This is a genomic window from Oryzomicrobium terrae, assembly GCF_008274805.1.
Lineage (GTDB): Bacteria > Pseudomonadota > Gammaproteobacteria > Burkholderiales > Rhodocyclaceae > Oryzomicrobium > Oryzomicrobium terrae.
The window spans coordinates 2428682-2542888 of sequence record NZ_CP022579.1; the positions used below are offsets into that span (position 1 = coordinate 2428682).

Sequence of the window (114207 nt, forward strand, 5' to 3'; positions counted from 1 at the left end):
CATCAACCCCAGATTGCCCTCTTCTATCAGGTCGAGCAGCGGGATACCCCGGTTTAGGTAATGCTTGGCGATGTTCACAACCAGTCGCAGGTTGTGCTCGATCATCTTTTGCCTGGCGGCAAAGTCGCCGGCCCGGGAAGCGCGGGCCGTAGCGGCCTCTTCTTCCGGCGTCAGAAGAGGTTTAGCGCCGATGTCGTTAAGATAAATCTGGGTGACATCGTTGAGGATTTCCACCTCGGGAGGCAGGGCCTCCGTATTGGCGTCTGTGCCGGCATCGGAGCCGGCGTCAGACTCTTCCACCTCCACCGCCCCTTCCGGTTCGGCGGCTTCTTCGGAGAAATCTTCCTCGGCATCGTCGGCGAACTCGGAGTGGCGGTTGTTCATATCAGCGTGGCGGTAAATATTTTAGAGGGTCTACCGGCTTGCCCTGACGCCGAACCTCGAAGTGCAGCTTCGTGGTATCGGTATCGGTATTGCCAATTTCGGCAATCTTCTGCCCCTTGACGACGCTCTGGCCTTCCTTGACCAGAACGTTGCTGTTGTGAGCATAAGCAGTCAGGTAGGCTGCATTGTGCTTAATAATCACGAGCTTGCCGTACCCACGCAGGCCAACCCCGGCATACACAACCTTGCCCTCCGCCGCCGCAAGAACTGGATCGCCTTGTTTGCCGGCGATGTCGATACCCTTGGTCGTATCGGAGAATGTAGACAGGGTTTTTCCGGAAGCAGGCCAACTCCAGGCAGGCTCGTCACCCTCTTTTGAGTCGCGAGGTTCTTGCTTGGTTTCCGTCTTGGGCTCAATTTTTTGCTCAGCCTTCGCCGCAGGTACCGTATTGCCCGCCTGCGCGGCCGCAAGTGCCTGGTCGGTATAGGGCTCTTTGCCGGCCCGAGGCTCTCGCTTGAGGCCATCAGAAGTTGCAGGTGCAAGGGGAACCGTCGTTACGCCAGCGCCATCCAGGGAACGCTTTTCGATGGCAGCACCCGGGCCAATCGGTTTGGCCACCGCCACGGACGAGCCTACGGCTTCTGCCGGCGCTTTAACGCACAGCACCTGGCCAACTAGGATACGGTTCGGATTTTCGATCCGGTTCCAAATGATCACGTCGCGGTAATCGGCACCGTGATCAAGCGCGATACTGTAAAGGGTATCGCCCTTCTTGACGGTATAAGTCTCAGGGCAGCCCGGAACCGCAGCAGCGCTTGCACCACGTGGCGCGACCTGGCCCCGATCCACCACGGGAGCAGGCTGCTGGGTTGCGCAACCAGCGGCGGCAAGAGCAAGGCTGGCAAGGGAGAAAAGGGATCGACGGGAAATCATTCTGTTCCGGGAAGTAGCGGGACGAATCGGACCGCATCCAGTTTGGTTTCAACAAACCCCTGGGGAGTGCGTTCCACGAGGTGCAGCGTCTGCTCGACGCTTCCGATCGGAAGCACTATTCTGCCACCCGGCGACAACTGCTGTAAAAGCGCCAACGGCAGGGATGGAGCCGCGGCCGCTACGATGATGGTGTCGAAAGGGGCAGCTTCAGGCAAGCCCATCTGACCATCGGCATGTTTCAGGCGCACATTGAACTGACGCAGGGCACGCAAATTGGCCTTGGCCTTTTCCAGGAGCGGCGCAATGCGCTCGACGGCATAAACCTCTGGGGTCAGTCGCCCCAGAACGGCAGCCTGATAGCCACACCCGGCTCCAACCTCAAGCGTTTTACCCAAGCCCGAGCGTCCGCTGCGCAACAGTTCGATCATACGAGCAACGATGAACGGCTGGGAAATGGTCTGGGAAAAGCCCAAGGGCAGCGCCGTATCCTCGTAGGCCCGGGAAGCCAGCGCTTCTTCGACAAACTGGTGGCGGGGAATTTCACCCATGGCAGTCAAGACTGCCTCGTCGCGAATGCCCTGCTCGCGCAGCCGTTCAATCATGCGCACTCGAGTGCGCGCCGAGGTCATGCCCAGGCCGAGGGTCGATCGTGTCATGCCAGCCAGTCGCGAATAAGGGGAAGTTGCCCGTTATGAGTCAGATCCAGTTGGAGCGGCGTGACTGAAACATGGCCGGCAGCCACTGCGTGAAAATCGGTACCTTCACCCGCATCCTGGGCAGTCCCAGCGGCGCCGACCCAATACACGGTTTCACCGCGCGGCGTTTTTGCCCGTACCACTGGCTCTGCTTTATGGCGCTTACCCAGGCGAGTAATACGCAAATCACCAACTTGTTCCACGGGGAGATCCGGAACATTCACATTGAGCAAAACGGGTTGCTTCAATGGCCGCTCGGCATAATGCAACACCAAACGCCGAGCGACCTGAGCGGCTGTTTCAAAATGTTTGTCACTGCGACTAACGAGCGAGACAGCGATTGACGGAATCCCAAGAAGGTAGCCTTCTGTGGCTGCTGCAACGGTACCGGAATAAACAGTGTCATCACCCATATTGGCACCATGGTTAATTCCAGAAACCACCATATCTGGCAATTCATCCAGCATTCCCGTAACAGCCAGATGGACGCAGTCGGTTGGGGTGCCATTGACGTAATAGAACCCATTGGCCGCCCGACGCAGCGACAAGGGTCGATCAAGCGTCAATGAATTGCTGGCGCCACTGCGATCACGCTCAGGTGCCACCACCGTAATGTCCGCCACATCTGCCAAAGCCTGAGCAAGCGCCTCGATGCCTGGGGCAAAATAACCGTCGTCGTTACTGAGCAGAATTCGCATGGAAGTCAGGAAGCTGGTAGCTGATCGAAGCGCTCATTATCACCTGAGCGCCCTTCCCTTTGCACGCGCTTCCAAGCGATGTCTGCACCGAGAGGGTGCAAAAAACTCCCTGCAACAACAAAAAGGGCGGATCACTTGATCCGCCCTTTTATCAACTCGTCGGCTGCAGGTTCGTTAGACCGCAAGCTCTTCGATCTTTCGTCCTTGACCGATCCAGGCCTCAACCCACTGGGGCTTACGACCACGACCGGTCCAGGTCAGCGCCTGGTTTTCCGGATGACGGTATTTCACCGCTACCGGCTTGCTGACGCGAACCTTGGTCTCTTTAGCGCCGCCAATCAACTGATCAATGGAAAAGCCACGAGCTTCTGCCAGGGCACGGACCTCATCCAGCACTTTTTTCTTTTCCTGGTCTTCACGCTTCACGATTTCAGCCGGAATCTGCTTCTGCAATTGCTTGAGTTCAGCCAGGGAAAGGGAGGAAATATCCATGAATTTCTCCAGAGTATTAAGTTGGGCAAAATCATTCTACCCTGACTTTTGTAATGAGCAAAAGCCCCTACACATGCATGGATAAACATAATGGATAGAGCGCGAAAAAAGTCAGCTTCGATACCACCCACACCGCCACATTCTTTGATTAAAAAAATAACCAGGTGGTTATCCTGTCAAACTAGGTATCTGGCAGATGATTACAGATATCGCAACGGGGGCAATGCCATACACATTGACGCTGAACGAGCAATCCGCCCACAGCGCTGACTTTAGAAACAAAAAAAGCCTGGTGAGTGATCACCAGGCTTTTTTTAGTCTTTCTTTGGTCGGGGCGGCGGGATTCGAACTCGCGACCCCTTGCACCCCATGCAAGTGCGCTACCAGGCTGCGCTACGCCCCGACACGAAGCGCATTATATCAAAAATCCGACGTTGTGCATCTTTTTCTTCGTTCTCGACCGTTTTTCACACTTGCAGCAATTCGAGCAGTACCGTCAGCTCCTGGCGCAGGGCAGCAGCAGACAGACTGCCTGCCGCTTCGTCCCCCTCTTCCAGACGGTGCCGAGCACCACTGATGGTAAAGCCCTGGTTATAGAGCAACTCGCGGATCCGCCTGACCAGTAGCACTTCGTGGTGCTGGTAATAGCGACGGTTACCGCGGCGCTTGACTGGCTTCAGTTGCGTGAACTCCTGCTCCCAGTAGCGCAGGACGTGTGGTTTCACCCCACACAATTCGCTTACTTCGCCAATGGTGAAATAGCGCTTGGCTGGGATCGGAGGCAGGTCATCCTGGCCCATCGACTTAGGATTCGTTTCCATCGTAGGACTGCTCCACTTCGCCCTTCAGTTTCTGGCTGGCATGGAAGGTCACCACCCGACGTGCCGAAATGGGGATTTCTTCACCAGTCTTAGGGTTTCGCCCAGGACGCTGAGGTTTATCGCGCAACTGGAAGTTGCCAAATCCAGACAGCTTGACGCCCTCTCCTCGCTCCAGGGCATCCCGGATTTCTTCGAAGAAGGCCTCGACCATGTCCTTGGCTTCACGCTTGTTCAGACCAACCTTTTCGAAGAGGAGGTCGGCGAGTTCTGCTTTTGTTAGCGTCGACATGAACTTCCCTGATTAGGTGCGGAGTTTCGCCCCGACGTCCCGCTCCAATGCGGAGAGCAGTTGGGCGAACGCGGCATCGACCTCCGCATCCTGCAAAGTTTTTTGAGTATCTTGCATAACTATGCGGAATGCAAGGCTTTTTTCCCCTTCACCCACCCCTTTTCCGGTGTACACATCGAACAACTGAATGTCTTGGACGATGCCGCAGCGCTGCCGCCCCAATACCGCCATGACCTCGGCAAAAGGCGTTTCCACAGGCAGGACCACCGCGAGGTCGCGCACCACTGCCTGGTACTTTGAAACTTCGGCAAACGCAGGCAGACGGGTATCGATCAGCGGCGCAAGATCCAGTTCAAAGACAAGTGGCGCAACGGGCAAATCGTACTTTTGCACCCACTCCGGGTGAAGTTCGCCAATAACACCGATTTCACCATCTTCCAGGCAGACGCGTGCGGAACGGCCAGGGTGCAGTGCCGGGTGAACTGCTTTTTCAAAACGCACTGCCATGGGCTGAAGCAGGAATTCCAGATCCGCTTTCAGGTCGTAGAAATCCACGGGGCGGGAGGCCACCCCCCATTGCTCCGCTAACACGCCGCCGTAGGCGAGCCCCGCCAGCTTCCAGGGCTGACGAAAACCAGTAGGTTCTACCGCGTCACGCCAGAAGCAGCGCCCCGCTTCAAATAAACGCACCCGGTTTTGCTTGCGCTTGAGATTGGTGCTCAGATTTTCCACCAACCCAGCAATCAGGGTAGTGCGCATCACCGCCAGCTGGCTGGCTATCGGATTAGCCAAGCGGATCGGCGTGGTATTGGCGGCAAAGTCCGCCTCCCAGGCTTCTTCGACGAAGGCGAAATTGACCACTTCCTGGTAGCCTCGGCTGGCCAACAACTGTTTAACGCTAGTGACCGAGCGATGACTTTCACTAAGCGGCAGCATTGCCAGACTGCCCTGCGGCGCCGGGGATGGGATGTTGTCGTAACCGTGCAGCCGAGCCAATTCCTCGATCAGATCCTCTTCGATCTCGATGTCGAAGCGGTAGGATGGGGGGATAACGATGTAATCGCTCCCTTCTTCCCGAACGTCCAGTCCAAGATTGTGCAAATGACGGGCAATATCGGCCGCAGGCAGATCGATGCCGAGCACCTTGGCTACCCGGGCGGGGCGCAAGCGGACCGGAGAACGCTGGGGCAGCTCCGCCCGCGCCTCTTCGACCGGCCCAGCCTGACCGCCGCAAAGCTCCAGAACCAACTGGGTCGCCCGCTCCAGTGCTCGCGGCGCCAGTTCGAAATCCACTCCGCGCTCGAAGCGGTGAGAGGCATCGGAAGAAAAACCGTAGCGGCGCGCCCGACCCGCAATGGCCGCAGGCGCGAAGAACGCCGATTCGAGGAACAGATCCCTCGTTTCCAGGGTGATGCCGCTCTCCTCGCCCCCCATGATGCCGGCCACGGCGAGGGGCTTGGCGTCGTCAGCGATAACGAGAACATCCTCACTCAGGGTCAGGGTCTGGCCATTGAGGATCTCCAACTGCTCGCCGGCTTTGGCCAGGCGAGCCCGAACAGTGCCGGTAAGCTTGGCGTCATCGAAAGCATGGAGTGGCTGCCCGAGTTCGAGCATGACGTAGTTGGTGATATCCACCAGGACAGAAATCGAACGGATGCCGCTGCGTTCAAGGCGGCGTACCATCCAGTCGGGTGTAGCCGCCTTGGCATCCACGCCGCGAATGATGCGACCGCAGTAACGCGGACAGGCCGCCGGCGCTTCCAGGGCCACCGCACGGCGATCAGCAATCGTGGCGGGAACGGGGGAGATTGCCGGGAGGCTGGCGGCCGTGCCAGTGAGGGCAGCCACTTCGCGAGCGATACCGGTCAGCGATAGGCAATCGGCCCGATTGGGCGTCAATTTGAGGGTGAAGCACTGATCGTCCAGGTCCAGATATTCCCGGATCGAAACGCCTACCGGGGCATCCTCAGGCAGCACTAGCAAGCCAGAGGATTCTTCGGCCACACCCAGTTCCTTGGCCGAGCAGAGCATGCCGGAAGACTCAATGCCACGCACCTTGGCTACCTTAATGGTGAAATCCCCAGGCAGCACGGCACCCGGCTGGGCACACGGCACTTTCAGGCCAGGAGCAACGTTCGGCGCACCGCAGACGATCTGCTTCAGGTCGCCGCCACCGACATCCACCTGGCAAACGTTGAGACGATCCGCATCGGGATGCTTGACCACTTCCTTGACCTGGGCCACCACAACCTGGGTGAAAGCAGGAGCAACCGGGTCCAGCTCTTCCACTTCCAGGCCGGCCATGGTCAGGAGGTGGGACAAGGCAGCGGTGTCGAGTGCCGGATTGACGAGGCTGCGCAGCCAGGATTCAGAGAATTTCATACGTCCTCGGGGATATTCGGTAATGGCGCGATGGGCAGATCGGGCAATAAGACGGATTCAGACGAACTGCTTGAGGAAGCGCAGATCGCCGTCGAAGAATAGGCGCAGGTCGTTGACGCCGTAGCGCAGCATGCTGAGGCGATCCGGCCCCATGCCAAAAGCAAAGCCGGTATAGGCCTCGGGGTCGATGCCAGCATGACGCAGCACGTTGGGATGGACCATGCCGCAGCCGGCGATCTCCAGCCAGCGGCCTTTCAGCGCGCCGCTCATGAAGGCCACATCGATCTCGGCAGAAGGCTCGGTGAAGGGGAAGAAAGAAGGGCGGAAACGCACCTGCAGGTCATCGCTCTCGAAAAAGCGGCGCAGGAAGTCGGCAATCACACCCTTCAGGTCAGCAAAGGAAACGTTCTGCCCCACCCATAGACCTTCGACCTGGTGGAACATGGGAGAGTGAGTGGCATCGGAGTCGACGCGATAAACCCGTCCCGGAGCGATGATGCGGATTTCCGGCATCACCGGCAGATGGGCATACTTGGCGACATGGGCCTGCATGTAGCGGGCTTGAATCGGGCTGGTGTGGGTACGCAGCAGCACGCTCTCTTCCACCTTGCCGGACTCGTCCAGAAGATAGAAGGTGTCGTGCATCGAGCGCGCCGGATGGTCTTCCGGCGTGTTGAGCGCGGTGAAGTTGAAAAAATCGGTTTCGATTTCCGGTCCGTCGGCCACTTCGAAGCCGATTGAGCGGAACAGGGCTTCGATACGATCCAGGGTGCGCGAGACAGGATGCAGCCCACCACGGGTTTCCCCACGTCCGGGTAACGTCACATCCAAGGCCTCTTCGGCCAGGCGGGCTTCCAGGGCGGCGCGTTTAAGCGCATCGCGGCGGGCCGTCAGCGCCTCTTCCACTGCGGCCTTGGCCCGGTTGATGGCTGCACCGGCTTCCTTGCGTGCCTCGGGATCGAGTTTCCCCAGGCTCTTCATCAATTCGGTAATCTGGCCGCTCTTGCCCAAAAAGCGGGCCTTGGCCTGCTCCAGGGCGTCCCCGGTTTCAGCGCCGGCGAAGGCGCTGCGCGCCTCTTCAATGATTCTTTCGAGTTCCATGGCGGGTTTCAGCAAGGCAAGAAAGTTAGGGCAACAGGCCAACAAACAACAGAAAAGCAACAGCAGAAAAAAAAGGAGGCTTTCGCCTCCTTTTCGGGTTCCCTTTCGGGTCAGGCAGCGAGGCTCGCCTTGGCCTGATTGGCCAGCTGGGCAAACGCCGCCTTGTCGAAGACCGCCAGATCGGCGAGAACCTTACGGTCCACTTCGATCTGCGCCTTCTTCAGGCCATTCATGAACGTGCTGTACTTCAGGCCCACTTCCCGGGCGGCCGCGTTGATACGGGCAATCCACAGGGCGCGGAACTGACGCTTGCGCTGACGACGGTCGCGGTAAGCATACTGACCGGCCTTCATCACCGCCTGTTTGGCGATGCGATAGACGTTCTTGCGGCGACCACGGTAACCCTTGGCTTGAACCAGGATCTTCTTGTGACGGGCGCGGGCCGTCACACCACGTTTGACTCGGGGCATCTTTCGTTCTCCTTAGCTTAGGCGTAGGGCATCATCGACCGCACCTGGGCCGTATCGGAATCGTGCACCTGGCACATCCCGCGCAGCTGGCGCTTGGACTTGGTGGTCTTTTTGGTCAGGATGTGGCGCTTGAACGCCTGGGAACGCTTGATGCTCCCGCTCGAGCGGACCTTGAAGCGCTTTTTGGCGCCGCTCTTGGTCTTCATCTTGGGCATGTGAATGCTCCGTTTATTTGATGCCTGCCAGGCGGCTTCCGACGGAAGCACTTTCTCGGCCTATCAGGCACTTATGGGCCCCAATGTTCCGGGGCCAATCCTGCATGATCGCAAAGGGCCTTACGGCTTCTTCTTGATCGGGGCCAGCATCATCACCATCTGGCGCCCTTCCATCTTGGGCATCTGCTCGACCTGGGCATAGGGCTCCACGTCGGCCTTGAATCGTTCCAGCTGGCGCATACCAATTTCCTGGTGCGCCATTTCCCGACCACGGAAGCGCAAGGTCACCTTGACCTTATCCTCCTCCTGGAGGAAGCGGATCATGTTGCGCAGCTTGATCTGGTAATCGTTCTCGTCGGTGCCGGGACGGATTTTGATTTCCTTCACCTGCACCTGCTTTTGCTTCAGCTTGGCCTCGTGCGCCTTCTTAGCTTCCTGGTACTTGAACTTGCCGTAATCCATGATCCGGCACACAGGGGGCTTTGCCAGCGGGGCAATTTCCACCAGTTCAAGACCAGCCTCATCGGCCATCTGCATTGCGTTGCGGGTCGTTACAACGCCCAGTTGTTCCCCATCCTCGCCGATCAACCGGATTTCCGGGACATTGATCTCGTGGCCGATGCGGTGACTCTTGTTGAGTGCTATGGTTTTCGCTCCGAAAGTCATCCCCCGCAATCAACGGGGGACAAAAACTAAGCCGTGCCTTTTCGCGCCGCAATCTCCTTCTGGAGACGCTCCACCAGAACACTCAAGGGCAACTGCCCGAGATCCTGGCCACCGCGAATTCGCACGGCCACCATGCGCTCCGCCTTTTCCTTATCACCCACGATGAGCTGATAGGGCTGGCGGTGATTTACGCTATGCTCGCGAATTTTATAGGTAATTTTCTCATTCCGCAAATCCGCCTCACCCCGGATGCCCGCCTGGCGCAGGGCTTTCACCACTTCTTCAGCGTAATCGGCTTGTTTTTCGGAAATATTCAACACTACCGCCTGAACCGGCGCCAGCCATAACGGCAGCGCCCCGGCATAGTTTTCCACCAGAATACCGATGAAGCGCTCCAGGGAACCCAGGATGGCGCGATGAAGCATAACCGGAACCTTACGGCTGTTGTCAGCCGCTACGTACTCAGCCCCCAGGCGACCAGGCATGGAAAAGTCAACCTGCATGGTGCCGCACTGCCAGGAGCGGCCGATGGCATCCTTGATGTGGAATTCGATCTTCGGGCCATAGAACGCCCCCTCGCCCGGCAACTCCTCCCACTCCAGGCCGGAGGCCTTGAGCCCGGCGCGCAGAGCATCCTCAGCCTTGTCCCAAATCTCGTCGGAACCGACACGCCCATCCGGGCGTAGCGCTAATTTGACCGCCACGTGGTGGAAGCCGAAGTCGGCATATACCTTTTTAACCAGCGCATTAAAGGCCGTCACCTCAGCCTCGATCTGATCTTCGGTGCAGAAGATATGACCATCATCTTGGACGAAGCCGCGCACCCGCATCAGACCGTGCAGCGCACCCGAGGGCTCGTTGCGATGGCAGGAACCGAACTCACCGTAGCGCAGAGGCAGATCCCGGTAGGAGCGCAGGTCGGAATTGAACACCTGTACGTGCCCCGGGCAGTTCATCGGTTTGATCGCGTAGTCGCGCTTTTCCGATTCGGTGGTGAACATGTTGTTCTTGTAGTGCTCCCAGTGGCCGGACTTCTCCCACAGGGAACGATCAAGAATCTGCGGGCAACGAATCTCCTGGTAGCCGTTTTCCCGATACACATTGCGCATGTACTGCTCGATTTCCTGCCAGATGGCCCAGCCCTTGGGGTGCCAGAACACCATGCCCGGCGCCTCGTCCTGCATGTGGAACAGATCCAAGTGCTTACCCAGGCGGCGGTGATCCCGCTTTTCGGCCTCTTCCAGCATGTGCAGGTAGGCATCCTGCTCATCTTTCTTAGCCCAGGCCGTACCGTAGATGCGCTGCAGCATCTCGTTCTTGGAGTCGCCACGCCAGTAGGCGCCAGCGACCTTCATCAGCTTGAAGACCTTGAGCTTGCCAGTGGAGGGCACGTGGGGGCCGCGACACAGGTCGACGAAATCGCCCTCTCGGTATAGGGAAACCTCCTGATCGGCGGGAATCGCCCCAATCAGCTCCGCTTTGTACTTCTCTCCCAGGGACAGGAAGAACTTCACTGCGTCATCCCGCGACCAGACCTCCCGAGAGACCGGAATATCGCGCTTGGCCAGCTCGGCCATCTTCTTCTCAATGGCATCCAGATCCTCGGGCGTAAATGCCCGGGTATAGGCGAAGTCGTAGTAGAAGCCGTTGTCGATGACCGGCCCGATGGTCACTTGCACCGCGGGGAACAGTTCCTTGACCGCGTAAGCCAGCAGGTGAGCGGTTGAATGGCGAATAACTTCCAGACCATCCGCATCCTTGTCGGTGATGATCGCCAAAGCAGCATCACGATCAATGACAAAGGAAGTATCCACCAGTTTCCCATCGACCTTGCCGGCCAACGCGGCACGAGCCAGACCAGCACCAATGGAAGCCGCAACATCGGCCACGCTTACGGGTTTATCGAAGCTCCGTACGGAGCCATCGGGCAATTGCACATTCACCACGGCGCTGGACATCTTTCCGACCTCACTCAAAAAATCGGCAAAAAAAAAGCGCGGTCTAGGCCGCGCTTTTTTGTACTTGCATTAAACCTGCTACCAGGTTTTCAGGCGAACTCGACCGTTAACAAAACGTTTGGGGCCGGGTAGTTCGGAAGAACATGAATAGCTCGCCTGAAAAATTCTGGTAGGCACGATTGGATTCGAACCAACGACCCCCACCATGTCAAGGTGGTGCTCTAACCAACTGAGCTACGCGCCTAAAGAGGTGCGCATTATATCGGACTTTTCCGACTGCGCAAGAACAATTTCGCGTTTAGGGCAACTTTCTCGTTCACACTGGCCATGCTGCAAGGAATTCCTGCCAGTGGACCTTGTCCAGGGAGGCCAACTGCTCACGGACGAAAGCCACCTCTTCGTCCCGGGTCTGCCGCGAGATTTCCCCCCGCAGCAAACGGAACTGGGTGAACACCAAGTAGGTGTTTACCACGTCGGTTTCGCAATAGTCGCGGATTTCACCAATCCTGCCACCCTGCCACGCCTCCCACACCTTGCCCCCATCCATGCCCAGCTTTCCGGGAAAGCCCATCAGCTTGGCCAAATCATCCAAAGGCGCACTGGCCCGCGGTTGGTAGAGAGCCAGCAGATCCATCAAGTCGAGGTGCCGGGTGTGGTAGCGACTGATGTAGTTGTTCCACTTGAAATCCCGGGAATCAGCATAGTCGCCATCACCCAGATCCCAGTAACGTGGAGCGGAAACGCCATGGATCATGCCCCGGTAGTGCAGCACCGGCAGATCAAAACCACCTCCGTTCCAAGAAACGATCTGAGGGGTGAACTTCTCGATGCCATCATAGAAGCGCTGGATAATCTCACCCTCCCCCTGTTCGGGTTCAGACAAGGACCAGACGCGGAATTCGTTGCCCAAGCGTAGCACACAAGAGATAGTGACCACGCGCTGCAGGTGCAGGGGCAAAAAATCATTGCCATGGCTGACCCGGCGCTTGGCAAATGCCAGTTCGGCAACCTCGTCGTCGGACAGGTCAGCGGAAAGATCATGGAGGCGGCGATAGCCGCCCACGTCGGGGATGGTCTCGATGTCGAAAATCAGCACCGGGGGAGACGCGTTTCTCATCGCTACGCGCTTGGCCGTTAGGCCGGGAAAACACCGGTGGACAGATAGCGGTCACCCCGGTCGCAGATGATCGACACGATGGTTGCGTTTTCCACCTCACGAGCAATGCGCAGCGCAACCGCCAAGGCCCCACCGGAGGAAATCCCGGCAAAGACGCCCTCTTCCCGCGCCAAGCGTCGGGTGATGTCCTCGGCCTCGGCCTGCGATACGGGCTCGACCCGATCCACTCGGGCGCGCTCATAAATGCTCGGCAGGTAGGCCTCGGGCCACTTGCGGATACCGGGGATCTGCGAGCCCTCTGACGGCTCGCAGCCGACGATCTGGATCGACGGATTCTGAGCTTTCAAATAGCGGGAGGTGCCCATGATGGTGCCGGTGGTCCCCATGCTGGAAACGAAGTGGGTGACACGGCCATTGGTATCGCGCCAGATTTCCGGCCCCGTACCCTGGAAATGTGCTTCCGGGTTGTCCGGATTGCTGAACTGGTCGAGCATCACCCCCTTGCCTTCGACCACCATCTTCTCGGCCACGTCCCGGGCCAGTTCCATACCGCCGTCCTTGGGCGTGAGGACCAGTTCGGCACCATAGGCACGCATGGTCTGACGCCGCTCCAGGCTCTGGTTCTCCGGCATGATCAGGATCATGCGGTAGCCGCGGATAGCGGCGGCCATGGCCAGGGCGATGCCGGTGTTACCGGAGGTAGCCTCGATCAGGGTGTCGCCGGGCTTGATCGTGCCACGGCTCTCGGCCCGGGCGATCATCGACAAGGCCGGCCTGTCCTTCACCGAGCCGGCCGGGTTGTTGCCTTCCAGCTTGGCCAGGATGACGTTGCCGCGGGCCTCGATCTCGGCTCCTGGCAGGCGCTGCAGGCGCACCAGGGGGGTATTGCCGACAAAATCCTCTAGGGTCTTATACACGACTGCTCAACCATTTCACGTAATTGGCCACACCTTCCTCGACGGTAGCGAAGGGGGCATCGTAGCCCGCCTCGCGCAGACGGGTCAGATCCGCCTGGGTAAAGGCTTGGTATTTGCCCTTCAGTTGTTCCGGGAAGGGAACATATTCGATCTTTCCGGCGGCACGGAGTTCGTCCAGAGACAGGGCCGCTTGGCCCTCCAGGGCTCGAGCGCCGTTGATCGAGGCCACCGCCACATCGTTGAACGACTGGGCGCGGCCGGAGCCGAGGTTGAAGATGCCCGACACGTTCGGATGGTCGAGGAACCACAGGTTCACCTTGGCCACGTCGCCGACATAAACGAAATCGCGCTGCTGCTCACCCGGACCGTAGCCGTGGGAGCCCTCGAACAGCTTGACCTTCTGGTCTGCCCGGTACTGATGAAAGTGATGGAAGGCCACCGAGGCCATGCGCCCCTTATGATTCTCGCGGGGCCCGTACACGTTGAAGTAGCGGAAACCAACGATCTGGGAACCTGCATCGGGCAGACGGCGGCGGACGACCTGGTCGAACAGGAATTTGGAATAACCGTAAACGTTGAGCGGCGCCTCGTACTGGCGCTCCTCGCGGAATACGCTGCTGCCGCCGTAGGTGGCGGCGCTGGAAGCATAGAGGAACTGGACGTCCTGATCCTGGCACCAGTCGAGCAGGATGGTGGAGTAACGGTAATTGTTCTCCATCATGTAGCGCCCATCGGTCTCCATGGTGTCGGAGCAGGCGCCCTCGTGGAAGATTGCCTCCACGTCGCCGTCGAAATCACCGGCTTGGAGCCGCTCAATGAACTCATGCTTATCCAAGTAGTCGGCGATCTCGCAATCCACCAGGTTTTTGAACTTGTCGGCCTTGGTCAGGTTGTCGACGGCGAGAATATTGGTGACGCCCCGCTCGTTGAGCGCCTTGACGATATTGGCGCCGACGAACCCGGCAGCACCGGTGACGATGGTGTACATGCAAACCTCCTTAAGCCGCGCCGGTCAGCGCAGCATCCAATTCCTGCCGGGTAACAGTCGCTGTTCCAAGCTTCCCGACCACGATGCCACCAGCCAAATTGGCGGCACGTACCGCCTCGGCCCAGCCCGCGCCGCTGGCCAGCATGGCCGCCAGGGTGGCGATCACCGTATCGCCCGCCCCCGAAACATCGAACACTTCCCGGGCCACAGCGGGCTGATGGACCACACCCTCGGCGCTAAACAAGGACATGCCTTCTTCGCTGCGCGTGACCAGCAGCGCCTCCAATGCCAACTCCTGGCGCAGGGTCTGGGCTTTCTCCGTCAGCTGCGCTTCACTCTTCCAGCTACCCGCCACCTGGCGAAACTCGGCGCGATTCGGCGTCAAGACTGTCGCCCCGGCATATTTCGAGTAATCATCCCCCTTGGGATCGACCAATACCTTTTTACCGGCCGCACGTGCCAGCGCGATCATCTCGGCGATATGTGCCAGCCCCCCTTTACCGTAGTCGGACAGGATGACCGCATCCACATCGGCCAAACGCTGAGAAAAATCAGCCAGTTTGGCACGCAGCACCTCATGCGACGGCGTGGTTTCAAAGTCGATGCGCAGCAGTTGTTGCTGTCGGCCGATAACCCGTAGCTTGACCGTCGTATCGATGGCCGCATCGGCATGCAAGCTGGCCACGACCCCCTCCTCTGCCATCAGGGCCTGCAGGCGTCGGCCGGCCTCGTCGTCGCCGACGACAGACAGCAGGCTGACCCTTGCCCCCAGGGCAGCGGCATTACGTGCCACGTTGGCGGCCCCGCCGGGACGCTCCTCGGTACGCTCGACCTTGACGACCGGGACCGGAGCTTCAGGAGAAATGCGCGACACATCGCCGAACCAGTATCGGTCCAGCATCACATCGCCAACGACCAACAGGCGGGTAGCCGTGAAATCGGGAAGACCTTGCATCAAACGACTCGCTAAACGAAAACTCAGCCGGCTTCAGAGGCGGCCGATAGGGAAATATTCGATACCGACACTGCGTGGGAAAGCCGGGTCGTACAGATTGCGACCATCGAACACCACCGGCGACTTGAGGCGCGCTTTGAGCGCATCGAAATCGGGGCTACGGAATTCCTTCCATTCGGTAACGATGGCCAGGGCATCCGCGCCTTCCAGGGCTGCATTGGCGCTATCCACCAGTGCAATCCGCGCGTCGTCACCGAAAATGCGTTTGGCCTCATGGACAGCCACCGGGTCATAGGCGCTCACCGTCGCCCCTGCAGCCAGCAAATCGGCAATCAATTCGCGAGATGGCGCTTCGCGCATGTCGTCGGTATTGGGCTTGAACGCCAGCCCCCACACGGCAAAACGCTTGCCCGTGAGGTTTTCGCCGAAACGCGCCTGGATCTTGCGCGTCAACACGTGCTTCTGTTGGTCGTTGGCTTCTTCAACGGCGTTGAGCACCTTGAGGTCGATCCCGGCTGCATCCTTGGCGGTCTTGAGCAGGGCTTTGACATCCTTGGGGAAGCAGGAGCCACCGTAGCCGCACCCCGGATAGAGGAAGTGATAACCGATGCGCGGGTCGGAACCAATCCCTTGGCGCACCATTTCGATATCGGCTCCGAGCTGCTCGGCCAGATTGGCCAGCTCGTTCATGAAACTGATACGGGTAGCCAGCATGGCATTGGCCGCGTATTTGGTCAGCTCGGCGCTCTTCACATCCATAACGATGAGACGTTCATGGTTGCGCTGGAAAGGCGCATAGAGCGCACGCATCAGATTGATGGCGCGGTCATCATCGGCACCGACGACAATACGATCCGGGCGCATGAAGTCATCCACCGCGGCGCCCTCTTTGAGGAATTCCGGATTGGAGACAACGCTATAGGGCACTGCCACACCACGTTTTTGCAGCTCATCGGCCACCGCAGCTCGCACCTTATCCGCCGTGCCAACTGGAACCGTGGATTTGTCCACGATGACCTTGTAATCCGTCATGCGCTGACCAATGCTGCGGGCCGCCGCAGTAACGTACTGAAGGTCCGCCGAGCCATCCTCGTCAGGCGGGGTGCCGACAGCGATGAACTGAACCGTACCGAACTGCACCGCCTTATCCACATCGGTAGTGAAGTGCAGGCGACCGGCGGCCACATTGCGTTTCACCATGTCGAGCAGGCCGGGCTCATAGATGGGAATACCGCCTTCGTTGAGGATGCGGATTTTTTCCGGGTCCACGTCCAGACACAGCACATCGTTACCCACCTCAGCCAAACACGTCCCGGTCACCAAACCGACATAGCCCGTACCAACAACAGTAACTTTCATCTCAATCCCCTATTCCAGAAATAGCCCGAGCACCCTACGCGTAGCTCAGGCAGAAAAATCCATGTCTTCAGCGCGGCGTGGCGGGTAGGTCTCCCAGCCGCCGCAGGCCGGGCAGCGCCAATAATGTTGACGGGCCTTGAAACCGCACGCGGTGCAACGATTACGTGCATGGCGGCGCGTATGGGCCGAAACCACCGACTTCATCAATTCAGCATCGGCCCGGGCCTGGGCATCCAATTCTTGCAGACGAGCCTCAAGGAACCGGTCAAGCCCGAGCAGTGTCGGGTTGCGCTGCAGTTCGTCCCGTGCCAGCGCCCGAGCGGAAGCGACGCCTTCGTGCTCCAAAACAAAACGAAAAACATGATCGAGCAGGTCCAGGCTGGGATAGCGCTCCTGATAGCCCCGCAACAAATGCAAGCCATCCGCGACCAAGCCCTGTCGCTGATAGGCAGACATCAGCCGGGGAGCGGCCAATGCAAGGTAGACCGGATTCTGGTTCTCGACACGCTGCCAGAGGGTAATTGCATCAGCATCCTTTCCCTCTCGTGCCAGCAGGTCGCCACACAACAAAGTTGCCCGGACACACGCCCGATCAAGCGTCAGAGCCGTCTCCAAGTGGGCACGGGCATCCTCCCACCGCGAATTGGCCATGTCTCGTTCTGCCAACTCGCAATGGTAATGCGCGACTTCTTTTTGCGAGACCAAGCCAGGCATTTCTCCGGCAATCTGGATGGCTCGCTCCCAATCTTTTTCCAACTGGAAAATTTCCAGCAAGGCGCGACGCGCTTCTTCATCCCGAGCGGTACCGCGCAAGCGCGTGAACACTTCCTCCGCCCGATCCAACAAGCCCGCCTTCATATAGTCCTGGCCCAACTCGGACAAGGCCTGGCAGGCAACATCGGCAGGCAGGTACTCACGATCGACCAATGATTGGTGCAAACGGATCGCACGCTCAAGCTCGCCGCGGCGCCGGAATAGGCTACCCAGGGCAAAATGCAACTCGATCGTTTCCGGAGCGACCCGGACAACCTCATTGAATGCATCAATGGCTTTGTCTGGCTCCTCGTTGAGGAGGAAATTCAGCCCCTTGAAGTAGGAGGCCGGCAAAGAGCGGGATTCCCGAACCACCTGCTTGATGTCGACGCGGGCTGCCAGCCAGCCCAGCCCAAAGAAAAGGGGAAAAAGCAGCAGCTGCCAAGTCTGGAATTCAGGCATGGAGAATTACAACTCTCTGGGAGGCTGCACAGGCGTTGCCGCGCCACTCGAAGTGGAAGTAATCCTGGCCAACTGGCGCTGCAGCCGACCGTTCTCCCGTTTGAAACCAAACAGCACGCCTGCCAGCGCTGCCATGCACAAGAGCACACCGGCAACAAAGAACGCCAGCAGGATCATGATCAACGGCGCATTCCAGGCCGTGCCAAAAAAGAACTTCAGCTGGGCAGGTTCCGTATTCTTGATGGCAAAGCCAAGCAGGAGCACAAATACGGCGAAGCGAAACAACCAGAGGGCGATACGCATGGATCAGGCCGCAAGAAGGGGTGATCAGGATAGCGACAGAGGCTTGTAGGCAGCAAGCCCGGCGTGCGCGAATACATTCGCCCGCACCGTGCGGCCGATACAAAAGAAACGGGCAGCGAAAAAATTCGCCGCCCGGAATTTACCACAGGGGAAGAGAGTCAGACGGTCAGATCGACCCGTTCCCTCAACTCCTTGCCAGCCTTGAAGTGAGGCACCCACTTCTCAGGGACGCTCACCTTGTCCCCCGATTTGGGATTTCGTCCCACCCGAGGCGGCCGATAATTCAGCGAAAAGCTGCCGAAACCACGGATCTCGATACGATCACCCCGAGACAAAGCTCCGGACATGGCATCGAGAATCATCTTGACCGCGAAATCGGCATCCTTCGCCACCAGCTGCGGAAAACGCGCCGCGAGCCGGGCGATGAGCTCGGATTTGGTCATGGCAGGGTCATGAAGCAACATGGTATAGCCATGCCGGCCCGACCACGCCGCCAGAGCGGCGCAGCCGGACCAACCGGGATCAGCCTTGCTGGTTCAGCTTGGCCTTGAGCAGGGCACCCAGGTTGGTGGTGCCTGCCGCGCCGGAACCTTCGGAAGCAATCTTCTGCAGCGCTTCGTGTTGTTCGGCGTTATCCTTGGCCTTGATGGAAAGGTTGATCTGACGGGACTTGCGATCCACGTTCACGATCATGGCGTCCACCTCTTCGCCCACCTTCAGCACGGAGGACAGATCCTCGATGCGATCGCGGGAGAATTCGGAAGCACGCAGGTAGCCTTCCACTTCCTCGGACAGGGCAACCACGGCGCCCTTGGCATCCACGCTCTTCACGGTGCCCTTGACCACGGAATTCTTCTCGTGGGTGGCGATGAAGGAGGTGAACGGATCGCCTTCGAGCTGCTTGACGCCCAGGGAGATACGCTCCTTCTCCACGTCGATGGCCAGCACCATGGCTTCCACTTCGTCGCCCTTCTTGAAGGAGCGGATCGCGTCTTCGCCGGTGGTGGTCCAGGACAGGTCGGAGAGGTGCACCAGGCCGTCGATACCGCCAGGCAGACCGATGAACACGCCAAAGTCGGTGATCGACTTGATGGCGCCCTTGACCTTGTCGCCCTTCTTGAAATTGATGGCGAAATCATCCCAGGGGTTGGCCATGCACTGCTTCATACCCAGGGAGATACGGCGGCGGTCTTCGTCGATTTCGAGGATCATCACTTCGACCTCGTCGCCCAGCTGGACGACCTTGGTCGGGTGGATGTTCTTGTTGGTCCAGTCCATTTCGGAGACGTGCACCAGGCCTTCGATACCGGATTCGATTTCCACGAACGCGCCGTAGTCGGTGATGTTCGTGACCTTGCCGAACAGACGGGTACCGGACGGGTAGCGACGGGAGATGCCCACCCACGGATCCTCGCCCAGTTGCTTCAGGCCCAGGGAGACACGGTTCTTCTCCTGGTCGAACTTGAGCACCTTGGCGGTAACTTCGTCGCCCACGGTGAGAACTTCGGACGGGTGACGGACACGACGCCAGGCCAGATCGGTGATGTGCAGCAGGCCATCGATGCCGCCCAGATCCACGAACGCGCCGTAGTCGGTGATGTTCTTGACGATGCCCTTGACGACGGTGCCTTCCTTGAGATTCTCAAGGAGCTTCTGGCGCTCTTCGCCCATGGTCTCTTCGAGCACGGCACGGCGGGACAGCACCACGTTGTTGCGCTTGCGGTCGAGCTTGATGACCTTGAAGTCGAGGGTCTTGCCTTCGTACGGCGTGGTGTCCTTGACCGGACGCATGTCCACCAGGGAGCCGGGCAGGAAGGCGCGCACGCCGTTGACCATGACGGTCAGGCCGCCCTTGACCTTGCCAGTGATGGTACCAGCCACCAGGGTGCCGTCATTGAGGGCGGCGTCCAGCTTATTCCATGCGGCGATGCGCTTGGCGCGATCGCGGGAGAGGCGGGTTTCACCGAAGCCGTCTTCGAGCTGTTCGATGGCAACCTGCACGAAATCGCCAGGGGCAACTTCCAGTTCGCCCTGGTCGTTGAGGAATTCGACGACAGGAACATAGCTTTCGGACTTCAGTCCGGCGTTAACGACCACGAAGTTCTGGTCGACGCGCACCACTTCGGCGGTGATGACCTCGCCCTGACGCATTTCCTGACGGGCAAGGCTCTCTTCGAAGAGCTGGGCAAAGCTTTCCATGGTGAGGGTTTCAGACATGAGGAATTTCCAGTGTCACATACCGTGACGGGGTTAAGTTGAACCACTACCGATCCGCTCCCCGGAGCCGGGGAAGACCTGCGGAATCGGCCCCTGGGGCCCATGAAGACAAAGCCGACCGGAGAACCGGTCGGCTCGACCCATCGAGCACCCCGTGGATGCGGAAACCGAGACGGGCGCCCTGAAAATCAGGAATCCGCGCCGCAGGCCTGCTGCCAGGCCAATACCTGCGCCACCGCTTGTTCGATGGTCAGGTTAGAAGTCTCAAGCAACTGTGCATCCACGTTTTGCTGGAGCGGCGCCACGGCGCGCTGACTATCGCGCTCGTCCCGCGTACGAAGCTCCTGCAAAATCTTATCAAGGCTAGCAGAGAATCCTTTTTCGATCAACTGCTTATAACGGCGCTCCGCCCGTACCTCGGCGCTGGCAGTAAGAAACACCTTCACCCGAGCATCCGGAAAGACCACCGAGCCCATGTCCCGGCCATCTGCCACTAACCCGGGAGCAACACGAAAAGCCCGCTGACGGAAGAGCAACGCTTCGCGTACAGCGGGCAGGGCTGCCACGGCAGACGCCCCTCCAGAGATATCCTCACTGCGAATGGCATCGCCCACGTCCTCCCCTGCCAGACAAACCTCGCCTTCAGCAAAGCTCACATCCAGACTGGCCGCCAAGGCCGCCACACCTGCTTCGTCGTCCCAGGCCACGCCGGCCTTCTGTGCTGCCAGGGCGGTCAGCCGGTACAGGGCACCGGAGTCCAGATAATCCCAGCCCAGGGCAGCGGCCACGCGCGCAGCCACAGTGCCCTTACCGGAGGCGGAAGGGCCATCGATGGCAATCACCGGCGCTACGACGGCCACTTCGGCGAGACGCTCGAAATAGTCCGGGAAGGTCTTGGCCGTACACCCCGGATCGAGGATGCGCAGCGGCGTGGCAAAGGCCGCCAGGGAGAAGCACATCGCCATGCGGTGATCGTCGTAGGTCGCGATTGATGCCGGTTGCAGACGCGGCACCGGGGTGACGCGCAGGTAGTCGGCACCCTCTTCCACCTCGGCGCCAAGCTTGCGTAGCTCGATGGCCATGGCGGCGATGCGGTCGGTTTCCTTGACCCGCCAACTGGCGATGTTGGACAGGGTAGTGGTGCCGTCGGCAAAGAGAGCCACCACCGCCAGGGTCATGGCGGCATCCGGAATGTGGTTGCAATCCATGTTCACCGCCAGGATGCGCCCCCCCTCGGGGCGGCTCGCCTCGATCCAGTTGTCGCCCATGTCGATGCGTGCCCCCATCTTGGCCAGCGCCTCGGCAAAGGCCACGTCGCCCTGGACCGAGTCCCGACCAACGCCCTCGACGCGCACCGGGCCACCGCCGATCAGGCCGGCGGCCAGGAAGTAGGAAGCCGACGAAGCGTCCCCCTCCACATAGATAATCCCCGGGCTGTGGTAGCGGGCCCCGGCGGCCACGGTGAAGCGCTCCCAGCCTTCGCGCTGCACGGTAACGCCGAAGCGGGCCATGGCGGCCAAGGTGATCTCGATGTAAGGCTTGGAAATTAGCTCCCCTTCCACCACTACCGTCACTTGCCGGTCGAGCAAGGGCAAGGCCATCAGCAAACCGGTGAGAAACTGGCTCGAAACGTCACCACGCACCGACACCGTCGCAACGTCGCTGATCGCCGGTGCGTGGATCGCCAAGGGCGGGAAGCCGGGATTTTCCAGGTAATCGATGCGGGCACCGAGCTGGCGCAGGCCATCCACCAGGTCGCCGATCGGCCGCTCGTGCATGCGCGGTACGCCTTTCAGCACATACTCGCCACCGGCCAGGGCCAGGGCTGCGGTCAAGGGGCGGAAAGCGGTGCCGGCGTTGCCTAGGAACAACTCCAGTTGCTTGTTGGGGAAGCCGTTGAACGCCCCCTCGCCACCGATGCCCTTGACCCGATAGGCATGGTGGCCGAGCCGGGTGACCAGCACGCCCAGGGCCTCCAAGGCTTCGAGCATGCGGGCCGTGTCGTCGGATTCGAGCAGGTCGCGCACCTCGGTCTCGCCGTCGGCCAGGGCCGCCAGCAGCAAGATCCGATTGGACAGGCTCTTCGAGCCGGGCAGGCGCACGGTACCGGAAGAAGACAACAGGCTGGGCAGATCAAGGAATTCCATGGGGTCCTGACGGTAAAAATCGAAAAGAATGGAGGTGATAGCGCCGGTAGGCTCAGACCAGCTTGCCCTCGGCCCAGGCGCGGCGCGCCGTGCGAGCCGAATCGAAGGCGGCCTCCAATGCGGCGCCGTCGCCGCTGGCCAGGGCCTCGCGCAGGGTGGCGAGCTGGGCGGTGTAGCGATCCAGCTCGTCGAGCAAGGCCGCCCGGTTGGCCAGACAGATGTCGCGCCACATTTCCGGATGGCTGGCAGCGATGCGGGTGAAGTCGCGGAAACCCGAGGCGGCAAAGGTGAAGAACATGTCCCGGTCGTCCCGCACCGCCAGGTCGTGGACCAGGGCGAAGGACAACAGGTGTGGCAAGTGGGAAACCGCAGCAAAGACCCGGTCGTGGTCGGCCGGAGTCAAGGTATGCAGCACCGCGCCGCAGGCCCGCCAGGCGTCGCACACCCGGGCTACGGCAACTGACGAGTTTTCCGGCAGGGGGGTCACTACCACCTTGCGATCCCGGTACAGATCGGCCCGCGCCGCTGCCGGGCCACTGTTCTCGGCTCCGGCAATAGGGTGGGCCGGAACGAACTGGCCGACCCGCTCACCGAAGGCGGCATAGGCGTTGGCCACCACGTCGTGCTTGGTGCTGCCGCCATCGGTAACGATGGTCTGCGGACCGAGATGGGGGGCCAAAGCTTGCATAAGAACAGCCATGCCGCCCACCGGGGTGGCGAGCAATACCAGGTCAGCATCCGGCGCCTCGGCGGCGACCGACTCGCCAATGCGATCGATCAGCCCCAGGCGCAGCGCCTCTTCCAACCCCGGCAGGGAACGGCCGAAGCCCACCACTTCATCAACCGCCCCAGCAGCCTTGAGCGCGGCGGCAAAGGAGCCGCCAATCAGGCCAACGCCGAAGATCAGTACCTTGTTCAAGCGAAAGAAATCAGCCATTGCAGTCCTACAGCGCCTTGTCCAGGGCAGCCAGGAAGCGGGCATTCTCCGGCTCGGAGCCGACCGTCACCCGCAGCCATTCGGGCATGCCGTAGCTGGCGATGGGGCGCACGATCACCCCCTGTTGCAGCAATTTTTGGTTCACCGCTGCCGCATCGCCCACCTTGAAGGTGACGAAATTGGCATAGGACGGAATGTGCCCCAGGCCGAAATGCTTGAGACCCGCCACCAACTGTTCCAGGCCACTACGGTTCATCGCGTAGCTCTCGGCGACGAAAGCGTGGTCATCCAGAGCACCCACGGCAGCCGCCAGGGCCAGACTGTTCACATTGAACGGCTGGCGCATCCGGTTGAGCAGGTCCACCACCACAGCCGATCCCAGGCCATAGCCAACCCGTAGCCCGGCCAGTCCGTAGATCTTCGACAGCGTGCGGGTGATCAACAGATTGGGGAACTCCTCCAACCAGGCTACGGTTTCACCCCGCAGTTCGGGGGGAAGATACTCGTTATAGGCCTCGTCGAGCACCACCAGCACGTCTGTCGGCAGTTTGGTCAGAAAGGCATGGAGCTCGGCACGGGGCAGGAAGGTGCCAGTGGGGTTATTGGGGTTGGCAACGAAGACGACGCGGGTATCCGGCGCAATTGCCGCCGCCATGGCGTCGAGGTCGTGACCATAGTCCTTGGCCGGCACCTCGATGCACGTGCCACCGGCCGCCAGGGTAGCCAGAGGATAGACGGCGAAGGCGTGGCGTGAGAATACGGCGGAGCGACCTGGAGCGAGGAACACACGAGCCACCAGTTCGAACAACTCGTTGGAGCCATTGCCCAGGGCAATGCGCTCCTGGGCAATGCCATAACGTTCGGCGAGCACCGCCTTCAGCGTGAAACCGCTGCCGTCCGGGTAGCGCTCCAGGTCGGCCGTGGCCGCAAGCATCGCCGACCGGGCCTTGGGGCTCATGCCTAGGGGATTTTCGTTGGAAGCGAGCTTGACGATATGGGCTTCCGGAATGCCCGTTTCCCTCGCCAGCTCGGCAATCGGCTTACCCGGTTGGTAGGGGGAAATGGCCCGGACGTAGGGCAGCGCCTGGTCGACGAGATCCATGATGGTCCTTTGGCAAGACGGGGGAAAAGGCGAACCCGGTTCCCTACTCCAGGCAACGCTCCTTCCGCGATGGCCGCCGCGGCTTCAGTACACCGCGGCGGGGTAGGAGCCGAGCAGCTTCAGGTAGCCGGCCCGCGCCTCCAATTGCCGCAGGGCACTGGCCACACCGGGATCGTCGCGATGGCCTTCCACATCCACGTAGAAGACGTACTCCCACAGGGCATGGCGGGCCGGACGGGATTCCAGACGACTCATGGAAACCCCCGCGTCGGAGAAGGGCGACAGCAGATCGGCAAGAGCCCCGGAACGGTTGGGCGTGGACACGATCAGGGACGTCTTGTCGCGCCCCGACGGACCGGCATCGTGGCGGCCGAGCACCAGGAAGCGAGTGGTGTTGTTCGGCTCATCCTCGATGTTGGCGGCCAGCTTGGGCAGCTGGTAGCGGTCGGCCGCCGCCTCGCCGGCAATGGCCGCTGTGCCGGGTTCGGAAGCCGCCAACTGGGCGGCCTGGGCGTTACTGCCGACGGAAATACGTGGCACGCCTGGCAGGTTGCGGTTGAGCCATTCGTGGCACTGGGCCAGGGACTGGGCGTGGGAAACCACCTTGGTGACGGTGGCCAGATCGGTTTCCTTGCACAGCAGGTGCTGATGAATGCGCAGAACCACCTCGCCGCAGATCTTCAGGGATGTGCCGAGCAGCATGTCCAGGGTGCGGCCCACGGCGCCTTCGGTGGAATTTTCCACCGGCACCACGGCGTAATCGGCATGACCGGCTTCGACGTCGCGGAACACATCATCGATCGACGACTGGGGCAACAGCCGGGCGGCGTGGCCAAAATGCTTGACGGCCGCCTGCTCGGAGAAGGTACCCAGAGGGCCGAGAAAAGCGATGCCGAGCGGTTGTTCCAGGGACAGACAGGCCGACATTACCTCACGGAAAAACCAGGTGACACTCTCGTTGGAAAGCGGCCCCGGGTTGGTCTCCTGGATGCGGCGCAGCACCTGGGCCTCCCGCTCCGGGCGGTAAATGTGGCCAGCATCGCCGTAGCGGCCCTTGATTTCGCCTACCTTCTGGGCGCACTTGGCGCGACGGTTGAGCAGATCGAGCAAGTCGGCGTCGATGGCGTCGATTTCGCTGCGTACCGTGCCGAGTTCCTTTTGCAGATCGTCGTTCATGACCGGGAGCCTCAACCGCGGCGCGCCTGGAAGTCGCGCATGTAGTCGATGAGCGCCTTCACCCCTTCCACCGGAGTGGCGTTGTACAGGGAGGCGCGCATGCCACCCACCGACTTATGGCCCTTCAGGCCGGAAAGGCCGGCCGCCTTGGCACCGGCCAGGAAGTCGGCGTCGAGGGCAGCGTCGGTGAGCACGAAGGGCACATTCATGCGCGAGCGCGCCGATTTTTCCACCGGGTTGCGGTAGAAGCCGCCGCTGGCGTCGATGAAGTCGTAGAGCAATCCTGCCTTCTCGGCATTGCGGGCCTCCATAGCGGCCAGACCGCCCAGGCCCTTGAGCCACTGGAAGACCAGGCCGGCAATGTAGATGGCGAAGGTGGGCGGCGTATTGAGCATGGAGTCGTTGTCGGCCATCACCTTGTAATCCATCACCGTCGGCAGGGTCGCCGGCGCGTGGCCAAGCAAGTCATCGCGGACGATCACCAGGGTGATGCCGGATGGGCCGATGTTCTTTTGTGCACCGGCGTAGATCAGGCCATAACGGCTCACGTCCATGGGCCGCGACAGAATGTGGGACGACATGTCGGCCACGACCGGCACTCCGGCCGGCACTGCATCGATCAAGGCATCATCAAACACTTCGACACCATGGATGGTCTCGTTGGTGCACAGGTGGAAGTAGGCGGCCTTCGGGTCGAAATCGAGTGTTCCCGCTGCCGGCAGACCAACGAAGCCGCCGGCTTCGCTGCTGCCCGCTAGGCGTGCACTGCCGCCAGCCTGGGAGGCGACTCGCTGAGCTTCTTTATAGGCTTTCTTCGACCAGGAGCCGGTAACCAAGTGATCGGCGGAACGGCCAGCGAGCAGGTTGAGGGGAATCTCGGCGAACTGCTGGGTAGCGCCGCCCTGCAGGAAGAGCACCTTGTAGTTGGCGGGAATACCCATCAACGCGCGCAGGTCAGCCTCGGTCTGTTCGAGCACCGACATGAACTCCTTGCCGCGGTGGCTCATTTCCATGATGCCCATGCCGGCGCCGTGCCAGTTGAGCAGTTCGTCACGCACCTGCTCCAGCACCGGCTGAGGCAGGGCGCCGGGACCTGCGCTGAAGTTCCAGACGCGGTCGTAGGACTGTTGCTCGACGGTCATTCTTCGCTCACCTCGCCATCAGCGTCAGTGTCGACCTCACCCTCCAGGTCGTCGCCTTCGCCCGTGTTCAAACCTTCGGTTTCCACAACCTTTTCCAGGCCGGCCAGTTTTTCGCCCTGATCCAGGGAAATCAGGGTTACGCCTTGAGTGGCGCGGCCCAATTCACGGATTTCGGCCACCCGGGTGCGAATCAGCACACCACCGGTGGTGATCAGCATCACCTCGTCAGACTCCACCACCAGCTTGGCACCGACCACGATGCCGTTGCGCTCGGACTGCTGGATGGCAATCACGCCCTGGGTGCCGCGACCGGAGTGGCGGAACTCGGACAGGGCGGTACGCTTGCCATAGCCGTTTTCGGTGGCGATCAGTACGGTCTGGGTTTCGTTCTCGGCCACCAGCAAGGAGATGACCCGCTGGCCTTCCTGGAGTTTCATGCCGCGCACGCCGCGGGCGTTGCGGCCCATGGGACGGACATCCTCCTCGTCGAACCACACCGCCTTGCCGCCATCGGACACCAGCATGATGTCGTTCTGGCCGTTGGTCAGTTCGGCACCGATCAGGTAGTCGCCTTCATCCAGGGCCACGGCGATGATGCCGGCCTTGCGCGGGTTGGAGAAGTCGGACAAGGGGGTCTTCTTGACGGTGCCCTGGACGGTGCACATGAAGATGTAGCGATCCTCGGCGAACTCCTTCACCGGCAGGATGGCGTTGATCTTCTCGCCCTCTTCCATCGGGAACATGTTCACGATCGGCTTGCCACGGCTGGTGCGGCTGCCCTGGGGCACTTCATAGACCTTGAGCCAGTACACCCGGCCCCGGTTGGAGAAGCACAGGATGTAGTCGTGGGTGTTGGCGACGAACAGGTGATCGACGAAATCGTCGTCCTTGATCGAGGCCGCCTGCTTGCCTCGACCGCCGCGGCGCTGGGCACGGTAGTCAGTGAGCGGCTGGGACTTGATGTAGCCGGTATGGGACAGGGTCACGACCATGTCCTGGGGCGTAATCAGATCCTCGATACCCAGGTCCTGGGCGTAGGTGACGATCTCGGAGCGGCGCTTGTCCTTGGCCCCGTCGCCGAACTGGGCGCGGATGGCGGTCAGTTCCTCGACGATGATGGCGGTGATGCGCGCCGGCTTGGCCAGGATGTCGAGCAGGTCGGCGATGGTCGCCATCACCTCCCGGTACTCGCCAACGATCTTGTCCTGCTCCAGGCCGGTCAGGCGTTGCAGGCGCAGTTCCAGGATGGCCTGGGCCTGGGCTTCGGACAGCCGGTAGCCCTGACCGGACAGACCGAATTCGGGCGCCAGTCCTTCAGGCCGGGAGGCATCGGCCACCGAGCGGGCCAGCATCTCTTCCACCACCGGGCTGCGCCAGGTGCGCTCCAGCAGGGCGCGACGGGCATCCGCCGGTGTCGGCGCCGCCTTGATCAGGGCGATGATCTCGTCCACGTTGGACAGGGCCACCGCCAAGCCTTCGAGCACGTGACCCCGTTCCCGGGCCTTGCGCAGTTCGAATACGGTGCGGCGGGTCACCACCTCGCGCCGGTGGGCGAGGAAGCACTCCAGCATTTGCTTCAGGTTGAGCAGGCGCGGCTGGCCGTCCACCAGGGCGACCATGTTCATGCCGAAGGTGTCCTGCAACTGAGTCTGCTTGTACAGGTTGTTGAGCACCACCTCGGGCATTTCGCCACGCTTGAGCTCGATCACCACCCGCATGCCGGACTTGTCGGACTCGTCCTGAATATGGGAGATACCTTCGATCTTCTTGTCGTTGACCAGCTCGGCAATTTTTTCGAGCAGGGTCTTCTTGTTCACCTGATAGGGCAGCTCGTCGACGATGATCGCCTGCTTGCCGCCCTTTTCCAGATCCTCAACGTGGGTCTTGGCGCGCATCACCACCCGGCCACGGCCGGTGTGGTAACCCTCGCGCACCCCGTTGATGCCGTAGATGATGCCGGCGGTGGGGAAATCGGGGGCCGGAATGTACTCGATCAGGTCATCGACCGTCAGCGCGGGGTTTTCCAGCAGCGCCAGGCAGCCGGCCACCACCTCGGACAGGTTGTGGGGCGGGATGTTGGTGGCCATGCCCACCGCAATGCCGGACGAGCCGTTGATCAGCAGGTTGGGAATCTTGGCCGGCAGGATCAGGGGTTCCTGCTCGGAACCGTCGTAGTTGGGGCCGAAGTCGACGGTTTCCTTGTCGATGTCGGCGAGTAGTTCGTGGCCGATACGGGCCATGCGCACTTCGGTGTAACGCATGGCGGCGGCGTTGTCGCCGTCTACCGAGCCGAAGTTGCCCTGGCCATCGACGAGCATGTAGCGCAGGGAAAAGTCCTGGGCCATGCGCACGATGGTGTCGTACACCGCCGTGTCGCCGTGAGGGTGGTACTTACCGATCACGTCGCCAACCACGCGGGCAGACTTCTTGTAAGCCTTGTTCCAGTCGTTGCCCAGCTCGTGCATGGCGAACAGCACACGGCGATGCACGGGCTTGAGGCCATCACGCACATCCGGCAGGGCGCGTCCCACGATCACGCTCATGGCGTAATCGAGGTAGGAGCGCCGCATCTCGTCTTCGAGACTGACCGGTAGGGTTTCCTTGGCGAATTGTTCCATGCGTTCGGTTCCCGCCCTGCAATGAGGGCATCCTGAGCAAATAAACTTTGGATTCTAGCATGCCGACCACGCCGCGGCCCTTAGCCCCGCCCAGCCCAAGCCCCCGTCCCGGTGGATCTGCGAGGCGATTGGATACCCTCGGATGAATATGATAAATACACGGCACTTCCGAGCCACGGCGGCCATCACCTGCCGCCCCCCAAAGCCGGCACGCCGGCCCCCTCACCCTCAGCGAGATTGCGCCCATGGCCGCCTCTTCCCCGCCGGATTACACCTCGATCGACACACTCCTACTGCCGCGCTGGCTCATCCCCATCGAGCCAGCGGGGGTCGTGCTCGAAGACCATGCCGTCGCGATCAAGAACGGAAAAATCCTGGCCGTACTGCCCCGCGAAGAAGCGCTGCAACGTTTTTCAGCGCAACACAGCGAAGAGCTGCCTGAGCACATCCTGATGCCCGGGCTGATCAACCTGCACACCCATGCCGCCATGTCCCTGCTCAAGGGCTATGCCGACGACCAGCCCCTGCAAACATGGCTGGAAAAATATATCTGGCCCGCCGAAGCACGCCTGGTTTCCCCCGAATTTGTTCATGACGGCACCCTGTTGGCCTGCGCCGAAATGCTCAGAGGGGGCATCACCTGCTTCAACGACATGTATTTCTTTCCCCGGGAAACCGCCCAGGCGGCGCTCAAGCTGGGCATGCGGGCGGCCATCGGTATCACGGTGATCGAATTCCCCAATGCCTATGCCCACGATGCCGAGGACTATCTCAACAAAGGACTGGCGGTGCGCGACGAGCTGCGCGACGAGGCACTACTGTCCTTCACCCTGGCTCCCCATGCCCCCTACACGGTCAACGACACCACGTTCGAACGTATCCTGACCTTGGCGGAACAGCTGAATCTCCCCATCCATATGCATGTGCACGAGACACGCCAGGAGATCAGCGCCAGTCTCACCCAATATGGCCTGCGCCCCCTGGAGCGCCTGCACCGGCTCGGCCTGCTCGGCCCCAATCTGATCGCGGTCCACGCAGTACACCTGGACCCCGGCGAAATCGAACTGCTGGCCCGCAACGGCAGTTCCGTCGCCCACTGCCCGGCCTCCAACCTCAAGTTGGCCAGCGGCCTGCCCGCCAGCACAGCCTGGGCCGACGCCGGCATCAACGTCGGCATCGGCACCGACGGCAGCGCCAGCAACAATCGGCTCGACATGTTTGGAGAAATGCGCCTAGCCGCGCTATTGGCCAAGGGCACCAGCGGCCGGGCTGATAGCTGGCCGGTGCACTATGCGCTGCGCGCCGCCACTTTGGCAGGCGCTCGGGCACTAGGACTGGAGCACAAACTCGGTTCTATCGAAACCGGTAAAGAAGCCGATCTCTGCGCGATAAAAATCGGTAACAGCGATCACCTACCCTGCTTTGATCCCGCATCGCATGTTGTGCATGTTCTGGGCAGGGAAAATGTCAGCCACGTCTGGGTTGCCGGCGAACTTTGTGTAAAAAACGGGGTCTTGAGCAACGCCAGCGATGATTCGTTGCGGGTTATCGGGCAAGTATGGCAGAATAAAACTCAAGGTTAGGTCCGTGCGCACTCGCTCAGGTGTACAAACAGGACGGGACGCCCGAACCGACTCCCCGGCAGGTTTTTCGAAAAAAGAGGATCGATCATGAAGAAAATCGCGAAACACTCCTTGGTGGCGGTTCTGGTTGCTGGCTTTGGCTTTGCCGCCCAGGCTCAAGCCCAGGCCCCCGCTGCTACCAGCGTTTATGCTATCGACGCACGTAACGTTGTCGCCCGTGACAACTTCGGCGAGTGCTGGCGCACTGGCTACTGGTCCCCGGCTGCTGCCGCTCAGGACCCCAACGGTTGCGCTTGCGACAAGGACATCCTGCCCAAGGAAGTCTGCGAGCCCAAGACTACCGCCGCCGCCCCCGCTGCCGCTACCGGCGTGAAGCCCACCGGCGAAAAGATCACCCTCTCCGCTGACGCGCTGTTCGACTTCAACAAGTCCACCCTCCGCCCGGAAGGCAAGGCCAAGCTCGACGAGCTGGCTGAGAAGGTCAAGCAGATCAAGCTGGAAGTGATCATCGCTGTCGGCCACGCTGACCGCATCGGCAAGGACGCCTACAACCAGAAGCTTTCCGAGAAGCGCGCTGCTTCCGTGAAGGAATACCTGGTCGGCAAGGGTGTTGAAGCCAACCGCGTTTACACCGAAGGCAAGGGCAAGAAGCAGCCCGTGACCGGTGACAAGTGCAAGGGCAACACCAAGACCAAGGCTCTCATCGAGTGCCTGCAGCCCGATCGCCGCGTTGAAATCGAAGTGATCGGCACCAAGTAATCGCTTGGCGGTCAAAAAAAGCCCTGCGCAAGCAGGGCTTTTTTATTTGCATTAAGCCCCTTCCAGTTTTCTCCGTTGAAAATACCGAGTTTTTGACCATGAATGCCGATCCCGCCGAGCTGCAGAAATTCAGCGACCTCGCCCACCGTTGGTGGGACCCGAACAGCGAATTCAAGCCCCTCCACGACATCAACCCACTACGCCTCGACTGGATCGAGCGCAACGCCGGCCTCGCTGGCAAAAAAGTTCTCGATGTCGGCTGTGGTGGCGGCTTGCTATCGGAAGGCATGGCGGCCCGTGGCGCAGACGTTACCGGTATCGATCTGTCCGAAAAAGCCCTCGGGGTCGCCCGCCTGCACTTGCTGGAATCTGGCAAACACGTGGATTACCGCCTGATTGCCGCCGAAGCCCTGGCCGAAGAATCCCCGGGGACCTACGACATCGTGACCTGCCTGGAAATGCTGGAGCATGTGCCCGACCCGGCCCAGACCATCGCAGCCTGTGCCCGGCTGGTCAAACCCGGTGGCCAGGTATTTTTTTCCACGCTTAACCGCAACCCCAAGAGCTACCTCCTTGCGGTCATCGGTGCAGAATACGTTCTCAACATGCTGCCCAAGGGCACCCATGACTACGCCAAGTTCATTCGCCCTTCGGAACTGGCACGCTGGGCCCGGGAAAGCGATCTGGAGCCCGCCGAACTGATCGGGATGAGCTACAACCCGCTTACCAAGCGCTACAGCCTAGGCACCGACACGGCGGTCAATTACCTGATGCGGACGCGCAAAAATGGCTGAACGCCGTCCCGGCCTCGTCCTATTCGATCTCGACGGCACCCTGGCGGACACTGCGCCAGACCTGGGTGCCGCCGCCAACCGGCTGCGCGTTGAAGACGGGTTGCCGCGAATCGACGACGAGGTGCTGCGCCCCTATACCTCCCAAGGCGCACGCGGTCTGCTTTTCGCCGCTTATGGCATGACGGCCGATGACTCCCGCTTCGACCATTACCGCACCCGCTTTCTCAGTCATTACGCAGCCGCCCTCTGCCACAAGACCCGGCTTTTCGACGGCATGGCCGCCCTGCTCGACATGCTCGAAGCACAAGGCGTCCACTGGGGCGTCGTCACCAATAAGCATGAGCGCTTCACCCTCCCCCTGATGGAAGCGCTCCAACTGAAGCAGCGGGCCGCCTGCATCATTTCCGGCGACACGGCCCCTCGCCCCAAGCCGGCACCGGACCCCCTGCTCCTCGCCTGCCAACAGGTCGGCGTACAACCGCTTGACGCCTGGTACGTGGGTGACGATCTGCGCGACATCATTGCCGGCAAGGCCGCCGGAATGGGCACCATTGCCGCGTGCTACGGCTACCTCGGCGACGGCGGCAACCCGGACGACTGGGGCGCCGACCACCAGGTCGCCCACCCCTTGCAAATTGCCGCTATCTTCGGCCTAACGTGCTAGAATCAGCGTTGATTTCCATCTGCGGGAATCACCCAATACGGCTGCAGCAGTAAGCAGCCAGCGTTTTCTGGGGGCGACCTGGCTTCGACGTGGGTTGCAAAGCAGAGCAGGGCATACCGAGGACCAGTGACCTCGTAAATCCATCTGGAAACAACTAAACGCCAACGACGAGCGTTTCGCTCTCGCCGCTTAACCCGGCGAGCTCTGCACCGGCACGCTGATGGGCCGGGCCCCGCAAGGGGCAGCAGAGTCATTCACATCAGATAAGGGTCGGCTCTGCCGCATGGCCAACCACGAAAACCTAGCGGATCGCCTGAAGCGAGCCTGTTCGGCCGGCGCGTCACGGCTAAAACCCAATAGACCGGACTAAGTATGTAGAACTGCCTGTAGAGGGCTTGCGGACGGGGGTTCGATCCCCCCCGCCTCCACCACCTTGAAAAACCCAACCGCTCCCGGTTGGGTTTTTTTTCGTCTGGACTTCCCTGCGTCGGTAAGGCTTTCAGCCTTGGGCATCGTCCAGCCCCCTTCCTGCCTCCTTCCTGCCCACGGCGCCGCACACGGTTTCCTCACTCGGCAGAAGGAGCCATCCGCCCCCAACGGCTGCAGCAGCGCAGCTTACCGCTGCCATTGCCATGATCCATCGCCTGGCCTGAAAGCTGTTTTCACTGCAAGGCGACAATGCCAACCATTCCATACGCACACGTATGGGCAGCGTATAATGTTGCCCGGCTCGAAAATTCCCAGTGAAATCGAAACGGAGACAGTAATGGACGTGCAGGCCTTGTATCAGCAGAAGCGCATGAATCCTTCGGACGCCATCGAGTGCGTCCGCAACGGCGACACCATCGTCGTGCCCACCGGGGTCGGTGAGCCGCCGGCGCTGCTCACCGCCCTGTCCGATGCCCGGCGCAACTACCGGGACGTAACCGTCTCCCAGATCCTGGCCCTGCGCAAATACGGCTACCTGGACCCGGAAACCCGGGACAACGTGCGCCATAGCGCCTACTTCTTCGGCGGCGCCACCCGTCCCGGTGGCCAGGCGGGCTGGATCGACTTCATTCCCCACTACTTCTCCGAACTGCCCCAGCTGATCGAGCGCGGGCTGACTCCGGCCGACGTGGTGTTTTCCATGGCCTCGCCCATGGACGAGCACGGCTACTTCGCCCTGTCCCTGGGCGCCGACTACACCATGGCGGCGGTGAAGAAGGCCCGGGCCATCGTCCTCGAAGTTAACCCCAATGTGCCCTTCGCCTACGGCGACTGTTATGTGCATATTTCCCAGGTCACCGGTCTGGTCGAGAGCAACGACCCGGTGCTGGAAGTGGGCCTGCCCACCATCGGTCCGGTGCAGGAGGCCATCGGCAAGTATGTGGCCGACCTGATCGAGGACGGCTCGACCCTGCAGATCGGCTATGGCGGCATCCCCGATGCGGTGGTGATGCAGCTCAAGCACAAGCATGACCTGGGCATTCACACCGAAATGATCGGCGACGGCATCCTCACCCTGATTGAAGCCGGGGCCGTGACCAACAAAAAGAAGACTTTCATGCCGGGCAAGTCGGTGGCCACCTTCGCCCTCGGTTCGGCCAAGCTGTACAAGTTCATGGACCGCAACCCGGCCCTGGAAATGCATCCGGTGGAATTCACCAACGACCCCTACATCGCCGCCAAGAACGACAAGCTGATCGCCATCAACGCCACCATGCAGGTCGATTTGCTCGGCCAATGCGGCTCCGAGAGCCTGGGCTTCGCCCCCTACTCCGGCACCGGCGGCCAGGCCGACTTCGTACGCGCCGCCAACCGCTCCCGCGACGGCAAGGCCTTCATCGTGGTGCCCTCCACCGCCAAGGACGACACCATTTCGCGCATCGTCCCGACCCTTTCCCCGGGCACCCACCTGACCACCAGCAAGAACGACATCAACTACGTGGTCACCGAGTACGGCGTCGCCCAACTGCGCGGCAAGAGTGCCAAGCAACGGGCCGAGGCCCTGATCGGCATCGCCCACCCGAACTTCCGCGGTGAGCTGCGCGAAGCGGCGAAAAAGATGAACCTGCTGTAAGCCGCACCCCGGAACCCCGCGCCAGTCCTTGATCTTCGCGACACCATCGCGGAGAACAAGAACTGGCGCGGGGTTTCAAGGCATAGACCTGGAGAACCGCGCCAGACGTGGCGTTCCGGCCGATGCCGAAAAATTATGCCGCCCCCTTGCCGTCCCACTCAGCGGGCGCGCCAAGGGGGCGGCGTTTTTGTGGTACAACCTCGCCCGTTCGTATCCCCGGCCCCGGTCATCCGGCGGCGAGCCATGGTCCTGCCGCCAGGCATCACCCTTTCTGCGGCACTAGATTCACGCCCGCACCGCTCAAGACCAGTAAGCACGCCTGCCGTTACCGCCCCCATTCGCCCTTTTTGCCACCGCCCATGCACGCCACCCCAGCCCCCGTCAGCTACACGCCGCCCCCCGACACCGGCCTCGACTTGATCTATGCCGATGCGGCGCTGCTCGTGGTCAACAAGCCCGCCGGCCTGCTGTCGGTGCCCGGCCGGGGCGAGGACAAGCACGATTGCCTGATCACCCGGGTGCACAAGGAATTTGCCGACGCCCTGATCGTGCATCGGCTCGACATGGACACCTCGGGCCTGCTGGTGCTGGCGCGGGGTGCGGAAATGCAACGCCAGCTGAGCATCCTGTTCCAGTCGCGCAAGGTGCATAAGCGCTACGAGGCCGTGGTCGCCGGACGCATCGTCGCCGAGCAGGGCAAGATCGACCTGCCCCTGGTGCTCGATTGGCCCAACCGCCCGCTGCATATCGTCGATCACGCCACCGGCAAGCCCTCCCTGACCCACTACCGGGTGCTCGGCTACGACGCCACCCAGGACACCACCCGGGTCGAGCTGGAGCCGGTCACCGGCCGCACCCACCAGCTGCGTGTACACCTCCAGCACCTGGGCCACCCCATCCTCGGCGACACCCTCTACGCCCCGCCGGAACGCCGCGACCAGGCTCCGCGCCTGCTCCTCCACGCCCGCGAACTGGCCTTCCGCCACCCCATCACCTACGAAGACTTCGACTTCGAGGCGAAGGCGCCGTTTTGAACCCAAGCCGCCCCGATCAAGCCTCGCGCAGTCAGGGCGCGGCGGGTGGAGACACTTCCGGGCAAACGTCGGGATTGGTCCCTTGGGGATTGCTGCGGCACCGTTCCAGGAGCATCAGCGCATCCCGCGCCTGGTTCGCCACGGAAGACGCCTTGGACTGAGCGGCAGCACGCAACGCCGGAACGGCGTCTTCACCCAGCGTCACGAGCAGACCTGCCGCGGCCGAGGCCACGCCATAGTTCGGGTCGCCCAGCATCTGAACCAGGACCGGAATATCCCGCGCCGTAACGCTCAGCCTGACGGCCTTGATGGTCCGGGCATCGACGGCCATCACCATATGGGCGCTCAGATGCCGGTTGGCCTTGATCGAGCGCGCAATCTCACTGTAGCGGGCCGAATCGTTCGGGGTTGCTGCGGCAGCGCTGGCCCCAAGTCCCCCCAGGAGGCCGCCCAGCACAACGGCCAGGAAGTAGCGACGCCCCAGACCACGCCGCCCCGGTTCCGCCGGATCCAGACGGGCAGCGGGCTGGCAGGCGGGAGTCAAGAAACGCCGAAAAACAGTGCAACGTGTTCCGAAGAAGGGATGGCCGGGGATACTCATCGAGCGTTCTCTTTGTTTCGTACGGTGCACCGATATGGCCATCCATCTTGGGAACAGCCTTCTCGCAGCAAGGTGATGCACGAATCAGGCTGAGGGGACGGCCTGCCCGAAAATGCAAACGCCATTTTATTGGAATAGCGGCCAAGCAACCGCCCCCTAGCATCTACCAGCACCGAAGCGTCGGCGACACGCACCCGCACGGGGCGGACACCGGTGCGACATGGCCCATCAGCGTGAACCGCCCCGCTTCGCGCTGCCCATCGGCCCACGACTCCCCCAGCCTTGGCCAGCTGTCAGTAGGGTAGCCCCCCTACCGCCGCCCCACCATCGCCGCCTCCAGCATGTCGAGGAACACCCGGGTGCGGGTGGGCATCAGGCGGCGGCCGGGGAAGACGGCCCAAGCGGTGGTGGGGGGCAGGTACCAGTCGGGCAGCACCCGCTCCAGTTCGCCCCCATCCACGTAGGGTTCTGCCGCGTAGCTGCTCACGGCGACGATGCCGCGCCCGTCCCGGGCCAGGCGTAGCAGGGTTTCCGGGGAGTTGGCGGTGACCCGGGCGTTGGGCACTTTTTCCCACACTTCCTTGCCCCGGCTGAGCTGCCACACCGCCGCGCCGCCCCCCCGGCCGAAGAAGCACAGGGCGTCGTGCTGCAGCAGGTCTTCCGGCGTTGCCGGAGTGCCTCGGGCAGCCAGGTAGCCGGGGGCGGCGTACAGGCCGGCGGAGAACACGCCGACCCGCCGCGCCGCCAGGGTGGCGTCGTCGCTCAGGGTGCCCATGCGGATGGCCAGGTCGAAGTTCTCGGCGATCAGGTCCACCCGGCGCGGCGACAAATCCACCTCCAGGGTCACCGCCGGGTAGCGGGCGACGAACTCGGCCAGCACGGTGCCGAGCATGGTGTTGGCGATGTCGTTGGGCATGGAGACGCGCAGGCAGCCGCTCGGCTCGGCCATGCGGTGCTGCACCAGGGAGGTGACCGATTCCACCTCGGCAGCCACCTGACGGGCGTGGTCGAGCAGGGACAGGCCGAACTCGGTGAGCACCAGCTTGCGCGTGGTGCGCAACAGCAGGCGCTCGCCCAGTTCTGCTTCCAGGCTGGCGATGCGCCGCGATACGGTGGACTTGGGCAAACCGGCCCGCTCAGCGGCGCGGCTGAAGCTGCCGGCCTCGGCCACCCGGGCGAACAGCAGCAGATCGTTGGGATCGACGTTCATGGGCCCCTCCTGGCCTTGGCCGGACTTATTGTTTCAAAAACGGAACAATGTTATCCGGTTTTCGGTCTTCTGCTGCGAATTCAGAACAACTACAGTACGTCCATCGACAGCGGGCAACCTCAACGGCCCGGGCAGGCAACAGCGAGATGCAACGCGATGCCGCACCAAACCACCCCCGCCGTCCGTACCCCGACCCCACGGGAAACCCGACGTAGCCGGTTCAACTTTTTGGAGAATCACCATGAACATCCTGCAAATCAACGCCAGCGCCCGCTCCTCCGGTGCCAACTCGACCAAGGTTGCCGACGACATCGTCGCCGCCCTCAAGGCTCGCAACCCGTCCGCTACGGTGACCTTGCGCGATCTGGCCAAGAATCCCCATCCGGTGCTCGACGAAGCCGCCCTGCAGGCCCTGTTCACCCCGGCCGAGCAGCGCACCCCCGAGCAGGCCGCCCGGGTCGCCCTGGACGATGCCCTGATCGCTGAAATCCAGGCCGCCGACGCGGTGGTGCTGGGGGTGCCGATGTACAACTTCGGCGTGCCGGTGCAGCTCAAGAACTGGATCGACGCCATCGCCCGCGCCAAGGTCACCTTCCAGTACACCGCCAACGGTCCGGAAGGCCTGCTCAAGGGCAAGAAGGTGTACGTGGCCCTGGCCCGCGGCGGCGTCTATCGCGACACCCCGGCCGATTCCCAGGTGCCCTTCCTCAAGACCGCCCTGGGTTTCCTCGGCCTGACCGACATCCAGTTCGTCTACGCTGAGGGCCTGGCGATGGGTCCGGAATCCGCCGAGCGCGCCTTTGCCCAGGCCCGCGACGAAATCGCCGCCCTGGCCTGAACCTACCCTTAGCCGCACCACCCCTGCCTCGTAAAAGGAGATCGCCATGACTCATCATTCCACCGCGACCCGCACCGGCGCCCGGGAAAGCGTCAGCCAGCCCCGCCCGGTCGAACGCCTGGTGGCCGGCATGGCCACCTCCGACGGGGCGGGGGTGCGCCTGACCCGGGTGCTGACCCAGTCCCTGCAGCGCCGCCTCGACCCCTTCCTGATGCTCGACGCCTTCAAGAGCGACAACCCGGACGACTACCTGGCGGGCTTTCCCGACCACCCCCACCGGGGCTTCGAGACCGTCACCTACATGATCGCCGGGCGCATGCGCCACCGCGACAGTGCCGGCCACGAGGGCCTGCTGGAGAACGGCGGAGTGCAGTGGATGACCGCCGGCAGCGGCCTGATCCACTCCGAGCTGCCCGAGCAGGAGGACGGCCTGATGGAAGGCTTCCAGCTGTGGATCAACCTGGCCGCCAAGGACAAGATGACCACGCCCGGCTATCGCGACATCCCCAGCGAGAAGATCCCCGAGCTGACCACCGAGGCCGGTGCCACGGTACGCGTCATCGCCGGGTCCAGCCACGGCGTAGCTGGCGCGGTGACCCGGCCGGTGACCGAGCCCCTCTACCTGGACATCCACCTGCCGGAAGGGGCCAGCTTCGCCCAGGCCGTACCGGCCGGTCACAATGCCTTCCTGTACGTCTACCGGGGCGCCATCACCATCGGCTGCGAGGTCACCACCCCGGTGGAAGTACCGACCCAGCGCATGGCCCTGTTGGGCAACTCGCCCGATACCGACGGCGTGGTGTTCACCGCCTCCGGCGGCCCGGCCCGGGTGCTGCTGCTGGCCGGTGCGCCGCTCAACGAGCCGATCGCCCAGTACGGCCCCTTTGTCATGAACCAGGAGGCTGAGTTGCACCAGGCCATGCAAGATTATCGGGACGGCAAGTTCGACGGCGGCTACCAGAGCGCTGCCTGAACCCCACATCCCCGGCGGCCGGCGCTCCCGCGCTGCGCCGCCGCTTCCGCCATGCCATGCCCCACGGGGCGAGGAGCCGGATCATGACCCACCCCACAAGCGCCGAGCGCCGCGTCGCCACCCACTTTCCGGCCAAGGAGGCGCCCCTGGCCGGCATCACCGTGTACCGCGCCCTGCCGCGGCGCGAACTGCGCCGGGTGGGGCCTTTCGTGTTCCTCGACCACTTCGGCCCCTTCGGCCATGCCGCCGGAGCACCCGACGACGGTACCCCGCCTGCGGACACGGTGGGCGCCCACCCCCACGCCGGGCTGCAGACCGTCACCTACCTGTTTTCCGGCGCCATCGACCACCGGGATTCCCTCGGTACCGTGCAGCGCATTCACCCGGGCGCCGCCAACTGGATGACCGCCGGGGCCGGCATCGTGCACGGCGAATTCCCGGTGGCCGCCCTGGGGCCGCGCCACGGTATCCAGGCCTGGGTCGCCCTGCCTCCGGAGCAGCGCGGCATCGCCCCAGCCTTCGAGCACGTGGACGCCGAGCGCCTGCCCCATTGGCAGAAAGACGGTGCCACGGTGCGCCTACTCGCCGGCCGGCTCGACGAGCACGAGGCCCCGGTGCACACCTACACGCCCCTCACCTACGCCGATATCGCCCTCGATGGCCGCACCACCCTGGCGGTGGAACCCGAACACCAGTTGGCCCTGTACGTGGCCGAAGGATGCATCACCGTGGCCGGCCCCCAGGGCGAACCGTTCAGCGTGCCCGCCCGTACCCTGGTCCACCTCAGCGACGGCGGCTACCGGTTGCCCCTGGCGAGCGACGCCCCGGCCCGGCTGATGCTGCTGGGCGGCGCCCCCTTGCCCGAGCCAACGGTAATCTGGTGGAATTTCATCACCGATTCGATGGCCAGCGGCAAGGCTCTGCAAGCCCGCTGGGAAGCCGGCGGCTTCCCTCCGCTTCCCTAGTGCTGCGCTTGCCCGGCCCCAGCTACCCGCGCCACGCCCCGCTTCTCCCCTCTTCCAACCCACAGGACCCACCATGTCCCACGCCCCGCTCAACGACAACGCTTTGGCCCAGCTGTTTACCGAGGCCCGCACCTTCAACCGTTTTTCCGATCGCCCGGTCAGCGACGAGACCATCCGCCAGCTCCACGAAAACCTGAAGTGGGGCCCCACCTCCATGAACACCCAGCCGGCCCGCTTCGTCTTCGTGCGCTCGGCCGAAGCCAAGGCCAAGCTGATCCCGACCCTGTCGCCGGGCAACCAGGAAAAGACCCAGGCCGCCCCTCTGACCGTGATCGTCGCCTGGGACACCCGCTTCTTCGACGAGCTGCCCACCCAGTTCCGCGCCTACGACGCCAAGCCCCTGTTCGAAGGCAACGCCGACCTGGCCCAGGCCACCGCCTTCCGCAACAGCACCCTGCAAGGGGCCTATCTGATCCTGGCCGCCCGCGCCCTGGGTCTCGATAGTGGTGCCATGTCCGGCTTCGACGCCGACAAGCTCAACGCCGCCTTCTTCCCCGACGGCAAGTGGAAAGCCAACTTCCTCATCAACATCGGCTACGGCGACCCCGCCGGCAACTACCCCCGCGGCCCGCGCCTGGCGTTTGAGGATGTGGTCCGGGTGATCTAACCCCAAACCGGCAACGCCGGGTTGAGATCGACGCCTGATGGGCATTTCCTGATTTTTTCAGGGGATGCCCTTTTTTCGTCACCTCCGCCAAACGCCATATAACCAAGGTAATTACAGACTTTTGTCATATTGAAATGACATAAACCCAGGGTTATAAACGCCCCTTTTTTCTCGCAAGGAGAAGAGGCGCTTATGCCATTTGGGAAAAGCAAAAAACGATTCACGAGCACCCCCACTCGGATCGCTATTCTTTTGGCCTGGGTCGGAACACCTTGTTTCGCCGCCGGCTTCAGCCTGATCACGCCCCCGCCGGACTACACAGGCGCCTCCATAGCAGGAATGTCCGGGGATGGATCGGTGCTGGTTGGCACGTCGTCAGACATGTTTGACAGCCCTAGGGCTACGCTATGGCGCAATTTTGGTACCAGCCCCACCCTTTTGCCGCCTACGGAAAGCGAGGCTGCGGCCGTATCCGCCGACGGCAGGGTAGTCGTCGGGACAACCTATGTGGATGGTGTCACCAGAGCATGGCGCTGGAACAACGACAGCATTCAAGACCTTGACCCGCTAGGCACCGACCCCAATAGCCGCGCCCTTGGCCTGTCTTCCGATGGCCGCTATACCGCCGGCAGCAGCACCAACTACGCACGAAGCCTGACGCGTGCCGTTCTCTGGGACGGCTCCGCCCCACCCCGAGACCTGAGCCTAGCCGTCGCCCCCCTGCTGCCAGGCATGGATGTCAGCGAGGCCGTTGCCGTCTCCACCAACGGCCGCGTCGTCGCCGGCAATGCATCGGCGTTCGCTGCGCGGGGCTTCGTCTGGCGCGATGATGGGAGCCCTACCGGCAACGCCACGCTGCTGGCCCTCCCGGTAGGCTACACCGACAACAAGGTCGTCGGCATGTCCTGGGACGGCACGATCGTAGCGGGCAACCTTGCCCCCGACACCGCCAGTTCCCAAGCGACCTACTGGACGACCGCCGACAACGTCGCCCATCCCTTGGGCACCCTGCCCGGCGCCTTATCCAGCCAAGCGACAGCGATCTCCGGTGACGGCAAGGTCATCATCGGCGAAAGCGGCTCCAGGGCCTTTCGCTGGACCCAGGCCACCAGCATGCAGTCGGTCGCCCAGTGGCTTGCCGGGGCCGGTGTCAGCGTGCCGGCGGGGACCCAATTGCAACGCGCCACGGCCACCAACCAGGACGGCTCGGTGATTGCCGGCGCGGGTATGGCGAGCGACGAATCTCCCCTCACCTGGCTAGCCCGGATCAGCCCCATCGGCAGCGGGCTGCTATCCGACCTCAACGCCTACAACGCCACCTTACGCGAAGCCGCCAGCAAGACCCCTCACCCGGTTAGCGCCGCCAACAACCTGGCGCTCGGCGGCGCCCATCACCGCTCCCTGCTCGATTCCGGCCTGGCCGTCATTCAAAATGGCGCCTGCGCCTGGGCCACCACCGATGCCGCCCACCACAACGCTTCCAACAGTTCCATGAACCTGGCGGAGGCCGGGGTCTGCAAGGACATCGGCGCCACCCGCCTCGGTATCGGCGTCGGCCAGGCCTGGGCGCGCCAGGGCTGGAGCCTGGGCGGCGGCGCCCGCTACAACGGCCAGTACGTGTTGGCCGAAGTGGCCTCGAACCTGGGGCGCGGCATCGAGGTCAGCCTACTCGGCTACTACGGCCGCTTCGCTGCCAACCTGCGACGCAACTATCAAAACGGCGCCGCCATCGATACCTCCCGCGGCACATCGGACGCCACCTCCACTTCCCTGCGCCTGCGTACCGACTGGAAGGATGCCTTCGCCCTGGCCACCACCCGCTTTTCGCCCTACGCCGCCTACACCTGGATGGATACCCGGCTGGACCGCTACACCGAAACGGGCGGCGGCTTCCCGGCCCGCTTCGCCGCCACCACCCAGCGCAGCCAGGATCTTCGCCTCGGTCTAGCGACCAACACGCCGCTGGCGGCAAGCACCGACCTGCGCGTCGCCGCCGAAGCCATCCATCGCATCGACGAAACCTTGAGCGGCACGTCGAGCGAAGTGATCGGACTGTGGAATTTCACGGTGCCCGGGCAAAAAGCGAAACAAAACTGGACCCGCCTGCTGGTGGACCTGGACCACCGCATCGGCAAGTCCTCCCTCATCAACCTCAGCGCCACCGCCGCTACCTCTGGCGGCGATGCTTCCTGGGGGGCCTCCCTGGGCTACCGCATGGCGTTCTGATCCGCCCCCCGAACCAACGCCCCAGCCTGGCAAAATTTCCGGGATGGGGCGTTTTTCGTTAAGGTCCGGGCTTCGCCTTCAAATCGATTCCATCGCCATGCCCTTCCCCGCCGCCGAACGTGCCGCCCTTCTGGCTTTGAAAGGAATTGGCCCCACCGTGGTCGCCCGCTTCGAGCAGATGGGCTACGACTCCCTGGCCGCCCTGTCCACCGCCGATGCCGACGAAATCCTGGCCCGGGGCGCCCACCTCACTGGCTCCTCCTGCTGGCGCAACAGTCCCCAGGCCCGCGCCGCCATCGCGGCGGCTCTGGACCTGGCGCGACAGGGCTGATTCCGGCGGCTGTCCCCAGTTTTGGTGGACAAGCCTGTGGACAATCCCGATTCTTCCTTTTGCCTCATGCACATGACGGCGCGCTGAAAAAAGCGGCACGCCCCCGACAGTCATGACCTATCGCCTCGTCCTGTTCGACTTCGACGGCACCCTGGCCGATTCCCTGCCCTTCTTCGTCGCGGTCTTCAACCAGATTGCCGACCGGCACCGCTTCGCCCGCATCGACCCGGCCGAGGTGCCGGCCCTGCGCCACCTGGATGCCCGGCAGATGATGGCCCGGGTGGGCATGCCGCGCTGGAAGCTGCCCTTCGTCGCCCGCAGCTTCCTCGCCCTGATGCGCCGCAGCCCGGAACGGATTCCGCTCTTTCCCGGCATTCCGGACGCCCTCCGGCGACTGGCCGAGGACGGCACGGCGCTGGGCATCGTCACCTCCAACGCCGAGGACAACGTGCGCGCCATCCTCGGCCCCGGCCTTGCCGGGCTGTTCCAGCACTACGAATGCGGCGCCTCGATCCTCGGCAAGCGTCGCCGCCTATCGCGGGCGCTACGCCGGGCCGGGGTCGCGCCCCACCAGGCCCTGTACGTGGGCGACCAGGCCACCGACCTGGAGGCGGCCCGATCCGCCGGCCTGGCCTTCGCTGCCGTGGGCTGGGGCTACGGCGACCTGGCCGCGTTGACCGCCCTGAGGCCGGACCACGCCCTGAACTCGGTGGAAGCGCTGGGCCGGCTGGGCATGGCGGCGCCTCTCAATTCCCCCCATCCGCGCCCGATCGAGCAGTAGGGGCGGCGCGAACCAAGGCCTCAAGCCGCCGTCAGACGGATGGAATAGAGTAATACCGGTTTTCCCGCTCACGGCCGCCCCACGGCCGGCACCCGAGGGAGTTAGCCATGGCGCTCGCACCACGGAAAAAAATCCTCATTCTGGGCACTATTCTCGCCCTGATCGCGCTCGCCGCCACCCAGTGGCGCCCCCTGCTGGACTGGCTCGAAGGCCGCAACGGCACCGGCACCCTGGTGCTGTCCGGCAACATCGAGGCCCACGAAAGCGTGCTCGGCTTCAAGACGGTGCAATCGCGCATCGTCGAGCTGCCCTTCAACGAAGGCCAATGGGTCAAGCAGGGCACCGTGGTAGCCCGGGCCGACGACAGCGACTACGCCCAACAGGTGGCGGTGGCCGAGGCCGGCCTGGCCGTGCAGCAGCGCCAGCACGACTCCGCCTTGCAGAACCGGGAAGCGGCCCTGCGCACCGTGAACGCCGACGAGGCGGAACTGGCCCTGCGCCAGGCCGACCTGCGGCGCAACCGGGATCTGCGCCAGAAGGATTTCGTGTCCGCCGCCGCCCTGGATCAGGCCGAGGCTGCCTACAAGCAGGCCGAGGCGGTGCTGGCCCGGGACCGGGCCCTGGCCGCCGCGGCGGAACGCAACGTACTCGTAGCCGAGGCCGGCATCCGCAGCGCCGAGGAAAGCGCCCGGCTGGCCCGCATCGTGCGGGGCTACGCCACCCTCGCCGCACCCTTCGACGGCGTGATCACCACCCGCCAGGCCGAGCTGGGCGAGATCGTGGTGCCCGGCACCCCGGTCATCACCATCGCCGACCTGGACCACGTCTGGCTGCGCGCCTACCTGAACGAGACCGACCTGAGCAAGGCGCGCCTGGGCCAGGAGGTGACGGTCACCGCCGACAGCTACCCGGGCAAGCGCTACCGGGGGCGCCTGTCCTTCATCGCCGACAAGGCCGAGTTCACCCCCAAGAGCGTGGAAACCCACGCCGAGCGAGTGACCCTGGTGTACCGGGTCAAGATCGACATCGACAACCCGAGCCACGAGCTGGTGCCAGGCATGCCGGCGGACGCCGCCCTGGCGCTTGCCCCGCGCTGAGCGCCGGCCCCACGGCAACGAAGGAAACGGGATGAGCACCGGCGCCCCCATCGTCGAAGCCCGGGAAGTGAGCAAGCGCTTCGGCGCCCTCGTCGCCGTGGATCGGCTGAGCTTTGCCGTCCAGCCCGGCGAAATCTTCGGCCTGGTCGGCCCCGACGGCGCCGGCAAGACCACCACCATGCGCATGCTGGCCGGGGTGATGCGCCCCGACGGCGGCCGGATCGTGGCCGACGGGGTGGACGTGCTGGCCGACCCGGAGCGGGCCAAGCGCCACATCAGCTACATGCCCCAGCGTTTCGGCCTCTACGAGGACCTGACGGTGGACGAGAACATCCGCTTCTACGCCGACCTGTTCGACGTGCCCCGGAACCTGCGCGAGACCCGGGCCGCCGCCATGCTCGCCGCCTCGGACATGCTGCCCTTCCGCAAACGCCTGGCGGGCCAGCTCTCGGGCGGCATGAAGCAGAAGCTGGGGCTCACCTGCGCCCTGGTGCACACCCCCAAGGTGGTGCTGCTCGACGAGCCCACCACCGGGGTCGATCCCCTGTCGCGGCGCGAGTTCTGGCAGATTCTCTACGGTCTGCGCGCCGAGGGCGTGGCCCTGGTCATTTCCACCGCCTACCTGGACGAGGCCGAGCGCTGCGACCGGCTGGCCCTGCTCCACGGCGGGCGCATGGTCCATTGCGACACCCCGGCCGGCCTCAAGGCGCGCATGCCCGGGGCCATGCTCGAAGTGGTCAGCCCGGAGCCGCGCCGCGCCCGGGACGCCCTGGCCGGGCAACCCGGGGTGCGCGGCGTGCTGCTGATCGGCATCGGCCTGCACGTGCATGTGGACGACCCCGCCCGACGCGCCGGACTCGCCGCCGCCCTGGCCGCCGCCGGGGTGCCGGTGAGCGAGATCGCCGAAGTGGCGCCGAGCATCGAGGACCTGTTCGTCGCCCTGCTCGGCGACGCGGAGGGGCCGGCATGAGTACCCCGGACGCCGTTCTTGCCACCGCCCCCGCCGGCCCCGCCATTGCCGTGGACGGCCTGACCAAGCGCTTCGGTGCCTTCACCGCCCTGGACGGCGTCACCTTCGCCGCCGGGCAGGGCGAGATCATGGGCTTTCTCGGCCCCAACGGGGCGGGCAAGTCCACCCTCATCCGCATCCTCTGCGGCCTGCTCCACCCCAGCGCCGGGCAAGCCCGGGTGGCGGGCATTGACGTGACCCGGCAGCCCGAGGCGGTGCGCGCCCGCATCGGCTACATGTCGCAGAAGTTCTCCCTCTACGGCGACCTGAGCGTGGTGGAGAACCTGCGCTTCTTCGCCGGCATCTACAGCGTGCCCCGCGCCGAGATGGCTGAGCGCATCGCCTACGCCGTGGCCATGGCCGGCCTAGGGGGCCAGGAGAACACCCTGGTGGCCAACCTGGCCGGGGGCTGGAAGCAGCGCCTGGCCCTGGGCGCGGCGATCCTGCACCGGCCGCCGGTGCTGTTCCTCGACGAGCCCACCTCCGGGGTGGACCCGGAATCCCGGCGGCGCTTCTGGGAGCTGATTCATACCCTGAGCGGCGACGGAGTGACGGTGCTGGTGTCCACCCACTACATGGACGAGGCCGAGTACTGCCACCGCATCGCCCTGATCGCTCGGGGCCGGCTGATCGCCCTGGGCACGCCCCTGGAGATCAAGCGCGGCAGCCTGTCCGGCGAGCTGCTGGCCCTGGACTGCGCCGACGTGGGCCGGGCCCTTCCCCTGGTCCAGGGCGCCGCCGGGGTGCGGGACGCGGCCCTGTTCGGCAGCCGCCTCCACGTCACGGTGGACGCCGCCGCCCGGCGCGGCCCGGAGCTGGAAGCCCTGCTCGCCGCCCAGGGCATCGCCGGCGCCGTGGCCCGGCCCATCGCCCCCACCATGGAGGACAGCTTCGTCAGCCTGGTGGGCAAGGCGGCGGCAGAAGGCAAAGCCGACCCGGCGGGCGCGGCCGGGGCAGCGGGAGCGCGACCATGAAGCTGCGCCGCATCCAGGCCATCGCCGTCAAGGAAGCCCTACAGATCGTGCGCGACCCGCGCAGCCTGATGATCGCCCTGCTGGTGCCCCTGATGCAGATGGTGATCTTCGGCTACGGGGTGAACCTGGACATCCGCCACATTCCCCTGTGCGTCCTGGACCACGAGAACGGCCAGCAATCGCGCAACCTGGTGGCGCGCTTCGCCGCCTCCAACTATTTCTCTCTGCGCCACGCCGCCGGCAGCGACCGGGAAGTGACCCGGGCCCTGGACGATGGCGACTGCGGCATCGCCCTGGTGATCCCCGCCGATTTCTCCCAGCGCCTCAACGACGGCGGCCAGGCCACGGTCCAGGCCCTGCTCGACGGCACCGACTCCAACACCGCCAACATCGCCGCCGGCTACGCCAAGTCGGTGGTGGCGGCTTTTTCCGCCACCGCCCAATTGGACGCAGTGCAGCGCCGCGGCGGCACCTTGCAGACCCAGACCCCGGTGGGGGTCCAGGCCCGGGTATGGTTCAACGAGGCCCTGGAAAGCCGCAACTTCATCGTCCCGGGCATCGTCGCCCTGGTCATGGCCATCGTCGGCACCCAGCTCACCTCCCTGACCATCGCCCGGGAATGGGAGCGGGGCACCATGGAATTGCTGGTGTCCACCCCGGTCCACCCCATGGAGCTGATGATCGGCAAGCTGCTGCCCTACTTCGCCGTGGGACTGGCGGACGCCGCCATCTGCCTGGGCCTGGCGGTGTTCTGGTTCGAGGTGCCGTTCCACGGCACGGTGGTCACCCTGCTGTTCACCAGCAGCCTGTTCCTCACGGTGGTGCTGTGCATCGGCTACCTGGTGTCGGTAGCGATCCGCAGCCAGGTGGGGGCGAGCCAGGTGGCCCTGCTGGCGACCATGCTGCCCACCACCCTGCTCTCGGGCTTTTCCTTCCCCATCGAGCAGATGCCCGCGGCGGTCCAGGGCGCCACCTTTCTGGTCAGCGCCCGCTACTACGTCGAGATTCTCAAGGCCGTGTTCCTCAAGGGCGCCGGGGTGATGGAACTGGCCGTGCCGATTCTCTGCCTCGCCCTCTACGCCGCCGTGGTGGTGGTGCTGGCGGCCCGGGCCTTCCGCAAGACCCTGGACTGAGGAACGAGGCACCGCCATGCTCGGCCGCATCCTGCACCTGCTGATCAAGGAATTCCTCCAGCTGCGCCGGGACAAGTCGGCCCGCTTCCGCCTGCTCATCCCGCCCATCGTGCAGATGGTGCTGTTCGGCTACGCCGCCACCTTCGAGGTGTTCAACGTCTCCACCGTCATCCTCGACCAGGACCGCAGCCAGGAGAGCAGGGCCCTGGAGGAGGCCTTCCTGCGCAGCAGCCGCTTCGCCCTGGCGGCCCCGGCCCGCCGGGTGGCCGACGTGCGCGACGCGGTCGAGGCCAGCGACGCCCAGGTCGGCATCGTCATCCCCGCCGGCTTCGCCGAGTTGCTGCGCAAGGGCCAGACGGCGCCGTTGCAGGTGCTGGTGGACGGCACCAATTCCAACTCGGCCCTGATCGCCCTGGGCTACGTGGGGCAGATCGCCGGGGACTTCGGCCAGGGCTACGCCCGGAACCTGGCCGAGCGCACCGGCCGGCTCCAGGGCAAGCCCATCGTCAGCGTCGATGTGGCCGAGCGCTACTGGTACAACCCCAACCTCAACAGCCGCTGGTTCTTCGTCCCCGGGGTGATCGGCACCCTGACCCTGATCACCATCGTCAACCTCACCGCCTTCGCCATCGTGCGCGAGCGGGAGGTGGGCACCCTGGAGCAGATCCTGGTCACGCCGATCCGGCCGGTGGAATTCATCATCGGCAAGACCCTGCCCTTCTTCCTCATCGGCCTGCTCGAAGTGTCCATCGTCGCCGGGGTGGGCATGGCCTGGTTCCGCGTGCCCTTCCGCGGCAACCCCCTGGTGCTGTTGCTCGGCACCTGCCTGTTCCTGCTCGCCGCCCTGGCCATCGGCCTGCTCATCTCCACCATCTGCCGCACCCAGCAGCAGGCCTTTTCCTCCAACTTCTTCGTGCTCAACCCGCTGTTCATCCTTTCCGGGTTCAGTTTTCCCATCGCCAGCATGCCCCCGGTCCTGCAATGGCTGACCTACGTGGACCCGCTGCGTTACTACCTGATGATCATCCGCGCCACCTTCCTCAAGGGCGTCGGGCTGGAAACCCTGTGGCCGCAAATGCTCGCCCTGGCGGCCATCGCCGCCGTCCTGCTGGCCGCCGCGGTTCTGCGCTTCCGCAAGTCCCTGGACTGATCGCCCCGGCCGGATTGGCGCGCCAGCCGGGCGGGAACTATAACGAAACGGCCATGGCGGCCTCTGGAAGCCGGCAGAGCATGTGCGGTCATCCGTTTCGGTGCCACGACGGTTCCTGCCGGGCGGTAAGGTGCAAAACCGGGCCTTCCAGCCGGGGCCGCCGTGACGCCACCGCCGCTTCACTCGGGTCGCGGAACGACATGAAGGAAACAACCATGAACCATGCACGTCGCACTTTCCACCAGCTGGCGCTGGCCCTGGTGGCGTTCCTCTCCCTCGGCATGTTCAGCGGCTTCGCCCACGCGGCCAGCGCCGAAGACCTGGACAAGGAGGCGGACCAAGCGCTGCAGATCCTCTATCGCTCCAACCCCGTGGCCGAGAGCCTGGGCAAGAAGGCCCGGGCAGTGCTGGTTTTCCCCAAGGTCATCAAGGCCGGCCTGGTATTCGGCGGCAGCTACGGCGAGGGGGTGCTCAACCAGGGCGCCAAGCACCTGGGTTACTACAACTCCGTATCCGCCTCCTGGGGCTGGCAGGCCGGCGCCGAGTCCTACGGCTACGTCGTCTTCCTGATGAACGACAAGGCCGTCAAATACCTGGACAAGTCCAAGGGCTGGGAAATCGGTGTCGGGCCGTCGGTGGTGGTGGTCAATGAAGGCATCGCCAAGAACCTGTCGACCTCGACCCTGAAGGACGACGCCTACGCCTTCATCTTCGACCAGCAGGGGCTGATGGTCAGCCTGAGCATCGAAGGCACCAAGATCACGCGCATCAAGCGCTGATCCCCGGAGCCGTGCGATTGCCGACGGACCGTTGGCCGGGCGCGGCGAGCGGCTGACTCCGGATCGGCTGGAACTGGCGATAGCGTCACGGCCTGGGCCAGCACCCTGCGGCAGGACGGTGGGAAGGCCCGCCTTGGCCCCCTCCGTTCTCCCCGCCCGGCAAAGCCTGCCGTGTTCCCACTTGGGTGGGAGTGACCGTTGCGGAGGCGGCACGACAACGTTTGACGTCCCCGTCGCCGCTTGCTACCTTACGCCAAACCAAGCGCTTGCTCGGTTCTAAAAAATCCCGGATTTTCCGGGCCGGCAAAGCGGCAAAAAGCGTCAGGGATTCCCCCCGTCGCCATCGCTGCCCGCTCCTACCGGCCAGGGCCAGACGAGGACACAAGAGGAGACAACCATGGCTATGCAGCACTCCGCAGACACCGCAGACACCGCAGAAATGCGGCGCGTCACCCGCAACACCATCGGCGATGCCGTCCATCGCGCCGTGAGCAAGTCCCCGGGCAAGACCGCCCTGATCTTCGCCGAACGGCGCTGGACCTACGCCGAGCTGGACGCGGCGGCCAACCGGGTCGCCCATCGGCTCCTCGGCCTGGGCCTAGCCCGGGGCGACCGGGTGGCGGCCTACGGCAAGAACTCCGACGCCTACGTGATCCTGTGGCTGGCCTGCACCCGGGCCGGGCTGATCCATGTGCCGATCAACTACGCACTGACCGAGGGCGAGCTGAAGTACATCGTGGACCAGTCCGGCGCCAGCGCCCTGTTCTACGACCCGGCCATCGCCGAACACGTGGACCACGTGCGCCCCACCCTCAAATGCGCCGCCTTCGGCACCCTACACGGCGGCGCCGATGCCACCCGGGACGTGTTGGCCGCCGCCGGGGACGCAGCCCTGCCGGCCACGGCGCCGGCAGTGGAAATCGACGAGAACGACGTGGCCCAGCTACTGTACACCTCGGGCACCACCGCCGCCCCCAAGGGCGCGATGATGACCCACCGGGCGCTACTGACCGAGTACGTCAGCTGCATCGTCGCCTGCGACCTGAAGGGCGAGGACCGCTCCCTGGCGTCCCTGCCGCTCTACCACTCGGCCCAGATGCACGTCTTCCTGATGCCGCATCTGCTCATGGGCGCCACCACCCTGGTGATCCCGGCGCCCCTGCCCGAGCTGTGCTTCGAGCTGATCGAAAAAGAGGGCATCACCTCCTTCTTCGCCCCGCCCACGGTGTGGATCGCCCTGCTGCGCCACCCGGGCTTCGACCGCCACGACCTGACCAGCCTGCGCAAGGGCTACTACGGCGCCTCGATCATGCCGGTGCCGGTGCTCCAGGAAATGCGCCAGCGCCTGCCGGCGGTGGGCCTCTACAACTGCTACGGCCAGAGCGAAGTGGCGCCCCTGGCCACCGTCCTTTCCCCCGCCGAGCACGCCGAGCGCCCGGCTTCCGCCGGCCGGCCGGTGCTCAACATGGAAACCCGGGTGGTCAACGAGGCCATGGAGGACGTGGCCCCGGGCGAGATGGGCGAAATCATCCACCGCAGCCCCCAGGCCATGGTCGGCTACTGGGACAAGCCCGAGCAGAGCGCCGAGGCCTTTGCCGGCGGCTGGTTCCACTCCGGCGACGTAGGCACCCTGGACGAGGCCGGCTACCTGTACGTGGTGGACCGCATCAAGGACATCATCAACACCGGCGGCGTGGTGGTCTCCAGCCGCGAGGTGGAGGAATGCCTGTACACCCACCCGGCGGTGGCCGAGGTGGCGGTGATCGCCCTGCCCGACGAGAAGTGGATTGAGGCCGTCACCGCCGTGGTCACCCTCAAGACCGGCCAGCAGGCCAGCGCCGACGATCTGGTGGCCCACGCCAAGGGCAAGCTGGCCCCCTTCAAGGTGCCGAAGAACATCTTCTTCGTGGACGAATTGCCGCGCAACGCCTCGGGCAAGCTGCTCAAGCGCGAGTTGCGGGTGCGCTACAGCCAGGCCGGCTGACCGTCTTCCCTTTTTCCCTTCCCCCTCCGTTTTCCAGCCCCTTCCCCGCCCCGGCGGGGAAGGCCGGCCCGACTCACGCCCGCATTCCGACAACCACCATGAACTTCACCCTCACCGACGAGCAGCGCCTGATCCGCGACCTGGCCGCCGACTTCGCCCGCAACGAGATCATCCCCCGGGCGGCGGAAGCCGACCGGCGCCACGAATTCCCCCTCGATGTGGCCCGCCAGGCCCTGGAACTGGGCCTGACCAAGGTCACCCTGCCCGCCGACTGCGGCGGCGCCGGCCTGGGCAGCACCGAGCTGGTGCTGGTCACCGAGCAGCTCTCCCACGCCTGCCTGGGCATCGGTTCGGCCCTGTCGATCAACGCCCTGGCCGCCGAGGTGCTGCTGGTGGCCGGTTCCCCGGCGCAGCAGCACCGCTACCTGGGCCGCCTGGCCGAAGGCGAATTCGCCAGCTACGCCCTCACCGAGCCGGGCGCCGGGTCCGACGTGGCCGCCATCCGCACCCGGGCCGAGCGGGTCGCCGGGGGCTGGCAGCTGTCCGGCAGCAAGATCTGGATTTCCAACGCCCCCATCGCCGGCTTTTTGCTGGTCTTCGCCAAGACCGACCCGGAAGCGGACCACAAGGGCATGACCGTGTTCGCCGTGGAAGCCGGCAGCCCCGGCCTGCGCGTCGGAGCGCCCCTGGAAAAGCTCGGCCAGCGCGCCGCCCCCACCGCCGAAGTGTTCCTCGACCAGGTATTCGTCCCAGACGACGCGGTGATCGGCGCCCCGGGCGCGGGCTTTGCCATCGCCATGAAGGTGTTCGACCGCTCCCGCCCCATGGTGGCGGCCTTCGGCGTCGGCCTGATCCAGCGCTGCCTGGACGAATCCCTGGCCTACGCCAAGGAACGCCAGACCATGGGCCGGCCCATCGTCGAGCACCAGGCCATCGCCCACAAACTGGCCGAGATGGCGATGCGTGCTGAGTCCGCCCGGCTGCTCGCCTACCAGGCCGCCACCCTGGTGGATGCGGGCCTGCCCAACACCCGCCAGGCCTCCATCGCCAAGGCAGTGGCCGCCGACGGCGCCATGTGGGCCGCCACCGAGGCGGTGCAGGTGTTCGGCGGCATGGGCTACAGCACCGAATACCCGGTGGAAAAACTGTTCCGCGACGCCAAGGTGCTGCAAATCTACGAAGGCACCAGCGAGATTCAACGCAACATCATCGCCCGCGAACTGCTGCGGGCCTGAGCGCTGCCCCGCGTTCCAGATTCCCACGCGCTCCTTTTTCCTCTCCCCGCCTTCTCCCGTTCCCGACGTTTCCAACATTTCCAATATTTTTACGAGGCTTGCCATGCACGAACCCGTCATCATCGACGCCCTGCGCACCCCCTTCGGCCGGCGCAAGGGCGCCCTGCGCGACACCCGCCCCGACAGCCTGCTCGCCCACGCCGTGGGTAGCCTGGTCAAGCGCAGCGGCGTCGCCCCCGAGCGCATCGGCGACGTCATCGCCGGCTGCGTCAGCCAGGCCGGCGAACAGGGCGCCAACGTGGGCCGCCTGGCGTCCATGCTGGCCGGCCTGCCCGATTGCGTGCCCGGCGTGGCCCTCAACCGCATGTGCGGCTCCAGCCAGCAGGCAGCCCACTTCGCCGCCCAGGCGGTGGCCGCCGGCGACCTGGACTACGTGGTGGCGGGCGGGGTGGAGAGCATGACCCGGGTGCCGATGTTCCTCGACGTGACCCTGGGCCGCCACGAATTCCGCGGCTTCGAGGACCTCAACCCGGCCCTGTTCGAACGCCACGCCCTGATCCACCAGGTGGAAAGCGCCGAGCGCCTGGCCGACCGCTGGCAGATCAGCCGCGCCGAAGCCGACGACTACGCCAAGGAGAGCCACCGCCGTGCCGCTGCCGCCCACCAGGCCGGCGTGCATCAGGAGATTCTGCCCACCCCGGGGGTCGATGCCGACGGCAACCCCATGGTGCTGGCCCGGGACGAAGGGGTGCGTGAGGTGCTCGACGAGGCGCGCATGGCCGCCATGGCCCCGGTGTTCCGCCCCGAGGGCCAGGGCGTGGTCACCGCCGCCAACGCCAGCCAGATGTCCGATGGCGCCGCCGCCCTGCTCATCGCCGACCGGGCCGTGGCCCAGGCCGACGGCCTGCGCCCCCGGGCCCGCTTCCGCGCCCGGGTGGTGACCGGCTCCGACCCGGTGATGCAGCTCGACGGGGTGATCCCGGCCACCCGCCTGGCCCTGGCCAAGGCCGGCCTGACCCTGGCCGACATCGACCGCGTCGAGATCAACGAAGCCTTCGCCACCGTGGTGCTGGCCTGGGCCCGGGAATTCAAGCCGGACATGGCCAAGGTGAACCCCTGGGGCGGCGCCATCGCCCACGGCCACCCCCTGGGCGCCACCGGCGCCGGCCTGATGGCCAAACTGCTCACCGGCCTGGAAGCGACCGGCGGCCAGTTCGGCCTGCAAGTGATGTGCATCGGCCACGGCATGGCCACCGCCACCATCATCGAGCGGCTGTAACGCCACCTCCGCGCCCCAACCCCGACCTCAATCCCAACAAGAAGCCAATCAAGGAACAACCATGAACCTGACCGACAGCCCCTTCATCGTCACCGGCGGCGGCTCCGGCCTGGGCGCCGCTACCGCCCGGGCCATCGTCGCCGCCGGCGGCCAGGTGGTGATCGCCGACCTCAACCGGGAGGCCGGCGAAGCCCTGGCCAGCGAACTGGGCAACGCTGCTCGCTTCGCCCACACCGACGTGGCCGACGAGGCCAGCGCCGCCAACGCCGTGGCCTTGGCCCGCGAAGCCTTCGGCAGCCTGCGCGGCCTGGTGAACTGCGCCGGCATCGCCGTGGGCGAAAAGGTGCTGGGCAAGGACGGCCCCCACCGCCTGGGCGTGTTCGCCAAAGCGGTGCAGGTGAACCTGGTAGGCACCTTCAACATGATCCGCCTGGCCGCCGAGGCCATGGCCGGCAACGCCCCGGACGCCGGCGGCGAGCGCGGGGTAATCGTCAATACCGCCTCGGTGGCCGCCTTCGACGGCCAGATCGGCCAGGCCGCCTACTCCGCCACCAAGGGCGGCGTGGTGGCCATGACCCTGCCCTTGGCCCGGGAACTGGCCCGCCACGGCATCCGGGTGATGACCATCGCCCCGGGCATCTTCGAGACGCCCATGCTGCACGGGCTGCCGCAGGAGGTGCAGGATTCCCTCGGCCCCACCGTGCCCTTCCCGCCGCGCCTCGGCCGGGCCGCCGAGTTCGCCGCCCTGGTGCGCCACATCGCCGAAAACGGCTACCTGAACGGCGAGGTGATCCGCCTCGACGGCGCCATCCGGCTGCAACCGAAGTAAGGGAACGGCAAACGAAGGGAAATAGCGTGGCCGGGCAACTTGCCGGCCGAAGGAAAGGCGGGCCGCCAAGACATCACGAACGCCAAGGGACACCACGCAAAGCGGGGCAGTCGCCTTGCCCTGGCGAAACGTGGTGCCCTCTTGGCGTCTTGGTGGTTCGCCTCCCGTCCACCGCAGGCCCGGTCATGTCGCGCCGATAGTTCCAAACCGAAGCCCGGCGCCGACTCCCCTATAATGCGCCCCGCCGCCCGCCCGGGCGGCCCCGCCCCCCTCCCCTGCCCGCCCAGGAACCGCCATGCCCGCGAAGCCGAACACGCCCGAGACTCCCGCGACCTCTGTGACGCCGAACGCGGCGGACGCCTCCCCCGACAGCCGCCGCGACGAACTGGTCAGCGCCGCCGCCCGCCTCTTCCGCGAGCTGGGCTACGAGCGCACCACGGTACGGGAACTGGCCAAGGCGGTGGGACTGCAATCGGGCAGCCTGTTCCACCACTTCCGCAACAAGGAAGAAATCCTGATGGCGGTGATGGCCCAGGGCATCGAGGCGGTAATCCGCCTCGGCAACGCCGCCGTGGCCCGCTACACCGACCCGGCCGACCGGCTCGCCGCCCTGTTTCGCAGCCATATGATCACCCTGCTCGAAGGGGTCGGCCACGACGCCATGATCGCCCTGCTCTACGAGTGGCGCAGCCTCTCGCCCCAAGGCCGGGAGCAGATCGTGGTGCTACGCGACGCCTACGAAGCCCTGTGGCAGTCGGTGCTCGACGACGCCGCCCAGGCCGGCCTGGTCCACGGCGACACCCGCATCCTGCGCCGCTTCATCCTCGGCGGCATGAACTGGACCGTGCAGTGGTTCCAGCCCCAGTCCCCCAACGGCCAGAGCGCGGCGGAACTTACCGAGCGGATGCTGGCTAGTGTGCTGCCTGGCCTTCCATCAGGGGCTGGGTTGGGACAAGGCGACAGCCGCTAAGGGACGGCCAAGGGGCGTCGGCTGTTTTCTCATTACTCAATTTTCCCGACTGCCCAACTCGCCTATTTGCCCGATCTTCCCCCAACCGACCGGCACCGTCGCCCGGTTTCGCTGGAAAATCCAGTAGTAGAACTGATGCATTCGAACGGTGCAAAAGCAAAGGTCCGCGCCAGCCATAGGTTTTGACAAAAAAACCGGCACAAATTATCAGAAAAACTCATAGATCGTCGGCAATTCCGGATACCACTCGGCGGGCCAGAAACTGGCCATTCTGAGCGTCAAAAAGTTTTTATCCAGAACGCCAGGAAAATAGGCAAGAGCCCCCTCTCAACTGTTCGCGAGAGGATTCTGATCTGCAGTAGACTTCCCCTTCAGTTTAAAGTCGATGGCGCAGAGATGATGAAATGACGAGCTCAATCACAGAAATTGATATCTACGATCTTTACAAGCCACTTCGAAACCATATTCGGACTTTGGACCTGCAAGCTCTCTTAGAGTTAATCCATGGAATTCAACGAGGCTATGAAAACTCAGTAGAAATAAAGTTTCGTACCCCCCTCGGCAATACATGGAATATTTTCAGATGGGAACTGCACATCCTTGCGCGCGAAGCATTGCTTCACGCCTCACAGGGGAATGGCTCAAAACAACCGAGCCTACAGGATATTTTCAAACTCATCAACGCTGTTCGCCACATTTCGAATGAGATTTCGAAAAAAACGATTAATTCAGGCATGAGCGCGATGCGCTCGCTTCATCCACTGATTCACCAACAAGCACGGTGGCAAAATACTAGGGATTGGGATCGCTTCTACCGCATATTTCGGATATATAGCCACAAGGATATCCACCAGCTCCTTCATGCAGTGCTAGGCGTACGTTTAACTACCATTTACACATTAACGTTTGCGATAGCTGGCAGCGCGCAACGATCGACGCCGAGAATACTTTCGACTACCGATTACACTTTAATGGGTATTTCGGCTGCGGAGCGCGATGCCTATTTTGCGATGGTTAGTGCGTCACATGCGAGCCTTCGCGAATCGATCAAAGTATCAGCCCAATACAACGAACGCTGGGCTTTCACATGGAATCCACTTGAAGCAACCCCCCTCGTTCAATTACGCCCTCACCGACCGAACGAGTACCTATGCCCCTTACCAGAACTACTGCTAAGGCGTGCCACCGACAGTCTGTTCTTTGACCTAATAAACGAAGAGTCATTTAGCAATCCATATGGAGCAGCATTTCAGAACTACGTTGGCGATGTATTACGCGCCCAGTTTAAAGAGCCAACGCACTGCGTGCAGGAAGAACGGGAATATTCAGTCAATAGCAATAGGAAGCATGGCATTGATTGGATCGTCAGCGACACCACCGGTCACATTATGCTTGAATGCAAGACACGCCGAATCCGAGTGGATGCCAAAGCTGTAGCGGATGGCGATCCACTGACCAAAGCAATTGAGAATCTTACTGAGGCAGTAGTACAGCACTACAAGAACATACACGATGCACTAGCGGGGAAGACGAGCTGGATTCCAGACGGAAAACCAATTTACCCAATTATTGTAACTCTGGATGATTGGTATCTATGTGCGCCACACGTCGTTGAAATGCTGCAAAGCCATGTTCATGCGCAATTGTGCATTATCAATCTGGATAGGTTACTGGAGTCCTCACCATTTATTGTCACGTCTATTGCCGAATTCGAGCAGACAGGTCAAGCCATGGCAAAAATCGGCATCAACCAGTTCTGCTCAAGTTGTATCCAACTGCCGAATCGTCACTTTGGGTTGTATCTGCATGCTTCACAGGCATTTCCAAACACTAAAGTGGAATACCAGAGGCTCTTCGCAAAGAGCGACCAGGAGATGTTCGGGCACCTAGCGCATCTGATGAATTTACCAGAGGCTTCGGAATACGAGGTGTAACAACTAGCCAAGATTCCACAGTCTTCTAGTGCACTGCGCACTAAACTAACTACTACTCTAGGGAAAATTCCCATCAGCTGGATGATGTGAGTGGGCCGTCTGCAATACAGCCTTGAGCAGTCAATAACATAGATACCCTGGTGGTCCGCTCCAGGTCGATTGCGGCCTAGTGACGTAAAGGTAGTAGTTAAGCAATTTCCTCTAGTCAGGCATTGAGGTGCCGCCTTTGCCACAGCCCTCCCCCCTGACTCCCCCCGCCGCCAGGTCTAGGATGAAAACTCACCCGGAGAACGCCATGCCTGCCCCCACCCAGCCCCCCGCCACCCGCACCGAGCGGGATACCTTCGGACCCATCGCCGTGCCGGCCGAGCGGTTGTGGGGCGCCCAGACCCAGCGGTCCCGGGAGCACTTCGCCATTTCCACCGAGCGCATGCCGGCGGAGCTGGTGGCGGCCCTGGCCCTGGTGAAGCGCGCTGCGGCCCTGGCCAACCGGGATTTGGCCGGGCTGCCGGACGCCACGGCCACGGCCATCGTCGCCGCCGCCGACGAGGTGCTGGCGGGCCAGCATCCGGAGGAATTCCCCCTGGCGGTGTGGCAGACCGGCTCGGGCACCCAGTCGAACATGAACATGAACGAGGTGCTGGCCAACCGGGCCTCGGAGTTGCTCGGCGGCGAGCGGGGCGAGAAGCGCTGGGTGCATCCCAACGACGACGTGAACCGCAGCCAGTCGTCCAACGACATCTTCCCCACCGCCATGCACGTGGCCGCCGCCCGGGCGCTGCACCACCACCTGCTGCCGGCCCTGGCCGCCCTGCGCGCCGAGCTGGACGCCAAGGCCCGGGCGTTCGCCCCCATCGTCAAGATCGGCCGCACCCATTTGCAGGACGCCACGCCCCTGACCCTGGGCCAGGAGTTTTCCGGCTACGTGGCCCAGCTCGACCTGGCCCACGCCGCCATCGAGGCCACCCTGCCGGCGGTGCTGGCCCTGGCGGTGGGCGGCACGGCGGTGGGCACCGGCCTCAACGCCCCGCCCGACTTCGGCCCCCGGGTGGCCCGGGAGCTGGAGGCGGCCACCGGCCTGCCGTTCACCGTGGCCGGCAACCGCTTCGCCGCCCTGGCCGGCCACGAGCCCCTGGTGGCGGCCCACGGGGCGCTCAAGACCCTGGCCACGGCGCTGATGAAGATCGCCAACGACCTGCGCTGGCTGGCCTCCGGCCCCCGTTCCGGCCTGGGCGAGATCAGCCTGCCGGAGAACGAGCCGGGCAGCTCGATCATGCCGGGCAAGGTGAACCCGACCCAGTGCGAGGCCCTGACCATGGTCTGCGCCCAGGTCTTCGGCAACGACGTGGCGATCACCGTGGGCGCCGCCTCGGGCAACTTCGAGCTGAACGTGTTCAAGCCCCTGATCGCCCACAACGTGTTGCAAAGCCTGCGCCTCCTGGCCGACGGCATGGCCAGCTTCACCCTGCACTGCGTGCGCGGCATCGTTCCCAACACCGGCCGCATCGCCGAGCTGGTGGAACGCTCCCTAATGCTGGTCACCGCCCTGGCGCCCCATATCGGCTACGACAAGGCCGCCGCCATCGCCAAGCACGCCCACCACGAAGGCACCACCCTCAAGGCCGCCGCCCTGGCCCTGGGCCACGTCAGCGCCGAGGACTTCGACCGCTGGGTGCGCGCCGGGGACATGGTGGGCACGCCGCCATCCCAGCCCCCCATCGCCAAACCCTAATAGGGACGGGCATCTCCGCGATTCCACCCTGGAACCCCGCGCCAGTCGTGGCTTTGCGAAGCGGCATCGTGGAGATCAAGGACTGGCGCGGCGTTCCGGGCAGCGACCCAATCGCTTTCCCCAGAAAATGGGGACAGGTCTGTGGATAAGCCGGATTTACCCTTTGACCTCAGGCATATGACGCTGCGCCCGCAAAACAGGCAATGGCACGAGGCGCCACGGCCGGCACACCGGTCAAGGCGGATTGCTGGCGGGGCCGGCGTGTCCCGACCCGGCATTCCCCCCACTCGCAGCGCCCGGAACCCTCAGCGAAAAAAAATTCTAGACGACCGGTCTAATTTCACCTATTCTGCGTCGTCATGAAGGCCCACTACGACGATACCCGCCAGCACATCCTCGACACCGGCAAGCGCATCATTGCCGGCAAGGGGTTCTCCTGCGTCGGTTTGACCGAGATATTGCAGACGGCGGACGTGCCCAAGGGCTCCTTCTATCACTACTTCAAGTCCAAGGAGCAGTTCGGCCAAGCCCTCATCGAGGACTACTTCGCCTGCTACCTGGGCCGCATCGACACCCTGCTCACCAACCCGGCCTACCCGGCCCGGGAGCGCCTGCTGCGCTACTGGCAGCAGTGGGTGGACACTCAATGCACCGGCTGCGCCGACCAGAAGTGCCTGGTGGTGAAGCTGAGCGGCGAGGTGGCCGACCTGTCCGAACCCATGCGCCTGGCCCTGCGCGACGGCACCGAAGGGGTGATCCGCCGCCTGGCCGACTGCATCGCCGCCGGTGGCGAGGACGGTTCCCTGCCCGCCCTGCCGCCCCGGGAAACCGCCGAAACCCTCTACCAGCTGTGGCTCGGCGCCAGCCTGCTGACCAAGCTGCACCGCACCGTCACGCCGCTGGAGCAGGCCATGGCCGCAACCCAGCGCCTGCTCGCCCCGGCGCCAGAGCCCGTCGCGGCCTGACCCCTTAACGCCCCCCCACCCAAGCGGCCGCCATGTCTGTTTTTTCCACCGTACCCGTCATCACCCAGCACCTAGACGACCGGTCTAATTAACACGACGGCATCGCCCGCCCGTATTCACGCATCCCTACATTCACACATTCACGCCTTTACCAAAGGACTCGCCATGCAGAACTTCGACTACTACAACCCGACCCGCATCGTCTTCGGCCAGGACAGCATCGCCCAACTCGATACGCTGGTACCCGCCGATGCCAAGGTGCTGGTGCTTTACGGCGGCGGCAGCGCCGAGCGCAACGGCACCCTGGCCGAGGTCGAGGCCGCCCTGGGCGGCCGTACCGTGCGCCGTTTCGGCGGCATCGAGCCGAACCCGGAGTTCGACACCCTGATGGAAGCGGTTGCCCTGATCCGCGCCGAAAAGCTCGACTTCCTGCTGGCCGTAGGCGGCGGCTCGGTGATCGACGGCACCAAGTTCGTCGCCGCCGCCGTCGATTACCCCAACGACCCGTGGCAGATCCTGGAGACCCACGGCGCCCAGGTGACCCGGGCCGTGCCCATGGGCTGCGTGCTGACCCTGCCGGCCACCGGCTCGGAGATGAACAACTTCTCCGTGGTCAGCCGCCGCGCCCGCCAGGCCAAGCTGGCTTTTTCCAGCGCCCACGTCTTCCCCCGCTTCTCGGTGCTCGACCCGGTCAAGACCTACTCACTGCCGCCGCGCCAGATCGCCAATGGGGCGGTGGATGCCTTTGTGCACGTCATGGAGCAGTACCTGACCTATCCGGCCAACGCCCCGGTGCAGGACCGCTACGCCGAGGGCCTGCTGCAGACCCTGATCGAGGTCGGCCCCCAGGCCCTGGCCACGCCCCAGGACTACGACGTGCGCGCCAACCTGATGTGGGCCGCCACCCAGGCCCTCAACGGCCTGATCGGCGCCGGCGTGCCGCAAGACTGGGCCACCCACATGATCGGCCACGAGATCACCGCCCTGTACGGCCTGGACCACGCCCAGACCCTGGCCATCGTGCTGCCCGCCCTGATGAATGAGCGCCGCGCCGCCAAGCGCGACAAGCTGCTCCAGTACGCCGCCCGGGTGTGGAACATTCATTCCGGCGGCGCCGACGAGCGCATCGACATGGCCATCGCCCAGACCCGGGCCTTCTTCGAATCCCTCGGCGTCAAGACCCGTTTTGCCGACTACGGCGTCGGCGCCGAGGCGGTGGACAAGGTCGCCGCCCAGCTGGAGGCCCACGGCATGACCGCCCTGGGCGAGGACCAGGCGGTGGACATCGCCACCGTGCGCCGCATCCTCCAGGCCGCCCTGTGAGCCTGCCCGCCTGACCGGCAATCACACAACCCAATAACCACGCACCACCCGCAGCCCTTTCCCCAACCCCGCATCACCCACCCTGCATCCCACGAACAGGAACCCACATGACTACCCTCTTCGACCCCGCCCAAGTAGGCGACATCGCCCTCGCCAACCGCATCGTCATGGCGCCCTTGACCCGCAACCGGGCCGTCGGCGGCATTCCCACCGAGATCATGGTGGACTACTACCGGCAGCGCGCCAGCGCCGGCCTGATCATCGCCGAAGCCAGCCCCATCAACGCCATGGCCCAGGGCTACCTGGACACCCCGGGGATCTACACCCCCGAGCAGGTGGCGGCCTGGCGCCAGGTGACCGACGCGGTGCACGCCGCCGGCGGCAAGATCGTCATCCAGCTCTGGCACGTCGGCCGCATCTCCCACAGCTCCCTGCTGCCCGGCGGCGCCGCCCCGGTGTCCTCCACCAACCACGCCCCGGCCGGCCTCAAGACCTTCACCCGTGACGGCTTCGTGGACACCACCCAACCCCGGGCCCTGCGCGACGACGAAATCCCCGGCCTGATCGCCGACTACGCCCACGCCGCCCGTTGCGCCATCGAGGCCGGCTTCGACGGCGTCGAAGTGCACGCCGCCAACACCTACCTGCTCGAGCAGTTCCTGCGCGACAGCGTGAACGACCGCAGCGGCCCCTACGGCGGCAGTATCGAAAACCGCGCCCGCCTGCTGCTCGAGGCGACCAAGGCCGTGGCCGAGGCTGCCGGCCCCGGCCGCACCGGCATCCGCTTGAGCCCCCTCACCACCTTCGGCGGCGCCACGCCCCTGGACAGCGATCCCCAGGCCCTCTACGGCTACGTGGTGGACCAGCTCGCCCCTCTGGGCCTGGCCTACGTGCACATGATCGAAGGCGAAACCGGCGGCAAGCGCACCCCGCCCAACGCCCCGGCCTTCGACTACGACGCCCTGCGCCGCGCCTTCCCCGGCGCCTGGATCGTGAACAACGGCTACACCCGGGACGACGCCGTCGAAGCCGTCGCCTCCGGCCGCGTGGACCTGGTGGCCTTCGGCCGCCCGTTCATCGCCAACCCGGACCTGGTGCGCCGCCTGCGCGACAACGCCCCCCTCAACAAGGCCGATTCCGCCACCTTCTACGGCGGCGGCAGCGAGGGTTATCTGGACTACCCCACTCTGGAAGGCGCGCCTGCCTAAACGGCGCTCACCGGCCGGCCCCACCCGGGGCTGGCAACATGACCCGCGTAACGCGCTTGGCCCGGCAGCCCTCCTTCCGCTGCCGGGCTTTCTTTTTCAGGGAACTGCGGACCTGGGTGCCCCGGGCATGCCCAAAGGAAAGCGCACCAGCAAGGCACCGCCAACACCCAGGACACCCGGGGATACCGCACAAGACGACCCTATCGCTTGGCCTCGGTGCTGCCTGGGCGGTTCGCTTGTCGACGCCTGGCCCGTGGAATCGATATCCCCCCCGGAACGCCGCGGGTGGCGCCACGCTTCGGCATGCCACCACCAAACCCCGCGTCCCTATTGGGTTTCCGGGCAGGCATCGTGGAGCGCCTTATCCGGCGCGGCGCTTGGCGGGGGGGCTGGCCGCTTTCCCCAGAAACTGGGGAAAGGGCTGTGGACAAATCGATTTTTCCCTTTTCCCCCAGTCATATGACGAACCGCCCAAAAAACAGGCAGCGCGCCCCCGGCGTCACGCCTCCGGCCCCTTGCGCGGCACCGGCAGCCAGCCCGTGGCCAGCTTCTGGTACAGCTCCGGACTGATGCGCGAACTGACCGCCTTAGCCAGCAGGGCGATGGCCATCAGGCTGATGACCATCTCGTGGCCGTCCACCATCTCCATGACGATGATCGCTGAGGTGATCGGCGACTGGGTCACCGCCGCGAGAAAGCCTGCCATGCACAGGGCGATCAGGGGAATGGCGTCGGCGCTGGCCTGGAGCTGGGCCAGGGTCGAGCCCAGCCCGGCGCCGATGGCCAGGGACGGGGCGAAGATGCCGCCGGGAATGCCCGAGAAGTAGCTGGCCAGGGTGGCGAGAAAGCGGGCGATGACCACGTACCAGGGCAGTTGCACCTCGCCGGCCACCACCTGGGCGGTGATGGCGTAGCCGCTGCCGTAGGAGGCCCCGGCGCTGACCAGGCCGAGCAAGGCCACCGCCAGCCCGCAAGCCCCGGCAAAGACCACCGGATGGCGGGCGCGCCACTGCCAAAGGGGGCTGTCCTTGCGGTACAGGGACCACAGCATCAGGCGGCTGAACAGCCCACCGAGCAGACCGGTGGCCAGGCCGCCGGCCAGGACGGGCAGGATCACCGACTCGCCCAGGGCCGCCACCTTGAGCTTGCCGAAGTAGTTGTAATTGCCGAGCAGGGCGATGGCCACCAGGCCGGCGATGATGATGGTGCTGACCAGCACGCCGCTGGTGCGGGCTTCCAGACGCCGTCCCAGTTCCTCGATGGCGAAGACGATGCCGGCCAGCGGCGTGTTGAAGGCCGCCGCGATGCCCGCCGCCCCCCCGGCGATCAGCAGGTCCTGGGGCCGGATCGCCCGGGAATAGGGCAGAAAACGGTGGGAAAAATGCAGGATCGACGCCGCCACCTGCACCGACGGTCCCTCCCGCCCGGCGGAAAAGCCGCCCAACAGCGCAAACCCGCCCAGCAGCACCTTGCCCGCGGCGATGCGCAGGGACACCAGCCCCCCCACCTCGCCCCCCTTGGCGGCGATGCGGGTGGCGGCAATCACCTGGGGAATGCCGCTGCCCTGGGCCCCGGGCACGTAGCGGCGGGTCAACCACACCGTGGCCATGCCGATGGCCGGGGCGAGCAGGAAGGGTAGCCAGGGCCGCCCCGCCACCAGGCCGTCAAACAGGTGCAAGGCCCACTCCGCCAGCTTGGCGAAAAACACCACCATCCCCCCCGCCAGCAGGGCCGCCATCCACAAGGTGGCGCGCACCCGCCACCGGTTGCTGTTGAATTGCCGTTTCAGGAAGGCAACGTTCATCGCCGCATGCTCCAACGCCAGACCGCGCCGCCCTTATCGGCGGGCACGGTGCAAAGGTCGCATGCTACGCCCGCCCCACTCGCCGGACCTAGCCGGCCGCACCCCGGCCATGCCGCCACCATGAAGCCCCATGGAACCGCCCGCCTCGCCAAACCCAAGGCTGGACGGTCGCTTCCGCCCATCCGGCGCCGAACCCCGCGCCAATACTTGATCTCCAGGCATGTATCGCGGAGCGCCTTGCCTGGCGTGGGGTTCCAAGGGCCAGAGCTTCCACTGTCCCCAGAAATTGGGGACAGGGCTGTGGATAAATGGGATTTCCCCTTACGGCTCATGGACATGACAGATCGCTCAAAAACCGTGCAGCCGTCATCCAAGCAACCAGATTTCCCCGCCCCCGCCCCCCGGACTCGCTATCATGGCGCCCTCGGCGCCCCGGCCCTTGCCCCCGGCGCCGCTTTGGAGAACAACATGGCTTCATCCAACGACACCGTCAGCATGGCGGTGTTCTGCGACTTCGAGAACGTCGCCCTGGGCGTGCGCGATGCCCAGTACGAAAAATTCGACATCAAGCCGGTGCTCGAGCGCCTGCTGCTCAAGGGCAGCATCGTGGTCAAGAAGGCCTATTGCGACTGGGAACGCTACAAGGGCTTCAAGGCCACCATGCACGAGGCCAATTTCGAGCTGATCGAGATTCCCCACGTGCGCCAGTCGGGCAAGAATTCCGCCGACATCCGCCTGGTGGTGGATGCCCTGGACCTTTGCTACACCAAGTCCCACGTCAATACCTTCGTCATCATCTCCGGCGACTCCGACTTCTCGCCCCTGGTCTCCAAGCTGCGCGAGAACGCCAAGCAGGTGATCGGCGTGGGGGTGAAGCAATCCACCTCGGACCTGCTCATCGCCAACTGCGACGAATTCATCTTCTACGACGACCTGGTACGCGAAAGCCAGCGCGCCGCCGCCAAGCGCAACCGGGACAGCCAGCAGCCGCCCAAGCGCACGCCGGAAGAGGAAAAGCGGCGCAAGGAAGAGATGGACAAGCGCCGTGCCCAGGCCGTGGACATGGTGGCCGCCACCTTCGACGCCTTGATGGCCGACCGCAGCGACACTGAGAAGCTGTGGGCCTCGGTGCTCAAGGAGGCCCTCAAGCGCCGCAACCCGGGCTTCAACGAGTCCTACTACGGCTTCCGCGCCTTCGGCAGCCTGCTCGACGAGGCCAAGAGCCGGGGCCTGCTGGAAATCGGCCGGGACGAGAAGTCCGGCACCTACGTCTGCCGCCCCAACGGCGCGGTTCACGTCGGCCAGAGCGCTTCCCGCAGCGAGGCGGCACCGGCCGCCGAGGCGCACCAACTGCCCTCCCCGGGTGAAGCCAGCGCCGCCGCCCAGCCGCACTCCGCCCCGGCGGAACCGACCCAGGCCCAGGCCAAGCCCGCCGGCGACCGCCGCCGTGGCCGGAATCGCGGCCAGGATGCGCGTGGTGTCAAGGGCGCCGGTTCGGAAAGCGCGGCGGCATCCGTGGCCCCCGCCGCTCCTGGCTCGTCGACCGAAGCCGCTCCGGTGCCTGTTGCCGCCCCGACCGACCATGCCACCGCGACCGCCGTCCCCAACCCGCCGGCCCAGGCCGAAGCGAACGCGGCCGACAGCGCCGCTCCGGCAGCCACGCCGCGCAAGCCGCCCCGCCAGGGCGCCCGCGCCGCCAGGACCGCTAGCCGCAAACAGTCCGCCGCGCCCGCCGTAACGGAAACGCCGGCGGCTCCCGCCCCAACCATGGCCGACAACCCGGCCAGCGCGGGCACCGCCGACAAGGCAGCAAAAGCAGCCAAAACGGACAAGGCAGAAAAATCGAACAAACGGGCCAAGCCGGCCAAGGCGGAACAGCGGGAAAACGGGGACAAGCCGTCCGCCACCTCCGCCGAACCCGCTACGGACACACCCTCCCAAGGCAAACCCGGCCCGGCCCGCAAGCCCGCCTCGCGCAGCCGCCGGCCGCGCAAGGCGGCCGAGGGCGGAACGGGTAGCACCGGTGGCACGGGCAGCAATGGCGCCGCCGCGTAAGCCGTAACCCTTCTCGCCGCCTCCCGGGCCCGTTAAGCGTGGCCCGGGAGACGAGCCCCATTTCCGGCTCATTTCCGGCCCATTTCCGGCTCATTTCAGACCTACTCCCCGCCGGCCTTACCCGGCCCGTCCAGCCCACCTGCCCACAGATTCACGGCAGCCGGAAGCAGAACCCGTCGCAACGCCCTTCCCCCTCCATCCCATACCGCCGCCATGTCCGCCGACCATCCCGCCCTTGCCCTGCGCGTCGAGCCCCTCGCCCCCGAGTTCGCCCCGGCTGCCGCCGCCCTGGCGGCGCAACTGGGCCTGCCCGGGGCGGATGCCACTGCGGAATTTGCCGTGCAGGTGGGGCCCGACGGCGTGCAACTGGTGGAACTGGGGCCCGGCGCCCCCGGGCCGATCCGGGTCGATTTCGTCGCCGGCGCGGCAGCCCACCGGCGCCTCTACGGTGGCGGCGCCGGGCAGATGATCGCCAAGGCAGTGGGCTTGCAGCCCGGGGTGCGCCCCACGGTTCTGGACGCCACCGCCGGCCTGGGGGGCGATGCCTTCGTGCTGGCCCAACTGGGCTGCGCCATGACTCTCTTGGAGCGCCAGCCGGTGGTGGCAACCCTGCTCGCCGACGGCCTGGCCCGGGCGGCGGCGGACCCGGAGGTGGGCCCCATCGTGGCGCGCATGACGCTCATCCGCGGCAACGCCATCGACACGATGGCCGCCTGGGCGGACGAGCCGCCCCAGGTGATCTACCTAGACCCGATGTTTCCCCACCGGGACAAGAGCGCCCTGGTGAAGAAAGAAATGCGCCTGTTCCGCCCCCTGGTCGGGGACGACGACGATGCCCCGGCCCTGCTGGCCGCGGCCCTGCCCCTGGCCAGCCACCGGGTGGTGGTCAAACGCCCGCGCAAGGCGCCAGCTATCGCCGGCCCGGCCCCCAGCTACGTGCTGGAGGGCAAGTCGAGCCGTTACGACATCTACGCCAAGAAATCGCTTAAGGCCAAGGCCGATCCGGCCTAGCGGGCCGCGGCCACGGCCGAGCGATCAGCGATCAGTGATGCTGACCAGCGGCGATGACGGGCGCCACCACGTCCTCTTCATGGGGATGCTTCTTGGCGAACTTAGCCGCCTTCTTCTCCTTCGGCGTCAGAAGGGGCTGCTTCTTCGGCTCTTTGGTGCCGTGTCTGAATTTGCTCATGGTTATTGCTCCTGCTCTCGCCGGCACACTGCCGGCAACGCGCCGCCAAGCACCGACGCCCGTCTATCACTATAGGCCAGCCTGCGTCGCCCGGCGGTAGGCGGATTTGTGCCCAGCAGCAAAACGTGAGACACTCCGGCCTCTTGCCTCGGAGTCAGAGTGCCTCGCCCGGTTTTGAGTAGGGCGAATATTTTCTGACCGTCTCTGGAAAAGCCGCACCAGCCAAGGGTTTTACGCAAGCTTGGCGTGCATGTAGGGCTTTTCCGTCATCGCTAGTCATCGATCTCTAGCCCCCTATCGTCAGGGCCCTTCACTGGGTTTCCTGGTCGGCATACCGGTTGGCGTCGATGTGTGTGTTGATACGCCAATCCGTTCCGGCCTGTTGCGCATGATGTTGTTTGCGCGCTGGGTGCCGTTCGCGTTTGCCGAGGCCAGCCCTTGCAACTTACGCAACCCAAGGAAAATCTGATGACCGTTTCTTCTTCGATCGAAAACTTCGACGCTGCTGCCCCTATTACCGACACCGCTGATGTCGCCGTGGAAACCGTGGCCATTGCTGCCGAATCCACCGCTCCGGCCGCCGCGATCGAGTCGACCGAACCTGCCGTGGCTGCCAACGCCGCCGCGCAGGACAACGAAGCCGGCGAAACCACCGCCCAAGCCCCCGAAAACGCCTTTGCCGACCTGGGCGTGGCCGCCCCCCTGGTGCGCAACCTGACCGCCCTGGGCATCACCGCCCCGACCCCGGTGCAGCGCCAGGCCCTGCCGATCCTGCTCGGCGGCGCCGACCTGATCGCCTCCGCCCCCACCGGCACCGGCAAGACCGCCTCCTTCCTGCTGCCGGCCATGACCCTCATGCAGCAGCCGGCCAAGTCCCGCGCCATCGGCCCGCGCCTGCTGGTGCTGACCCCGACCCGCGAACTGGCCCAGCAGGTATCCAAGGCCGCCATCAGCTTCGCCAAGGGCATCAACCGCATGAAGACGGTGTGCATCACCGGCGGCGAGTCCTACTTCAACCAGAACCGGGTGCTGTCCTCCCCCTACGAAATCCTGGTGGCCACCCCGGGCCGTCTGATGGACCAGATGAACAGCGGCCGCATCGACTTCTCGCGCCTGGAAATGCTGGTGCTCGACGAAGCCGACCGCATGCTCGACATGGGCTTCTCCGACGACGTGATGGCGATTGCCGACGCCCTGCCGAAAGAGCGCCAGACCGTGTGCTTCACCGCCACCCTGTCGCCCAACGTGCAGAGCCTGACCGGCCACCTGATGAAGTCGCCCCAGCTGATCTCGGTCAAGGCCGAAGTCTCCCGCCAGGACGCCATCGACCAGCACGTGGTGTTCGTGGACGACATGGGCCACAAGCGCCGTCTGCTCGACCACTGGCTGGGCCAGGAAGAAACCGGCCAGGCCATCATCTTCACCGCCACCAAGCGTGACGCCGAGCTGCTCGCCGAAGAACTGGGCGCCGCCGGCCACGCCACCGTGGCCCTGCACGGCGACCTGCAGCAGCGCCAGCGCACCCGCATGCTCAACCAGCTGCGCCAGGGCGCCGCCCGCGTGCTGGTGGCCACCGACGTGGCCGCCCGCGGCATCGACGTGCCGGCCATCACCCACGTCTTCAACTTCGACCTGCCCAAGTTCGCCGAGGACTACGTGCACCGCATTGGCCGCACCGGCCGCGCCGGCGCCACCGGCATGGCGATCTCCTTCGTCGGCAAGCAGGATCTGTTCACCCTGCGCCGCATCGAGCGCTTCATCGGCAACAAGGTCAAGATTTCCGAAGTGGAAGGCCTGGAAGCCCGCTTCAAGCCCGGTAACGAGCGCCGCGAAGGCGGTGCCGGCCCCCGTGGCGGCAAGCCCTACGGTGGCAAGGGCGGTTACGGCGGCAAGCCTGGCTTCCGCAAGGAAGGCGGCGGCTACGGTGACCGCAAGCCCTACGGCGACCGTAGCGATCGCGGCGAGCGCAGCTTTGCCGACCGCGGCGACCGTCCGGCCCGTCCCTTTGCCGATCGCCCCTACGGCGACCGCCCGCAAGGCGATCGCCCCCAGGGTGACCGCCCCTACGGCAAGCGCCCCCAGGGTGACCGCCCGTTCGGCGGCGACCGCCCCTACGGCGAGCGCAAGTTCAACGACCGTGGCGGCAACAGCTGGGGCAACGGCAATTCCTACGCCCGCACCGAGCGTCCCCGCGACTTCGACGAGCGCGAGATCCAGCGCCGCGAATTCCTGGCCCGCGAAGGCAAGGGTGCCCAGGGTGCTTCCGAGCACTACACCGGTTTCACCCACCACAGCTTTGGCGAAGGCAACCGGGGCGGCAAGCCGGCCTACGGCAATGACAAGCCCCGCAGCGGCGGCAAGCCCGGCGGTTTCGGTCCCAAGCAGGGCGGCTTCAAGCGCCCCGGCGAACGCGCCCCGCACCACGCCCATGACGGTCGTGGCAACGGTGGCAACCGGGCGTCCCGCTTCGGCCGCGACGACTAAGGCCTGACCCCGGCCCCGCCCCGCGCGGGAGTCCCTGAAAACGGCGAGGCGCCCTGCGGCCCTCGCCGTTTTTTATGGGAACTACATGAGTGAGTTGCCCTCCGTGAAAACACGCCGCTTGCAACGCCGAGACCGCAGAGGCGCAGCACGCGCGGAAACGCCCTGACGGCCGTGGCCGATGAACGACAGAGGAATTAGGGGAAAGGCCCCCTCCGTGTTCTCCACAACGCTGCGGCCTCTGGGTTGCCAGCAGTTGCCCTTTCACTAACCGCCCCACCTGCTTCAACTCGCCGATGACCGCTCCAGACCTCACCTTCGCCCAGGCCATCGCCCAGGCCGCCGCGCTGCTTGGCGAAGCCGACGGCCTGATCGTCACCGCCGGCGCAGGCATGGGGGTGGATTCCGGCCTGCCCGACTTTCGCGGCAACGCCGGCTTCTGGCGCGCCTACCCGGCCCTGGCCGAAGCCGGCATCGACTTCACTCGCATCGCCAACCCGGCCGCCTTCGTGCGCGCGCCTCGCCGGGCCTGGGGCTTCTACGGCCACCGCCTGGCCCTCTACCGGGACACCGCGCCCCACGCCGGCTTCGCCGTGCTGCGCGCCCTCGCCGCGACGATGCCGGCAGGAGCCTTCGTCGTCACCAGCAACGTGGACGGCCAGTTCCAGAAGGCCGGCTTCGCCCCGGAACGGGTGCTGGAAATCCACGGCTCGATCCACCGCCTGCAATGCCTGGAGCCGTGCCACGACGCCGTGTGGCCGGCCGATGCCGTGGTGCCAGAAATTGATGCCCAACGCTGCGAATGGACCGCCGCCGAACTGCCCGCCTGCCCCCAGTGCGGCGGCCTGGCCCGGCCCAACATCCTGATGTTCGACGACGGACAGTGGCTCAGTGCCCCGAGCGACGCCCAGCGGCGCCGCTTCCAGGTATGGCGGCAGAAGGTGGAAGCCCCGGTGGTGATCGAACTGGGCGCCGGCATCGACCTGCCCGCCATCCGCCACATCAGCACCGCCCTGGACGCGCCGGTGATCCGCATCAACACCCGCCACCCGGACCTGCCGGCCCACCGGGGGGTGGGTATCGCCGCCGGCGCCCAGCAAGCGCTGCTGGCCCTGGCGGCGGCCCTGGGGCTGGCGGTTTAGGAGAATTTAGGGCGGCTTAGGACGGTTTCGGGCCACAACCCCCGGCCCCCCCGGGACCGGTGCCGCAGCAACCGAACCGACCCCGCCGCGCCAAGGCCGCACCGTGGACACGCCCCGGACGCGGCCGCTCCGCACTGCAGGCCACTTGGCGGCAGCGGCCGCGAGCCCCCGCTGCCGCCTGGTATCACCGCCGATCGCCACGCCCCGTACCGCGCCACGCCCCCCAAACCGGCTCGCGCCGACCGGCCCCGCGGCGCTACCATCCTGCTTTGCCTTCCTGGGATCGACCGCCATGTACTACGGCATCACCGACCTGGCCACCTTCGTTCTCGGCACCATCTTCATCGTGCTGGTGCCCGGCCCCAACTCCCTGTACGTGATGACCGTGGCCTCGCGCCAGGGCGTCGCCGCCGGCTACCGGGGCGCCTGCGGCATCTTTCTCGGCGACCTGATCCTGATGGTGCTGGCGGCCACCGGGGTGGCCTCCCTGTTCAAGGCCAACCCGGCCCTGTTCGTGGTGCTCAAGTACGCCGGGGCCGCCTACCTGGTCTATCTCGGCCTGAACCTGGTGCGCGCCGGCATCCGGCGCTGGCGGGGCGCCGAGGCGGGCGCCCGAACTCCTGATGCGTCGGGCGTTGCAGACGTTGCGAGCACTGCGAATGCTGCGAACGCCATGAACACGGCCGAAGCCCCGCCGGAAGCCGCCCACCCCTTCCGCGTCGCCCTGGTGATCAGCCTGCTCAACCCCAAGGCGATCCTGTTCTACGTGTCCTTCTTCATCCAGTTCGTCTCCCCCGGCTACGCCCACCCGGCCCTGTCCTTCCTCATCCTGGGGACCATCGTGCAGATCTGCAGCGCCCTCTACCTGTCGGCGCTGATCTTCGGCGGCCGCTACCTGGCAGAAACCTTTCGCCGCCGTCGACGGCTGTCGGCGGGTGCCACCGGGGGCGTCGGCAGCCTGTTCATCGGTTTCGGCCTCAAGCTCGCCGACGCGGGCCTGGGCTGAGCGGGAGGCGTCCCTCCTCCGTCGCCGGCCGGCCAGCCGCGCGGCACCGGCCAATACTTCAATAAAACTGATGTTATTGGCCGGCCAAAAACCAAAAGTCCGCGCCAGTTCTTGAGGTTAGCGATTTGCCCGCCAATAAGCATTAGAAAAACTGATGGATCGGCGCACATTGCGGCATCCACGCCGCCCTGCTTGCCTTGGCTGCCCCAACGTCCCCGACCGCGCCACTCCTCAGCGCGCCCGCCATTCGGTGGGGGCGCAGCCCATCTCCTGGCGGAACATGTAGGTGAAGGCCGAGGTGGAGGCGTAGCCCAGGTCCAGGGCGATGTCGGTGACGCTGCGCCCGGCGCACAGCCATTCCAGGGCGCGGAACAGGCGCAGGCGGTGGCGCCAGTCGCGCAGGGTGATGCCCACCTCCCGCTCGAAGTGGCGAGCCAGGGTGCGGGCAGAGGCGCCCAGCTCCCGCCCCCAGTCGTCGGCGCTGCGGCCGTCCGCCGGGTTGGCGTAAAGCGCCTCGCAGATGCGGTGCAGCATGGGGCTCTGGGGCCAGGGCAGGCGGAAGTTCTGCACCGGCAGGCGGCGTAGTTGCTCGACGATCAGGGCATTGAGCTTGTCGATGTAGGCGTCGTTTTCCGCCGCCCCGCCGGCATCCTCGGACACGCCCACCGGTACGCCCACCGATACTCCTACCGACATCCCCGCCGGGCCGATGGCCGGGCTCACCGCCTCCAGCTCGACGATCAGGGCCCGAAACAGCGGCGTCACGGCAAACACCGTGCAGGCGTCCGGCATGGCCAGCCCGGGCTGGTCGGCCACGTAGAGGTTGCGGAACTGGGCGCCGTTGAGGGCCCCGGTGGTGTGGCGCACGCCGGTGGGCACCCAGATGGCCTGCTCCGGGGTGATGACGTGCCAGGCGTCGGCGATGGTCACCACCAGGGTGCCGGAGGTGGCGTAGACCAGCTGGTTCCAGCGGTGGCTGTGCAGGGGAAACACCTGCCGCGCCGTGAGGTTCTGGGAGCGGGGAAAGATCGGCTTGGGCAGTGTCTCGATCTCGGGCACGTCGATGGTGATCCAACCGTCGGTTTCCAGCATGGGCTCTCCCGCGATCCGGCCCGTTTCCGGGCACTATTCCTGGCTTGGTTCGGGCTATTTATGGGGCCGTAGCCCGGTACTTGCTCCGGCCTACTCCGCCCTACTCCATCCTCTCAGTCCCCCCTTACCGCAGCGCTTCCTGCTCCGCCCCGGTAGTTGGCGCACGAGCACACCAGAGGTGACGTGGTGGCATCGAAAGGCACGCCTCGCCGCATGATATATCAGCGTGTCGCCTCATCGACACAACTCGTCATTGTATCGAAAGAGTCCCAACCCCCGTCCCGGTAGCATGGGCCCCACAAACCCATAACAATCAGGACGAGACATGCCCCCCAACGCCGCCGCCCTTCCCCACAGCAGCACCGCCGAGCGCTACCGCGTCATCTTCGCCGGCATCTGCGCCCTCATCCTCACCGTGGGCCTGGCCCGCTTCGCCTACACCCCCTTGTTGCCGCTGATGCGCAATGAGGCGGGGCTGTCGTACCTGGCCGGGGGCTGGCTGGCCACCTTCAACTACGTCGGCTACATCGCCGGCGCCCTGTTCGCCGCCTCGATCAGCGACCTGCAGCTCAAGTACCGCCTCTACCGCGTCGGCCTGGTCCTCGCCCTCGCCACCACGGCGGCCATGGGCCTCACCGACAACCTCTACCTGTGGGTGCTGCTGCGCTTCGTCGCCGGGCTGTCCAGCACCGCCGGCATGCTGATCGCCTCGGGCCTGGTGCTCAACTGGCTGATCCGCCAGGGGCACAAGCCCGAGCTGGGCCTGCACTTTGCCGGCCTGGGCATGGGCATCGTCGTCTCGGGCCTGGCCGCCGCCGCCATGGCCGGGCGCCTCGCCTGGGACGAGCAGTGGCTGGCCCTGGGAGTCCTCGGCGTGGCCTTCTTCCTGCCCGCCTGGTGGTGGCTGCCGGCCCCGGCCAGCCTGGCCGCCGGCGCCGCCAAGGCTGCCGCCACGCCCCCGTCGCGGCGCTGGATGGGGCTGCTGATCGCCGCCTACTTCTGCGCCGGCTTCGGCTTTGTGGTCAGCGCCACCTTCATCGTCGCCATCCTGGAAAAGCTGCCCCTGCTCACCGGCAAGGGCGCCCTGGTGTGGGTGATCGTCGGCGTGGCCGCCACCCCCTCCTGTTTCCTGTGGGACCGCATCGCCGCCTCCATGGGCCAGATTCCCGCCTTGCTACTCGGCTTCGGGTTGCAGATCGTCTCCATCGTCCTGCCCGTGCTCTCCCAGGACCCGGTGCTCAACCTGGTGGGCGCCGTGCTCTTCGGCGGCACCTTCGTCGGCATCGTCAGCCTCACCCTCTCCCTGATCGGCCGCTGTTTCCCTGAAAACCCGGCCAAGGCCATGGCCCGCCTGACCCTGAGCTACGGCGTGGCCCAGATCGCCGCCCCGGCCATGGCCGGCTACATCGCCGCCGCCAGCGGCAGCTACCTGGGCTCCCTGGTGGTCGCCGCCGTGGTGATGGTGGCCGGCATGGGCCTGCTGCTGATCCTCAACAAGCAGCAAGGGCTGGCCCCCAGCCTCACGGGCCGCTAACGCCGGCAGTTCTGGCCCCCACGATCCGATCCAAACGAAAACGGCGAGGCGCCTTGCGGGCCTCGCCGTTTTTGTTTTATCAGAATCAGCGCGCTACAAGGTTGGCGCCTGAACCAGCTTCCCAAGCTGAAACGCTGCCCGCTGAATGGCTTGCGTATCCAGCGCGGGGGCCCTGTCCGGTAGAAACAGACGCCTGACGTTCTTCGGATTGACGACGCGCACAGCGCCGCCCGATGGCCCGACACTATCGACGACAAACCACCCTGGCAGAGCGAGCACGGGAATGACCGGATAGGATTCGCCAGTGGAATTCTTGAGGTATGTGGATAGCCATTTGGCCTGCCTACTTGCCTGCTCAATAGGTTCCGTTTCCGTCCAGCTCGGAAAGCGTAATTGCTTACCGTCGTACTGCACCTTGGCTCCGGCAGCGCCATTACCCGCCGGAGGTTTCATCCGGGATTTAGTCTCGATGGCGAACACGCCTGCCGGTGTGATGACGACATGGTCGATGTTGAAGCCCTCAGCCTGAATGTCGTGAAAGATGTGATTGTCGCCTGCCAGCGACACCGCGATCTCCTGGGCCGTAGCCTGCTCGGCACGGATGGCTTGGCGCAGCCGGCGAGACTTGGGCATTTCTGCCATGATCAGCCGGCCATAGTAGATGCCGCTCCCCAGGACAACGCATAGCAAAATCGTGTCGAACCAACTCCAGGTCGAAAAATCAGGAGCGACCCGTCGTGAAAGGATGGTCTGTACGACGGCCATGCCAAGGATCAGAGCACTCAGCACTCGTTCCATCTGGCGATCCACCAACTCATCACGCGCTGCTTGCAGGCTTGCTCCAGGCAACCGGCGCAACTCCGTCGTGAGCGCTTCACGTCGCTCATCCGCTTCCAGCCGATATTTTTTCCAATAGACCAAACCAACCACTATCAGCACGGGGGCTAGTCCCAACACAACCATCAACACCTGCCAGAGCATTCGGTCTCTCCAGAGTTAAATATCGCCACATCCGTGTTGCCGCATGCCCAGGCATCACGAGAATGACAATATTCTAGCCGGCCGCATCCACCCCATGCAGAGAGCAGCGCTAGACCGATCCCGGTTAGCACTCAGACAAGAAGGTGCAAACAAAAACGGCGAGGTGCCTTGCGGGCCTCGCCGTTTTGCTTGGGGTTGCCGCCGGCTCAGCGCGGCCGCACCAGGATGTAGCCCCGGTTCTCCGCCCCGTCCCGGGTACGCATCCCCTGGATGAGGGTGGCGAGGGGCATCCAGAGCCAGGGGTAGTGGCTGGGATGCACGTCTAGGATCAGCACCGAATCCGTGGCCGCGTCGTAGGCGCCCACCGGCGAGATGTGGCCGCCCCCGGCCTGGCCCACCGCCGAACGCAGGTAATTGACGATCACGTAGTCGCCGCCGCGCTGCAGGTTGTCCACCAGGTCGCGGCGAATCTCAGCCTCGGGCGTGTGCGCATCGACGATCACCAGCTTGGTGGCGACCTTGTACGCCCGCAGCAACTCGTCGAGTTGGCGCAGCTGGTAGCCGCCGTCCCGCACCATCCGCCCCTCCACCGCCATCGGCTCCCCCAGCACCTGGGCCCGGGTCTTCTTGCCCGCGGCGATCACGCTTTCCTGCGTATAACGCCGATCCGTCAGCTCCAGCCCCCGGGGCAGGTAGCGGGTATCCGCCGGGGTCAGCCGGCTGCGGTCGTGGGACGCCTCCACGCCTTGCGGGTCAAGGGCATTAAGCACGATGGCCGCCGTGGCCGGCGCGCAAAAGGCAATCGTCGCCTGGGGCTCGAACTGGTTGGCCAGAGGGGCGAAGTCGGTTTTCGCCGTGGAACGGGAGAGGCGGTCCAGGCCTTCGGGGGAGGCGAAGGGGGTGAGGGTTTGGATTCGCGCACGTACCGGAAGACCTTCAGCGAGGGCTAAGCTATCCAGCGCCCCTGTTAACAACAGTATGAAAGCAATGCGAATAAGCAATGGCGTTTCTCTTTTTAAAACCAATAGCAGCAATCCGCCACCCTCAGCAGATCTTCCATCCGTTAACATAAAAATCGAAAATCAACACTTCTTTGCTCCTTTACTTAACACCCCACCCAAAAATATTGATCATACCCAAACCCCCTTGAACACTCCATCAAACCTCGCCATATACTCATTCGTCAAACCTCGACTCTGCACATGCGGCAACCCGATAACTTTGGCATTACCAAACGATTGAGTGAACACTTTAAACTTCCTGCCTTGCATGGCCGGAAAATCTACCCGATGAATGATTGCATTTCCTGACCGCTCACCCAAAATCAATTCAACACGCTCTCGGATCCTTATATCATTCAACACTTCAATCAAACACGACCCTACAAGAATAATCAGTTTTGGCTTACGATCTTGCATCAAATCCAGGATGCCACCAGCTTCCTTCACCAACAAGTCGTTCGAAATAACACCATCGCTTGAAACACTATTGGTCTGAGTATTCAGCCAATTGGTTTGAAAGAACGAGCGTTCAAGCCCGCCCTCGCTGCCAGAACTAGTCGCCAAGTCAACACCCCAACTCGACAGCCATGTCAGCAATCTGTCTCTAAAGCGAGTCTTATTAACCGCCATATCCGAAAAAAAGGAGAGAGGTTCAACCTTAAGAGACGAACCTGAATCATCACGGCTCTTATCCTCTTCTGAGTACCCAAAATTGATGCCACAAACCATCACCCCACCCTGTTTATTCTCGGGATAGTCTTTCGTAACAACTGGATGCAGTACATTTAACATTTCACTCATCTCCTCCATCATCATTTTCTCAAGAACAAGGGAATATCATCAAGCACTTCGTTGCAACCATAATCACGCAATTCAGATACCTGAACTGATCGAAGATCCGCATCTCCTACTAGGCAAATTCGAATCTTCGCCTCCGTACCATCAGGGTCAAAAAAACACCCAACGAAGTGTTCTGTCGCCTCGTGAAGCAACCCAGCCAAGCAACTCAAAACTTCACCAACCTGCTTAAATTTAAGCCCTGGGAATAAACGAAAAATTATAAGAGCGCCACTCGGTGGCCCAGCTGCTGGGTGTTTCGCTAGCAAATTCTTCAGCAATTTCTCAGCGTTCTCCTGAAAATCAACAGCAGATACCCCCCGTAATGCACCACTCACGAAGGGGCCTGGTCGGATAAGCACATAATTGAGGTCTGCAAGGTCTATGCAGATAAGAGCTTCCAATATGTAGTCGGCAGCGAGCTCATCAACCAATGCTTTATCGAGGCCTGGCAACATCTCTTCCATGATTCCATGTACCTCGTTCCGCTCTTCGATGGGAATAGCTGGCCTCACCTTAACTCCACAGTAATCTGACGATGGAATGATCCTACACTAGTCTTCCAGACATATTCGTTGCAGCTTCCCAAGCCGAGTTTTGCGCAGAGACCCAAGCTTTACTGACAAGGAATTCGCGTGAAGTCGCCAATATCACGCTACATCACAACCGCAGCAATACCGGTACCAAGACCTAGCCCGACAAAGCTTAAATCGGGTGAAATCGGCAACAACTGGCAGTGAGGCAGATAGCTAACATCGCTCTCAGCAGCCACGAAAATCGACTTTAGCCACCTTCTCCCCGAAACACCGCGCCCCTGCTCGCTCTCCAGCGGATATCCGCCGGAAGCCAACAGGGGCGCGGTGTTTCGAGGGGGCATCGTGGAGATGCCCGTCCTGCCTGGGGTTTAGAAGGGGGGATCGTCGTCCGCCGTGGTGGCCGGGGTCGGCACGGGGCTGGCCGGCTTTGCAGCGGTAGTAGCGCCGGAAGCAGCTTCGGCCGGCGCACCCTCGCCGTCGCGGATTTCGCCGCCCAGGGCTTCGAGCAGGTCGGGGAGGAAGCGTTGCAGTTCGCCGCTCATCAGGGCGAATTCGGCGTCGAACAGTTCGTCGCCGTTGGTGCCATTGGCTTCGTTGGCTTCTTCTTCCTTGGTGTCCAGGTGGGCGAGGCGCTTGATTTCAAGCTTTTCGGTGAGCACGAAGGAGAGCCGGTCGCCCCAGGTGAGGGCCAGGCGGGTGGGCAGCTTGCCGGCTTCCAGGTGGGTGCGCACCTGGGCCTGCACTTCGTCCGTGTCCAGGGCGTGGCGCACGTAGCGCACGGTGGATTTTTCGTCGGAGACGGCCTTCAGTTCGCAGTCCCGGTCCACGGTGAAGCCGGCGGGGGCTTCACCGGCGGCGAGCCAGTCGGCCATGGCCGAGGTGGGGGAACGCTCGGTCTTGATCGGCTTGACCGGGAAGTCGTCCAGGGACTTGGCCAGCAGTTCCAGGGCGTCGTCGGCCTTGCCGCGGCTGGCGGCGTCAACGGCCAGCCAGCCGTTGACCGGGTCGAGCCACAGCCAGGTGGTGGAGCGGCGGGTGAAGGCCCGGGGCAGCAGTTCTTCGGTGACCCGTTCCTTGAGTTCGCGCAGTTGCTTGCGGCCGGGGCGGAAGCCCTGCTGGGCTTCCAGTTCGTCGGCCCGGTCGGCGGCGACCTGGTTGACCACCGACGAGGGCAGCAGGCGGTGCTCGGTGGCCATGGCGATCAACCACTGGCCGCCGACGGAATGGACCAGGGGCAAGGCGGCGCTGGCGGCATCCTTGTCGGCTTTTTCGAGCTTGCCCCGGGGCGGGACCCAGCCCCGGGATTGCTTGTCCTGGCTGCCGCAGCGGGTGAACACCACCCGGCCGAGCTGCTCTTCGAGCTGGGTCAGAGAGAGGGGAAAGGGGCTGACGAGGCGGTACAACTGCAGGTTCTTGAACCACATGGCGGGTGTTTCCTTATCGTTCCTAATGGACGGGGCCGCAGGGGATGCCCTTACAGCCCGTCGTGTTCCAGGGTGTAGCCGGCGCCCTCGTCCTCGCCGAGCAGTTCGACCAGGGCGGGCATGGCCTCGGCCAGTTGCTCGGCCAGCACCCAGGGCGGGTTGAGGATGAACAGGCCGCTGCCGTGCATGCCGAAGCCGTCGGCGGTGGGCTTGCGCACGGTGAGGGCCACGTGCAGCCAGCTCTTGGCGCCCAGGGCCTTGAGCTGGTCGGGCAGGCGGCGGGTTTCCAGGCGGTGCAGCTGGGGGTACCAGAGCACGTAGGTGCCGGTGGCGAAGCGCTTGAGGGCGTCCTTGAGGGCGGCCACCACCCGGGCGTACTCGCTCTTGTCCTCGTAGGACGGGTCGATCAGCACCAGGGCGCGGCGCGGCGGCGGCGGCAGCAGGGCTTTCAGGCCCTCGTAGCCGTCGCCGGCGTAGATCAGGGCGCGCCTGCCGGCGTCCTTGAAGCAGCGGGCCAACAGGGGCGAATCGGAGGGGTGCATCTCGAAGAGGCGCAGCTTGGTCGATTCGCTCGCCACCACGTCGGCGATCACCGGGGAGCCGGGATAGACCTTGAGGGCCTTGGGCACCCCGTCCTTGCCGTTGCCCCGCTCCCGGGCGTTGATGGCGCGGATCACCTCGACGTAGCGGGCCAAGAGCGGCGGCAGGCCGGGCTCGTCCCACAGGCGAGCGATGCCGCTTTCGTACTCGGAGTTCTGGGTGGCGTAGCCGGTTTCCAGGGAATACATGCCGGCGCCGGCGTGGGTGTCCAGGTACCAGTAGGGCTTGTCCTTCTGGCCCAGGTAGTCGAGGCAGGCGATTTCGACGGCGTGCTTGAGCACGTCGGCGTGATTCCCCGCGTGAAAGGCGTGGCGATAACTTAACATGTCGGGTTTTTCATTTTCCGTTCAGGCCGGCATTGTACGGCCTGCCACCTTCCCCGACTTCCATGGCTCTCAAATCCACCGTATTCAAGGCCGACCTCGGCGTCGCCGACATGGACCGCGGCTACTACGGCGACCATTCCCTGACCCTGGCCCGGCATCCTTCCGAAACCGACGAGCGCCTGATGGTGCGGCTGCTCGCCTTCGCCCTGAACGCCCAGGAGTACCTGGAGTTCGGCCGGGGCATTTCCACCGACGACGAGGCCGACCTGTGGCGCCGCGACCTGACCGGCGCCATCGAGCAGTGGATCGACGTGGGCCTGCCCGACGAGCGCGACATCCGCAAGGCCAGCAACCGGGCCAACGAGGTGGTGCTGTACACCTACGGCGGCCGGGCCGCCGAGATCTGGTGGGAGCAGAACCAGAACAAGCTGGCGCGGCTGACCAATCTCACCGTGGTGAACCTGGCCGCCGCCGAGACCCAGGCCCTGGCGACCCTGGCCGAGCGCACCATGCGCTTGCAGGTGACGGTGCAGGACGGTCACCTCTACGTGGCCGGCGAGGGCGAGCCGGTGGAAGTCACCCCGGTGTTCTGGAAGCGCGCTGAGGGCTGAACTCTACCCTCCGGCCCAAAGGCGCAGCACATCAGGTGCGGAAGCATCAGGTGCGGAAGCAATAGGCAAAGGCGCTGGCGGCGACGAGCGACGGCCGCCGCCGGGTGCGCCGGCAGCGGGCCTGCTATTCGGTTTACCGCTCCGCTTACCACTCGACCAGGGAAATCCCCAGGCCGTAGTAAGTGGACTTGTAGTTGTAGTCGATCATGCTCTCGCCGTAGCCGGAGAACACCTGCAGGTGGCCGCGCAGGTTGCCGGAGATGGGGAAGCCCCAGTCGAACTCGGCGGAGCCGTGGCTGTGGCTCGGGCGCAGCGAATGGCGCAGCCCCAGCGAAAAGACGTGGCCGCCCCAGCGGCGCACCAGCAGCAGGTCGCCCCGGCCCATGTAGTCGGAAATATCCGGGTTGTCGTTGGTGCGGGCCTGTTCCGGCACCCGGTACCAGCCCCGCACCAGCAGGTTCCAGTCGCCCTTTTCGAAACCGACGCTGCCGATCACCCGGTTCCAGCTGCGCGACCAGGGGTCGGAGCGGCCGTTGGACTGGTGGTTGAACGAAACCGAGGCCAACCGCCCGTTCCAGCCGAGCAGGCGGTAGTTGGTGCGGAACACCAGCATCGCCTCGGGCTCGTAGTTGGTCTCGCGGAAGGGCCGCGAAATGTTGCCGTTGTACACCTGCCAGCGCGACGACTGGGTGTAGCCGATCCACAGATCGCCGTTATCGCCGAAGATGTTTTCCCAGGCCTTGGTCTTCAAGCTCAGCTGGAACTTGGCCTCCATGCGGTCGTAAGGCTCGGGGGAACCCACCTGGTTGGCCGGGTTGGGGCTGGTGGGCTGACGGTTGGGCGTCTTGGTGTAGAAGGCCGGCAGCAGGTACACCGGTTTGTAGGGGCGCAGCACCCAGGTGCCGCGCTTGGCCGCCGGCGTCAGCTCCCAGCGGTCGTCGAAGGGGGTCACCTCGGCGGACAGGATCGGATCGCTGATCAACCCGCCGGAAGGCCCATGCACACCGCGCAGCCCCCCGGCCGCGCCGGCTGCCGGCAGTTGCTCGGCCAGGGCCGCCGCGGGCGCGGCGTCCGCCGGGGCATTGGCCAGGGGGCGGACCGTCTCGGGCACGGCCAACGGGTTTTCGCCCGGCGCCGGATCGGTGGCGCTGCGCCGCCCCAGGGCCCGGTCGTAGCAAGCCAGGCGCTCCAAGGGGGTGGCGATGCCGACGCAGGCACCGGGACCGGACACGGGCGACCCCGGTGCGCCCGGCAGGGGCGTCTGGGCCTGGGCCCCGGGGGCCAGGGCGCCGAGCAACACGGCGATGGGCAAGCGGCGGAACAAGGCAGGACGCATAAAGACAGGCAAAGACGAGCAAGCAAGAGAAGAAAGGCTGCGGCTGGGTCAGGCGGGTCGTGGGGCAAAACCCTGGGCGGCCTTCCACGGCGAGCCAGACAGGGATCACGCCCGGGCCCGGCACCGGCGGGCTAGCAGGGCACATCGCACTAGCCCCACGCCCCCCCCTTCGGTACACAACCCCGCTGCGGGCCACCCGATCCTGCGGCGGGTTGCCATCTTGCATGAGCGTGACGGCGAGGAAAAGGGCCGGGGCAAGGCGGCGAGGGTCGCCCTGATCCAGCCTCGATTCCCGTCCCGGGCCGCCATGCGCGGCCGCCCCGCCTCGCCGGCACGGTGCCGCGCCATCGGCAAGACCTGCGCCGCTGCCGCTGCCGGGGCACGCGGGACCGTCCTTGGCAGTGGCGGATTACCTCCCGCCCACTGGCGGCACCTGCGCATTTCGGCACGCATCCGCATCTGCGCCTATTGGCGCCGCCCCGGCCCCGGGATACCCTAGGGTCATCGCCACCACCCGCCAGATCGTCCCGCCATGATCGAGACCACGCTGCCCGACCTGGATTCCTGGGTCACCTACTTTTCCGAGCATGAGATCCCGGTGCTGCGCCATACGGGGCGCCAACTGGAGAGCCTGGCCGAGAACGTGGACCGGGTGAACGGGCGCGACATCTCCGCCGTGGCCCTGCACGACCCGCTCATGACCGTACGCGTGCTGGCCTACATCCAGCCCTACCGGGGCAAGCGCCTGCAAGGCGAGATCACCACCGTCGAACAGGCGGTGATGATGCTGGGCATCGAACCCTTCTTCCGCCATTTCAGCAAGGTGCTGGTGGTGGAGGACACCCTCAAGACCCACCCCCAGGCCCTGCTCGGCCTGCTCCACGTGGCCCGCCGCGCCCAGCGCGCCTCGCGCTACGCCTACGACTGGGCCCTGTGGCGCCACGACCTAAACGCCGAGGAAGTGCGCATCGCCGCCCTGCTCCACGACCTGGCGGAAATCCTGCTGTGGTGTTTCGCCCCCCATCTGGCCCTGGAAATCCAGGCCCGCCAGCACGCCGACCGGAGCCTGCGCAGCGCCGTGGTGCAGGACCAGGTACTGGGCATCCAGCTCAGCGAGCTGCAACAGGCCCTCTGCCACGCCTGGGCCCTGCCCGACCTGCTGCCGCGCCTGATGGACGACCAGCACGCCAGCCACCCCCGGGTGCGCAACGTGATCCTGGCGGTGAACCTGGCCCGCCACTCGGCCAACGGCTGGGACGATGCGGCCCTGCCCGACGACTACACGGCCATCGGCGAGCTGCTCAACCTGACCCCGGAAGCGGTGCGTGCCCGGGTCGGCGCGCCGCCCCCGGAGGGCAGCGCCGATGCGGAGGCCGAGGTGACGGCCGCAGACGGCGAAACGCCCCCTCCCCCGCCGCCGGCCGAAGTACCGCCTCAGCCGCAGTAGCGCAGGTTGGCGAAGTCGAGCAGCAGGTCTGGCCGGTCATAGGCAAGAAAGGCCACGGCCAGCGCCAGCACCGCCAGCACCGCCAGGGCCACCAGCGCCCCGGCCCAGAACCAGCGCCACCGGCTGTCCGCCTTTCCCGCCGCTTTGGCCACATTGGCCACATTGGCCACATTGGCCGCCACTACCGTGTCGTCATAAATCGGATCGTTCATCCCCGGTATGATAGCTGCCGCGTGGGATTACCGGGATGACGCATCCCCGCGCATCCCGCGCATTCCTGCCGGCCGGACCGTCCGGCACAACCATCCGCCCCGCCCCTTCCGGAGCCCGCCATGAGCATCAGCAGCGCCGTCTTCCTCGGCCTCGTCGCCGTCGTGATCCTCTACGCCATCATGACCTACAACGGCCTGGTCACCCTCAAGCACGCCGTGGCCAAGGCCTGGGCCAACATCGACGTGCTGCTCAAGCAGCGTCACGACGAACTGCCCAAGCTGGTGGAGGTATGTAAGCAGTACAAGGAATTCGAGCAGACCACCCTGCAGCGGGTGATCGCCGCCCGCAACCAGGTGCAGGAGGCCCGGCAGAGCCACGACGTGGCCGCCCTGGGTGAAGCCGAGGGCACGCTGCGCCTGGGGCTCACCCGCCTCTTCGCGGTGGCCGAGGCCTACCCGGAACTGAAGGCCAACGAGCACTTCATGCAGTTGCAGACCCGTATCACCGGCCTGGAAAACGCCATCGCCGACCGGCGCGAGTTGTACAACGAGGCGGTCAACCTCAACAACGTGCGCATCGAGCAATTCCCCGATGCCCTGATCGCCCGCCTGGGCCACTTCGAACCCCAGGCCCTGCTCGAATTCTCCAGCGCCGAAAAAGCCGACGTGGACGTGAAGGCCCTGTTCGGCTGAGGCAATGCCGGCCGTGCCGTTCAAGTTCCCCCTGATCGCCAGCTGGAGCAGCGTCCACTGGGCCACCTCCGGGGTCCAGCTGGTGTTGCTGGCGATCGCCGCCCACACCCACTCCCGCCTCGGCTGGCTGGTGTGCACCGCCCTGCTGGCGGTAATCAGCCTGGCCGCCTGGGCCTCGGCCTTCCGCCGCCGCCGGGCGATCACCGACACCCCCACCGCCAAGGTCGCCTCCGCCGCCCAGGGCTACACCGAACTGACCGGTACCGGCCGCCCCCTCGACGGGCTGCCGATCCTCTCCCCGACCCGCCACCTGCCGTGCCTGTGGTACCGCTACACGGTCGAGGAGATGAACCACAAGCGGGAATGGCGGGAGGTCCACCGCAGCGAATCCGACGGTTCCTTCCTCCTCGACGACGGCACCGGCCAATGCCTGATCGACCCGGCCGGCGCCGAAATCGTCACCAAGCACAAGGAAACCTTCACCTCCGGCGACACCCGTACCACCGAGTGGAAGCTGCTGGAAAACGATCCGCTCTACGCCCTTGGCGAGTTCCGCACCGTCTCCGGCCTGGCCGGGGAGCTGGACGCCAATGCCGACCTGCGCGATCTGCTGGCCGAGTGGAAGAAGGACCCGGCCGCCCTGGCCAAGCGCTTCGATCTGAACGGCGACGGCACCCTGGACGAGCAGGAATGGCAACTGGTGCGCCAGGCGGCCAAGCGCGAGGTGGCGCGCAACCACGACGCCCTGCGCGCCGCCCCGGACATCCACACCCTCACCCGCCCCGCCGACGGACGCATGTTCCTGGTGAGCAATCTGTCCGAGGCCAAACTGGCCCGGCGCTACGGCCTGTGGTGCCTGTTCCACCTGGCCCTGTTCTTCGCCGCCGTAGCGGCCCTGCCCTGGCTGGCGCAGCAGGGCGGCCCCCAGTAGCGCGGCCGCACCACCCCCCCATGCCCAGTAGCCCCAGTAGCGCCGGCACGCCGTACTATGCGTCTTTTGCGCAGCGCCTTGGCCAGCGTCGATCTGACCAATCGCTGGCGCCGAACGCCGCGCCTTCCCTCTGCAAGGACCCCTCATGCCCCACCTGACCCTGGAATACTCGGCCAACCTGAGCGATACCCTGGACCCGCCCGCCCTGCTCGCCGGGATCAACGCCGAACTGGCCGCCTCGGGCCATTTCGCCGAGCCGGACATCAAGAGCCGGGCGACCCGCCTCGACGACTACCTGATCGGCCTGCACAACAACGGCCGCGGCTTCGTCCATGTCCGCCTGGCGATCCTCTCGGGCCGCACGCCGGAGGTGAAGAAGGAGCTTTCCGCCGCCGTGCTGGCCGCCCTGCAGGCCGGGGTGCCGGCGGTGGATGGCATGGCGATCCAGCTCTCCGCCGAGATCGTCGACCTGGACCGGCCGAGCTACGCCAAGGTGGTGAAGTAAGGCGCTACAGGGGCGTGACAATGCGCCCCGCCCCGCAGATTGATACCATTGGCATCATCCTCGCCAAGAACACTGGCAGGAAATAGCAACCGATCATCTGCGAGTATTCTTCCCATGAGCCTGTCCGCCCTGCTCAAAGGGTGGCAAGGAGAGTTGATGGGCACCCTGGCGCATCGGCTCTTTCTTGACACCAAGGTTTATCACTCTCTCAACAACATCACACTGCCTACCAGCAATGGCACGACCCAGATCGATCATGTCATTGTGTCCCGCTATGGCCTGTTCGTCGTTGAGACGAAGAACATGGCGGGCTGGATTTTCGGCGACGCGAAAACGCCCCAGTGGACACAGGTGCTAGGGGGAAAGAAATTCCGCTTTCAGAACCCGCTTCACCAGAACTACCGCCATACCAAGGCGTTGGAAGAATTTCTCGGCGTCAGGCCGGAGCAGATGATCCCGCTGGTCATGTTCTGGGGGGAATGTGAATTTAAAACCGCGATGCCAAACAATGTCCTGCAGCGCGGGTATACCGGCTTCATCAAGAGCCACACGGTGGTGCACTTCAGCGAAACCGAAGTAGGCGAAATCCTCGTAGCCCTGAAGAGCGGCATGCTGCCCAAAGGCTTGATCCAATCGTTCAAGACTCGGCGCCAGCATCTGGACTCGCTCGACCACCGCCATAGCAGCACGACGACCTGCCCTAAATGCGGCAAAGCTCTGGTGCAACGCCACGCCAGAGGCGGGAGTACGGCATTCCTCGGGTGCAGCGGCTTTCCCAACTGCCGCTTTACCCGCTCCTGCTAGCCCCCCTTCTGCTTGTTTTCCAGTTCCTCCCAGCGGCCGAGCAGCTCCAGCAACTCGTCGTCGATGGCCGACAGGCGCGCGGCGAAGGCGTTGGCCTCCTGGGGGGCGTTGGCGTAGAGGTTGGGGTCTTCCAGGCGCTGGGTCAGGGTGGCCTGTTCGGCCTCCAAGGCGGCGATGCGGTCGGGCAGGGCATCGAGTTCGCGCTGCTCCTTGTAGGAGAGCTTGACCGGCTTGGATTTGGCCGGCGTTGCAGAGGCACTGCCCGGAACGCTAGGCGGGGCGGCCTTCTCCACGGGGGTATCGCTGGACGCCTTACGGGACGCGGCGTTCGAGGCAGGGGCGTCGGAGAAGCCCGAGGGGCGCGCCCCTTGGGCCACCCGCCAGCGGGCCCAATCGTCGTAGCCGCCAACGTGCTCGCGCCACACGCCGTTGCCCTCGGCAGCGATCACCTGGGTCACCACGTTGTCGAGGAAGGCCCGGTCGTGGCTGACCAGGAAGACGGTGCCCGGGTAGTCCTGCAACAGGTTCTCCAGCAGTTCCAGGGTGTCGATATCCAGATCGTTGGTCGGTTCGTCGAGCACCAGCACGTTGGCCGGGCGGGCGAACAGGCGGGCCAGCAGCAGCCGGTTGCGCTCGCCGCCGGACAGGCTCTTGACCGGGGAGCGGGCCCGCTCCGGGGCGAACAGGAAGTCGCCCAGGTAGCCGATGACGTGCTTCTTCTCGCCGTTGATCTCCACCGTGTCGGACCCCGGGGAGATCACGTCGGTGAGGGCCGCCTCCGGGTCCAGGGCCTCGCGGAACTGGTCGAAGTAGGCCACCTGCATCTTGGTGCCCAGGCGCACGGTGCCGGAATCGGGCTCCAGCTGGCCAAGGATGAGCTTCAACAGGGTGGTCTTGCCGGCGCCGTTGGGGCCGATCAGGCCGATCTTGTCGCCGCGCAGGATGCGGCAGGAGAAGTCGCGGATCACTGTCTTGCGCGCGTCACCCTCGCCAAACGCCTTGCTCACACCGACCAGCTCGGCCACCACCTTGCCGCTCTTCTCGCCGGCGTCTAGGTTGAAGTCCACCCGGCCCTGCTGTTCGCGCCGCGCCGCCCGCTCGGCGCGCAGCTGGTCGAGGCGCTGGACGCGGAACACCGCCCGGGTGCGCCGGGCTTCGACGCCCTTGCGGATCCACACTTCCTCTTCCTTGAGCAGCTTGTCGAAGCGGGCGTTGGCCAGGGCCTCGTCCTTGAGTTCCTGCTCCTTGCGCTCCTGGTAGGCGGTGAACGACCCCGGGTAGCTGGCCAGCTTGCCCCGGTCGAGCTCGACGATGCGGGTGGCGAGCCGGTCGAGGAAGCGCCGGTCGTGGGTGATGAACAGCAGCGTCACCCCGGCGGACACCAGCTGCTCTTCGAGCCAGGCGATGGCGTCCAGGTCCAGGTGGTTGGTCGGTTCGTCGAGCAGTAGAACTTCCGGGCCGATGGCCAGGGCCTGGGCCAGGGCCAGGCGCTTCTTCTGCCCGCCGGAGAGGCTGGCCACCTTGGCGTCCGGGTCCAGGCCGAAGCGCTCGATCACCCGGTCGGCCTGGGAGGCGTAAGACCAGGCGCCGCGGGCGTCCAGTTCGGTCTGCAGTTCCTGCATGCGGGCCAGCAGGGTTTCGTGGTCGGCGTCCGCCTCGGCCATGGCGTGGGAGACGGCGTGATACTCGGCGAGCAGGGCCGAGGTGTCGCCCATGCCGTCCACCACCGCCTCGAACACGGTGGATTCGGGATTGAGGGGCGGCTCCTGGGGCACGTAGGCGAGCTTTAAGGCCGGCTGGCGCCAGATATCGCCGTCGTCCAGGTGGCCAACCCCGGCCAGAGCCTTGAGCAGGGATGACTTGCCGCTGCCGTTGCGGCCGATCAGGGCCACCCGCTCCCCCTTGTCGAGCTGGAAGTCGGCGTGGTCGAGGAGCGGCACGTGGCCGTAGGCAAGGCAGGCGCCGGAGGCGGTAAGGAGCGGCATGGACGTCGGGGCGAGAAACGGAAACGGGGCGCCATTGTAGCGCCCCGCCTGGCAATCCCTGCGGCCGATGGCGCCGGGGAACCGCGCCGCCACCACCGTTGCCTGGCGGCATGGCCGCGCACCGCCACGCCCCTGGCCGTATCATGGCGCTTTCGGCCGCTGGCCGGCACCGCCGCCGCGACCTGTCCACACGCTATGCGTCCCCTTTTTCGAGAGTGCCCATGCTGCCCGCCACCATGCGCTACGTCGCTTACACCCCCTCCCCCGACCCCGCCACCCTGCATGTCGCCGAAGGCCCGGTGCCCCGGCCCGGCCCCGGCGAGATCCTGATCAAGGTGCGTTACGCCGGCATCAACCGGCCCGACGTATTCCAGCGCAAGGGCCTCTACCCGGCGCCCCCGGGGGCTTCGCCGATCCTCGGGTTGGAAGTGGCCGGCGAGGTGGCGGCCCTGGGCGAACACGCCGATATCTGGCAGGTGGGGGACCCGGTCACCGCCCTGGCTCCGGGCGGCGGCTACGCCGAATACTGCGTGGTGCCGGCTCGCCATGCCCTGCCGGTGCCGGCCAACGTGCCCCTGGAACAGGCCGCCGGCCTGCCCGAGAACTGGTTCACCGTGTGGTCCAACCTGCGCGACATCGCCCGCCTCAAGGCCGGCGAGCGACTGCTGGTGCACGGCGGCTCCAGCGGCATCGGCCTGGCCGCCATCCAACTCGGCAAGCTCACCGGCGCCCAGGTGTTCACCACCGTGGGCACCGCCGAAAAGGCCGCCGCCTGCCGCGCGTTCGGCGCCGACGGGGTGGTGGAATACCGCCGTCAGGATTTCGTCGAGGAGATCCGCGCCGCTACCAACGGCGAAGGGGTGGACGTAATCCTCGACATGGTGGGGGGCGACTATGTGCAGAAGAACGTCTCCCTGCTGCGCCGCGACGGCCGGCTGGTGTATATCGCCTTCCTCAACGGCAGCAAGACCAGCTTCGACTTCCTGCCGGTGATGACCAAGCGCCTGACCATCACCGGTTCGACCCTGCGCCCGCGTAGCCGCGAGGAGAAGGAAGCGATCCGCGAGGCCCTGCTCGAACACGTCTGGCCGGCACTCACCGAGGGCCGGGTGAAATCCCGCATCCACGCCACCTTCCCCCTGGATCAGGCGGCGGAGGCCCACCGGCTGATGGAATCGAGCGCCCACATCGGCAAGATTCTCCTCGCCGTGGCGCCCTGAGCGCGGCGTACCGAACGCCCCTGCCCGTCCACCGAGGCACGCCCACAGCGCCATTTACCCGGGCCCCTCAGCCCCTGAACTGCAGCGTCCTGCGGCCGCGGGCCAACACCCCGCGCCGCGTCTCTCCAGGAGAAGACCGCCATGCTCGACGTCGTCACCAGCATCCGCGACTACAACACCGGACGGGACCCGGAACGGTTGGTCCTCAAGTACCGCAACCTGCGCAGCAATCCCTTCGTCTTTCTGCGCGGCACCTGCCACCTGTTCTACGACCGGCTGCCCAACGAGCGGCTGCTGCGCCAGGCGCCGGCGGCCTGGGTGTGCGGCGACCTGCACCTGGAGAATTTCGGCAGCTACAAGGGCGACAACCGGCTCGTCTATTTCGACCTCAACGATTACGACGAGGCGGCCCTGGCGCCGTGCACCTGGGACCTGGTACGCCTGCTCGCCAGCGTGCTGGTGGCCGCCGACAGCCTCAAGGTGAGCCGAAGCGACGCCCAGGCTCTGTGCCAGGCGTGCATCGCCGGCTACGCCGGGGCCCTCGGCCAGGGCAAGGCCCGCTGGATCGAGCGGGACACGGCCGACGGGCTGGTGCGCGATCTGCTCGACAGTCTGCGCAACCGCCCCCGTGCCGCCTTTCTCGACAGCCGCAGCGAGCTCAAGGGGCGCAAGCGGGTGCTGCGTACCGACGGGCGCAAGGCCTTGCCGGTGAGCGCCAAGCAGCGCCAGAAGGTGGTCGATTTCATGGCCGGCTTCGCCAAGACCCAGCCCGATCCGGCCTTCTACAAGGTGCTCGACGTGGCCCGGCGTGTCGCCGGCACCGGCAGCCTGGGCGTGGACCGCTACGCCATCCTGGTGGCCGGCAAGGGGTCGCCGGACGGCAACTACATCCTCGACCTGAAGCAGGCCCTGCCCTCGTCCCTGGCGCCCCACCTGGCGATCAAGCAGCCCCGCTGGAAGAACGAGGCGGAGCGGGTGGTGGCGGTGCAGCGGCGCATGCAGGCGGTCTCGATGGCCTTTCTCCAGCCGGTCGTCATGGGCAAGAAGGCCTACATCCTGCGCGGCCTGCAGCCCAGCGAGGACCGGGTGGCCCTCGACGGCGGCAGCGGACGCAAGCTGCGCCGCCTGGCCGCCGTGCTGCGCACCATGGGCGAGCTGGCCGCGTGGGATCAGTTGCGCAGCAGCGGCCGGGACGGCTCGGCCAATGCCGACGCCCTAATCGATTTTGGCCAGGACCCGCGCTGGCACCCCACCCTGCTCGCCCTGGCCGAGCATTGCGCCGACCAGGTGCGGCAGGACTGGCAGACCTACGCGGCGGCCTACGATGCTGGGGCCTACGCCCTCTGAACGGGAATGGCCCGCCTGTCGGGAGTGTTGGGAGTGTTGGGAGTGTTGGAAGTGCCGGCCTCGGCCGCCGTCCCTTCAGGCAACCACGGCGCCGGGCGGGACAAGGCCAAGCCCGAACGGCGGTGCGCAAGAAAAAACCCGCGGACGACGCGGGTTTTTTCCTGGATGCGGAGGCGAAGCACGCCCCCGGGGCGCTCACACGAATTCGGCGCGGAGCTCCGTGGTGCGCTGCTCGATCTCCTCGCGCAGGGACAAGTAGCTCTCGTTCAGGGTGCGCTCCCATTCGGCCACGGTCTCCTTGTCCTGGCCGAGCCACTCGAACAGTCCGCCGGCCAGGATGTTGGCCATGAAGATGACGTCGGCGAGGTTCTTCGGCGTGGCCGGAATGGGACGGGGCTGGTCGTGGTCGCGCAGGGCCGTGATCATGGCCTCGTCCACCCCGAGGGCGTGGAACAGGGTATCGCCGATGCTTTCGTGCCACTGGATGATCAGGTAGCGCACCGTGTCGGGGCGGGCGCGCAACTCATCGTATTGGGCGGCCCGGTAGAGCATGTAGAAGGCGCCGAGGTCGTGGATCAACCCGGCCAGCATGGCCTCCCCGGGATTGATACGGGTGAGCCGGGCGGCAATCACATAGGCGGCGCTGGCCGCCTGCAGGGAATGTTCCCAGAGGCTGGTCATCAGTTCGCTGAAGCAGACCATCTCCTTGGCCAGCAGCAATTGCTTCATGGCCGTGGAGATCGCCACGGTGCGCACCGTTTTCAAACCGAGCCGCTCGACGGCGCCGCGCAGGTCGCGGATCTTGCCGCCCCCTGGGTTGAGGGCGGCGGAATTGGCCAACTTCAGCAGCTTGCTGCTGATCAGGGGCTCGGCGCTCAGCAGGGTGACGACTTGCGGGAGGGTCACGTCCGGATCGTTGAGCACCTTGCGCAGGCGCACCACCACGTCGAAACAGGTGGGAAACGTCACATCGCCCTGCAGCTCCCTGGCGATGTCCTCAAGCATCTGAAAGCGCTGAGCGTTCAGCGCAGCCCCTGTTTTGTGGTCTAGCTCACGGGGTTCCATGGTCCTACCTCTTGATACGGCATGGCTAAATTGATCACGGGCCTATGTTATACCCACTGCCTGACGAGAAAACGCACAAATGCTGTCAGGATAATTCCCATACCTTACCGGTGGGACGGGCAACAGAAAATAGCGACGGCACGTTCCCTGCCGTTTTCTCCCCACCGCGCTGCAACCTAGCCCTGTGGCCACGATTGCGGCGGAAGCGCCCCTTTGACGCTGCACAGCAGCAAAGCGTTCCCGAACCGGCCGGGCCCGGCCTGCTGTTCCGGCGGTCCGGCCGCCGGCTTGGCCAGCCATGGCCGAGGCCCCCTGCCTTTCTTCCCGGATGCGGCCCTGACGCACATGAAAACGCCCGATCCAGGATCGGGCGTTTTTTTACCGCACCTCGAAGCCCAAGGCGGGACGGGCATCTTCAGGCACACCCTCTGGAAATGCCCGACTGGCGCGGCATTCCAAGGTGATGCCCTGAAGATCCGCGCTAGGCCTTGTTCTCCTCGACGGCCCGTACCAGCACCGGCTTGCCGGCGGCGTCCGGGGTCTTCTTGCCCTTGCGCGCCCGCTGGCTGAGGTATTCGGCGATGGCGCCACCGGCAATCGTCGCCACCTTCTTGGCGCCGGCGCGGCCGGTGCCTTCCACCACCACCGCCGGGTCGGTGACCACCGCCACCGAGATCAGGCGGGCGTTGTCGGCCAGGCCCATCAGGATCACGCCCTTGCCGCCGCCGGACAGTTCCTTGACGTCGAGCAGGGGGAAGATCAGCAGCTTCTCGTCCGAGGACAGGGCCGCGACCATGGGCACCTCGCCGGTTTTCAGCGGCGTCGGCGGCAGGATGGCGGCGCCGTCGTCCACCGTGACGAACTGCTTGCCGGCCTTGGTGCGGCCGATCATGTCGCCGAGGCGGCAGGTGAAGCCGTAGCCGGCGCTGGTGGCGATCAGCAGGCCCAGGTCGGCGGGGCCGGCGACGAAGGCGGCGAGCTTGGCCCCGGCGGTGTCGATCATGGAGGTGATCGGCGCGCCGTCGCCCCGGCCGCCCGGAATGCTGGCCACCGGAATCGAGCAGGCCCGGCCGTTGTCGAGCAGCAGGATGGCCTGGTCCACGGTGCGGCAGGCGCTGGTGGCAAACAGGCCGTCCCCTTCCTTGAAGGTGATGGTGCCCAGGTCCACGCCGTGGCCCTGGCGGGTGCGGATGAAGCCCTTCTTCGACAGGATCACGGTCACCGGTTCGTCCACCACGGCCTGGGTGACCTGGGCGCGGGAGGCTTCCTCGATGACGGTGCGGCGCTCGTCGCCGTACTTGGCGGCGTCGTCCTTGATCTCCTTGATGATCTGGGCGGTCATGGCGGCGGGATCGTCGAGCAGGCGGTTGAGCTCGGCCCGCTCGATTTCCAGCTCCGACAGTTCCTGCTCGATCTTGATCGCTTCCAGCCGGGCCAACTGGCGCAGGCGGATTTCCAGGATGTCCTCGGCCTGGCGCTCGGTGAGGTGGAAGCGCACGATCAGGTCGGCCTTGGGCTCGTCCGACTCGCGGATCAGGGCGATCACCTCGTCGATGTTGAGCAGCACCAGGCGCCGCCCTTCGAGGATGTGGATACGGTCTTCCACCTGGTTGAGGCGGTGCTCGCAGCGCCGCTGCACGGTGGTGCGGCGGAAGGTGGTCCATTCTTCGAGCAGGCCGCGCAGGGTGCGCTGGCCGGGCCGGCCGTCCAGGCCCAGGGCCACCAGGTTGATGGAGGCGGAACTCTCCAGGCTGGTGTGGGCGAGCAGCAGGGTGGCGAATTCCTGGGCGTCGAGCTTGGAGGAGCGGGGCTCGAACACCAGGCGCACGGCGTGGTCCTTGTCCGATTCGTCCCGCACCCGGTCGAGCTGGGCCAGGATCAGCTGCTTGGTCTGGCTCTGCTCCTGGGTGAGGGTTTTCTTGCCCTTCTTGACCTTGGGGTTGGTCAGTTCCTCGATCTCTTCGAGCACCTTCTGGGACGAGGTGCCCGGCGGCAGCTCGGTCACCACCAGCTGCCACTGGCCCCGGGCCAGTTCCTCGACCGTGTAGCGGGCGCGCACCTTGAGGGAGCCGCGGCCGCTCTCGTAGGCGTCACGGATCTCGGCGGCGGTGGAGATGATCTGGCCGCCCCCCGGGTAGTCCGGGCCCTGGACGTGTTCGAGCAGCTCGGCGGTGGTCAGCTCGGGCTTTTTGAGCAGGGCCACGGCGGCCTTGGCCACTTCGCGCAGGTTGTGGGAGGGAATCTCGGTGGCCATGCCCACGGCGATGCCCGAGGCGCCGTTCAACAGCAGCATCGGCAGCCGCGCCGGCAGGTACTGGGGCTCCTTGAAGGCGCCGTCGTAGTTGGGCTGGAAGTCCACGGTGCCCTTGTCGATCTCGGCCAGCAGCAGTTGGGCGATGGGGGTGAGGCGGCATTCGGTGTAGCGCATCGCCGCTGCCCCGTCGCCGTCCCGGGAACCGAAGTTGCCGTGGCCGTCCACCAGGGGGTAGCGCAGGGAGAAATCCTGGGCCACCCGCACCATGGCGTCGTACACCGCGGTGTCGCCGTGGGGGTGGTACTTACCGATCACGTCCCCCACCACCCGGGCCGACTTGACCGGCTTGGTGGTGGCGTTGAGCCCCAGCTCGTGCATGGCGAAGATGATGCGCCGCTGCACCGGCTTCATGCCGTCGGCGGTATCGGGAATGGCCCGGGAACGCACCACGCTCATGGCGTAGCGCAGGTAGGCGTCCTCGGCGTAGCGGTGCAGGGGGAACGGGGATTCGCCGTCCCAGACGAAGGGGGTGGGGGCCTGGGGCGGCGCCGGCGGGGCGGCGGGGTCCGGGGCCGGAGCGTCTGCTGCATCGGCCAGATCGGCCGGGGCAGCGTCGCCGGCGGCGGACAGGGCCAGGTCGGCCTCGTCCTGCACAGCCGTGTCGGTTTCCGTCTCCGTCGCCGTGGCGGCGCCCGGGGCGAACAGGTCCGGCGTCAGGTCGTCGGTGGGGTGGGTCATGGTCTGCCTACTCTAATCTGCGTCAAACGTCGGCTTCGACTTCGTTGCCGCGCCGTTCCATCCATTCCCGGCGGGAGCCGGATTCGCCCTTGCCCATGAGCATGCGCATCATGGCCACCATCTCGTCCCAGCCGGCCCGGTCGATGCTGATCTGCACCAGGCGGCGGGTGTCCGGGTTGAGGGTGGTCTCCCAGAGCTGTTCGGCGCTCATCTCGCCCAGGCCCTTGAAACGGCTGATGGACACCCGGTCGGGCTTGATGCCGTCGCGTTCGAGCTTGTCGAGCAGGGCCTCCCGCTCTTCCTCGTCCAGGGCGTAGAGCTTCTTCGGCGGCCGGTTCTTGCCCTGGCCCGGCACGTCGAGGCGGAACAGGGGCGGCTGGGCCACATAGACGTGGCCCCGGGCCACCAGCATCGGGAAGTGGCGGCAGAACAGGGTGAGCAGCAGGGTCTGGATGTGGGAGCCGTCCACGTCCGCGTCCGACAGCACGATCAGCTTGTGGTAGCGCAGGCCGGACAGGTCTGCATTGTCGTTGAAGTCGTGGGGCTCGATGCCCAGGGCCACGGCGATGTCGTGGACCTCGGCGTTGCCGTAGAGGCTGTCGCGCTCCACTTCCCAGGTGTTGAGCACCTTGCCGCGTAGGGGCAACACGGCCTGGAATTCCTTGCTTCGCCCTTGCTTGGCCGAGCCGCCGGCGGAATCGCCTTCCACCAGGAACAGTTCGGCCCGGGCGGCCTCGTCGGTCTCGCAGTCGGTAAGCTTGCCGGGCAGCACGGCCACGCCGCTGCTCTTTTTCTTTTCCACCTTCTGGGCGGCACGCAGGCGGCTCTGGGCCTGCTTGATGGCCAGCTCGGCGAGTTTCTTGGCGTCGTCCACGTGCTCGTTGAGCCACAGCTCGAAGGGGTCGCGGATCATGCTGCCGACCAGGCGCACCGCATCGCGGCTGTTGAGCCGGTCCTTGGTCTGGCCCTGGAAGGAAGGATCGAGGACCCGGGCCGAGAGGATGAAGCTGGCCCGGCCGAACAGGTCGTCGGGCAGCAGCTTGACCCCCTTGGGCACCAGGCTGTGGTGCTCCATGAAGGTTTTCAGGGCGCCGAACACCCCTTCGCGCAGGCCGGCCTCGTGGGTGCCGCCGCCGGGGGTGGGAATCAGGTTCACGTAGGATTCGCGCACCGCGCCGCCGCCCTCTTCGCTCCAGGCCACGGCCCAGGCGGCGCCCTCGCCCTCGGCGAAGGTGTCGTCGTCCCGGCCGGCGATGTACTTCTCGCCGACGATCATCGGCACCAACAGGTCGTTGCCGGAAAGCTGCTCGGCCAGGTAGTCGCGCATGCCGGACTCGTACAGCCAGACCTTTTCCTCGCCGGTCTTCTCCACCGAGAAGTTGACCTGGAAGCGGGGCAGCAGCACCGCCTTGGAACGCAGGATGCGCTCCAGCTCGGCGCGGGGAATGGCCGGGGAATCGAAGTACTTGGCGTCGGGCCAGACCCGCACCCGGGTGCCGCTGGCGCGCTTGGGGGCATCGCTGACCCGGACCAGGGGCTCGATCACGTCGCCGCCGGAAAACACCAGGCGGTGCATGGCACCGTCGCGCACCACCTCGACTTCGAGGCGGGTGGACAGGGCGTTGGTCACCGACACGCCGACGCCGTGCAGGCCACCGGAGAAGGTGTAGGCGCCGCCGGCGCCCTTGTTGAACTTGCCGCCGGCGTGGAGGCGGGTATAGACCACTTCCACCGTCGGCACCCCTTCCACCGGGTGGATTTCCACCGGGATGCCGCGGCCGTCGTCGGCCACCGAGACGGAGCCGTCGTCGTGGAGGATCACCGAAAGGCGCTTGGCGTGGCCGGCGATGGCCTCGTCGGCGGCGTTGTCGATCACCTCCTGGATGATGTGCAGGGGGTTCTCGGTGCGGGTGTACATCCCGGGCCGCAGCTTGACGGGCTCCAGGCCCTTCAATACGGCGATGTCGCTGGCGTTGTAGCTCATGAACGGGGATCAGTCCTGAATGGTGCGAAGCAATGACGGACGGAATGATACGGCCAGACCCCCGCCGGGCCGAAATTTACCGGTGAGGCCCGCCACCGGCAAAGCCCCGCCGACCGGCTCAGGGTCGGGCCGCCGTATGGCGGCGCACCATTTCCCGCACCATGGCGGTGAACTGCTCGGCCACCTCGTGGCGTACCGCCGCCGGGCCGATCAGGGGCGGCAGGCCCATCTCCGGCACGATCCAGGCGTGGTAGTGGAAGCGGGTTTCGGGCGGGTCGCCATCAGGACGGTCGCCCCGTTCGCTGCGTTCCGCTTCGAAACGCAGTTCCGATTCCATGTGCCGGGCGGTGCCGGAAATGCTCCGGGCGAGAATACGGTCGGGCTGCAGCTCCACGTCCCGGATCGACTCGAAGCCCACCGAGAACAGGCCGTAACGCATCCGTCCCCGCTGCAGCACGCGCAGCCGGCTGCCCTCCCGGGCCAACACCTCGCTCCTTTCCACATTGGGCACAAAGGCCGCCATGTGGGAAAAGTCGCTCAGCACCGCGTAGGCCACCCGGCGAGGCACCGGAGCGCGCACATCGACATCGACGGTGAAGCCGCCCCCCGGCTCGTTTTCGCCGGGCACGGCCTCGTCCCCCGGCGCCCGGGAGGTGCCCGATATCCGCTTGACCACCACCTGGGCCGGGGCCACGCCGATCTGGGTGCTGAGGACACCGGCACTGTCATCCCCGGCCTGTGCGCCCCCCGCCACGCCGAGCAGCAACGCCAGGGCGGCAGCGCGAAGACCCAGCATTGACGTGGTCTTCCGGCTGGGGGAAGGCCGAGGGGAAAAAACAAGCGGAGGAAAATTCATGCTCCGGTTATATCCGGAGCCTCTGACCGGGTTCTGACCCGCCGCCGCCCCCCAAGGGCGGACCTGCGGATCAGGCGTATCCGGCGGACTGTGGGGACGAACTCACGCTGCTGCAGGGAGCGGCGGCAAACCGGGCAGGAAGACTTCGGAAACCAGTACCTGCTTGCCCGGACCGGCGAACAGGGAGCGGCGCGCCCACAGGGGGGCACGGAGCGGGCGCCCCCCTGCCGGAAGCTCCGTCGCCAGAGCCGCCTGGGCCCGCGCCCCGAGGGGATGACGGCGGTCCACCCGGCAGAAGCGCAGCGGGCCGCGCCGGATGCGCGGATCGGCGAACAAGGTATGACCCAGGGGGCGTCCGCCCAGGCCACGGAAGACCCGGTCGAAGCGATGGCGCGGCGCCAGGGGTACCACAGTGTGGCCGTATACCGCCGGCCGGCCGTCGCACACCAGGCAGACCTGGCGCACCCGGGCCAGTTGGCCCGGACGCAGGCCGAGCAGGCGCGCTTCGTCCCGGTGCGGCACGGCCAGCCCCTCGTAGAGGGGAGCGACGGAAAAGGAGGAGCAAGCCGCCACCAGCCGCGCCGTCAGGGAGCGGCGGCCGACCAGCCAGTTGCGCAAGGGGCGCAGGTCGGCCGGCACCAAGGCGTGCCCGCGCCAGGGCGAGCGGGGAGAAACGCAGGTCACAGCGGAAAAACGTGGCGACGGGAGAGCAAGGACCGGCAAGGCGGCGGAAGCAGCGCGCCGGTTCAGCGCGGCGCCGGTGCCCGCTCGATGCCCTGGATGCTCATGCCCGATTTAAGACCGCGGCTGGAAAACCAGCCGCTGTTCATTTCCAGGGCGAAGCGGGCCGGTTCGGCCGAACAGTGGTTGTTCTCGGTGCGCGGCTGCATTTCGGCCACGTTGATGATGCGGCCCTGGCCGTCGATGAAGGCCACCGACAGGGGCAGCAGGGTGTTGCGCATCCACATGCAGTGGCGTGCCGCCTGGGGGAAAACGAACAGCATGCCCTGGTTGGGCGCCAGGGCGGTGCGGTACATCAGCCCCTTCTCGCGGGTTTCCTGGGTGGCCGCCACCTCGGCCTCGATGCGGTGGATGCCAGCGGCCAGTTCCATGCGCGGGAACTCCTCGGCGGCCGGACCGGTGACGACGATGGCGGCAGGCAGCGCTGCCAGCCAGGTGCGGGACAAACGCGGGAGCGCCTGGCGCCAGCGGGACAGGAAGGAAAGGGAAGGTACGGTGTTGAGCATGGCCGCGAATTTACCGGCTGCGCCGGGCCGAGGCAATGGCCGGAGCGCCGAGGACACACGCGGCCCATGACGACCCGCCGTTCCCGGGCCCGGACAAGCGATGCGGGGCCGACAGGGGGTAGTGAGGCAGACCGGGGCCGTGGCGATTTCCCGACGGGGCCCCGATAACGCCCAGTCCACCGTTCCCGATTGCGGCGTCAGGGCGCCAGCAGGCTGCGCCCGTCACCCTCGCGCAACGTCCATTCCCCCGGGGCCAGGCCGGTAACGGCGAACGGGCCGATGGCGGCGCGGATCAGGCGCAGGGTGGGAAAGCCCACCGCGGCAGTCATGCGCCGCACCTGGCGGTTCTTGCCTTCCGTAATGGTCAGTTCGACCCAGGCGGTGGGAATCGCTGCTCGGTAACGGATCGGCGGGTTGCGCGGCCACAACCCCGGGGGCTCGTTGATCAGGCGCGCCCGGGCCGGCCGGGTGCGTCCGTCCTTGAGGTCCACACCGCGGCGCAGGGCCTCCAGGGCGGCCTCGTCGGGCACGCCTTCGATCTGGGCCCAGTAGGTCTTGGCCAGCTTGAAGCGGGGATCGGCGATGCGGGCCTGGAGGGCTCCGTCGTCGGTGAGCAGCAGCAGCCCCTCGCTGTCGGCGTCGAGCCGACCGGCAGGGTAGACGCCAGGTACGGGAATGAACTCGGCCAGGGAGCGCCAGCGCCCTTCCGGGGTGAATTGGGACAGCACCCCGTAGGGCTTGTTGAGCAGCAGCAGGCGGGACATCGGGGGAGGATTGCGGGGAAGCGGGGGAGTGTAAAGAGGAACGCGAGGCGAATTTGGCTGCACCGGGCCGCGTCAGACGCTCGCGGGGGCACCGGGAAAACGGTGCGAGAAGCGCAGCTCCTCAGGATAGGGGAAGAAGTCCTCGATGCGGCCGTCGCGGATCTTCTGTTGGGTGGCCTGCCAGAAGGCCGGGCTGAGCAGGTCCCGATGGTACTTGAGGAAGGCGGCCTTGATGACCGGGGACGAGCCGAGCAGGAAGGTGGCGAATTCTTCTGGAAATACATCGTTGCGCGCCACCGAGTACCAGGCCTCGCCGGACATTTCCAGTTCCGGATAGGGCGCCTCGGGAATGGCGCGGAAGTTCACGTCGGTCATGTGCTCGATCTCATCGTAGTCGTAGAACACGACGCGGCTGTAGCGGGTGACGCCGAAGTTCTTCCACAGCATGTCACCGGGGAAGATGTTGGCGGCGGCCAGTTCGCGGATGGCGTTGCCGTACTCGCGCACGGCGTGGTCTACCCGTTCCGGATCGGCCTTGTCCAGGTACATGTTGAGGGGAACCATGCGCCGCTCGATGTAGAGGTGCTTGATCACCAGCTGCTCGCCGTCGTCCGCCTCGATCTGGGAGGGGGCCAGGCGCTTCAGCTCGTCGATCAGCTCCGCGGAGAAGCGTTCCCGTGGCAGGGCGGCGTGGGAGAACTCCAGGGTATCGGCCATGCGCCCGACCCGGTCCACCTGTTTGACCAGCTGGTACTTGTATTTGACCGTGGCCTGGTCCACCTCTTTCGAGGCGCCGAACACGTCCTTGATGATCTTGAACACGTAGGGGTAGGACGGCAGGGTGAACACCAGCATCACCAGGCCGCGGATGCCCGGCGCGACGATGAACTTGTCCTGGGAATGGCGCAGGTGGTGGATCAGGTCGCGGAAGAACATGGTCTTGCCCTGCTTGCCCAGGCCGAGCATGGTGTACAGCTCGGAGCGGGGCTTGTTGGGCATGATCGAGCGCAGGAACTGGACGTAGCCCGAGGGCACTTCCATATCCACCATGAAGTAGGCCCGGGACAGGGAAAAGAGAATGGAGATGCGCCAGGCGTCGAGCAGCACCGTGTCCAGGTAGAGCTTGCCTTCCGGGCTATGCAGCACGGGGATGGCGAAGGGGTATTCCAGGTTGCCGTTGATGGCCTTGCCGATGATGTAGGCGCCCTTGTTGCGGTAGAAGGGCGAGGTCAGCACCTGGATCTGGCAGTTGGCTTCCCGGGCCGGCAGTTCGCCCCCCAGGTGGGCCTGGACGGAGCGGTAGAGGTAATCCACGTCCCGCGCCAGATCCTCGAACGCCCGCTGCCAGCCGAAGTCCTGGACGATCCGCGTGAAGGTGGCGCGCAGCCCGCCCTCCCCCGGGTAATAGCTGGAATAGGTGGGCGGGTTGGAGTCGATGTACTCGGTGGAGATGGCCGGCCGGACGAAGATGAAGTCGTTGTGGAAATAGGTCCGGTGCAGGATCTTGCAGCACACCGAATTGAAGAAGGTCTCCGCCAGTTCCGGCTGCTTGTGGTTGAGCAGCAGGCCGATGTAGAGCAACTTGACCTGCTGCCAGGTAGCGTCGTCCAGGGTCTCGGCCTTGAACTCGTCGCGCAGGCGCTCGACGCATTCCTCCACCCGGTCGTCGTAGAAGCGGATGCGATCCTTGACCGCCGCATGCACGGCAGGCCAGTCGCCAGCCTCGAACCGTGACTTGGCCTCCCGGCTGGTCTGGCGGAACAGCCGGTAGTGCTTGTCGAACCCGTCGATCAGGGCCTGGGCGATGCGCGGGGCGGCCGCCGCCGTGGCGCTGGCGAAGGGATTCTGTGCGGTGGAGAAGTCCATCGACGAAAGACCGGAACGTGGCGTAAAGCGGAAATCTTAGCACCGGCGGGGGGATGGATCGCCCCGGGCGGGGCCGGGAGACGGCACCGCCAAACGCCCGTGGGGAGGGGAATCCGCAGGCTTCCATTGCACACAGCGGGATATTATTTCGAGGGGTGAGATATAATTCATAAGAGTTTTGTTAGCACACGATCCACCTGTTCGAGGAATTAGCATGGCTGCTGGGAAATCGAAGATCATCTACACACTAACGGACGAGGCGCCCCTGCTGGCGACCTGTGCTTTTCTGCCGATCATCCGCACCTTCACCGGGCCGGCCGGTATCGAGGTCGCCGAGAGCGATATCTCCGTCGCTGCCCGCGTCCTGGCCGAGTTTTCCGATTACCTCACCGAAGCGCAGCGCGTCCCCGACAATCTGGGCGAGCTGGGCAAGCTGACCCTGCAGCCCGACACCAACATCATCAAGCTGCCCAACATCAGCGCCTCCGTGGCTCAGCTGGTGGCCTGCATCAAGGAACTGCAAGGCAAGGGCTACGCCATTCCCGACTACCCGGAAAACCCCACGTCGGACGAAGAGAAGACGATCAAGACCCGCTACGGCAAGTGCCTGGGCTCCGCCGTCAACCCGGTGCTGCGCGAGGGCAACTCCGACCGCCGCGCTCCTGCCGCCGTCAAGAACTACGCCAAGAAGCACCCCCATTCCATGGGTGAATGGAAGCCCTGGTCCCAGACCCACGTGGCCCACATGGACCACGGCGACTTCTACCACGGTGAAAAGTCCATGACCCTGGACAAGGCCCGTGACGTGAAGATGGAGCTGATCACCAAGAGCGGCAAGACCATCGTGCTCAAGCCGAAGGTCGCCCTCCAGGCCGGCGAGATCATCGATTCGATGTTCATGAGCAAGAAGGCCCTGTGCGAGTTCTACGAGAAGGAACTGGAAGACTGCCGCCAGGCCGGCATCCTCTTCTCGCTGCACGTCAAGGCCACCATGATGAAGGTCTCGCACCCCATCGTCTTCGGCCACTGCGTCAAGATCTACTACAAGGAAGCCTTCGAGAAGCACGGCAAGCTGTTCGACGAACTGGGCATCAACGTCAACAACGGCATGGCCACCCTGTACGAGAAGATCGACACCCTGCCCGAATCCAAGCGCGACGAGATCATCCGCGACCTGCACGCCTGCCAGGAGCACCGTCCCCGTCTGGCCATGGTGGACTCCGCCAAGGGCATCACCAACTTCCACTCCCCCAACGACATCATCGTCGACGCCTCCATGCCGGCCATGATCCGCGGCGGCGGCAAGATGTGGGGCGCCGACGGCAAGCCGTACGATGCCAAGGCCGTGATGCCGGAATCCACCTTCGCCCGCATTTACCAGGAGATGATCAACTTCTGTAAGTGGCACGGTAACTTCGACCCGCGCACCATGGGCACCGTGCCCAACGTCGGCCTGATGGCCCAGAAGGCCGAGGAATACGGTTCCCACGACAAGACCTTCGAGATCCCCGAAGACGGCGTCGCCAACATTGTCGATCTGGCCACCGGCGAAGTGCTGCTCACCCAGAACGTGGAAGAAGGCGACATCTGGCGCATGTGCCAGGTCAAGGACGCGCCGATCCGTGACTGGGTCAAGCTGGCCGTCACCCGCGCCCGCAACTCCGGCATGCCCGCCGTCTTCTGGCTGGACCCCTACCGTCCCCACGAAGCCGAACTGATCAAGAAGGTGGAAACCTACCTGAAGGATCACGACACCAGCGGCCTGGAAATCCACATCATGTCCCAGGTACGCGCCATGCGCTTCACCCTGGAACGCGTCGCCCGCGGCCTGGACACCATCTCTGTCACCGGCAACATCCTGCGCGACTACCTGACCGACCTGTTCCCCATCATGGAACTGGGCACCTCCGCCAAGATGCTCTCCATCGTCCCGCTGATGGCGGGCGGCGGCATGTACGAAACCGGTGCCGGCGGCTCCGCCCCCAAGCACGTGCAGCAACTGGTGGAAGAAAACCACCTGCGCTGGGATTCCCTGGGCGAGTTCCTGGCCCTGGCCGTGTCCCTGGAAGACTTGGGGCTGAAGACCGGTAACGCCCGCGCCAAGCTGCTGGCCAAGACCCTGGACCAGGCCACCGGCAAGCTGCTGGACGAGAACAAGTCCCCGTCCCGCCGCACCGGCGAGCTGGACAACCGGGGCAGCCAGTTCTACCTGGCCCTGTACTGGGCCCAGACCCTGGCCGCCCAGACCGAGGACCAGGAACTGGCCGCCAAGTTCGCCCCCCTGGCCAAGACCCTGGCCGAGAACGAGGAAAAGATCGTCGGCGAGTTCAAGGCCGTCCAGGGCAAGCCGGTGGACATCGGTGGCTACTACCTGGCCGACCCGGTCAAGCGCGATGCGGTGATGCGCCCCAGCGCCACCTTCAACGCCGCGCTGCAGGCCGTCCAGGCTTAAGCGTCACCCAAGCACCACGCAGCGCAGCATCCGGCCCTGGCAGGCTCCGCCCGCCAGGGCCTTTTTCTTTGGCCGCCGCCCGCCGCAGCGCAGCATGGCGGTGCCGCCACCCCCCGGATTTTTCATCCATAATGCCCCGCAGTCGGTGCGGGGCACGCCCCCGCCCGCAGGCTCATACGGGGTTGCACGCGACACGCAAGCACGGGGAGGCAACGGCCTTGCCACGTTGCGCGTGACGCCGTATCGGCCAGGATCTCAGCGCAATATCCTGGTGTTCGATAACAACGACCTCATACGGACGTGCATTCAGCCGGCAGGCAAGGCGGGAAGCCACTGAGGGCGCTCCAGCACGGAGCACGACGAGGCGACTCACCATGCCAGACGAGTGAAGGCGACGCCGTATCAACTCGCGAGGAGATGGAAATGAGTTCACACATCAAGGTTCCCCAAGGCGGTCAGAAAATCATCCCGGGCCAGGCGATTCCCGACAATCCCATCATTCCCTTCATCGAAGGCGACGGCATCGGCGTGGACATCACCCCGGTGATGAAGAAGGTGGTGGATGCGGCGGTGGCCAAGGCTTACGGCGGCAAGCGGCAGATCCACTGGATGGAGGTCTATGCCGGTGAGAAATCCACCCAGCTGTACGGCTCCGACGAATGGCTGCCCAAGGAAACCTTCGACGCCCTCAAGGAATATTCCGTCTCCATCAAGGGCCCCATGACCACCCCGGTAGGTGGCGGCATCCGTTCCCTCAACGTAGCCCTGCGCCAGGAACTGGACCTCTACCAGTGCGTGCGTCCGGTGCAGTACTTCAAGGGCGTGCCTTCCCCCCTCAAGCAGCCCGAGCTGTGCAACATGGTGATCTTCCGCGAGAACACCGAGGACATCTACGCCGGCATCGAATGGGCCAACGGCACCGACGCCTGCAAGAAGGTGATCAAGTTTCTCCAGGACGAAATGGGGGTGAAGAAGATCCGCTTCCCCGAAACCTCCGGCATCGGCATCAAGCCGATTTCCGTCGAGGGCACCGAGCGCCTGGTGCGGGCCGCCATCAAGTACGCCATCGACAACAAGCGCAAGTCGGTGACCATCGTGCACAAGGGCAACATCATGAAGTTCACGGAAGGCAACTTCCGCGATGCGGCCTATGCCCTGGCCAAGCGCGAGTTCGGCGGCGTCGAGATCGACGGCGGCCCCTGGCTCAAATTGCCGGCCGACAAGGGGGGCATCGTCATCAAGGACGCCATCGCCGACGCCTTCCTGCAGCAGATTCTGCTGCGCCCGGCCGAATACGACGTGATCGCCACCACTAACCTCAACGGCGACTACATCTCCGACGCCCTGGCGGCCCAGGTGGGGGGCATCGGCATCGCCCCGGGGGCCAACATCTCCGACAAGTACGCCTGCTTCGAGGCGACCCACGGCACGGCGCCCAAGTACGCCGGGTTGGACAAGGTGAACCCGGGTTCCCTGATCCTGTCCGCCGAGATGATGCTGCGCCACCTGGGCTGGACCGAGGCGGCGGACCTGATCATCAAATCCATGGAAGCGGCCATCGGCGACAAGGTGGTGACCTACGACTTCGCCCGCTTGATGGACGGCGCCACCGAGGTGTCCTGCTCCGAATTCGGTGAGGCCATGATCGCCCGGATGTGAGCGGCGGGATGTAAGCAACACGCCCCCCAAGCAAAACGCCCCACGGTCTCCCGTGGGGCGTTTTGCTTGGCAACGCAGTCATGCCGACAGCGGGCGCCGGACACGCCCAAAGCGCTACCGCTGCGTCGCAAGACCTGCGCCGGTGGCTACAGATCCCCTTCCACCGTGGTCAGGCCCAGCCCCTCCCAGTCGAACATGCCACCCCGGTAGTAGTAGATGCGCCCGGCCGGAAAACCCTCGCGCACCATGGCGGTGATGGCCGTCGGGCTCTGGGGGCACATCGGGCCGTTGCAGAAGGCCACCACCTTGCGCGCCTTGGCGCAATCCCAACCCTTGCCGGTCTTGGCGCATCCCAGTTCGCCGAGGCGGCTGGCCACCTCGGTGTAGGGAATGTTCACCGCCCCGGGGATGGTGGCCTTCACGAACCACTCGGGCTCGCGCATATCCACCAGCATCGCCTCCGGGTCCTTGTAGAAGCCGAGCAGCTCGACCTCGGTGATCGGCACCACACCCGGCACCGGCACCAGGGGCTGCAGCCAGCCCTTGACCTTGGCGCAGGGCGTCAGCACCCGGGTGATGACGACCTTGCCCTGGGCCGTCTCGGCCACGAATTCGGTCTCCTGGCCCACCAGGCGCAGCCGCTCCGGTGCGGCCTGCTGGGCCAGGCCCAGGGCGGCGTAGGCGAGACCGGCGAGCAGGGCACCGGTCCGGGCGATGTTCGTGGCGAAGGTCATGGCGTCTCCTTTGTCGTTGTCGTGGGCGGCCCGATGCGCCGGGCCGTGGCGGCGATTATTTCATAGGAATCGCCTATTCACGCCCGCTGACGAACCTAGCCGGAGCAAGGCAAGGCGCTCCGGCCGATGCCAGCCAATCACGGTGGACTGCGGCAAATTGCGGCGGATTTCCCGGGCGCGAGGACAAGTCCAGCGATGGCCGCAACCGGCAGAGCCAGTGGCCGCCATGCCCCCTATCCCACCGACCGCTCGGCCCATCATTCCCGTCCCAGCCATCGTCAACGGCGATGCCTGTTTTCGCCCCCTCTGGAACTCCGCGACTGACGCGGGGTTTCGCGGCGCACCAAAAATGCCATCGCCGTTGACGATGGCATTACCCCGTACCCCTCCCGGAGAAAGACCTGCCCCGATGTTCCCGCCATTGCCGCCCTTCGGTGCGATGCCACGCCCAGGCGTGGAGACACGTTCGAACCGGGCCAGATGGCCGGCAAGCCCCCCTCACGGCGCCCTGCCGCCGGGCCGCGCCAAGCAAAACGCCGCCCGGAAAATCCGGGCGGCGTTCGGCCGCAACTGGAGAATCGAGGGGGCGGAAACCGCCCCCGTGGCAAAGCGCTTACTGGATGATGCCACCGCCCAGGCAGACCCGGCTCTCGTACACCACCACCGACTGGCCCGGGGTCACCGCCCACTGGGGTTCGGCGAACTTGATGGTGGCGGTACCGGCGGCCGCGTCGAAACTGTCGATCTCGCAGGGCGCGTCCGGGGTGCGGTAGCGCGGCTTGGCGGTGTACACCCAGTGGGTCTTGGGCGCCTCGCCGGCCACCCAGGACAGGTCGCCGGCCACCAGGGTGTCGGTCTGGAGCGCCGGATGGTCGTGGCCCTGGACCACGTAGAGGATGTTGCGCGCCATGTCCTTCTTGGCCACGAACCAGGCGTCGTGGTCGCCGCCGCCACCCTTCTGGCCGCCGATCTTGAGGCCCTTGCGCTGGCCCAGGGTGTGGTACATCAGCCCCTCGTGCTCGCCGATCACCCGGTCGTCGTCCAGCACCCGGATTTCCCCCGGCTGGCGCGGCAGGTAGCGGCTCAGGAATTCGTTGAAGGGCCGCTCACCGATGAAGCAGATACCAGTGGAATCCTTCTTGGTGGCCACGTGCAGCCCCGCCTCTTCGGCGATCTTGCGCACGTCGCGCTTGTAGTAGTCGGCCAGGGGGAACAGGGTCTTGGCCAGCTGGGCCTGGTTGAGGCGGTGCAGGAAGTAGCTCTGGTCCTTGGTGCCGTCCTCGGCCTTGAGCAGCTGGAACTTGCCCTGGAACTCGCGCACCCCGGCGTAGTGGCCGGTGGCGATCTTGCTCGCCCCCAGGGTCATGGCATGGTCGAGGAAGGCCTTGAACTTGATCTCGGCGTTGCACAGCACGTCCGGGTTAGGGGTGCGGCCGGCCTGGTACTCGCGCAGGAACTCGGCAAACACCCGGTCCTTGTACTCGGCGGCGAAGTTGACCACCTCGACGTCGATGCCGATCACGTCGGCCACGCTCATCACGTCGATCAGGTCCTGGCGCGACGAACAGTATTCCTCGGTGTCGTCGTCCTCCCAGTTCTTCATGAACAGGCCGACCACCTTGTAGCCCTGGCGCTTGAGCAACAGGGCCGCCACCGACGAGTCCACCCCGCCGGACAGGCCCACCACCACAGTTTCAGTCGACATCGGGTCCTTCTCCCTTCAACCAATTCGCAAGAGGCAGCACCACCGGTGCGGCCCCGGGTAAAACAAACCAGCTATCCACCACGTAGCGGGCGCCGGGATGACGCTCCACCGGCCGGGGTGGCGCCGGCGGCGCCGGCAGGTCGGCCAGCACGGCCTGGCAGTCGCACTGGGCCAGCAGCACCGGGATGTAATCGGGCACGGCGGGGGCCGGCACGGGGGCGGCCAGCGCCCGTTCGGCAGCCAAGGCGTCGTCCGAGGGCCCGGCCTGCTCTTCGAGCACCGCGGCAAAGTGCTGGTTCACGATGTAGGGCGCCCGCAGCGCCGGCTCCAGCACCCGGTGCCAGCGCAGCCAGCCGCGGGCTTCGAGCAGGCGCAAGAGCCGGGTGGTGGTGGTGGCGTGATCGATGCAATCCATCCGCCCCGGGCTCTCGGCGTCGGCAGTGTTGCCCGGCCGGTCGTCGCTGATCGGACTCTGCCGTGCCGCCTCGCCGTACAGTTGCCCCACCGCCTGGGCGATGCGCTCCCGCTCCTCGGCGGCGCTGCCGGTGCCCTTGAGCAACCCGGCCACCCCCGCCAGCAGGGGGTCGGGAAACGACACCCAGGCCTCGGCGCTACAGCTCCAGTTGTAGCAGACGCTCACTGTTTCGCCGCACCAGGCCACGATCGGCAGGAGGCATAGCGCAAACACCGCGCCAATGCTCGCGCTCCGGACACCTCGGCCTGGGCGCGAGCATTGGCGCGGCTTTCCAGGCATCACGGTGGCGAAGCTCCGGGCCGGCATGGCTCAGTCGTAGTGCCGGATCAGGTCCAGGGGGAAGCGCCGGCCGGCCAGATAATCCTCGATACATTGCAGGATCAGGGGGCTGCGGTGCCGTTCCCGGGTGGCGCGTACGTCGTCGATGGTCAGCCAGCGGGCGGCGACGATGCCGGTATCCAGAGCCCGGTCCACCTCTTCGCCAGTGACTTCGCAAGCGAAGGCGAAGCGCAGATAGGTGATGTCCCGGGCCGGCCGCGGCCACTGGTACACCCCGACCAGGGCGGTGGGGCGCACATGGTGGGCGGTCTCTTCCAGGGCCTCGCGAATGCAGGCGTTGACCAGGGATTCGCCCTCGTCCAGGTGCCCGGCGGGCTGGTTGAAGCGCAGCCCCTGGTCGGTTTCTTCCTCGACCAGCAGAAAACGGCCGTCCCGTTCCACCACGGCGGCCACCGTCACATTGGGCTTCCAGATCCTCGCGTTCATCGTCGTCGCTCGACCAAAAGCGGCGATTTTACCGTTTACAGGCCCTCCCCGTCCGCCCTTCGCGGCAGTGCAGCATGGCCGGGAGGGGCGGTTTTCCGTTACAATTTTCGCTTTCGTATTTTTCAAGCGGTAACGGAGAACACACCATGTCGATGGCGGATCGCGACGGATTCATCTGGTATGACGGCAAACTCGTGCCCTGGCGCGATGCCACCACCCACGTACTGACCCACACCCTGCACTACGGCATGGGCTGTTTCGAAGGGGTGCGCGCCTACGCCACCGACAAGGGCGCGGCGATCTTCCGCCTCAAGGAGCATACCGACCGCCTGTTCGGTTCCGCCCACATCTTCCAGATGAAGATGCCCTACGACAAGGCGACCATCATGGACGCCCAGCGTGAGGTGGTGCGGGCCAACAAGCTCGATTCCTGCTACATCCGCCCGATCGTCTTCTACGGTTCCGAAGCCATGGGCATCGCCGCCAAGACCCTGTCGGTGCACGTCGCCATCGCCGCCTGGCCGTGGGGCGCCTACCTGGGCGCCGACGGCATGGAGCTAGGCATCCGCGTCAAGACCTCGTCCTTCACCCGCCACCACGTCAACATCAACATGTGCCGGGCCAAGTCGGTGTCCACCTACGCCAACTCCATCCTCTCCCACCAGGAAGCCGCCAACGACGGCTACGACGAGGCCCTGCTGCTCGACGTGGACGGCTACGTGGCTGAAGGCTCCGGCGAGAACATCTTCATCGTCAAGAACGGCAAGCTGTACACCCCGGACCTGACCTCCTGCCTGGAAGGCATCACCCGCGCCACGGTGATCCAGCTGGCCGAGGAAAACGGCCTGCAGGTGATCGAGAAGCGCATCACCCGCGACGAGGTGTACTGCGCAGACGAGGCCTTCTTCACCGGCACCGCCGCCGAAGTGACCCCGATCCGCGAACTCGACGGCCGCCAGATCGGCGAAGGCAAGCGCGGCCCGATCACCGCCAAGCTGCAAGCCCAGTTCTTCGACGTGGTGCAGGGCCGCTCGGCCAAGCACGCCGAATGGCTGACGGTGTGCTGAGCTGACCCGGCACCTTCCCACCTCACCCTTTCATTTCACGAGGCACGCCATGAGCGAGGCGAAAGACGTCAAAGCCCCCGAGAGCCGTACCATCGAAATCACCGCTGCGGATCTGCCGCTGCACTGCCCGCAACCCGGAGCGCCGCTCTGGGCGCGGCATCCCAAGGTGTTCCTGGATGCGACCAAGACCGGCGAAGTGACCTGCCCCTACTGCAGCGCCCACTACGTGCTCACCGGTGAGCTGCCCAAGGGTCACCATTGACCCCGCGTAGCCACTGACTGATCGATGACGGGAAGCCCGGGGATACCTCTGCGCTTCCCGTTGTTCCATCTGCCCGGCCCCTCCCCTGCTTTTGCCTGATGCCTGCCCGATGCCTCTTTCCCGCTTCACCCCCCGGCATGGCCTGATCGTCGCCCCCAGCTGGGTCGGCGATGCGGTCATGGCCCAGCCCCTGTTCATGCGCCTGCATGAGCGCCACCCGGGGCTGGTGCTGGACGCCCTAGCGCCCCCCTGGGTCGCCCCGGTGCTGGCGCGCATGCCGGAAATCCGCACGGTGCACCGCAACCCCTTCGCCCACGGCGAGTTCAACCTCAAGGGACGCCTCACCCAGGCCCGGGAACTGCGTGCCGCCGGCTACGATGCGGTGTGGATCCTGCCCAATTCGCTCAAGTCGTCCCTGGTGCCGTTCTTCGCCCGCATCCCGAAGCGGATCGGCTTCACCGGCGAGTCCCGCTATGGGCTGGTCAACGTCCGCCACCATCTCGACAAGCAGAAGACGCCCCTGATGGTGGCCCGTTTCGCCCAACTGGCGGAGCGTCCCGGCCAGCTGCCGGCGGAACCCCTGCCCCGTCCCCGGCTGACCTCCTCCCCCGAGAACCAGGCCCGCACCCTGGCCCAACTGGGCCTCAAGCGCCCGGAAAAGCTGGTGGCCTTCTGCCCCGGTGCCGAATACGGCCCGGCCAAGCGCTGGCCGGCGGTGCACTTCGCCGAACTGGCCCGCCGGCTGCACCACGCCGGCGTGGCGGTATGGATCCTCGGCTCGCCCAAGGATCACGCCATCGGCGAGGAGATCGTCGCCCTGGCCGGCCT

Annotated in this window: 103 protein-coding genes, 2 tRNA genes, 1 other RNA gene and 2 pseudogenes (2 of these 108 only partly in view); 50 read left to right on the plus strand and 58 right to left on the minus strand. The window is 65.1% G+C overall.

The features are described 5' to 3' along the window. The 30 genes from rpoS to gyrA form a co-directional block, all read right to left on the minus strand. Positions 1-384, minus strand: partial view of an RNA polymerase sigma factor RpoS gene (rpoS, locus tag OTERR_RS11045; RefSeq protein ID WP_054622078.1) — the start only. It extends 603 nt beyond the left edge of the window; 384 of the gene's 987 nt are visible here — the first part of the coding sequence; it begins with the start codon at positions 382-384; its stop codon lies beyond the left edge, outside the window. A gap of 1 nt (position 385) precedes the next feature. Continuing rightward, the gene (locus OTERR_RS11050; RefSeq protein ID WP_054622077.1) at positions 386-1318 is read right to left on the minus strand and encodes a peptidoglycan DD-metalloendopeptidase family protein; all 933 of its coding nucleotides are present in this window, start codon (positions 1316-1318) and stop codon (positions 386-388) included. Continuing rightward, positions 1315-1920, minus strand: a complete 606-nt coding sequence (locus OTERR_RS11055) for a protein-L-isoaspartate(D-aspartate) O-methyltransferase (protein WP_054622076.1) — start codon at positions 1918-1920, stop codon at positions 1315-1317. The genes OTERR_RS11050 and OTERR_RS11055 overlap by 4 nt, the downstream gene beginning before the upstream one ends. A 50-nt stretch (positions 1921-1970) precedes the next feature. Then, positions 1971-2711: a 5'/3'-nucleotidase SurE gene (surE, locus tag OTERR_RS11060; protein ID WP_082397227.1), complete on the minus strand. Its 741-nt coding sequence runs from the start codon at positions 2709-2711 to the stop codon at positions 1971-1973. 174 nt (positions 2712-2885) lie between these two features. Continuing rightward, on the minus strand, positions 2886-3203 hold the full coding sequence (locus OTERR_RS11065; protein ID WP_054622074.1) for an H-NS histone family protein: 318 nt from the start codon (positions 3201-3203) through the stop codon (positions 2886-2888). A 326-nt stretch (positions 3204-3529) separates the two neighbouring features. Further along, positions 3530-3606, minus strand: a tRNA-Pro gene (locus OTERR_RS11070). Positions 3607-3670: 64 nt separating this feature from the next. Beyond that, positions 3671-4024 carry a MerR family transcriptional regulator gene (locus OTERR_RS11075; RefSeq protein WP_054622073.1) on the minus strand — a complete coding sequence of 118 codons (354 nt, stop codon included), beginning with the start codon at positions 4022-4024 and terminating at the stop codon, positions 3671-3673. Further along, positions 4008-4313: an integration host factor subunit alpha gene (locus tag OTERR_RS11080; protein ID WP_054622072.1), complete on the minus strand. Its 306-nt coding sequence runs from the start codon at positions 4311-4313 to the stop codon at positions 4008-4010. The genes OTERR_RS11075 and OTERR_RS11080 overlap by 17 nt, the downstream gene beginning before the upstream one ends. Positions 4314-4325: 12 nt before the next feature. Next, positions 4326-6695, minus strand: a complete 2370-nt coding sequence (gene pheT, locus OTERR_RS11085) for a phenylalanine--tRNA ligase subunit beta (RefSeq protein ID WP_149425778.1) — start codon at positions 6693-6695, stop codon at positions 4326-4328. Between the two features lie 57 nt (positions 6696-6752). After that, entirely contained in the window at positions 6753-7796 is a 1044-nt protein-coding gene (gene pheS / locus OTERR_RS11090; protein WP_149425779.1) for a phenylalanine--tRNA ligase subunit alpha, read from the minus strand. A 110-nt stretch (positions 7797-7906) separates the two neighbouring features. Beyond that, positions 7907-8266, minus strand: coding sequence for a 50S ribosomal protein L20 (gene rplT / locus OTERR_RS11095; RefSeq protein WP_054622069.1), 360 nt, complete (start codon positions 8264-8266; stop codon positions 7907-7909). Positions 8267-8283: 17 nt separating this feature from the next. Continuing rightward, positions 8284-8481 (minus strand): 50S ribosomal protein L35, encoded by a 198-nt coding sequence (gene rpmI / locus OTERR_RS11100; RefSeq protein ID WP_054622068.1) that lies wholly within the window; start codon positions 8479-8481, stop codon positions 8284-8286. A 120-nt stretch (positions 8482-8601) separates the two neighbouring features. Beyond that, on the minus strand, positions 8602-9147 hold the full coding sequence (infC, locus tag OTERR_RS11105; RefSeq protein ID WP_082397225.1) for a translation initiation factor IF-3: 546 nt from the start codon (positions 9145-9147) through the stop codon (positions 8602-8604). 26 nt (positions 9148-9173) lie between these two features. After that, entirely contained in the window at positions 9174-11093 is a 1920-nt protein-coding gene (thrS, locus tag OTERR_RS11110) for a threonine--tRNA ligase (protein ID WP_149426523.1), read from the minus strand. 179 nt (positions 11094-11272) lie between these two features. Then, positions 11273-11349, minus strand: a tRNA-Val gene (locus OTERR_RS11115). A gap of 72 nt (positions 11350-11421) precedes the next feature. After that, a complete protein-coding gene (locus tag OTERR_RS11120; RefSeq protein ID WP_149425780.1) occupies positions 11422-12222 on the minus strand; it encodes a 3'-5' exonuclease in 801 nt (266 codons plus the stop codon). A gap of 17 nt (positions 12223-12239) precedes the next feature. Further along, on the minus strand, positions 12240-13139 hold the full coding sequence (cysM, locus tag OTERR_RS11125; RefSeq protein ID WP_149425781.1) for a cysteine synthase CysM: 900 nt from the start codon (positions 13137-13139) through the stop codon (positions 12240-12242). Next, positions 13132-14127 (minus strand): ADP-glyceromanno-heptose 6-epimerase, encoded by a 996-nt coding sequence (rfaD, locus tag OTERR_RS11130; RefSeq protein ID WP_149425782.1) that lies wholly within the window; start codon positions 14125-14127, stop codon positions 13132-13134. The genes cysM and rfaD overlap by 8 nt, the downstream gene beginning before the upstream one ends. 10 nt (positions 14128-14137) lie before the next feature. Then, positions 14138-15082, minus strand: a complete 945-nt coding sequence (rfaE1, locus tag OTERR_RS11135) for a D-glycero-beta-D-manno-heptose-7-phosphate kinase (protein ID WP_149425783.1) — start codon at positions 15080-15082, stop codon at positions 14138-14140. A 33-nt stretch (positions 15083-15115) separates the two neighbouring features. After that, positions 15116-16441: a UDP-glucose dehydrogenase family protein gene (locus OTERR_RS11140; RefSeq protein WP_054622063.1), complete on the minus strand. Its 1326-nt coding sequence runs from the start codon at positions 16439-16441 to the stop codon at positions 15116-15118. Between the two features lie 45 nt (positions 16442-16486). Further along, positions 16487-17656, minus strand: coding sequence for a lipopolysaccharide assembly protein LapB (gene lapB, locus OTERR_RS11145; protein WP_149425784.1), 1170 nt, complete (start codon positions 17654-17656; stop codon positions 16487-16489). Positions 17657-17662: 6 nt separating this feature from the next. After that, a complete protein-coding gene (locus tag OTERR_RS11150) occupies positions 17663-17959 on the minus strand; it encodes a LapA family protein (RefSeq protein ID WP_149425785.1) in 297 nt (98 codons plus the stop codon). Between the two features lie 158 nt (positions 17960-18117). Beyond that, positions 18118-18402, minus strand: coding sequence for an integration host factor subunit beta (locus OTERR_RS11155; RefSeq protein WP_149425786.1), 285 nt, complete (start codon positions 18400-18402; stop codon positions 18118-18120). Positions 18403-18481: 79 nt separating this feature from the next. Continuing rightward, complete coding sequence (gene rpsA / locus OTERR_RS11160) at positions 18482-20176, minus strand: 30S ribosomal protein S1 (protein WP_054622060.1); 1695 nt, start codon at positions 20174-20176, stop codon at positions 18482-18484. A 188-nt stretch (positions 20177-20364) separates the two neighbouring features. Beyond that, positions 20365-22323, minus strand: coding sequence for a bifunctional 3-phosphoshikimate 1-carboxyvinyltransferase/cytidylate kinase (locus OTERR_RS11165; protein ID WP_149425787.1), 1959 nt, complete (start codon positions 22321-22323; stop codon positions 20365-20367). A gap of 52 nt (positions 22324-22375) precedes the next feature. Then, entirely contained in the window at positions 22376-23260 is an 885-nt protein-coding gene (locus OTERR_RS11170) for a prephenate dehydrogenase (RefSeq protein ID WP_149425788.1), read from the minus strand. Positions 23261-23267: 7 nt separating this feature from the next. Further along, positions 23268-24362 (minus strand): histidinol-phosphate transaminase, encoded by a 1095-nt coding sequence (gene hisC, locus OTERR_RS11175; protein ID WP_149425789.1) that lies wholly within the window; start codon positions 24360-24362, stop codon positions 23268-23270. A gap of 84 nt (positions 24363-24446) precedes the next feature. Further along, positions 24447-25526: a prephenate dehydratase gene (gene pheA / locus OTERR_RS11180; RefSeq protein ID WP_425466038.1), complete on the minus strand. Its 1080-nt coding sequence runs from the start codon at positions 25524-25526 to the stop codon at positions 24447-24449. A 23-nt stretch (positions 25527-25549) separates the two neighbouring features. After that, positions 25550-26680, minus strand: coding sequence for a 3-phosphoserine/phosphohydroxythreonine transaminase (serC, locus tag OTERR_RS11185; protein ID WP_149425790.1), 1131 nt, complete (start codon positions 26678-26680; stop codon positions 25550-25552). Continuing rightward, entirely contained in the window at positions 26677-29298 is a 2622-nt protein-coding gene (gene gyrA / locus OTERR_RS11190) for a DNA gyrase subunit A (protein ID WP_054622054.1), read from the minus strand. Before gyrA ends, serC begins: the two co-directional genes overlap by 4 nt. 245 nt (positions 29299-29543) lie before the next feature. Here gyrA and OTERR_RS11195 point away from each other — a divergent pair, with 245 nt between their 5' ends. The 7 genes from OTERR_RS11195 (at position 29544) to OTERR_RS11225 (ending at position 36194) form a co-directional block, all read left to right on the plus strand. Beyond that, a complete protein-coding gene (locus OTERR_RS11195; protein ID WP_149425791.1) occupies positions 29544-30881 on the plus strand; it encodes a TRZ/ATZ family hydrolase in 1338 nt (445 codons plus the stop codon). 84 nt (positions 30882-30965) lie between these two features. Next, positions 30966-31640, plus strand: coding sequence for an OmpA family protein (locus OTERR_RS11200; protein WP_054622052.1), 675 nt, complete (start codon positions 30966-30968; stop codon positions 31638-31640). A 98-nt stretch (positions 31641-31738) separates the two neighbouring features. Beyond that, positions 31739-32434: a bifunctional 2-polyprenyl-6-hydroxyphenol methylase/3-demethylubiquinol 3-O-methyltransferase UbiG gene (ubiG, locus tag OTERR_RS11205; protein ID WP_054622051.1), complete on the plus strand. Its 696-nt coding sequence runs from the start codon at positions 31739-31741 to the stop codon at positions 32432-32434. Then, positions 32427-33098 (plus strand): HAD family hydrolase, encoded by a 672-nt coding sequence (locus OTERR_RS11210; protein ID WP_054622050.1) that lies wholly within the window; start codon positions 32427-32429, stop codon positions 33096-33098. The genes ubiG and OTERR_RS11210 overlap by 8 nt, the downstream gene beginning before the upstream one ends. A gap of 69 nt (positions 33099-33167) precedes the next feature. Beyond that, positions 33168-33529: a transfer-messenger RNA gene (gene ssrA / locus OTERR_RS11215) on the plus strand. Between the two features lie 335 nt (positions 33530-33864). Next, positions 33865-35160: an acetyl-CoA hydrolase/transferase family protein gene (locus tag OTERR_RS11220; protein WP_149425792.1), complete on the plus strand. Its 1296-nt coding sequence runs from the start codon at positions 33865-33867 to the stop codon at positions 35158-35160. Between the two features lie 359 nt (positions 35161-35519). Next, a complete protein-coding gene (locus tag OTERR_RS11225; RefSeq protein WP_054622048.1) occupies positions 35520-36194 on the plus strand; it encodes an RluA family pseudouridine synthase in 675 nt (224 codons plus the stop codon). A 31-nt stretch (positions 36195-36225) separates the two neighbouring features. On the opposite strand, the gene OTERR_RS11230 is transcribed toward OTERR_RS11225, so the two are convergent. Both OTERR_RS11230 and OTERR_RS11235 read right to left on the minus strand, forming a co-directional pair. Continuing rightward, complete coding sequence (locus tag OTERR_RS11230) at positions 36226-36795, minus strand: HEAT repeat domain-containing protein (protein ID WP_149425793.1); 570 nt, start codon at positions 36793-36795, stop codon at positions 36226-36228. A gap of 310 nt (positions 36796-37105) precedes the next feature. Next, complete coding sequence (locus tag OTERR_RS11235; RefSeq protein ID WP_149425794.1) at positions 37106-38005, minus strand: LysR family transcriptional regulator; 900 nt, start codon at positions 38003-38005, stop codon at positions 37106-37108. Positions 38006-38246: 241 nt separating this feature from the next. Between OTERR_RS11235 and OTERR_RS11240 the strand changes: the two genes are divergently transcribed. From OTERR_RS11240 to OTERR_RS11255, 4 genes are all read left to right on the plus strand, one after another. Further along, a complete protein-coding gene (locus OTERR_RS11240) occupies positions 38247-38843 on the plus strand; it encodes an FMN-dependent NADH-azoreductase (RefSeq protein WP_054622045.1) in 597 nt (198 codons plus the stop codon). Positions 38844-38889: 46 nt separating this feature from the next. Next, entirely contained in the window at positions 38890-39816 is a 927-nt protein-coding gene (locus OTERR_RS11245) for a pirin family protein (protein ID WP_149425795.1), read from the plus strand. Positions 39817-39899: 83 nt separating this feature from the next. Beyond that, on the plus strand, positions 39900-40781 hold the full coding sequence (locus OTERR_RS11250) for a pirin family protein (protein ID WP_187775226.1): 882 nt from the start codon (positions 39900-39902) through the stop codon (positions 40779-40781). Between the two features lie 73 nt (positions 40782-40854). Next, positions 40855-41448, plus strand: a complete 594-nt coding sequence (locus OTERR_RS11255; RefSeq protein WP_149425797.1) for a malonic semialdehyde reductase — start codon at positions 40855-40857, stop codon at positions 41446-41448. On the opposite strand, the gene OTERR_RS16050 is transcribed toward OTERR_RS11255, so the two are convergent. Then, positions 41445-41750: a hypothetical protein gene (locus tag OTERR_RS16050; RefSeq protein WP_187775227.1), complete on the minus strand. Its 306-nt coding sequence runs from the start codon at positions 41748-41750 to the stop codon at positions 41445-41447. The two genes, OTERR_RS11255 and OTERR_RS16050, sit on opposite strands and share 4 nt — an antisense overlap. A 79-nt stretch (positions 41751-41829) precedes the next feature. Between OTERR_RS16050 and OTERR_RS16740 the strand changes: the two are divergent. From OTERR_RS16740 to OTERR_RS11350, 20 genes and pseudogenes are all read left to right on the plus strand, one after another. After that, positions 41830-41967, plus strand: a pseudogene (locus OTERR_RS16740) (hypothetical protein); the annotation flags it as partial. A 213-nt stretch (positions 41968-42180) separates the two neighbouring features. After that, positions 42181-43674: an autotransporter domain-containing protein gene (locus OTERR_RS11260; protein WP_246154142.1), complete on the plus strand. Its 1494-nt coding sequence runs from the start codon at positions 42181-42183 to the stop codon at positions 43672-43674. Positions 43675-43771: 97 nt separating this feature from the next. Continuing rightward, entirely contained in the window at positions 43772-44005 is a 234-nt protein-coding gene (locus tag OTERR_RS11265) for a helix-hairpin-helix domain-containing protein (RefSeq protein ID WP_149425799.1), read from the plus strand. Positions 44006-44117: 112 nt separating this feature from the next. Further along, positions 44118-44786 (plus strand): HAD hydrolase-like protein, encoded by a 669-nt coding sequence (locus tag OTERR_RS11270; RefSeq protein ID WP_149425800.1) that lies wholly within the window; start codon positions 44118-44120, stop codon positions 44784-44786. Between the two features lie 107 nt (positions 44787-44893). After that, positions 44894-45883, plus strand: coding sequence for an HlyD family secretion protein (locus OTERR_RS11275; RefSeq protein WP_149425801.1), 990 nt, complete (start codon positions 44894-44896; stop codon positions 45881-45883). Between the two features lie 31 nt (positions 45884-45914). Then, on the plus strand, positions 45915-46853 hold the full coding sequence (locus OTERR_RS11280; RefSeq protein WP_149425802.1) for an ABC transporter ATP-binding protein: 939 nt from the start codon (positions 45915-45917) through the stop codon (positions 46851-46853). Next, positions 46850-47866: an ABC transporter ATP-binding protein gene (locus OTERR_RS11285; RefSeq protein ID WP_149425803.1), complete on the plus strand. Its 1017-nt coding sequence runs from the start codon at positions 46850-46852 to the stop codon at positions 47864-47866. Before OTERR_RS11280 ends, OTERR_RS11285 begins: the two co-directional genes overlap by 4 nt. Then, positions 47863-48999, plus strand: a complete 1137-nt coding sequence (locus OTERR_RS11290; RefSeq protein WP_149425804.1) for an ABC transporter permease — start codon at positions 47863-47865, stop codon at positions 48997-48999. The genes OTERR_RS11285 and OTERR_RS11290 overlap by 4 nt, the downstream gene beginning before the upstream one ends. A gap of 16 nt (positions 49000-49015) precedes the next feature. Beyond that, positions 49016-50149, plus strand: coding sequence for an ABC transporter permease (locus tag OTERR_RS11295; RefSeq protein ID WP_149425805.1), 1134 nt, complete (start codon positions 49016-49018; stop codon positions 50147-50149). Positions 50150-50364: 215 nt separating this feature from the next. Continuing rightward, positions 50365-50928 carry a lipid-binding SYLF domain-containing protein gene (locus OTERR_RS11300; RefSeq protein WP_149425806.1) on the plus strand — a complete coding sequence of 188 codons (564 nt, stop codon included), beginning with the start codon at positions 50365-50367 and terminating at the stop codon, positions 50926-50928. Between the two features lie 397 nt (positions 50929-51325). Then, the gene (locus OTERR_RS11305) at positions 51326-52912 is read left to right on the plus strand and encodes an acyl-CoA synthetase (protein WP_149425807.1); all 1587 of its coding nucleotides are present in this window, start codon (positions 51326-51328) and stop codon (positions 52910-52912) included. Positions 52913-53010: 98 nt separating this feature from the next. After that, entirely contained in the window at positions 53011-54147 is a 1137-nt protein-coding gene (locus OTERR_RS11310) for an acyl-CoA dehydrogenase family protein (protein ID WP_149425808.1), read from the plus strand. A gap of 103 nt (positions 54148-54250) precedes the next feature. After that, on the plus strand, positions 54251-55426 hold the full coding sequence (locus tag OTERR_RS11315; RefSeq protein WP_149425809.1) for a thiolase family protein: 1176 nt from the start codon (positions 54251-54253) through the stop codon (positions 55424-55426). A gap of 61 nt (positions 55427-55487) precedes the next feature. Next, a complete protein-coding gene (locus tag OTERR_RS11320) occupies positions 55488-56255 on the plus strand; it encodes an SDR family NAD(P)-dependent oxidoreductase (protein ID WP_149425810.1) in 768 nt (255 codons plus the stop codon). A 295-nt stretch (positions 56256-56550) separates the two neighbouring features. Continuing rightward, positions 56551-57225 (plus strand): TetR/AcrR family transcriptional regulator, encoded by a 675-nt coding sequence (locus tag OTERR_RS11325; protein WP_149425811.1) that lies wholly within the window; start codon positions 56551-56553, stop codon positions 57223-57225. Positions 57226-57629: 404 nt separating this feature from the next. Then, complete coding sequence (locus tag OTERR_RS11330) at positions 57630-59159, plus strand: hypothetical protein (protein WP_149425812.1); 1530 nt, start codon at positions 57630-57632, stop codon at positions 59157-59159. A 295-nt stretch (positions 59160-59454) separates the two neighbouring features. Further along, complete coding sequence (gene fumC / locus OTERR_RS11335) at positions 59455-60891, plus strand: class II fumarate hydratase (protein WP_149425813.1); 1437 nt, start codon at positions 59455-59457, stop codon at positions 60889-60891. Between the two features lie 359 nt (positions 60892-61250). Beyond that, positions 61251-61856: a TetR/AcrR family transcriptional regulator gene (locus OTERR_RS11340; RefSeq protein ID WP_054622029.1), complete on the plus strand. Its 606-nt coding sequence runs from the start codon at positions 61251-61253 to the stop codon at positions 61854-61856. A gap of 165 nt (positions 61857-62021) precedes the next feature. Next, a complete protein-coding gene (locus OTERR_RS11345) occupies positions 62022-63179 on the plus strand; it encodes an iron-containing alcohol dehydrogenase (RefSeq protein WP_149425814.1) in 1158 nt (385 codons plus the stop codon). Positions 63180-63286: 107 nt separating this feature from the next. Continuing rightward, a complete protein-coding gene (locus OTERR_RS11350) occupies positions 63287-64387 on the plus strand; it encodes an alkene reductase (RefSeq protein WP_149425815.1) in 1101 nt (366 codons plus the stop codon). A gap of 499 nt (positions 64388-64886) precedes the next feature. Here the strand turns inward: OTERR_RS11350 and OTERR_RS11355 are convergent, their stop codons facing one another. Further along, complete coding sequence (locus OTERR_RS11355) at positions 64887-66191, minus strand: chloride channel protein (RefSeq protein WP_149425816.1); 1305 nt, start codon at positions 66189-66191, stop codon at positions 64887-64889. Positions 66192-66659: 468 nt separating this feature from the next. On the opposite strand from OTERR_RS11355, the gene OTERR_RS11360 reads away from it, so the two are divergent. Continuing rightward, entirely contained in the window at positions 66660-68246 is a 1587-nt protein-coding gene (locus OTERR_RS11360; RefSeq protein ID WP_149425817.1) for an NYN domain-containing protein, read from the plus strand. A gap of 213 nt (positions 68247-68459) precedes the next feature. Beyond that, positions 68460-69257, plus strand: coding sequence for a class I SAM-dependent methyltransferase (locus OTERR_RS11365; RefSeq protein ID WP_149425818.1), 798 nt, complete (start codon positions 68460-68462; stop codon positions 69255-69257). A 31-nt stretch (positions 69258-69288) separates the two neighbouring features. On the opposite strand, the gene OTERR_RS16055 is transcribed toward OTERR_RS11365, so the two are convergent. Beyond that, positions 69289-69435 carry a hypothetical protein gene (locus tag OTERR_RS16055; protein ID WP_187775229.1) on the minus strand — a complete coding sequence of 49 codons (147 nt, stop codon included), beginning with the start codon at positions 69433-69435 and terminating at the stop codon, positions 69289-69291. 468 nt (positions 69436-69903) lie between these two features. On the opposite strand from OTERR_RS16055, the gene OTERR_RS11370 reads away from it, so the two are divergent. The 3 genes from OTERR_RS11370 (at position 69904) to leuE (ending at position 74064) form a co-directional block, all read left to right on the plus strand. Continuing rightward, the gene (locus OTERR_RS11370; protein ID WP_149425819.1) at positions 69904-71919 is read left to right on the plus strand and encodes a DEAD/DEAH box helicase; all 2016 of its coding nucleotides are present in this window, start codon (positions 69904-69906) and stop codon (positions 71917-71919) included. A gap of 293 nt (positions 71920-72212) precedes the next feature. After that, positions 72213-73058 carry an SIR2 family NAD-dependent protein deacylase gene (locus OTERR_RS11375; RefSeq protein WP_149425820.1) on the plus strand — a complete coding sequence of 282 codons (846 nt, stop codon included), beginning with the start codon at positions 72213-72215 and terminating at the stop codon, positions 73056-73058. Positions 73059-73350: 292 nt separating this feature from the next. Next, a complete protein-coding gene (leuE, locus tag OTERR_RS11380; RefSeq protein ID WP_149425821.1) occupies positions 73351-74064 on the plus strand; it encodes a leucine efflux protein LeuE in 714 nt (237 codons plus the stop codon). Positions 74065-74295: 231 nt separating this feature from the next. On the opposite strand, the gene OTERR_RS11385 is transcribed toward leuE, so the two are convergent. Next, complete coding sequence (locus tag OTERR_RS11385; RefSeq protein WP_149425822.1) at positions 74296-75156, minus strand: AraC family transcriptional regulator; 861 nt, start codon at positions 75154-75156, stop codon at positions 74296-74298. A gap of 325 nt (positions 75157-75481) precedes the next feature. Here OTERR_RS11385 and OTERR_RS11390 point away from each other — a divergent pair, with 325 nt between their 5' ends. After that, entirely contained in the window at positions 75482-76690 is a 1209-nt protein-coding gene (locus OTERR_RS11390; protein WP_149425823.1) for a YbfB/YjiJ family MFS transporter, read from the plus strand. A gap of 93 nt (positions 76691-76783) precedes the next feature. On the opposite strand, the gene OTERR_RS11395 is transcribed toward OTERR_RS11390, so the two are convergent. From OTERR_RS11395 to OTERR_RS11420, 7 genes and pseudogenes are all read right to left on the minus strand, one after another. Continuing rightward, positions 76784-77671: a nuclease-related domain-containing protein gene (locus OTERR_RS11395; protein ID WP_223115937.1), complete on the minus strand. Its 888-nt coding sequence runs from the start codon at positions 77669-77671 to the stop codon at positions 76784-76786. A 206-nt stretch (positions 77672-77877) separates the two neighbouring features. Then, a complete protein-coding gene (locus tag OTERR_RS11400; protein ID WP_425466039.1) occupies positions 77878-78441 on the minus strand; it encodes a phytochelatin synthase family protein in 564 nt (187 codons plus the stop codon). Positions 78442-78480: 39 nt separating this feature from the next. Continuing rightward, positions 78481-78741, minus strand: a pseudogene (locus tag OTERR_RS16745) (hypothetical protein); the annotation flags it as partial. A 60-nt stretch (positions 78742-78801) separates the two neighbouring features. After that, positions 78802-79473: a hypothetical protein gene (locus OTERR_RS11405; protein ID WP_149425825.1), complete on the minus strand. Its 672-nt coding sequence runs from the start codon at positions 79471-79473 to the stop codon at positions 78802-78804. A gap of 11 nt (positions 79474-79484) precedes the next feature. Next, complete coding sequence (locus OTERR_RS11410) at positions 79485-79976, minus strand: hypothetical protein (RefSeq protein WP_149425826.1); 492 nt, start codon at positions 79974-79976, stop codon at positions 79485-79487. A 437-nt stretch (positions 79977-80413) separates the two neighbouring features. Further along, positions 80414-81469, minus strand: a complete 1056-nt coding sequence (locus OTERR_RS11415) for a recombination-associated protein RdgC (protein ID WP_149425827.1) — start codon at positions 81467-81469, stop codon at positions 80414-80416. 50 nt (positions 81470-81519) lie between these two features. Further along, positions 81520-82395 carry a 23S rRNA (adenine(2030)-N(6))-methyltransferase RlmJ gene (locus tag OTERR_RS11420; protein ID WP_149425828.1) on the minus strand — a complete coding sequence of 292 codons (876 nt, stop codon included), beginning with the start codon at positions 82393-82395 and terminating at the stop codon, positions 81520-81522. Between the two features lie 62 nt (positions 82396-82457). Between OTERR_RS11420 and OTERR_RS11425 the strand changes: the two genes are divergently transcribed. Beyond that, on the plus strand, positions 82458-83006 hold the full coding sequence (locus tag OTERR_RS11425; protein ID WP_054621157.1) for a YaeQ family protein: 549 nt from the start codon (positions 82458-82460) through the stop codon (positions 83004-83006). Between the two features lie 145 nt (positions 83007-83151). Here the strand turns inward: OTERR_RS11425 and OTERR_RS11430 are convergent, their stop codons facing one another. Next, the gene (locus OTERR_RS11430) at positions 83152-84342 is read right to left on the minus strand and encodes a phospholipase A (protein ID WP_149425829.1); all 1191 of its coding nucleotides are present in this window, start codon (positions 84340-84342) and stop codon (positions 83152-83154) included. A 532-nt stretch (positions 84343-84874) separates the two neighbouring features. On the opposite strand from OTERR_RS11430, the gene OTERR_RS11435 reads away from it, so the two are divergent. Next, positions 84875-85789 carry an HDOD domain-containing protein gene (locus tag OTERR_RS11435; RefSeq protein ID WP_223115938.1) on the plus strand — a complete coding sequence of 305 codons (915 nt, stop codon included), beginning with the start codon at positions 84875-84877 and terminating at the stop codon, positions 85787-85789. Here the strand turns inward: OTERR_RS11435 and OTERR_RS16175 are convergent. After that, on the minus strand, positions 85777-86001 hold the full coding sequence (locus tag OTERR_RS16175; RefSeq protein WP_223115939.1) for a hypothetical protein: 225 nt from the start codon (positions 85999-86001) through the stop codon (positions 85777-85779). The two genes, OTERR_RS11435 and OTERR_RS16175, sit on opposite strands and share 13 nt — an antisense overlap. Positions 86002-86121: 120 nt before the next feature. Between OTERR_RS16175 and OTERR_RS11440 the strand changes: the two genes are divergently transcribed. The 4 genes from OTERR_RS11440 (at position 86122) to OTERR_RS11455 (ending at position 88934) form a co-directional block, all read left to right on the plus strand. Continuing rightward, positions 86122-86694: a LemA family protein gene (locus tag OTERR_RS11440; protein ID WP_149425830.1), complete on the plus strand. Its 573-nt coding sequence runs from the start codon at positions 86122-86124 to the stop codon at positions 86692-86694. Between the two features lie 13 nt (positions 86695-86707). Then, on the plus strand, positions 86708-87625 hold the full coding sequence (locus OTERR_RS11445; RefSeq protein WP_187775231.1) for a hypothetical protein: 918 nt from the start codon (positions 86708-86710) through the stop codon (positions 87623-87625). Positions 87626-87770: 145 nt separating this feature from the next. Further along, positions 87771-88130: a 5-carboxymethyl-2-hydroxymuconate Delta-isomerase gene (locus OTERR_RS11450; protein ID WP_149425832.1), complete on the plus strand. Its 360-nt coding sequence runs from the start codon at positions 87771-87773 to the stop codon at positions 88128-88130. A 114-nt stretch (positions 88131-88244) separates the two neighbouring features. Next, positions 88245-88934, plus strand: a complete 690-nt coding sequence (locus OTERR_RS11455) for an NERD domain-containing protein (RefSeq protein WP_149425833.1) — start codon at positions 88245-88247, stop codon at positions 88932-88934. Here OTERR_RS11455 and OTERR_RS11460 read toward each other — a convergent pair. After that, entirely contained in the window at positions 88931-90919 is a 1989-nt protein-coding gene (locus OTERR_RS11460; RefSeq protein WP_149425834.1) for an ATP-binding cassette domain-containing protein, read from the minus strand. The two genes, OTERR_RS11455 and OTERR_RS11460, sit on opposite strands and share 4 nt — an antisense overlap. A 221-nt stretch (positions 90920-91140) precedes the next feature. On the opposite strand from OTERR_RS11460, the gene OTERR_RS11465 reads away from it, so the two are divergent. Together OTERR_RS11465 and OTERR_RS11470 are read left to right on the plus strand one after the other, a co-directional pair. Next, a complete protein-coding gene (locus tag OTERR_RS11465; RefSeq protein ID WP_054621164.1) occupies positions 91141-92139 on the plus strand; it encodes an NAD(P)H-quinone oxidoreductase in 999 nt (332 codons plus the stop codon). Positions 92140-92280: 141 nt separating this feature from the next. Continuing rightward, complete coding sequence (locus tag OTERR_RS11470; RefSeq protein WP_054621165.1) at positions 92281-93486, plus strand: DUF2252 domain-containing protein; 1206 nt, start codon at positions 92281-92283, stop codon at positions 93484-93486. A gap of 195 nt (positions 93487-93681) precedes the next feature. Here OTERR_RS11470 and OTERR_RS11475 read toward each other — a convergent pair whose 3' ends face one another. The 8 genes from OTERR_RS11475 to aceK all read right to left on the minus strand — a co-directional run bounded on the left by OTERR_RS11475 (position 93682) and on the right by aceK (position 104260). Beyond that, positions 93682-94551 (minus strand): HDOD domain-containing protein, encoded by an 870-nt coding sequence (locus OTERR_RS11475; RefSeq protein ID WP_054621166.1) that lies wholly within the window; start codon positions 94549-94551, stop codon positions 93682-93684. Positions 94552-95032: 481 nt separating this feature from the next. Beyond that, complete coding sequence (parC, locus tag OTERR_RS11480) at positions 95033-97543, minus strand: DNA topoisomerase IV subunit A (RefSeq protein WP_149425835.1); 2511 nt, start codon at positions 97541-97543, stop codon at positions 95033-95035. Positions 97544-97565: 22 nt separating this feature from the next. Further along, positions 97566-99527, minus strand: coding sequence for a DNA topoisomerase IV subunit B (gene parE / locus OTERR_RS11485; protein ID WP_149425836.1), 1962 nt, complete (start codon positions 99525-99527; stop codon positions 97566-97568). Positions 99528-99645: 118 nt separating this feature from the next. Beyond that, entirely contained in the window at positions 99646-100323 is a 678-nt protein-coding gene (locus tag OTERR_RS11490; RefSeq protein WP_054621169.1) for an SRPBCC family protein, read from the minus strand. A gap of 162 nt (positions 100324-100485) precedes the next feature. Continuing rightward, the gene (locus tag OTERR_RS11495) at positions 100486-101067 is read right to left on the minus strand and encodes a chorismate--pyruvate lyase family protein (RefSeq protein ID WP_149425838.1); all 582 of its coding nucleotides are present in this window, start codon (positions 101065-101067) and stop codon (positions 100486-100488) included. Positions 101068-101129: 62 nt separating this feature from the next. After that, entirely contained in the window at positions 101130-101630 is a 501-nt protein-coding gene (locus tag OTERR_RS11500) for a DUF192 domain-containing protein (RefSeq protein ID WP_082396913.1), read from the minus strand. Between the two features lie 197 nt (positions 101631-101827). Beyond that, on the minus strand, positions 101828-102394 hold the full coding sequence (locus tag OTERR_RS11505) for a pseudouridine synthase (RefSeq protein ID WP_149425839.1): 567 nt from the start codon (positions 102392-102394) through the stop codon (positions 101828-101830). 72 nt (positions 102395-102466) lie between these two features. Then, positions 102467-104260, minus strand: a complete 1794-nt coding sequence (gene aceK, locus OTERR_RS11510; protein WP_149425840.1) for a bifunctional isocitrate dehydrogenase kinase/phosphatase — start codon at positions 104258-104260, stop codon at positions 102467-102469. A 214-nt stretch (positions 104261-104474) separates the two neighbouring features. Between aceK and OTERR_RS11515 the strand changes: the two genes are divergently transcribed. Both OTERR_RS11515 and icd read left to right on the plus strand, forming a co-directional pair. Beyond that, positions 104475-106712: an NADP-dependent isocitrate dehydrogenase gene (locus tag OTERR_RS11515; RefSeq protein WP_149425841.1), complete on the plus strand. Its 2238-nt coding sequence runs from the start codon at positions 104475-104477 to the stop codon at positions 106710-106712. Between the two features lie 423 nt (positions 106713-107135). Continuing rightward, a complete protein-coding gene (gene icd / locus OTERR_RS11520) occupies positions 107136-108371 on the plus strand; it encodes an NADP-dependent isocitrate dehydrogenase (RefSeq protein WP_149425842.1) in 1236 nt (411 codons plus the stop codon). Positions 108372-108517: 146 nt separating this feature from the next. Here the strand turns inward: icd and OTERR_RS11525 are convergent, their stop codons facing one another. The 4 genes from OTERR_RS11525 to OTERR_RS11540 form a co-directional block, all read right to left on the minus strand. Then, positions 108518-109105, minus strand: coding sequence for a rhodanese-like domain-containing protein (locus OTERR_RS11525; protein ID WP_149425843.1), 588 nt, complete (start codon positions 109103-109105; stop codon positions 108518-108520). A gap of 613 nt (positions 109106-109718) precedes the next feature. Next, positions 109719-110810, minus strand: coding sequence for a tRNA 2-thiouridine(34) synthase MnmA (gene mnmA / locus OTERR_RS11530; protein WP_054621176.1), 1092 nt, complete (start codon positions 110808-110810; stop codon positions 109719-109721). Next, on the minus strand, positions 110800-111450 hold the full coding sequence (locus OTERR_RS11535) for a hypothetical protein (RefSeq protein WP_246154146.1): 651 nt from the start codon (positions 111448-111450) through the stop codon (positions 110800-110802). The genes mnmA and OTERR_RS11535 overlap by 11 nt, the downstream gene beginning before the upstream one ends. 144 nt (positions 111451-111594) lie before the next feature. After that, positions 111595-112050, minus strand: coding sequence for an NUDIX hydrolase (locus OTERR_RS11540; protein ID WP_149425844.1), 456 nt, complete (start codon positions 112048-112050; stop codon positions 111595-111597). A 146-nt stretch (positions 112051-112196) separates the two neighbouring features. Between OTERR_RS11540 and OTERR_RS11545 the strand changes: the two genes are divergently transcribed. The 3 genes from OTERR_RS11545 to waaF all read left to right on the plus strand — a co-directional run. Then, positions 112197-113117, plus strand: coding sequence for a branched-chain amino acid transaminase (locus OTERR_RS11545; protein WP_054621178.1), 921 nt, complete (start codon positions 112197-112199; stop codon positions 113115-113117). A gap of 49 nt (positions 113118-113166) precedes the next feature. Further along, positions 113167-113379 carry a zinc-finger domain-containing protein gene (locus OTERR_RS11550; protein ID WP_054621179.1) on the plus strand — a complete coding sequence of 71 codons (213 nt, stop codon included), beginning with the start codon at positions 113167-113169 and terminating at the stop codon, positions 113377-113379. 109 nt (positions 113380-113488) lie between these two features. Then, positions 113489-114207, plus strand: the 5' portion of a protein-coding gene (gene waaF, locus OTERR_RS11555) for a lipopolysaccharide heptosyltransferase II (RefSeq protein ID WP_149425845.1). 379 nt of this gene lie beyond the right edge of the window; 719 of the gene's 1098 nt are visible here — the first part of the coding sequence; it begins with the start codon at positions 113489-113491; its stop codon lies off the right edge, out of view.

Excerpts from the sequence above, each read along its gene's own strand:
- OTERR_RS11050 (WP_054622077.1), bottom strand. The coding sequence starts at position 1,318 with ATGATTTCCCGTCGATCCCTTTTCTCCCTTGCCAGCCTTGCTCTTGCC.
- OTERR_RS11055 (WP_054622076.1), bottom strand. The coding sequence starts at position 1,920 with ATGATTGAACGGCTGCGCGAGCAGGGCATTCGCGACGAGGCAGTCTTG.
- surE (WP_082397227.1), bottom strand. The coding sequence starts at position 2,711 with ATGCGAATTCTGCTCAGTAACGACGACGGTTATTTTGCCCCAGGCATC.
- OTERR_RS11065 (WP_054622074.1), bottom strand. The coding sequence starts at position 3,203 with ATGGATATTTCCTCCCTTTCCCTGGCTGAACTCAAGCAATTGCAGAAG.
- OTERR_RS11075 (WP_054622073.1), bottom strand. The coding sequence starts at position 4,024 with ATGGAAACGAATCCTAAGTCGATGGGCCAGGATGACCTGCCTCCGATC.
- OTERR_RS11080 (WP_054622072.1), bottom strand. The coding sequence starts at position 4,313 with ATGTCGACGCTAACAAAAGCAGAACTCGCCGACCTCCTCTTCGAAAAG.
- pheT (WP_149425778.1), bottom strand. The coding sequence starts at position 6,695 with ATGAAATTCTCTGAATCCTGGCTGCGCAGCCTCGTCAATCCGGCACTC.
- pheS (WP_149425779.1), bottom strand. The coding sequence starts at position 7,796 with ATGGAACTCGAAAGAATCATTGAAGAGGCGCGCAGCGCCTTCGCCGGC.
- rplT (WP_054622069.1), bottom strand. The coding sequence starts at position 8,266 with ATGCCCCGAGTCAAACGTGGTGTGACGGCCCGCGCCCGTCACAAGAAG.
- rpmI (WP_054622068.1), bottom strand. The coding sequence starts at position 8,481 with ATGCCCAAGATGAAGACCAAGAGCGGCGCCAAAAAGCGCTTCAAGGTC.
- infC (WP_082397225.1), bottom strand. The coding sequence starts at position 9,147 with ATGACTTTCGGAGCGAAAACCATAGCACTCAACAAGAGTCACCGCATC.
- OTERR_RS11120 (WP_149425780.1), bottom strand. The coding sequence starts at position 12,222 with ATGAGAAACGCGTCTCCCCCGGTGCTGATTTTCGACATCGAGACCATC.
- rfaD (WP_149425782.1), bottom strand. The coding sequence starts at position 14,127 with ATGTACACCATCGTCACCGGTGCTGCCGGGTTCGTCGGCGCCAATATC.
- rfaE1 (WP_149425783.1), bottom strand. The coding sequence starts at position 15,082 with ATGCAAGGTCTTCCCGATTTCACGGCTACCCGCCTGTTGGTCGTTGGC.
- OTERR_RS11140 (WP_054622063.1), bottom strand. The coding sequence starts at position 16,441 with ATGAAAGTTACTGTTGTTGGTACGGGCTATGTCGGTTTGGTGACCGGG.
- lapB (WP_149425784.1), bottom strand. The coding sequence starts at position 17,656 with ATGCCTGAATTCCAGACTTGGCAGCTGCTGCTTTTTCCCCTTTTCTTT.
- OTERR_RS11150 (WP_149425785.1), bottom strand. The coding sequence starts at position 17,959 with ATGCGTATCGCCCTCTGGTTGTTTCGCTTCGCCGTATTTGTGCTCCTG.
- OTERR_RS11155 (WP_149425786.1), bottom strand. The coding sequence starts at position 18,402 with ATGACCAAATCCGAGCTCATCGCCCGGCTCGCGGCGCGTTTTCCGCAG.
- rpsA (WP_054622060.1), bottom strand. The coding sequence starts at position 20,176 with ATGTCTGAAACCCTCACCATGGAAAGCTTTGCCCAGCTCTTCGAAGAG.
- OTERR_RS11165 (WP_149425787.1), bottom strand. The coding sequence starts at position 22,323 with ATGGAATTCCTTGATCTGCCCAGCCTGTTGTCTTCTTCCGGTACCGTG.
- OTERR_RS11170 (WP_149425788.1), bottom strand. The coding sequence starts at position 23,260 with ATGGCTGATTTCTTTCGCTTGAACAAGGTACTGATCTTCGGCGTTGGC.
- hisC (WP_149425789.1), bottom strand. The coding sequence starts at position 24,362 with ATGGATCTCGTCGACCAGGCGCTGCCCTACGTCCGGGCCATTTCCCCC.
- serC (WP_149425790.1), bottom strand. The coding sequence starts at position 26,680 with ATGACCGTCGAGCAACAGTCCTACGACCGCGTCTGGAACTTCAGCGCA.
- gyrA (WP_054622054.1), bottom strand. The coding sequence starts at position 29,298 with ATGGAACAATTCGCCAAGGAAACCCTACCGGTCAGTCTCGAAGACGAG.
- OTERR_RS11195 (WP_149425791.1), top strand. The coding sequence starts at position 29,544 with ATGGCCGCCTCTTCCCCGCCGGATTACACCTCGATCGACACACTCCTA.
- ubiG (WP_054622051.1), top strand. The coding sequence starts at position 31,739 with ATGAATGCCGATCCCGCCGAGCTGCAGAAATTCAGCGACCTCGCCCAC.
- OTERR_RS11210 (WP_054622050.1), top strand. The coding sequence starts at position 32,427 with ATGGCTGAACGCCGTCCCGGCCTCGTCCTATTCGATCTCGACGGCACC.
- OTERR_RS11220 (WP_149425792.1), top strand. The coding sequence starts at position 33,865 with ATGGACGTGCAGGCCTTGTATCAGCAGAAGCGCATGAATCCTTCGGAC.
- OTERR_RS11225 (WP_054622048.1), top strand. The coding sequence starts at position 35,520 with ATGCACGCCACCCCAGCCCCCGTCAGCTACACGCCGCCCCCCGACACC.
- OTERR_RS11230 (WP_149425793.1), bottom strand. The coding sequence starts at position 36,795 with ATGAGTATCCCCGGCCATCCCTTCTTCGGAACACGTTGCACTGTTTTT.
- OTERR_RS11235 (WP_149425794.1), bottom strand. The coding sequence starts at position 38,005 with ATGAACGTCGATCCCAACGATCTGCTGCTGTTCGCCCGGGTGGCCGAG.
- OTERR_RS11240 (WP_054622045.1), top strand. The coding sequence starts at position 38,247 with ATGAACATCCTGCAAATCAACGCCAGCGCCCGCTCCTCCGGTGCCAAC.
- OTERR_RS11245 (WP_149425795.1), top strand. The coding sequence starts at position 38,890 with ATGACTCATCATTCCACCGCGACCCGCACCGGCGCCCGGGAAAGCGTC.
- OTERR_RS11250 (WP_187775226.1), top strand. The coding sequence starts at position 39,900 with ATGACCCACCCCACAAGCGCCGAGCGCCGCGTCGCCACCCACTTTCCG.
- OTERR_RS11255 (WP_149425797.1), top strand. The coding sequence starts at position 40,855 with ATGTCCCACGCCCCGCTCAACGACAACGCTTTGGCCCAGCTGTTTACC.
- OTERR_RS11260 (WP_246154142.1), top strand. The coding sequence starts at position 42,181 with ATGGATGTCAGCGAGGCCGTTGCCGTCTCCACCAACGGCCGCGTCGTC.
- OTERR_RS11265 (WP_149425799.1), top strand. The coding sequence starts at position 43,772 with ATGCCCTTCCCCGCCGCCGAACGTGCCGCCCTTCTGGCTTTGAAAGGA.
- OTERR_RS11270 (WP_149425800.1), top strand. The coding sequence starts at position 44,118 with ATGACCTATCGCCTCGTCCTGTTCGACTTCGACGGCACCCTGGCCGAT.
- OTERR_RS11275 (WP_149425801.1), top strand. The coding sequence starts at position 44,894 with ATGGCGCTCGCACCACGGAAAAAAATCCTCATTCTGGGCACTATTCTC.
- OTERR_RS11280 (WP_149425802.1), top strand. The coding sequence starts at position 45,915 with ATGAGCACCGGCGCCCCCATCGTCGAAGCCCGGGAAGTGAGCAAGCGC.
- OTERR_RS11285 (WP_149425803.1), top strand. The coding sequence starts at position 46,850 with ATGAGTACCCCGGACGCCGTTCTTGCCACCGCCCCCGCCGGCCCCGCC.
- OTERR_RS11290 (WP_149425804.1), top strand. The coding sequence starts at position 47,863 with ATGAAGCTGCGCCGCATCCAGGCCATCGCCGTCAAGGAAGCCCTACAG.
- OTERR_RS11295 (WP_149425805.1), top strand. The coding sequence starts at position 49,016 with ATGCTCGGCCGCATCCTGCACCTGCTGATCAAGGAATTCCTCCAGCTG.
- OTERR_RS11300 (WP_149425806.1), top strand. The coding sequence starts at position 50,365 with ATGAACCATGCACGTCGCACTTTCCACCAGCTGGCGCTGGCCCTGGTG.
- OTERR_RS11305 (WP_149425807.1), top strand. The coding sequence starts at position 51,326 with ATGGCTATGCAGCACTCCGCAGACACCGCAGACACCGCAGAAATGCGG.
- OTERR_RS11310 (WP_149425808.1), top strand. The coding sequence starts at position 53,011 with ATGAACTTCACCCTCACCGACGAGCAGCGCCTGATCCGCGACCTGGCC.
- OTERR_RS11315 (WP_149425809.1), top strand. The coding sequence starts at position 54,251 with ATGCACGAACCCGTCATCATCGACGCCCTGCGCACCCCCTTCGGCCGG.
- OTERR_RS11320 (WP_149425810.1), top strand. The coding sequence starts at position 55,488 with ATGAACCTGACCGACAGCCCCTTCATCGTCACCGGCGGCGGCTCCGGC.
- OTERR_RS11325 (WP_149425811.1), top strand. The coding sequence starts at position 56,551 with ATGCCCGCGAAGCCGAACACGCCCGAGACTCCCGCGACCTCTGTGACG.
- OTERR_RS11330 (WP_149425812.1), top strand. The coding sequence starts at position 57,630 with ATGACGAGCTCAATCACAGAAATTGATATCTACGATCTTTACAAGCCA.
- fumC (WP_149425813.1), top strand. The coding sequence starts at position 59,455 with ATGCCTGCCCCCACCCAGCCCCCCGCCACCCGCACCGAGCGGGATACC.
- OTERR_RS11340 (WP_054622029.1), top strand. The coding sequence starts at position 61,251 with ATGAAGGCCCACTACGACGATACCCGCCAGCACATCCTCGACACCGGC.
- OTERR_RS11345 (WP_149425814.1), top strand. The coding sequence starts at position 62,022 with ATGCAGAACTTCGACTACTACAACCCGACCCGCATCGTCTTCGGCCAG.
- OTERR_RS11350 (WP_149425815.1), top strand. The coding sequence starts at position 63,287 with ATGACTACCCTCTTCGACCCCGCCCAAGTAGGCGACATCGCCCTCGCC.
- OTERR_RS11355 (WP_149425816.1), bottom strand. The coding sequence starts at position 66,191 with ATGAACGTTGCCTTCCTGAAACGGCAATTCAACAGCAACCGGTGGCGG.
- OTERR_RS11360 (WP_149425817.1), top strand. The coding sequence starts at position 66,660 with ATGGCTTCATCCAACGACACCGTCAGCATGGCGGTGTTCTGCGACTTC.
- OTERR_RS11365 (WP_149425818.1), top strand. The coding sequence starts at position 68,460 with ATGTCCGCCGACCATCCCGCCCTTGCCCTGCGCGTCGAGCCCCTCGCC.
- OTERR_RS16055 (WP_187775229.1), bottom strand. The coding sequence starts at position 69,435 with ATGAGCAAATTCAGACACGGCACCAAAGAGCCGAAGAAGCAGCCCCTT.
- OTERR_RS11370 (WP_149425819.1), top strand. The coding sequence starts at position 69,904 with ATGACCGTTTCTTCTTCGATCGAAAACTTCGACGCTGCTGCCCCTATT.
- OTERR_RS11375 (WP_149425820.1), top strand. The coding sequence starts at position 72,213 with ATGACCGCTCCAGACCTCACCTTCGCCCAGGCCATCGCCCAGGCCGCC.
- leuE (WP_149425821.1), top strand. The coding sequence starts at position 73,351 with ATGTACTACGGCATCACCGACCTGGCCACCTTCGTTCTCGGCACCATC.
- OTERR_RS11385 (WP_149425822.1), bottom strand. The coding sequence starts at position 75,156 with ATGCTGGAAACCGACGGTTGGATCACCATCGACGTGCCCGAGATCGAG.
- OTERR_RS11390 (WP_149425823.1), top strand. The coding sequence starts at position 75,482 with ATGCCCCCCAACGCCGCCGCCCTTCCCCACAGCAGCACCGCCGAGCGC.
- OTERR_RS11395 (WP_223115937.1), bottom strand. The coding sequence starts at position 77,671 with ATGCTCTGGCAGGTGTTGATGGTTGTGTTGGGACTAGCCCCCGTGCTG.
- OTERR_RS11405 (WP_149425825.1), bottom strand. The coding sequence starts at position 79,473 with ATGAGTGAAATGTTAAATGTACTGCATCCAGTTGTTACGAAAGACTAT.
- OTERR_RS11410 (WP_149425826.1), bottom strand. The coding sequence starts at position 79,976 with ATGGAAGAGATGTTGCCAGGCCTCGATAAAGCATTGGTTGATGAGCTC.
- OTERR_RS11415 (WP_149425827.1), bottom strand. The coding sequence starts at position 81,469 with ATGTGGTTCAAGAACCTGCAGTTGTACCGCCTCGTCAGCCCCTTTCCC.
- OTERR_RS11420 (WP_149425828.1), bottom strand. The coding sequence starts at position 82,395 with ATGTTAAGTTATCGCCACGCCTTTCACGCGGGGAATCACGCCGACGTG.
- OTERR_RS11425 (WP_054621157.1), top strand. The coding sequence starts at position 82,458 with ATGGCTCTCAAATCCACCGTATTCAAGGCCGACCTCGGCGTCGCCGAC.
- OTERR_RS11430 (WP_149425829.1), bottom strand. The coding sequence starts at position 84,342 with ATGCGTCCTGCCTTGTTCCGCCGCTTGCCCATCGCCGTGTTGCTCGGC.
- OTERR_RS11435 (WP_223115938.1), top strand. The coding sequence starts at position 84,875 with ATGATCGAGACCACGCTGCCCGACCTGGATTCCTGGGTCACCTACTTT.
- OTERR_RS16175 (WP_223115939.1), bottom strand. The coding sequence starts at position 86,001 with ATGAACGATCCGATTTATGACGACACGGTAGTGGCGGCCAATGTGGCC.
- OTERR_RS11440 (WP_149425830.1), top strand. The coding sequence starts at position 86,122 with ATGAGCATCAGCAGCGCCGTCTTCCTCGGCCTCGTCGCCGTCGTGATC.
- OTERR_RS11450 (WP_149425832.1), top strand. The coding sequence starts at position 87,771 with ATGCCCCACCTGACCCTGGAATACTCGGCCAACCTGAGCGATACCCTG.
- OTERR_RS11455 (WP_149425833.1), top strand. The coding sequence starts at position 88,245 with ATGAGCCTGTCCGCCCTGCTCAAAGGGTGGCAAGGAGAGTTGATGGGC.
- OTERR_RS11460 (WP_149425834.1), bottom strand. The coding sequence starts at position 90,919 with ATGCCGCTCCTTACCGCCTCCGGCGCCTGCCTTGCCTACGGCCACGTG.
- OTERR_RS11465 (WP_054621164.1), top strand. The coding sequence starts at position 91,141 with ATGCTGCCCGCCACCATGCGCTACGTCGCTTACACCCCCTCCCCCGAC.
- OTERR_RS11470 (WP_054621165.1), top strand. The coding sequence starts at position 92,281 with ATGCTCGACGTCGTCACCAGCATCCGCGACTACAACACCGGACGGGAC.
- OTERR_RS11475 (WP_054621166.1), bottom strand. The coding sequence starts at position 94,551 with ATGGAACCCCGTGAGCTAGACCACAAAACAGGGGCTGCGCTGAACGCT.
- parC (WP_149425835.1), bottom strand. The coding sequence starts at position 97,543 with ATGACCCACCCCACCGACGACCTGACGCCGGACCTGTTCGCCCCGGGC.
- parE (WP_149425836.1), bottom strand. The coding sequence starts at position 99,527 with ATGAGCTACAACGCCAGCGACATCGCCGTATTGAAGGGCCTGGAGCCC.
- OTERR_RS11490 (WP_054621169.1), bottom strand. The coding sequence starts at position 100,323 with ATGCTGGGTCTTCGCGCTGCCGCCCTGGCGTTGCTGCTCGGCGTGGCG.
- OTERR_RS11500 (WP_082396913.1), bottom strand. The coding sequence starts at position 101,630 with ATGCTCAACACCGTACCTTCCCTTTCCTTCCTGTCCCGCTGGCGCCAG.
- OTERR_RS11505 (WP_149425839.1), bottom strand. The coding sequence starts at position 102,394 with ATGTCCCGCCTGCTGCTGCTCAACAAGCCCTACGGGGTGCTGTCCCAA.
- aceK (WP_149425840.1), bottom strand. The coding sequence starts at position 104,260 with ATGGACTTCTCCACCGCACAGAATCCCTTCGCCAGCGCCACGGCGGCG.
- OTERR_RS11515 (WP_149425841.1), top strand. The coding sequence starts at position 104,475 with ATGGCTGCTGGGAAATCGAAGATCATCTACACACTAACGGACGAGGCG.
- icd (WP_149425842.1), top strand. The coding sequence starts at position 107,136 with ATGAGTTCACACATCAAGGTTCCCCAAGGCGGTCAGAAAATCATCCCG.
- OTERR_RS11525 (WP_149425843.1), bottom strand. The coding sequence starts at position 109,105 with ATGACCTTCGCCACGAACATCGCCCGGACCGGTGCCCTGCTCGCCGGT.
- mnmA (WP_054621176.1), bottom strand. The coding sequence starts at position 110,810 with ATGTCGACTGAAACTGTGGTGGTGGGCCTGTCCGGCGGGGTGGACTCG.
- OTERR_RS11540 (WP_149425844.1), bottom strand. The coding sequence starts at position 112,050 with ATGAACGCGAGGATCTGGAAGCCCAATGTGACGGTGGCCGCCGTGGTG.
- OTERR_RS11545 (WP_054621178.1), top strand. The coding sequence starts at position 112,197 with ATGTCGATGGCGGATCGCGACGGATTCATCTGGTATGACGGCAAACTC.
- OTERR_RS11550 (WP_054621179.1), top strand. The coding sequence starts at position 113,167 with ATGAGCGAGGCGAAAGACGTCAAAGCCCCCGAGAGCCGTACCATCGAA.